Source organism: Acinetobacter bereziniae LMG 1003 = CIP 70.12 (assembly GCF_000368925.1).
GTDB lineage: Bacteria > Pseudomonadota > Gammaproteobacteria > Pseudomonadales > Moraxellaceae > Acinetobacter > Acinetobacter bereziniae.
Map to the genome: position 1 here is coordinate 864113 of NZ_KB849756.1, position 115343 is coordinate 979455.

At 37.5% G+C, this 115343-nt stretch carries 110 protein-coding genes, 1 tRNA gene, 1 pseudogene and 1 CRISPR repeat array (2 of these 113 running past the window's edge); of the genes and pseudogenes, 51 read left to right on the plus strand and 61 right to left on the minus strand.

Annotated features, from left to right (window positions below; genetic code table 11):
* Both lldP and F938_RS14010 read right to left on the minus strand, forming a co-directional pair.
* A protein-coding gene (lldP, locus tag F938_RS14005) for an L-lactate permease (RefSeq protein WP_171064853.1) crosses the window boundary here: on the minus strand, window positions 1-1297 show its 5' portion. The gene continues 374 nt to the left of window position 1, outside the view; only the first 1297 of its 1671 coding nucleotides appear in the window; the start codon lies at window positions 1295-1297; its stop codon lies off the left edge, out of view.
* A 519-nt stretch (window positions 1298-1816) separates the two neighbouring features.
* On the minus strand, window positions 1817-2734 hold the full coding sequence (locus tag F938_RS14010) for a DMT family transporter (RefSeq protein ID WP_005032698.1): 918 nt from the start codon (window positions 2732-2734) through the stop codon (window positions 1817-1819).
* Between the two features lie 150 nt (window positions 2735-2884).
* Here F938_RS14010 and F938_RS14015 point away from each other — a divergent pair, with 150 nt between their 5' ends.
* Together F938_RS14015 and argG are read left to right on the plus strand one after the other, a co-directional pair.
* Window positions 2885-3736, plus strand: a complete 852-nt coding sequence (locus F938_RS14015; protein WP_004829163.1) for a LysR family transcriptional regulator — start codon at window positions 2885-2887, stop codon at window positions 3734-3736.
* A gap of 387 nt (window positions 3737-4123) precedes the next feature.
* Window positions 4124-5467, plus strand: coding sequence for an argininosuccinate synthase (gene argG / locus F938_RS14020; RefSeq protein WP_005032700.1), 1344 nt, complete (start codon window positions 4124-4126; stop codon window positions 5465-5467).
* Between the two features lie 68 nt (window positions 5468-5535).
* Here the strand turns inward: argG and F938_RS14025 are convergent, their stop codons facing one another.
* The 4 genes from F938_RS14025 to icd all read right to left on the minus strand — a co-directional run bounded on the left by F938_RS14025 (window position 5536) and on the right by icd (window position 8728).
* A complete protein-coding gene (locus F938_RS14025) occupies window positions 5536-5775 on the minus strand; it encodes a hypothetical protein (protein WP_005032702.1) in 240 nt (79 codons plus the stop codon).
* Window positions 5776-5975: 200 nt separating this feature from the next.
* Window positions 5976-6332 carry a hypothetical protein gene (locus F938_RS14030; protein ID WP_005032704.1) on the minus strand — a complete coding sequence of 119 codons (357 nt, stop codon included), beginning with the start codon at window positions 6330-6332 and terminating at the stop codon, window positions 5976-5978.
* 171 nt (window positions 6333-6503) lie between these two features.
* Window positions 6504-6986 (minus strand): DUF2867 domain-containing protein, encoded by a 483-nt coding sequence (locus F938_RS14035; RefSeq protein ID WP_005032707.1) that lies wholly within the window; start codon window positions 6984-6986, stop codon window positions 6504-6506.
* A gap of 485 nt (window positions 6987-7471) precedes the next feature.
* Window positions 7472-8728, minus strand: coding sequence for an NADP-dependent isocitrate dehydrogenase (icd, locus tag F938_RS14040; protein ID WP_005032709.1), 1257 nt, complete (start codon window positions 8726-8728; stop codon window positions 7472-7474).
* 581 nt (window positions 8729-9309) lie between these two features.
* Between icd and F938_RS14045 the strand changes: the two genes are divergently transcribed.
* Entirely contained in the window at window positions 9310-10098 is a 789-nt protein-coding gene (locus tag F938_RS14045) for an rRNA large subunit pseudouridine synthase E (protein WP_004829176.1), read from the plus strand.
* 166 nt (window positions 10099-10264) lie between these two features.
* Here the strand turns inward: F938_RS14045 and F938_RS14050 are convergent, their stop codons facing one another.
* Window positions 10265-12496 (minus strand): NADP-dependent isocitrate dehydrogenase, encoded by a 2232-nt coding sequence (locus F938_RS14050; protein WP_004829177.1) that lies wholly within the window; start codon window positions 12494-12496, stop codon window positions 10265-10267.
* 598 nt (window positions 12497-13094) lie between these two features.
* Between F938_RS14050 and F938_RS14055 the strand changes: the two genes are divergently transcribed.
* Both F938_RS14055 and F938_RS14060 read left to right on the plus strand, forming a co-directional pair.
* A complete protein-coding gene (locus tag F938_RS14055) occupies window positions 13095-15551 on the plus strand; it encodes an acyl-CoA dehydrogenase (RefSeq protein WP_005032712.1) in 2457 nt (818 codons plus the stop codon).
* Window positions 15552-15702: 151 nt separating this feature from the next.
* Window positions 15703-16092 carry a carboxymuconolactone decarboxylase family protein gene (locus F938_RS14060; protein WP_010591089.1) on the plus strand — a complete coding sequence of 130 codons (390 nt, stop codon included), beginning with the start codon at window positions 15703-15705 and terminating at the stop codon, window positions 16090-16092.
* Window positions 16093-16155: 63 nt separating this feature from the next.
* On the opposite strand, the gene F938_RS14065 is transcribed toward F938_RS14060, so the two are convergent.
* On the minus strand, window positions 16156-16410 hold the full coding sequence (locus F938_RS14065; protein WP_004829182.1) for a hypothetical protein: 255 nt from the start codon (window positions 16408-16410) through the stop codon (window positions 16156-16158).
* Between the two features lie 294 nt (window positions 16411-16704).
* Between F938_RS14065 and F938_RS14070 the strand changes: the two genes are divergently transcribed.
* From F938_RS14070 to F938_RS14085, 4 genes are all read left to right on the plus strand, one after another.
* A complete protein-coding gene (locus tag F938_RS14070) occupies window positions 16705-17058 on the plus strand; it encodes a hypothetical protein (RefSeq protein ID WP_004829183.1) in 354 nt (117 codons plus the stop codon).
* Between the two features lies 1 nt (window position 17059).
* Complete coding sequence (locus F938_RS14075) at window positions 17060-18796, plus strand: PepSY-associated TM helix domain-containing protein (protein ID WP_005032715.1); 1737 nt, start codon at window positions 17060-17062, stop codon at window positions 18794-18796.
* On the plus strand, window positions 18793-19131 hold the full coding sequence (locus tag F938_RS14080; RefSeq protein ID WP_005032717.1) for a DUF3325 domain-containing protein: 339 nt from the start codon (window positions 18793-18795) through the stop codon (window positions 19129-19131). Before F938_RS14075 ends, F938_RS14080 begins: the two co-directional genes overlap by 4 nt.
* Window positions 19132-19219: 88 nt before the next feature.
* Window positions 19220-19744: a tetratricopeptide repeat protein gene (locus F938_RS14085; protein ID WP_005032719.1), complete on the plus strand. Its 525-nt coding sequence runs from the start codon at window positions 19220-19222 to the stop codon at window positions 19742-19744.
* A gap of 44 nt (window positions 19745-19788) precedes the next feature.
* On the opposite strand, the pseudogene F938_RS24770 reads toward F938_RS14085, so the two are convergent.
* From F938_RS24770 to F938_RS14105, 5 genes and pseudogenes are all read right to left on the minus strand, one after another.
* Window positions 19789-19932, minus strand: a pseudogene (locus tag F938_RS24770) (DUF4424 family protein); the annotation flags it as partial.
* Between the two features lie 78 nt (window positions 19933-20010).
* Window positions 20011-21429 (minus strand): amidase, encoded by a 1419-nt coding sequence (locus F938_RS14090; protein ID WP_005032726.1) that lies wholly within the window; start codon window positions 21427-21429, stop codon window positions 20011-20013.
* The gene (locus F938_RS14095; RefSeq protein ID WP_005032729.1) at window positions 21419-21601 is read right to left on the minus strand and encodes a hypothetical protein; all 183 of its coding nucleotides are present in this window, start codon (window positions 21599-21601) and stop codon (window positions 21419-21421) included. Before F938_RS14095 ends, F938_RS14090 begins: the two co-directional genes overlap by 11 nt.
* Before the next feature lie 655 nt (window positions 21602-22256).
* Window positions 22257-22817, minus strand: a complete 561-nt coding sequence (locus F938_RS14100) for a hypothetical protein (RefSeq protein ID WP_005032731.1) — start codon at window positions 22815-22817, stop codon at window positions 22257-22259.
* A gap of 4 nt (window positions 22818-22821) precedes the next feature.
* On the minus strand, window positions 22822-23664 hold the full coding sequence (locus F938_RS14105; protein ID WP_004829203.1) for a hypothetical protein: 843 nt from the start codon (window positions 23662-23664) through the stop codon (window positions 22822-22824).
* Between the two features lie 287 nt (window positions 23665-23951).
* Between F938_RS14105 and ahcY the strand changes: the two genes are divergently transcribed.
* The 6 genes from ahcY (at window position 23952) to F938_RS14135 (ending at window position 33804) form a co-directional block, all read left to right on the plus strand.
* Window positions 23952-25334, plus strand: coding sequence for an adenosylhomocysteinase (ahcY, locus tag F938_RS14110; protein ID WP_005032733.1), 1383 nt, complete (start codon window positions 23952-23954; stop codon window positions 25332-25334).
* Window positions 25335-25458: 124 nt separating this feature from the next.
* Window positions 25459-26295 carry a methylenetetrahydrofolate reductase [NAD(P)H] gene (gene metF / locus F938_RS14115; protein WP_005032735.1) on the plus strand — a complete coding sequence of 279 codons (837 nt, stop codon included), beginning with the start codon at window positions 25459-25461 and terminating at the stop codon, window positions 26293-26295.
* A gap of 38 nt (window positions 26296-26333) precedes the next feature.
* Window positions 26334-27053, plus strand: coding sequence for a 16S rRNA (uracil(1498)-N(3))-methyltransferase (locus tag F938_RS14120; RefSeq protein WP_005032738.1), 720 nt, complete (start codon window positions 26334-26336; stop codon window positions 27051-27053).
* A 557-nt stretch (window positions 27054-27610) separates the two neighbouring features.
* Window positions 27611-30049, plus strand: a complete 2439-nt coding sequence (locus F938_RS14125) for a sensor domain-containing protein (RefSeq protein WP_227563965.1) — start codon at window positions 27611-27613, stop codon at window positions 30047-30049.
* Between the two features lie 137 nt (window positions 30050-30186).
* A complete protein-coding gene (locus tag F938_RS14130) occupies window positions 30187-32457 on the plus strand; it encodes an NADP-dependent malic enzyme (protein WP_005032740.1) in 2271 nt (756 codons plus the stop codon).
* A 108-nt stretch (window positions 32458-32565) separates the two neighbouring features.
* On the plus strand, window positions 32566-33804 hold the full coding sequence (locus F938_RS14135) for a multifunctional CCA addition/repair protein (protein WP_005032742.1): 1239 nt from the start codon (window positions 32566-32568) through the stop codon (window positions 33802-33804).
* 47 nt (window positions 33805-33851) lie between these two features.
* Here the strand turns inward: F938_RS14135 and F938_RS14140 are convergent, their stop codons facing one another.
* The 4 genes from F938_RS14140 to F938_RS14155 all read right to left on the minus strand — a co-directional run bounded on the left by F938_RS14140 (window position 33852) and on the right by F938_RS14155 (window position 36819).
* Window positions 33852-34193 carry a hypothetical protein gene (locus F938_RS14140; protein WP_005032744.1) on the minus strand — a complete coding sequence of 114 codons (342 nt, stop codon included), beginning with the start codon at window positions 34191-34193 and terminating at the stop codon, window positions 33852-33854.
* 30 nt (window positions 34194-34223) lie between these two features.
* Window positions 34224-34697: a hypothetical protein gene (locus F938_RS14145; protein WP_005032747.1), complete on the minus strand. Its 474-nt coding sequence runs from the start codon at window positions 34695-34697 to the stop codon at window positions 34224-34226.
* Between the two features lie 83 nt (window positions 34698-34780).
* Window positions 34781-35755: an EF-P lysine aminoacylase EpmA gene (gene epmA / locus F938_RS14150; RefSeq protein ID WP_005032749.1), complete on the minus strand. Its 975-nt coding sequence runs from the start codon at window positions 35753-35755 to the stop codon at window positions 34781-34783.
* Complete coding sequence (locus F938_RS14155) at window positions 35752-36819, minus strand: 4-phosphoerythronate dehydrogenase (RefSeq protein WP_005032751.1); 1068 nt, start codon at window positions 36817-36819, stop codon at window positions 35752-35754. Before F938_RS14155 ends, epmA begins: the two co-directional genes overlap by 4 nt.
* A gap of 570 nt (window positions 36820-37389) precedes the next feature.
* Between F938_RS14155 and F938_RS14160 the strand changes: the two genes are divergently transcribed.
* Together F938_RS14160 and mgtA are read left to right on the plus strand one after the other, a co-directional pair.
* Window positions 37390-38085, plus strand: a complete 696-nt coding sequence (locus F938_RS14160) for a hypothetical protein (RefSeq protein WP_005032754.1) — start codon at window positions 37390-37392, stop codon at window positions 38083-38085.
* A gap of 106 nt (window positions 38086-38191) precedes the next feature.
* Window positions 38192-40948, plus strand: coding sequence for a magnesium-translocating P-type ATPase (gene mgtA / locus F938_RS14165; RefSeq protein WP_005032756.1), 2757 nt, complete (start codon window positions 38192-38194; stop codon window positions 40946-40948).
* Between the two features lie 106 nt (window positions 40949-41054).
* On the opposite strand, the gene sthA is transcribed toward mgtA, so the two are convergent.
* Complete coding sequence (sthA, locus tag F938_RS14170; RefSeq protein ID WP_004829228.1) at window positions 41055-42470, minus strand: Si-specific NAD(P)(+) transhydrogenase; 1416 nt, start codon at window positions 42468-42470, stop codon at window positions 41055-41057.
* A gap of 200 nt (window positions 42471-42670) precedes the next feature.
* Between sthA and lipA the strand changes: the two genes are divergently transcribed.
* Window positions 42671-43684 carry a lipoyl synthase gene (gene lipA, locus F938_RS14175; protein WP_004829230.1) on the plus strand — a complete coding sequence of 338 codons (1014 nt, stop codon included), beginning with the start codon at window positions 42671-42673 and terminating at the stop codon, window positions 43682-43684.
* Window positions 43685-43748: 64 nt separating this feature from the next.
* On the opposite strand, the gene F938_RS14180 is transcribed toward lipA, so the two are convergent.
* Both F938_RS14180 and F938_RS14185 read right to left on the minus strand, forming a co-directional pair.
* A complete protein-coding gene (locus F938_RS14180; protein ID WP_005032759.1) occupies window positions 43749-44168 on the minus strand; it encodes a hypothetical protein in 420 nt (139 codons plus the stop codon).
* A 230-nt stretch (window positions 44169-44398) separates the two neighbouring features.
* Window positions 44399-44902: a hypothetical protein gene (locus F938_RS14185; RefSeq protein WP_004829234.1), complete on the minus strand. Its 504-nt coding sequence runs from the start codon at window positions 44900-44902 to the stop codon at window positions 44399-44401.
* A 471-nt stretch (window positions 44903-45373) separates the two neighbouring features.
* On the opposite strand from F938_RS14185, the gene uraH reads away from it, so the two are divergent.
* On the plus strand, window positions 45374-45775 hold the full coding sequence (gene uraH / locus F938_RS14190; protein ID WP_100885649.1) for a hydroxyisourate hydrolase: 402 nt from the start codon (window positions 45374-45376) through the stop codon (window positions 45773-45775).
* Window positions 45776-45853: 78 nt separating this feature from the next.
* On the opposite strand, the gene F938_RS14195 is transcribed toward uraH, so the two are convergent.
* Window positions 45854-47557, minus strand: a complete 1704-nt coding sequence (locus F938_RS14195) for a M61 family metallopeptidase (RefSeq protein WP_004829239.1) — start codon at window positions 47555-47557, stop codon at window positions 45854-45856.
* Window positions 47558-47735: 178 nt separating this feature from the next.
* Between F938_RS14195 and F938_RS14200 the strand changes: the two genes are divergently transcribed.
* The 4 genes from F938_RS14200 (at window position 47736) to F938_RS14215 (ending at window position 52583) form a co-directional block, all read left to right on the plus strand.
* The gene (locus F938_RS14200) at window positions 47736-49004 is read left to right on the plus strand and encodes a D-alanyl-D-alanine carboxypeptidase PBP6B (RefSeq protein WP_005032762.1); all 1269 of its coding nucleotides are present in this window, start codon (window positions 47736-47738) and stop codon (window positions 49002-49004) included.
* Between the two features lie 125 nt (window positions 49005-49129).
* Entirely contained in the window at window positions 49130-50416 is a 1287-nt protein-coding gene (locus F938_RS14205; protein WP_005032765.1) for an NAD(P)/FAD-dependent oxidoreductase, read from the plus strand.
* A gap of 143 nt (window positions 50417-50559) precedes the next feature.
* Window positions 50560-51042, plus strand: coding sequence for an FKBP-type peptidyl-prolyl cis-trans isomerase (locus tag F938_RS14210; protein WP_004829245.1), 483 nt, complete (start codon window positions 50560-50562; stop codon window positions 51040-51042).
* 110 nt (window positions 51043-51152) lie between these two features.
* Window positions 51153-52583: a cryptochrome/photolyase family protein gene (locus tag F938_RS14215; protein WP_005032768.1), complete on the plus strand. Its 1431-nt coding sequence runs from the start codon at window positions 51153-51155 to the stop codon at window positions 52581-52583.
* A 33-nt stretch (window positions 52584-52616) separates the two neighbouring features.
* Here the strand turns inward: F938_RS14215 and F938_RS14220 are convergent, their stop codons facing one another.
* Window positions 52617-53099 (minus strand): hypothetical protein, encoded by a 483-nt coding sequence (locus tag F938_RS14220; RefSeq protein ID WP_005032770.1) that lies wholly within the window; start codon window positions 53097-53099, stop codon window positions 52617-52619.
* Window positions 53100-53345: 246 nt separating this feature from the next.
* On the opposite strand from F938_RS14220, the gene F938_RS14225 reads away from it, so the two are divergent.
* Window positions 53346-53421, plus strand: a tRNA-Asn gene (locus F938_RS14225).
* Window positions 53422-53525: 104 nt separating this feature from the next.
* Window positions 53526-53793: direct repeats of the CRISPR family, unit length 28 nt; unit sequence TTTCTAAGCTACCTATGCGGTAGTGAAC.
* 471 nt (window positions 53794-54264) lie between these two features.
* On the opposite strand, the gene F938_RS14230 is transcribed toward F938_RS14225, so the two are convergent.
* A complete protein-coding gene (locus tag F938_RS14230) occupies window positions 54265-55152 on the minus strand; it encodes a LysR family transcriptional regulator (protein ID WP_100250480.1) in 888 nt (295 codons plus the stop codon).
* A 191-nt stretch (window positions 55153-55343) separates the two neighbouring features.
* Here F938_RS14230 and F938_RS14235 point away from each other — a divergent pair, with 191 nt between their 5' ends.
* Genes F938_RS14235 through F938_RS14245 form a run of 3 tightly spaced genes read left to right on the plus strand, consistent with a single transcriptional unit; the run spans window position 55344 to window position 57425 of the window.
* The gene (locus F938_RS14235; RefSeq protein ID WP_005032777.1) at window positions 55344-55787 is read left to right on the plus strand and encodes a RidA family protein; all 444 of its coding nucleotides are present in this window, start codon (window positions 55344-55346) and stop codon (window positions 55785-55787) included.
* Between the two features lie 10 nt (window positions 55788-55797).
* Window positions 55798-56439, plus strand: coding sequence for a hypothetical protein (locus tag F938_RS14240; protein WP_005032778.1), 642 nt, complete (start codon window positions 55798-55800; stop codon window positions 56437-56439).
* The gene (locus F938_RS14245; protein ID WP_005032780.1) at window positions 56436-57425 is read left to right on the plus strand and encodes an aldo/keto reductase; all 990 of its coding nucleotides are present in this window, start codon (window positions 56436-56438) and stop codon (window positions 57423-57425) included. The genes F938_RS14240 and F938_RS14245 overlap by 4 nt, the downstream gene beginning before the upstream one ends.
* Before the next feature lie 79 nt (window positions 57426-57504).
* On the opposite strand, the gene miaE is transcribed toward F938_RS14245, so the two are convergent.
* The 10 genes from miaE to F938_RS14295 form a co-directional block, all read right to left on the minus strand.
* Window positions 57505-58161, minus strand: a complete 657-nt coding sequence (miaE, locus tag F938_RS14250) for a MiaE family protein (RefSeq protein ID WP_009584207.1) — start codon at window positions 58159-58161, stop codon at window positions 57505-57507.
* A 34-nt stretch (window positions 58162-58195) separates the two neighbouring features.
* Window positions 58196-58921, minus strand: coding sequence for a pyridoxine 5'-phosphate synthase (gene pdxJ / locus F938_RS14255; protein WP_005032782.1), 726 nt, complete (start codon window positions 58919-58921; stop codon window positions 58196-58198).
* Between the two features lie 31 nt (window positions 58922-58952).
* Window positions 58953-59672, minus strand: a complete 720-nt coding sequence (gene recO / locus F938_RS14260) for a DNA repair protein RecO (protein WP_005032784.1) — start codon at window positions 59670-59672, stop codon at window positions 58953-58955.
* Between the two features lie 11 nt (window positions 59673-59683).
* Window positions 59684-59875 carry an NF038104 family lipoprotein gene (locus F938_RS14265; protein ID WP_005032785.1) on the minus strand — a complete coding sequence of 64 codons (192 nt, stop codon included), beginning with the start codon at window positions 59873-59875 and terminating at the stop codon, window positions 59684-59686.
* A 21-nt stretch (window positions 59876-59896) separates the two neighbouring features.
* On the minus strand, window positions 59897-60925 hold the full coding sequence (era, locus tag F938_RS14270) for a GTPase Era (RefSeq protein WP_004829267.1): 1029 nt from the start codon (window positions 60923-60925) through the stop codon (window positions 59897-59899).
* 5 nt (window positions 60926-60930) lie between these two features.
* Complete coding sequence (gene rnc / locus F938_RS14275; protein WP_004829269.1) at window positions 60931-61623, minus strand: ribonuclease III; 693 nt, start codon at window positions 61621-61623, stop codon at window positions 60931-60933.
* Window positions 61595-61969 (minus strand): DUF4845 domain-containing protein, encoded by a 375-nt coding sequence (locus F938_RS14280; protein ID WP_004829270.1) that lies wholly within the window; start codon window positions 61967-61969, stop codon window positions 61595-61597. The genes rnc and F938_RS14280 overlap by 29 nt, the downstream gene beginning before the upstream one ends.
* Before the next feature lie 319 nt (window positions 61970-62288).
* Window positions 62289-63143: a signal peptidase I gene (lepB, locus tag F938_RS14285; protein ID WP_004829273.1), complete on the minus strand. Its 855-nt coding sequence runs from the start codon at window positions 63141-63143 to the stop codon at window positions 62289-62291.
* Window positions 63144-63164: 21 nt separating this feature from the next.
* Window positions 63165-64982, minus strand: coding sequence for a translation elongation factor 4 (lepA, locus tag F938_RS14290; protein WP_004829275.1), 1818 nt, complete (start codon window positions 64980-64982; stop codon window positions 63165-63167).
* Between the two features lie 171 nt (window positions 64983-65153).
* Entirely contained in the window at window positions 65154-66167 is a 1014-nt protein-coding gene (locus tag F938_RS14295; RefSeq protein WP_005032788.1) for a lysylphosphatidylglycerol synthase transmembrane domain-containing protein, read from the minus strand.
* 107 nt (window positions 66168-66274) lie between these two features.
* Between F938_RS14295 and F938_RS14300 the strand changes: the two genes are divergently transcribed.
* Genes F938_RS14300 through F938_RS14310 form a run of 3 tightly spaced genes read left to right on the plus strand, consistent with a single transcriptional unit; the run spans window position 66275 to window position 69782 of the window.
* A complete protein-coding gene (locus F938_RS14300; protein ID WP_005032791.1) occupies window positions 66275-67306 on the plus strand; it encodes a glycosyltransferase family 2 protein in 1032 nt (343 codons plus the stop codon).
* Complete coding sequence (locus tag F938_RS14305; RefSeq protein ID WP_005032793.1) at window positions 67303-68931, plus strand: ArnT family glycosyltransferase; 1629 nt, start codon at window positions 67303-67305, stop codon at window positions 68929-68931. Before F938_RS14300 ends, F938_RS14305 begins: the two co-directional genes overlap by 4 nt.
* Window positions 68928-69782, plus strand: coding sequence for a phosphatase PAP2 family protein (locus F938_RS14310; protein ID WP_005032795.1), 855 nt, complete (start codon window positions 68928-68930; stop codon window positions 69780-69782). The genes F938_RS14305 and F938_RS14310 overlap by 4 nt, the downstream gene beginning before the upstream one ends.
* Window positions 69783-69920: 138 nt before the next feature.
* Here F938_RS14310 and F938_RS14315 read toward each other — a convergent pair whose 3' ends face one another.
* The gene (locus tag F938_RS14315) at window positions 69921-70373 is read right to left on the minus strand and encodes an acyl-CoA thioesterase (RefSeq protein WP_005032797.1); all 453 of its coding nucleotides are present in this window, start codon (window positions 70371-70373) and stop codon (window positions 69921-69923) included.
* A 97-nt stretch (window positions 70374-70470) separates the two neighbouring features.
* The gene (locus F938_RS14320) at window positions 70471-71871 is read right to left on the minus strand and encodes a Do family serine endopeptidase (RefSeq protein ID WP_004829291.1); all 1401 of its coding nucleotides are present in this window, start codon (window positions 71869-71871) and stop codon (window positions 70471-70473) included.
* 225 nt (window positions 71872-72096) lie between these two features.
* Here F938_RS14320 and nadB point away from each other — a divergent pair, with 225 nt between their 5' ends.
* A complete protein-coding gene (gene nadB, locus F938_RS14325; RefSeq protein WP_005032799.1) occupies window positions 72097-73740 on the plus strand; it encodes an L-aspartate oxidase in 1644 nt (547 codons plus the stop codon).
* A gap of 82 nt (window positions 73741-73822) precedes the next feature.
* Here the strand turns inward: nadB and F938_RS14330 are convergent, their stop codons facing one another.
* From F938_RS14330 to pabC, 8 genes are all read right to left on the minus strand, one after another.
* Window positions 73823-74599 (minus strand): helix-turn-helix domain-containing protein, encoded by a 777-nt coding sequence (locus tag F938_RS14330; RefSeq protein ID WP_005032802.1) that lies wholly within the window; start codon window positions 74597-74599, stop codon window positions 73823-73825.
* Window positions 74599-74994: a hypothetical protein gene (locus F938_RS14335; RefSeq protein WP_005032804.1), complete on the minus strand. Its 396-nt coding sequence runs from the start codon at window positions 74992-74994 to the stop codon at window positions 74599-74601. Before F938_RS14335 ends, F938_RS14330 begins: the two co-directional genes overlap by 1 nt.
* Window positions 74995-75108: 114 nt before the next feature.
* Window positions 75109-75984 (minus strand): arginase family protein, encoded by an 876-nt coding sequence (locus F938_RS14340; protein ID WP_005032806.1) that lies wholly within the window; start codon window positions 75982-75984, stop codon window positions 75109-75111.
* A 4-nt stretch (window positions 75985-75988) separates the two neighbouring features.
* Window positions 75989-76978 carry a hypothetical protein gene (locus F938_RS14345; RefSeq protein WP_005032807.1) on the minus strand — a complete coding sequence of 330 codons (990 nt, stop codon included), beginning with the start codon at window positions 76976-76978 and terminating at the stop codon, window positions 75989-75991.
* Window positions 76979-77152: 174 nt separating this feature from the next.
* Window positions 77153-77569, minus strand: coding sequence for a PaaI family thioesterase (locus tag F938_RS14350; RefSeq protein ID WP_010591279.1), 417 nt, complete (start codon window positions 77567-77569; stop codon window positions 77153-77155).
* Between the two features lie 83 nt (window positions 77570-77652).
* Entirely contained in the window at window positions 77653-78252 is a 600-nt protein-coding gene (tmk, locus tag F938_RS14355; RefSeq protein WP_004829305.1) for a dTMP kinase, read from the minus strand.
* Between the two features lie 2 nt (window positions 78253-78254).
* Window positions 78255-79322 carry an endolytic transglycosylase MltG gene (gene mltG / locus F938_RS14360; RefSeq protein WP_005032809.1) on the minus strand — a complete coding sequence of 356 codons (1068 nt, stop codon included), beginning with the start codon at window positions 79320-79322 and terminating at the stop codon, window positions 78255-78257.
* Window positions 79315-80136, minus strand: coding sequence for an aminodeoxychorismate lyase (gene pabC, locus F938_RS14365; protein WP_005032810.1), 822 nt, complete (start codon window positions 80134-80136; stop codon window positions 79315-79317). Before pabC ends, mltG begins: the two co-directional genes overlap by 8 nt.
* A 163-nt stretch (window positions 80137-80299) precedes the next feature.
* Between pabC and F938_RS14370 the strand changes: the two genes are divergently transcribed.
* The 7 genes from F938_RS14370 (at window position 80300) to F938_RS14400 (ending at window position 87252) form a co-directional block, all read left to right on the plus strand.
* On the plus strand, window positions 80300-81310 hold the full coding sequence (locus tag F938_RS14370; RefSeq protein ID WP_010591277.1) for a sulfate ABC transporter substrate-binding protein: 1011 nt from the start codon (window positions 80300-80302) through the stop codon (window positions 81308-81310).
* A 41-nt stretch (window positions 81311-81351) separates the two neighbouring features.
* Entirely contained in the window at window positions 81352-81957 is a 606-nt protein-coding gene (locus F938_RS14375) for an RBBP9/YdeN family alpha/beta hydrolase (protein ID WP_005032813.1), read from the plus strand.
* Window positions 81958-82038: 81 nt separating this feature from the next.
* The gene (gene cysT / locus F938_RS14380) at window positions 82039-82872 is read left to right on the plus strand and encodes a sulfate ABC transporter permease subunit CysT (RefSeq protein WP_004829315.1); all 834 of its coding nucleotides are present in this window, start codon (window positions 82039-82041) and stop codon (window positions 82870-82872) included.
* Window positions 82869-83765, plus strand: coding sequence for a sulfate ABC transporter permease subunit CysW (gene cysW, locus F938_RS14385; RefSeq protein ID WP_004829318.1), 897 nt, complete (start codon window positions 82869-82871; stop codon window positions 83763-83765). The genes cysT and cysW overlap by 4 nt, the downstream gene beginning before the upstream one ends.
* Before the next feature lie 10 nt (window positions 83766-83775).
* The gene (locus tag F938_RS14390; RefSeq protein WP_005032814.1) at window positions 83776-84837 is read left to right on the plus strand and encodes a sulfate/molybdate ABC transporter ATP-binding protein; all 1062 of its coding nucleotides are present in this window, start codon (window positions 83776-83778) and stop codon (window positions 84835-84837) included.
* Window positions 84838-84894: 57 nt separating this feature from the next.
* Entirely contained in the window at window positions 84895-85824 is a 930-nt protein-coding gene (locus F938_RS14395) for a CysB family HTH-type transcriptional regulator (protein WP_004829323.1), read from the plus strand.
* 210 nt (window positions 85825-86034) lie between these two features.
* Complete coding sequence (locus tag F938_RS14400) at window positions 86035-87252, plus strand: outer membrane protein transport protein (RefSeq protein WP_005032815.1); 1218 nt, start codon at window positions 86035-86037, stop codon at window positions 87250-87252.
* Window positions 87253-87326: 74 nt separating this feature from the next.
* Here F938_RS14400 and carO read toward each other — a convergent pair whose 3' ends face one another.
* On the minus strand, window positions 87327-88070 hold the full coding sequence (carO, locus tag F938_RS14405; RefSeq protein ID WP_005032816.1) for an ornithine uptake porin CarO: 744 nt from the start codon (window positions 88068-88070) through the stop codon (window positions 87327-87329).
* A 304-nt stretch (window positions 88071-88374) separates the two neighbouring features.
* Here carO and dapD point away from each other — a divergent pair, with 304 nt between their 5' ends.
* From dapD to F938_RS14435, 6 genes are all read left to right on the plus strand, one after another.
* Window positions 88375-89196, plus strand: a complete 822-nt coding sequence (dapD, locus tag F938_RS14410; protein WP_004829328.1) for a 2,3,4,5-tetrahydropyridine-2,6-dicarboxylate N-succinyltransferase — start codon at window positions 88375-88377, stop codon at window positions 89194-89196.
* Window positions 89197-89328: 132 nt separating this feature from the next.
* A complete protein-coding gene (queE, locus tag F938_RS14415) occupies window positions 89329-90039 on the plus strand; it encodes a 7-carboxy-7-deazaguanine synthase QueE (protein WP_005032818.1) in 711 nt (236 codons plus the stop codon).
* Window positions 90040-90074: 35 nt separating this feature from the next.
* The gene (queC, locus tag F938_RS14420) at window positions 90075-90746 is read left to right on the plus strand and encodes a 7-cyano-7-deazaguanine synthase QueC (protein WP_005032820.1); all 672 of its coding nucleotides are present in this window, start codon (window positions 90075-90077) and stop codon (window positions 90744-90746) included.
* A 13-nt stretch (window positions 90747-90759) separates the two neighbouring features.
* Window positions 90760-91170, plus strand: a complete 411-nt coding sequence (locus tag F938_RS14425; protein ID WP_004829333.1) for a hypothetical protein — start codon at window positions 90760-90762, stop codon at window positions 91168-91170.
* Window positions 91171-91233: 63 nt separating this feature from the next.
* Window positions 91234-91935 carry a Dph6-related ATP pyrophosphatase gene (locus F938_RS14430; protein WP_005032822.1) on the plus strand — a complete coding sequence of 234 codons (702 nt, stop codon included), beginning with the start codon at window positions 91234-91236 and terminating at the stop codon, window positions 91933-91935.
* A 3-nt stretch (window positions 91936-91938) separates the two neighbouring features.
* Window positions 91939-92400, plus strand: coding sequence for a peroxiredoxin (locus tag F938_RS14435; RefSeq protein ID WP_005032824.1), 462 nt, complete (start codon window positions 91939-91941; stop codon window positions 92398-92400).
* A 149-nt stretch (window positions 92401-92549) separates the two neighbouring features.
* Here the strand turns inward: F938_RS14435 and F938_RS14440 are convergent, their stop codons facing one another.
* Window positions 92550-93149 carry a LysE/ArgO family amino acid transporter gene (locus F938_RS14440; protein WP_005032825.1) on the minus strand — a complete coding sequence of 200 codons (600 nt, stop codon included), beginning with the start codon at window positions 93147-93149 and terminating at the stop codon, window positions 92550-92552.
* A gap of 177 nt (window positions 93150-93326) precedes the next feature.
* On the opposite strand from F938_RS14440, the gene F938_RS14445 reads away from it, so the two are divergent.
* The gene (locus F938_RS14445) at window positions 93327-94217 is read left to right on the plus strand and encodes a LysR family transcriptional regulator ArgP (RefSeq protein WP_005032828.1); all 891 of its coding nucleotides are present in this window, start codon (window positions 93327-93329) and stop codon (window positions 94215-94217) included.
* Window positions 94218-94518: 301 nt separating this feature from the next.
* Here F938_RS14445 and F938_RS14450 read toward each other — a convergent pair whose 3' ends face one another.
* Both F938_RS14450 and gstA read right to left on the minus strand, forming a co-directional pair.
* Window positions 94519-95106, minus strand: coding sequence for a hypothetical protein (locus tag F938_RS14450; protein WP_005032830.1), 588 nt, complete (start codon window positions 95104-95106; stop codon window positions 94519-94521).
* A 388-nt stretch (window positions 95107-95494) separates the two neighbouring features.
* On the minus strand, window positions 95495-96100 hold the full coding sequence (gstA, locus tag F938_RS14455; RefSeq protein ID WP_005032833.1) for a glutathione transferase GstA: 606 nt from the start codon (window positions 96098-96100) through the stop codon (window positions 95495-95497).
* 97 nt (window positions 96101-96197) lie between these two features.
* On the opposite strand from gstA, the gene F938_RS14460 reads away from it, so the two are divergent.
* Window positions 96198-97115 (plus strand): LysR family transcriptional regulator, encoded by a 918-nt coding sequence (locus tag F938_RS14460; protein WP_005032835.1) that lies wholly within the window; start codon window positions 96198-96200, stop codon window positions 97113-97115.
* Window positions 97116-97165: 50 nt separating this feature from the next.
* On the opposite strand, the gene F938_RS14465 is transcribed toward F938_RS14460, so the two are convergent.
* Together F938_RS14465 and F938_RS14470 are read right to left on the minus strand one after the other, a co-directional pair.
* Window positions 97166-97732, minus strand: a complete 567-nt coding sequence (locus F938_RS14465) for a YceI family protein (protein ID WP_005032837.1) — start codon at window positions 97730-97732, stop codon at window positions 97166-97168.
* Between the two features lie 71 nt (window positions 97733-97803).
* Window positions 97804-98370 carry a nicotinate-nicotinamide nucleotide adenylyltransferase gene (locus F938_RS14470; RefSeq protein ID WP_005032839.1) on the minus strand — a complete coding sequence of 189 codons (567 nt, stop codon included), beginning with the start codon at window positions 98368-98370 and terminating at the stop codon, window positions 97804-97806.
* Window positions 98371-98471: 101 nt separating this feature from the next.
* Between F938_RS14470 and F938_RS14475 the strand changes: the two genes are divergently transcribed.
* The gene (locus F938_RS14475) at window positions 98472-99272 is read left to right on the plus strand and encodes an enoyl-CoA hydratase (RefSeq protein ID WP_004829355.1); all 801 of its coding nucleotides are present in this window, start codon (window positions 98472-98474) and stop codon (window positions 99270-99272) included.
* A 99-nt stretch (window positions 99273-99371) separates the two neighbouring features.
* Entirely contained in the window at window positions 99372-100133 is a 762-nt protein-coding gene (locus tag F938_RS14480) for a nitroreductase family protein (protein ID WP_005032842.1), read from the plus strand.
* 48 nt (window positions 100134-100181) lie between these two features.
* Here F938_RS14480 and F938_RS14485 read toward each other — a convergent pair whose 3' ends face one another.
* The 10 genes from F938_RS14485 to F938_RS14530 all read right to left on the minus strand — a co-directional run bounded on the left by F938_RS14485 (window position 100182) and on the right by F938_RS14530 (window position 111434).
* Window positions 100182-100499 carry a YqfO family protein gene (locus F938_RS14485; RefSeq protein ID WP_005032844.1) on the minus strand — a complete coding sequence of 106 codons (318 nt, stop codon included), beginning with the start codon at window positions 100497-100499 and terminating at the stop codon, window positions 100182-100184.
* A gap of 51 nt (window positions 100500-100550) precedes the next feature.
* Window positions 100551-101855 (minus strand): hypothetical protein, encoded by a 1305-nt coding sequence (locus tag F938_RS14490; RefSeq protein ID WP_227567544.1) that lies wholly within the window; start codon window positions 101853-101855, stop codon window positions 100551-100553.
* An 80-nt stretch (window positions 101856-101935) separates the two neighbouring features.
* Window positions 101936-102421, minus strand: coding sequence for a hypothetical protein (locus tag F938_RS14495; protein WP_005032850.1), 486 nt, complete (start codon window positions 102419-102421; stop codon window positions 101936-101938).
* Between the two features lie 82 nt (window positions 102422-102503).
* Window positions 102504-105506 carry a DNA gyrase subunit A gene (gene gyrA, locus F938_RS14500; protein ID WP_005032852.1) on the minus strand — a complete coding sequence of 1001 codons (3003 nt, stop codon included), beginning with the start codon at window positions 105504-105506 and terminating at the stop codon, window positions 102504-102506.
* Window positions 105507-105915: 409 nt separating this feature from the next.
* Window positions 105916-106272, minus strand: coding sequence for a hypothetical protein (locus tag F938_RS14505; RefSeq protein WP_005032854.1), 357 nt, complete (start codon window positions 106270-106272; stop codon window positions 105916-105918).
* 9 nt (window positions 106273-106281) lie between these two features.
* Entirely contained in the window at window positions 106282-107136 is an 855-nt protein-coding gene (locus F938_RS14510; protein WP_005032857.1) for a zinc ribbon domain-containing protein, read from the minus strand.
* A gap of 23 nt (window positions 107137-107159) precedes the next feature.
* Window positions 107160-107936, minus strand: a complete 777-nt coding sequence (locus tag F938_RS14515; protein ID WP_005032860.1) for a hypothetical protein — start codon at window positions 107934-107936, stop codon at window positions 107160-107162.
* A gap of 709 nt (window positions 107937-108645) precedes the next feature.
* On the minus strand, window positions 108646-109578 hold the full coding sequence (locus tag F938_RS14520) for an FAD-binding protein (RefSeq protein ID WP_005032862.1): 933 nt from the start codon (window positions 109576-109578) through the stop codon (window positions 108646-108648).
* Between the two features lie 17 nt (window positions 109579-109595).
* Window positions 109596-110345, minus strand: a complete 750-nt coding sequence (locus F938_RS14525; RefSeq protein WP_004829381.1) for an electron transfer flavoprotein subunit beta/FixA family protein — start codon at window positions 110343-110345, stop codon at window positions 109596-109598.
* 480 nt (window positions 110346-110825) lie between these two features.
* Window positions 110826-111434 (minus strand): LysE family translocator, encoded by a 609-nt coding sequence (locus F938_RS14530; protein ID WP_005032863.1) that lies wholly within the window; start codon window positions 111432-111434, stop codon window positions 110826-110828.
* Between the two features lie 114 nt (window positions 111435-111548).
* Between F938_RS14530 and F938_RS14535 the strand changes: the two genes are divergently transcribed.
* From F938_RS14535 to F938_RS14545, 3 genes are all read left to right on the plus strand, one after another.
* Entirely contained in the window at window positions 111549-112043 is a 495-nt protein-coding gene (locus F938_RS14535) for an Lrp/AsnC family transcriptional regulator (protein ID WP_004829384.1), read from the plus strand.
* Window positions 112044-112108: 65 nt separating this feature from the next.
* Complete coding sequence (locus F938_RS14540) at window positions 112109-112663, plus strand: GNAT family N-acetyltransferase (RefSeq protein ID WP_005032865.1); 555 nt, start codon at window positions 112109-112111, stop codon at window positions 112661-112663.
* Window positions 112664-112726: 63 nt separating this feature from the next.
* Window positions 112727-113272, plus strand: a complete 546-nt coding sequence (locus tag F938_RS14545) for a GNAT family N-acetyltransferase (RefSeq protein WP_004829386.1) — start codon at window positions 112727-112729, stop codon at window positions 113270-113272.
* Between the two features lie 6 nt (window positions 113273-113278).
* Here F938_RS14545 and F938_RS14550 read toward each other — a convergent pair whose 3' ends face one another.
* Window positions 113279-113650, minus strand: a complete 372-nt coding sequence (locus tag F938_RS14550; protein WP_004829387.1) for a hypothetical protein — start codon at window positions 113648-113650, stop codon at window positions 113279-113281.
* Window positions 113651-115149: 1499 nt separating this feature from the next.
* Window positions 115150-115343, minus strand: the 3' portion of a protein-coding gene (locus F938_RS14560) for a hypothetical protein (RefSeq protein ID WP_005032876.1). The gene runs 562 nt beyond the window's last position; the window shows 194 of its 756 coding nt (coding positions 563-756); its start codon lies off the right edge, out of view — the gene reads right to left on this strand; its stop codon occupies window positions 115150-115152.

Sequence of the window (115343 nt, forward strand, 5' to 3'; positions counted from 1 at the left end):
ACATCCCTGAATAATTAGCGATAAAAGCAAAAGCCAATACCATACCAATCGAATAAATTGGAATTTTTAATTCATTAATTGTTTCGCCAAAAGTGACTACAGCTTCTTTAGGCTTCATTTTTAAGAAAATGATGGTGATGATTGCAGCAAAAATAATGGCTGTCCCTGTTGCTGAAAACCAATCAAACTTATAAATCGCATCATAATCTTTGATTTCTGATACCACTGGCGGCATCTTTTGCACCATTTGGTGCAAGAAAGGCACTTTGATTGAAATCACCAAATCATGCAATGCACCATCTTTGGTAAACAAGTCTTTGAATGGTTTTACACTCCAGATCGTCACCATGACTGTCAGAATGGCAAATGGCGACCAAGCTTTCGCAATTTGTGCAAGCGTATATTTTTGCTGTTTTTGCTCAGCCAGATTTTCATTCATGCTGGCATCTTCATTGGCAAAACGGAAGATATGTTTAGGCTGCCAATACTTCAATAAAATCGTAAGTGAAATCAAAGATGCAATAGATGCTGTAATATCTGGCAATTCAGGACCAACAAAGTTTGACGTTAAATACTGAGCGATCGCAAATGCACCACCACCAACAATCACCGCAGGCCAAGTTTCTTTAACACCACGCCATCCGTCCATGATCGCCATAATCCAGAACAGTACAATGGGCACCATAAATGGCAACTGGCGTCCGACCATCTGACTGATTTCATGTGTTTCAACACCTGAGACTTGACCAGCAACAATAATTGGAATTCCCATAGCACCAAATGCAACAGGCGCCGTGTTTACAATCAAACACAGACCAGCAGCATAAAGTGGTTTAAACCCAAGCCCGACCAACAATGCTGCGGTAATTGCCACAGGTGCACCAAAACCAGCCGCCCCTTCTAAGAAAGTACCAAAAGCAAAACCGACAAACAGCATTTGTAAACGCTGATCTTCTGTAATCGATAGAATCGAAGAACGGATAATATCGAACTGCCCTGTTTTAACCGAAATTTTGTACAGGAATACTGCACCAATAATGATCCATGCAATTGGCCACAAGCCATAGAAAAAGCCATAGACCATAGATGCCAATGCCATCATGGTAGGCATTTGATAAGCAAATAAAGAAACCAATAATGCCAATATGACTGTAATTGTCCCCGCAACACTTCCTTTCATGCGGAATACAGCTAGGGCCAAAAAGAAAAATATAATTGGAATGAGTGCAATGGCACTGGATACCCAGATATTACCCATTGGATCATAAATCTGTTGCCAATGTTGAAGCATTGTCATCTCCTTGAAATGCTTGCCAGAACTTCGAGTTTGATAAAATCACCCATTTATTTCTCAATAATTGGTATGACCAATATAAAGTTAAAAACAAAAAAATAACGCGTATTTTTACTTTATAGTAATTTTTGCTGATTTAAAGATCAATAGTTACCCAATTATTCATAAAATGGTATGACCAATTTCAAGAGTGTTTTTATTATTTTAATTGCATATTTTCTCATTTCTTAGACACATAGATTTTTAAAAGTTTTGTTTTTAAAGGTTTTTTTTAAAGGTTTATTATTTTTATACGACTTTAGTCTAAAATGATATTTAAAAAGCAAATTTTAACCAATATCAAAACATATTTTTATTACGATATTAATCACACACTTTCATTATTGGTCTGATCATTTTAAAAATTCAAAATTTTGATGCATGCTATAGATCATATAAAAAACAAAATCAGTAAAGTTTTACTGATTTTGTGGATTGATACGATACAGAAATTATTATGAATATAAATTCCTTTGCTCTACTTTAGCGATGCTCACAATTCATAGGTGTAACGACCTTCTTTTTCATTTGAATCTTTAAAGAACTCATCATGATACCTGTACAAATAAATGCCGCACCAATCAAGATATTCAAAGTAATCGGTTCATGCCAAAGCATATAGCCAAAAAATAAGCTTAAAATAGGAATACACATAATCGAAATTGATGCCACAAAAGTATCCACCTGACTCACAATCCAATTCCAGAGTGCAAAAGCAAACCCTGTTCCGACTACCGCAATGTAAAACAACATCGAGTCATTGAGCGGGTTTATCCATACATGCACATCAATAGGCTCAAAAGTAACAGCACCGATTAGAATTACAAAACCACCGATTAATAACTGCCAAATGGTCAGTTTCATTTTGTCATAAGTGGCAAAATTCTGTTTGATATAGACGGTTGTCAGTGCCCAGAAGAAGCCCGATAAAATCAAGAAAGCCTGTCCAATCAAAGATAGGTTGAAATGTAAATCATGCAATTGTGGCCAAAGAATTGCGACTAGCCCCAAAGTACCTAAAATTAGTCCAAGCATTTTCTGGGTATTTAAACGTTCTTTGAGTACATAGTGTGCCAGCACACCAATAAAAATTGGCATAGTAAACACCAAAACCGCAGATAAGCCTGAATCTACAAATTGCATGGCAAAAGTTTGAGTCGCATAAAAACCAATACAAATCATCACGCTTGAAATCATCAGTTTTTTCCATTCTCCTCTTTGTGGAAAAATAGATTTACGCAATAAACGTTGAACCAACATCAAAGTCAAGGCAGCTAAAATCAACCGTGTAGAAATAAATAAAAATGGAGGAAAAACCTGCAAACTGTGTTTGACCAGCCCCCATAATGATCCCCAAACGAGACACAACAAAACGATTGCACCCATTACTCTAAGATTCATTTGCTGTACTCATACAGATGGAAAGTAGACTTAGTTTAAAAAATAAATGACATCATGAATAATGCTATGTTTTAATACATCCATCATTTTTTTTAATACACTTAAAAATTTAACATTGTTATTAAAAGCGAATAAGTTTGAGGAATTGTCATGAATATCGACATCGGAGATATTAAGTCATTTGTAACGGTTGCCGAAATGAAGAGTATTTCTGCTGCTGCCCACAAACTTAACTATTTGCAGTCAAATATGACCGCAAAAATTAAAAAAATTGAAAACCACTACAAACGTCAGTTATTTATCCGTAAACCCAAAGGCGTTGAACTGACTGAGTCTGGTATGAATCTTTACCAACAATACAAAAAGATGATCTTTACTTGGGAAGAGACTGAAAATAAGATTTATCAGCAAGAAAAATACCTTCGTTTTGGTACCAATACCAGCTTAGGAGGCATGCGCTTCTACCCGTCTTTTAGCCAACTTTATGAAACCTATCCAGAGCTTTCAATCACAATGAAAACTGGTGCAACAGGCTACATCGAAGATGAAATTTTATCAGGCAATTTAGATATCGGTTATGTACTTGGGCATCCCAAACAGAAAAACATACAGTACATCCAAAAGGCAGAAGATCAACTGGTCATCATTGGTAAAAGTGTTATTAATCATGAGAATCTTGAGGATTGCCTCAATCACCAAAATATTCTGTTGGCTTCAGAAGAATGTTGTTATGCCACAACCTTAGATCATATTTATACGGACTACAACTTAACAAAAGGTGAGCTCACCCATATTTATGATCATGAAGCGCTAGTGAATTTCACTCAATTGGGTATGGGAATTTCAATGATCGCAAAATCACTGATCAAAAAATTTAATATTGAGTATTATCGTGAAACACCTGAACAATATCGAGATATAGGATTTTATTTAATTGCTCGAAGTGAGCATGTCTTTACCCCAATTGAAAAGCAATTTATCGGCTTGAATGATCAGCTTTAAACAGCATAAGTCAGACTTATTTTAGCGTCACGAACAGATTCTGACTTTTGTTAGATTAAAAAATAGATATATTCTGTTGATTTTATTAATTAATTAAAATTAATTTTACTGTATGAGTTTCCCCAAAAATCAACCATATAAGCCAAAGCAAACAGTACATGTAAAAATCCAGTTGATCTGAATTTTGAATTATCTCAACAATTTCAAAAGCGGCACGAACTGGAATTTAAGTAGATTACTTTAACTGCATAAATTGCTATTTTTTTCAATGATAACATTTAAATCCCATAAAACATTGACCGAAAAAGTGCTACAATACCGCGTTTATAAAATTCTCAATGGTCACCCGTGTATGTGGTGCCTCTTTCGAAATAGTTAGGACGAGCAATGACTGACAATGCAACGATCTTGCAGAATGTACCAGTAGGCAAAAAAGTGGGTATCGCTTTTTCTGGTGGTCTAGATACTTCAGCAGCTTTATTGTGGATGAAGCAAAAAGGCGCAGAACCTTATGCTTATACAGCAAACTTAGGGCAACCTGATGAAGATGACTACGATGCAATTCCGCGTAAAGCTGAAAACTACGGCGCTGTTAAAGCACGCTTAGTGGACTGCCGCTTACAACTTGCATTAGAAGGTATTGCTGCGATTCAGTGTGGCGCATTTCATATCAGTACTGGTGGTGTTCCTTACTTCAACACTACACCTTTAGGTCGTGCAGTAACAGGGACAATGCTTGTTACCGCAATGAAAGAAGATGACGTAAATATTTGGGGTGATGGCTCAACTTACAAAGGAAACGATATTGAACGTTTCTACCGTTATGGTTTGTTGACTAATCCTGCACTTAAAATCTATAAGCCGTGGTTAGACCAACAGTTTATTGATGAGTTGGGTGGTCGTGCTGAAATGTCACAATTCTTAATCGACAATGGTTTTGATTACAAAATGTCGAAAGAGAAAGCCTACTCAACAGATTCAAACATGTTGGGTGCGACACATGAAGCTAAAGATCTTGAATATCTCAATGCGGGTATCAAAATCGTTGATCCAATTATGGGCGTTGCGTTCTGGAAAGATGACGTAAAAGTTGAAGCTGAAGAAGTTTCTGTTACTTTCGAAGAAGGCTTCCCTGTTGCATTAAATGGCAAACGTATCGAAGATCCTGTTGAATTTATTCTTGAAGCAAACCGTATTGGTGGACGTCATGGTCTAGGTATGTCTGATCAGATTGAAAACCGTATCATTGAGGCAAAATCTCGTGGTATTTACGAAGCTCCGGGTATGGCTCTTCTTCATATTGCATATGAACGCCTTGTTACTGGTATTCACAATGAAGATACTATCGAACAATATCGTATTAACGGCTTACGTTTAGGGCGTTTATTATACCAAGGTCGTTGGTTTGATTCTCAAGCATTAATGCTTCGTGAAACAGCACAACGTTGGGTAGCAAAAGCCATAACAGGTACAGTAACTTTAGAGTTACGTCGTGGTAATGACTACACCATCTTGAACACTGAATCTGAAAACCTCACTTATGAAGCTGAGCGTTTGACGATGGAAAAAGGTGATTCAATGTTTAGCCCTGCCGATCGTATTGGTCAATTAACCATGCGTAATCTTGATATTACCGATACACGTGCAAAACTCAGCATCTATACAAATACAGGCTTATTGGCTGTAGGTACGGGTTCTGCAGTTCCTCAGTTAAAAGACAAAAACAAATAATTCAGTTTAAAAAATAAAAACCGCCAAATGGCGGTTTTTATTGGTCAAGACTTTTTGCTGTGATCTGATTAAGATACAGTGGTAGAATTCTGGATTGTTTGAGTGGTGTCTTGTTGCGATTTTTGCTGTTGTTTTTGTAATTCAATCCGTTCTGCATGTTCTTGACGAATTCGATCATACTCTCGCTGAGTTTCTGCATCACTTTTTGCAGCTAAAAATGCCATCCCCACTAAAAAAACTGGAAATAATAATCCCAATGCAGCGAGCAAATAAATTTTAGGAAACTTCTTCGAACTTGTCTGTGACATACATTTAAATCTTTCAATAAATTTAAGTAGGCGTAATAATATAACAGAACAAACTTATTCAATATATGAAAAATCGAAATTTAAAAAACCAACACTTCATCATGACGGCTTATTCAAGATACAAGTTTAGCTTTCTTTTTAAACATTACCTTAAAGATCAAATGCTTATATAAAAAACATGAACCATAAATTCAAAGAAATCATCGATCTTTAGCAGACTGATAAGCAGCTTGCGCAATTGCTAAACTCTTCTTCTTTCCTTCAACTGTATCTGGGATTTCATTGCTCGTACCATTACTCGAATGACGCTGAAGATGCTGCTGTTGAGAATATTTGTGCATCTCAGGTTGAGACTTTACGTTTTGTTGGGAGTTTTGTGTAGCCGTTCGCTGCGTTAGCTTCTGTTGAAGCTGTTGTTGTGGATTTGGTACAGCCATTCCCGCACATGGTCGAGACTGATAAGTTACTGAGCCCTTCACCACACACTTATGTACTTCTTTAGCTAAAACGTGATGAGAAAACCCTATAGCTAAAACAACCAACACGACTTTTTTCACAACACACACTCCATTTAAGTTTTAACAAAGTATCAACATTTAAGCTAAATTGCTATTTACACAGGAGTTTTTTAATTATTGCTTTTCTTGTCACAATAAAGGGTGAAATATGACTTTTTTTGCCAAATCTTTACAGCATTTTGTCATGTTCACATTGTGGTAAATTTCATGCTATTTCAAATTTCTCAATAGGCGACGTACAATCACACCATGTACCATAGAAACGGGAAGCATATAAATTTTCCCAAAAAAATTATAAGTGACAACACTGGTAAAAATTCTAAGCAGATTTTTCTGCTCATCATAGTTTTCGATCTTTAATACCACCAATACAGTTAAATGCTTATCGCTTGATTGTAAAAAAAGTTCATGATCTGAAACTTGAATAACATCAAAAAAATCTGCTTTTCCACCCTGCTCAAGTGCCATAGATTGAGAGTTAAAACCTTGTATAGGCTGTACACCACCCAGATGCAGACTGAAAAAGTCTCGAATTTTAAAAGCTATCTTTAACCATTTTGGTGGTGTACTGGTCATTAGGTGATAAGCTTGTGATGCTGTGATATTTTTATCAATACATTGTTGGTCTTGATGAATAAAATTAAGTTGATGAACAGGTGCAACCAATACATACGGATCTATTTCTGTATTCATGGAACTAAACCTTTTTAAATATAATAATTTAACGTATGAATAGAATCTAAATTCAGTCTACAGCAATCCAAATGAAGTACAATCACAAGCCGCCTAAAGTTGAATAAAATCATGAATGATTGGGCAATTTTTTGAAATAAATAACTGTATTCTAAGATGAATATATATTATTTAATGATAGTGATATACATGGTATCTATAGCATGCGATTTGAAATAAATAGATATTGAAAAAAGTACAGCTTTTTAAAGAGATAGAAAGCGTACCTCCTGTTTGGAAATCTACCTCATTAAGCTATTGCTACTACCTAATATTTTGAAAAAATTTCGAATGATTCACACAGGCAATGTTCCTCTCAGACAATGCCAATATTTACATTGCAAACAAAGTCATGCTTTGATTTTGCTGTAGCTGGGCATCGTTAATAATGAACCATGATAAAAAAGGTCTGCACTTGGCAGACCTTAGATTAAGTTGTCTCTTGATTAATTATCCATATTTTCAATGATCGCTTGCCCGAACTCTGAACAACGAAGTAGAGTAGCTCCTGGCATTAAACGCTCAAAATCGTAAGTTACAGTTTTTGCAGAAATCGCGCCTGAAACGCCTTTGATAATTAAATCGGCAGCTTCAGTCCAACCCATATCTCGAAGCATCATCTCTGCTGAAAGAATAATAGACCCCGGATTTACCTTGTCTTGTCCTGCATATTTAGGTGCTGTTCCGTGTGTTGCCTCATATACAGAAATTGCGCCACCAATATTTGCACCCGGCGCAATACCAATACCACCTACTTCTGCTGCAAGTGCGTCAGAAATATAGTCACCGTTTAAATTTAAAGTAGCGATCACGGAATAGTCAGCAGGACGCATTAAGATTTGCTGTAAAAACGCATCGGCAATCACGTCTTTGATAACAATGTCTTTGCCTGTTCTTGGATTTTTAATTTTAACCCAAGGTCCACCATCAATCAGTTCACCACCAAAGCGATCTAATGCAAGTTCATACCCCCACTCTTTAAAAGCACCTTCAGTGTATTTCATGATATTGCCTTTATGCACTAAAGTTACACTCGGCTTATCATTATCAATCGCAAACTGAATCGCTTTGCGCACCAAGCGTTGGGTACCTTCTTTTGAAACAGGTTTAATCCCAATACCACAATTATCTTCAAAACGGATTTTAGTAACACCCATTTCTTCTTTAAGAAATTTAATCACTTTTTTTGCTTCTGGGGAGTCAGCTTTCCATTCAATACCTGCATAGATATCTTCTGAATTTTCTCGGAAAATTACCATATCTGTCTGTTCGGGATGTTGAACAGGTGATGGTACACCTTTAAACCAACGCACAGGTCGCACACAGACATATAGATCTAATTCTTGACGTAGAGCAACGTTAAGTGAGCGAATTCCACCGCCTACAGGCGTTGTGAGTGGACCTTTTATCGAAACTACAAATTCTCTGAGTGCTTCAAAAGTTTCTTCTGGCATATAAGTGCCATAAATTTTATTGGCTTTTTCACCACAGTAAACTTCCATCCATTCGATCGAACGTTTGCCACTATAAGCTTTTTGAATTGCGGCATCGACCACTGCCTTCATAGCAGGTGTAATATCCACACCAATACCATCTCCTTCAATAAAAGGAATAATCGGATGGTTTGGAACATTCAGTGACAAATCTGCATTTACAGTAATTTTGCTACCATCTGCAGGTACTACGATCTTCTGATAACCCATTGTTCAGGATCTCCATTTTCTTATAGTGAGTAAATCCAAAAAAATTGCGCTATGAGCAATATTTGCGACCACTTTTTTAGCAAGATCAGTGTAATCGAATTCGATCATTTTTTGAGATTTATACGAGGAATAACAACATTTCTCAACTTAATAAAACGCATTGTTTCATGATTTAATGCTTTTCTAGAATGTATTTTTTATAAAAATCATAGCTTTCTTTTATTTCTACAAAATCAATAAATTTTGATCCTTAAAATAAATCAATAAAGATCACAGAACGCTCCTCTCATTTGAATCTTAATGCATTAAAAAACCAATTAAATGACTGTAGACAGTATTTTTTAAGGAAAACCAGCGCCCCTGTAAATATTCAAAAATCTAAAATCAAAGTCAGGCGCTCTTTTACTCCTCCTGTTGAATGACAAATAAAGTTGAAGAATACAAAGCTGAATCTGTTATAGTAGTCCACAATCAACTGGGCTTTTTGCAACCTAAACCACCCCATTTTTATCAAAACGGGTATTCAATCGGGTAACAAATCAAACCCAAAAAATTTTATTTATATATATTAGTGGCTTAAAGTGAAAATTGTCATTCTGAACAAACCCTATGACGTCCTCTCCCAATTTCGTAAAGACGAAGCACATATGACCATATCTGACTTCGTTGACGATCCTAGCTTGCGTATAGCTGGTCGTCTTGATATGGACTCTGAAGGTTTAGTTTTTTTAACTGATCATGGTGGTCTAAATCAGTATATTACCAATCCAACCAATAAAAAGTTTAAGACCTATTTGGTTCAAGTCGATGGTGATATTACTGAAGAGGCACTTGAGCAGTTACGCAAAGGTGTTGAGTTAAAAGACGGTATAACCTTACCCGCTCAAGCCGCTAAAGTGGAACAACCAGAATGGTTGTGGGACCGTGATCCACCCGTACGTTTCCGTGCCAATATCCCCACCTCATGGGTAGAAATTTCGATTTGTGAAGGGCGTAATCGTCAAGTGCGTCGTATGACCTCTGCTGTTGGTTTCCCAACTTTACGTTTGATTCGCACCAAAATCGGTGCAATTGATTTAGTTCAGATGGGTTTACAACCGGGCGAAACAAAAGAAATCGAACCATTGCTTTATCCTGATTTTCAAAATGTACCTGCGGAAGAACCATATCGTTCGCGTTCTTATGTCAAAAAACCAGGCGGTACTGGCGGAAAACCGATGGTACGTAAGAACAAAGACGGTTCTACTAAAAAATCTGGAACCAAACGTATTTGGCAGATGGATGACAGCGAAAAACCGCGTCGTAAAACCAATGGAACTACACGCCCAAATACCAAAGCTCCGCGTGGTCGTGGACGTAATGGTCGTTGAAATTTAATGATGCTTAAAGCTCACCTTGGTGGGCTTTTTTTATGATTGTATGGGGGCGGTATTTAATTGAACAACATTGAATTTAAATTAAATAAAGATAAGAAGAAACTCAAATGAAAAAATCGGTGCCTAAGCACCGATTTTTATCTATGAATTGATTGGTTTACTAGATTTTTTCTAGCACTGCATTCAGTGTAGCACTTGGGCGCATTACAGCTTCAACTTTGGCTGTGTCTACAGCATAGTAGCCACCAATATCTGCTGGTTTACCTTGAACTGCTGCAAGTTCAGCAATGATTTTTTCCTCATTGTCCGCTAACGCTTGTGCAAGAGGTGCAAATTTTGCTTTTAATTCTGCATCTTCTTCTTGTTCAGTCAAAGCTTCAGCCCAGAACTTCGCAAGATAGAAATGGCTACCACGGTTATCCAACTCACCTGTACGACGTGACGGTGATTTGTCATTGTCGAGCAACTTGCCAGTCGCTTGGTCTAAAGTCTTCGCAAGTAGTTTCGCACGTGCGTTGTCTTCTTTAATACCCATTTCTTCTAAAGAAACAGCCAATGCCAAGAACTCACCAAGAGAATCCCAACGTAAATGGTTTTCTTCTACAAGTTGTTGTACGTGTTTAGGCGCTGAACCACCCGCACCTGTTTCGTACATACCACCACCCGCCATTAACGGAACGATAGACAACATTTTCGCAGAAGTACCCAATTCCATAATTGGGAACAAGTCTGTGAGGTAATCACGCAAGATGTTACCAGTTACAGAAATCGTATCTAAACCACGCGCAACACGCTCAAGTGTATAACGCATCGCACGAACTTGAGACATGATTTGAATATCAAGACCCGTTGTATCATGCTCTTTCAAGTATTTTTGTACTTTCTTGATCAATTCATTTTCATGTGGACGGTATGGGTCAAGCCAGAAAATTGCAGGCATACCAGAGTTACGCGCACGAGTTACAGCAAGTTTTACCCAGTCACGAATTGGTGCATCTTTCACCTGACACATACGCCAGATATCGCCTTCCTCAACATTTTGTGACATCAAAACTTCACCAGTTTCTAGGTCAGTGATGTTTGCAACACCAGCAGCTGAAACTTCAAAAGTTTTGTCATGAGAACCGTATTCTTCAGCTTTTTGCGCCATCAAACCTACGTTTGGCACAGTACCCATCGTACGTGGGTCAAAATTACCATTCCATTTGCAGAAATTAATCATTTCTTGGTAAATACGGGCAAAAGTAGATTCAGGCATTACTGCTTTACAGTCATAAGGTTTGCCATCAGCACCCCACATTTTACCACCACCACGGATCATGGCAGGCATTGACGCATCAACAATGACATCATTTGGTGAATGGAAGTTTGTGATGCCCTTTGCAGAATCCACCATTGCCAATGCAGGACGGTGTTCTTGGCAAGCATGAAGATCTTCAATGATTTCTTCACGTAGAGATGTTGGTAAAGTCGCGATTTTTTCGTATAGACCCGCCATACCGTTATTCACGTTGATGCCGAGCTCATCAAACAATTTACCGTGTTTTTCAAAAGCATCTTTGTAATAAATTTTCACACAGTGACCGAATACGATCGGATGTGAAACTTTCATCATGGTTGCTTTTACGTGTAAAGAGAACAAAATCCCTGCTTCACGGCAATCTTCAAGTTCTTTTTCATAGAAATCACACAGTGCTTTCTTGCTCATGAACATTGAATCAATCACTTCACCATCTTGAAGTGCAACTTTTGGCTTAAGTACAATGGTTTCGCCTGTTGTTGTAATTAATTCCATTTTCACATTGCGCGCACGGTCAAGTGTCATTGACTTTTCACCGTGGTAGAAATCACCTTCATCCATGTGAGAAACATGAGTTTGCGACCACTGTTTCCACTCACCCATAGAGTGCGGGTGTTTTTTCGCATAGTTTTTAACAGCAGCAGGCGCACGGCGGTCAGAGTTACCTTCACGCAATACTGGGTTTACTGCTGAACCAAGACATTTGCTATAACGGGTCTTGATTGCTTTTTCTTCTTCAGTAGTCGGATTTTCAGGATAATCAGGGATTGCATAACCCTTAGACTGAAGTTCCTTAATGCAAGCTGTTAACTGAGCAACAGAAGCACTGATGTTCGGGAGTTTGATAATATTAGTGTCTGGATCTTGAGTAAGACGACCTAACTGTGCAAGGTTGTCAGATACCTTCTGTTCATCGCTTAAATAGTCCGCGAATTCAGCGAGGACACGTGCAGCTACAGAGATATCAGTTTTGACAATCTCTACGCCAGCTGGCTTAGTAAAGGTCTCAATGATCGGCAGTAGCGAATAAGTCGCCAATAGTGGCGCCTCGTCAGTCAGTGTGTAAATGATTGTTGACTTTCCACCAGCCATATATAGCCCCTTGCTGTTGATTGTGTTTTTGAGAACCGAGCTTGTGACCCGACTCCTACGAACCGATTTGCTTAAAATTAACCCTGAGAGTATCAGCCTTCATGCTATGAGAGTCAACGCAAGATCTGTGATAACGACATTTCGAAAAAAAATGGTACATCACAAATATTGCATCAAAGCGAATATTTGCACAAAAAATAAGCATTTTTAATAAAAATCATCAATATTCTGGAAATTAACACAAATTTATAACATCAGCAGATTCATTTTTTAAAATAAATATAGGATCCACGCTGGATTGCGCTCAATCAGTTCAAAACGGAGACTGCTAAAAAATTGAAAAGTATTCATAGAATAAATACCCAATAAACTCTGCTTATCACACTTATATGGACTTTGAGTAAGATCGTGACCAAGATTGATTAACTTATACTCACAAAACAACAATACTTTTACCTTAATGTTTAGATAAAAAATCGTTATTAATAAATAATATGTTTATTTTTTCACCTTATTTTTTAATGAAAGAATAAATCTAATGTCATCAGGTCTTCGTATTTCCCAAAACTAATATTAAAACTTTAGAGGTAATATGTTTATGCTGTTACTCATTGCGATACTTATTCAAATTATCACACTTTGGGCTATTTTCTTTTTCGCGCTGTCTCGAAACATAGGGGCTGTGATCATCATAGTGATTTCCATCTTAGCTGCATTGATCAGCCCATGGTCTCTGATCATTGGTCTTCCACTGATTTTAATCAGTCTGGTGTTAGTCATTGAACCGTTGCGAATGCAAGTATTGACCAAGCCTGCCTACAATACGCTTGCCAATGCGATGCCAAGTATGAGCACCACTGAACGTGAAGCGCTTGATGCAGGTACCAGTTGGTGGGAAAAAGAATTGTTTATGGGTGCACCCGATTGGGAAAAATTCAATGATTACCCTTATCCGACACTTTCAAAAGAAGAGCAATCATTTTTAGATAACGAAGTTGAACAACTGTGTCAATTATTGAATGAGTGGGAAATCCATCAAAATAAAGACTTAAATGAACAAACTTGGCAATTCATTAAAGAAAAAGGCTTTTTTGGACTGATCATCCCCAAAGAATATGGTGGACGTGAATTCACTTCATTTGCTCAAAGCCGAATTATGAGCAAGATTGCATCTCGCTCATTGACTGCGGCAGTGACATGTATGGTGCCAAATTCATTGGGTCCTGGTGAGTTATTGCTCAACTACGGAACTGACGAACAAAAAAATCGTTATCTTCCTGGCTTAGCCAAAGGTGAAGAAATTCCATGCTTTGGTTTGACCAGTCCAGAAGCTGGTTCTGATGCTGGGGCAATTCCAGATACAGGCGTTGTATGTTATGGCGATTTTGAAGGACAACAAACCCTCGGTTTAAAGATGAATTTCTCCAAACGCTGGATTACCTTAGCACCAGTCGCCACTGTAGTCGGTTTAGCCTTTAAACTTTATGATCCCGAAGGGCTATTGGGGGATAAAAGCAAAACTGAATATGGCATCACTTGTGCGCTTATTCCTGCATCTCATGAAGGCGTTGTTGTAGGACCTCGCCACCATCCGGGCGGTTCACCCTTTATGAATGGTACGGTTGAAGGACGAGACGTTTTTATTCCAATCGACTGGATCATTGGTGGTGCTGAAAACGCAGGTAAAGGTTGGCGAATGTTGATGGAATGTCTTGCCGTCGGACGAGGAATTTCACTGCCTGCCCTATCTACCGCAGCCAGTGAAATGACCTATTTATCTGTCGGTGCATTTGCAAAAATTCGTCAACAATTCAAGCTTTCGGTAGGTCAGTTTGAAGGGGTACAAGAAGTTAGCAGTGAAATCGTCAGTAGTACTTATAAACTTGAAGCTTTCCGTTATTTAGTCACCTGTGGGCTTAATCAAGGAGGTAAGCCTGCTGTGATGACAGCAATGGCAAAATACTATGCAACTGAGACCATGCGTAAACTGGTCAATCATGGTATGGACATTACAGGCGGTCGTGGTATTCAACAAGGTCCACGCAACTTCCTTGCCAATATGTACCAAGCTATTCCAATTTCGATTACGGTCGAGGGTGCAAATATTTTAAGTCGTTCCCTCATGATCTTTGGACAAGGTTCTATGCGCTGTCACCCCTATTTGTTTGAAGAGCTACAACTTTTACAAGCTGAGGATAAAAATGTGGCTCTCGAAACCTTTAATACCATGCTCTACCAGCATTTAGGTTATACCTTGAACCGAGCTGCCCGAGCATTTACATATGGTTGGTTTGGTTCAAGCCAGCATCGACCAGATTCCGCAGACAAGTTTACTCAACCTTATTACAAAATCATCAATCGCTTGAGTGCTGACTTTGCACTGACTGCGGATATGTGCTTAGGGCTTTTAGCTGGAGATATTAAACGTAAAGAAATGCTTTCAGGGCGATTAGCCGATATTCATTCACATATGTTCATTGCAACGGCGATTCTCAAATTTTATGAACATGGTCAAAGAAGTGAAGCCGAACAATTACATGCCCAACTTGCTTTAGATGAAACGCTTTATCTGGCACAAGAAGCATTTTTCGGCTTGTTTGATAATTTCCCGATTCCAATCGCCTCAGGTCTGGTGAAGTTTGTTTGCTTCCCATTCGGTAGACCACTCAAAAAACCAAGTGATCGTCAAAAGAGTGAAGCTGCTGAATTGATCATGCAGAACAATCCATTCCGTGATTATCTAAAAACTCAAGTCTATTATTCGGTTAATCCTCAGGATGCCTTTGGTCGAATGGAAGCAACCTTTAATCTACTGACAACAGTAGAAAATGAGTGGAATCACTTTAAAAAGGCGGAATCTAAAGGTGAATATCAAGGTCTTACATTTGAGGAACGTTTGGCTGATGCAGTCAGTCGTGGGGCAATTCAGCAAGATCTTGCAAATAAGTTGGCGGAATATAATGCGTTACGCTATGACAGTATGCTCACCGATATTTTTGACGAAAAACTGGAACGCGTATTGGAACTAGATAACCCCCATCTTCATCAAACATAGAAATATTTGGGAATACACTATTCTCAATGCTATAAACTTTTATCAAAAGCAGTGAATCACCTTCACTGCTTTTTCTTAGACCTATTGCCAATGGGGGCATTAAACTATTTCAGTATAGTGTCAAAAATACAACAGCACAGGAAAAACGATGATGTCTAAACAAGATTATGAAAATGGCTTAAAAGTCCGTACAGAAGTGATGGGTGAAAGTTTTGTCAAACGTGCCCAAGACAATACTGTGCCTTTTACACAACCACTGCAAGACTGGATAAATGAGCATGCATGGGGCTCGACTTGGCAACGTGAAGATGTATTGCCTCGTAAATATCGCTCATTGATTACCATCGCATTTCTGGTTGCACAAAAAAGTCCAACTGAACTTAAAGGTCATATTCGTGGTGCTTTAAACAATGGTGCAAGCGTAGAAGAAATACAGGAAGTTCTTTTACACAGCCTTCCTTACTGTGGCGCACCGACAACTCAAGAAGCTTTTCGAGCTGCACTTGAAGTCATCAACGAATACCAAAGCCAGCTGTCTTAGTTTTATAGAGCTTTGCTTTTGATCAATCGTCGATATTTACAAGATATATCTACGATTGAATCATTAGTTCCAAAACACATTGAACGTATAAAAAAACTCATCGACTTCAAAACGAATGTGATAACCCAATTGTGTCAACTCGGAAGATAGTGCTCGTATATCTTCTAAGGCTAAATGCTTGGGTAAAACTGTAAATACTGCGGTATTGCCCTGCTTTGCATTTTCTTCAATCATTTGAGCAAGGCGAATCTTATATAATTCGATATTGAGATTTGAGTTTGCTGCCAGCTGTTTTGCATCATCGGCATGAATAAACATTTTTATTTCCATATTTTTATTGCGGTCATTACAAGATATAAATAAAAGTAAAAATACGCTGTGTGGTTTGTGTTAGCTAAGATATCTTTAAAATTCAAATCAAAGCTAAGCTCGCTAGATCGATCAATTTACACATTTTTTTCAACAGGTCTGAGCGGTTTACATACGATCAATTCATAAAATTTAAAATAAATCCACTGCTTTATTTGAATGAAATTTAACTTTTATGTTTAAAAAGTAAATGATAATTGTTATTATTTACTTAATTTTTAACCTTTATTGATTTGATTGCCTATGAATAGCCAGACTGAACTCGATGCGCTGAATGCATCAGTTTCAACTCCGACTGTCTCTGCACGAGCTAAATCCACACCCTCCCTGTTAAAATACCGCTTCATGATTTTTTATCGATTTGCCTTAGCAATTTTAGGTGGCTATTTACTTGCCTCTTTGTCCGCTATGGTGATCGCAAAAACTTTTGCAGATTATCGAGCCTCAGCTGCGATGGCATCTACCCTACTTGCTTTCTGTATTCATTGCGCCGCTTTCATTTGGGTATTTATGGTCAACAAAACCTTTAAAGCCAGTTTAGGGATCGTTGTTCCATGCATCATTTTATTGATCATTTTAAAAATGATGGGGAACTAACATGCGTGTAGATGCAAAAGTTGAAGGTCCACGTCAATCCATGTCTTGGCTACATACATGGGCAAGTCTAATTTTGGGTTGGTTACTCTATGCGATTTTTTTAACCGGAACATTGAGCTTTTTTCAGTCAGAAATTTCTGTTTGGATGAAACCTGAAACTCACCAATCTGTTCCAAGCTCATCGCAATTACAACAAACTCAAGTTGCTTTAAATTATTTACAGAAGAATTATCCCGATGCAGGCAGTTGGACCATCCAATTACCAAATTCGAGACAAACCACCACTGAGTTAAACATCCGCAAACAAGGTGAAGATTTACAAGCCCGCCGTGGTGGTGAACGCATCACCATTGACAGTGCAACAGGTCAAGTTATCGAAGCACGAGACACTCGGGGTGGTGGTTTTCTTTATCGCTTTCACTTTGAACTCTATGGCGTAGATCGGATTTGGGCACGTTGGTTAGTCGGTCTAGCAACCATGTTAATGTTTGTTGCGATCATCAGTGGCATCATTACACATAAAAAAATCTTTAAAGATTTCTTTACTTTCCGTTCTGGGAAAGGACAACGCTCTTGGTTAGATGCACACAATGCTACAGCGGTTTTTGCACTTCCTTTTCATATCATGATCACATTTAGTGGTCTGTTATTGCTCATGTTTATGTTTATGCCTTGGGGGATCAACCAAGTTTATGAAGATCGACAAGAGTTTTTTCAGGAAATGCGTGGTGGTGTTCAACAGAATAATACACGTAATCGAACAACAGAAAATCGTAACGGAACTGCAAACACAGCTCAAGGGCAAAGTGGTCAAGCTCAACAAACTGCGGGCAATGAACAACGTTCACGTGGTGAAAGACGTGCTAAACATCAACAAGAAGCTGGACAGCCCGCAGCACTCACTGATTTAGCACCAATTATTGCAAATGCACAAACCCAGTGGAAAGATAATCCAATTGCGTCAATCCAGATCATTGCACCAAACACTACCAATGCAAGCATTGAACTTAGAGCACTTTATGCAAAAAGTGTAATACAACGTGGTGTATATCCTGTTTTAAAGTTTGATGGTGTTACGGGGAAAGACATCTCTGATGATCTACAAGCCAGAAATACTTCTGTTCCAATGGGTATCTACAACGTTGTGACTGTCTTACATGAAGCACGTGGACTAGATTTGACTTTCCGCTGGTTATTGTTCTTTTCTGGTGTTCTGGGCACTTTAATGGTGGCTACGGGCTTGATCTTGTGGTGTGTAAAAAGAGCGCCTCAACAGCAAAAACAAGGTTATAAATCTTTTGGCTATCGCTTTGTAGAGGTCATGAATATTGCTGCAGTGATTGGATTACCGATTGCTTGTGCAGCTTATTTCTATGCCAATCGTTTTATTCCTTTTGAAGTAGAAGCACGTCTAAACTGGGAAATTCGTGCCTTCTTTATCGCATGGCTTGCAAGTTTAATTTATGCGGCAATCCGACCACATCGTCAGGCTTGGTTAGAACTTTTAATGCTGGCAACCATTGCCTATGCCCTGTTACCACTCATTAATTTTATGACAGGCGGTCAAGCACTTTGGAACAGTATTGCCAATGGTCAATGGATGATTGCATCTTTTGATTTAATGACATGGGCAATCGCAATTTTGTTTTTCTTGTCATTTTATAAAGTCAAAAAACATAAAGGGCTTCCAGTCAAAAAAGCTAAAAATGTACCAGCAACCAAGGAGATCGCTGTATGATTTTCTTCTTATTGATTTGGTCTATATCCAGTTTAGCGATGATTGCACTTGCCAGCGTTATGTCAAAACATCAAAAACAAATTTATGGTCATGAATTAGCAAAAAAACCAACCCTATTTGCGACACTATCAGGTTGGGGCTTATTGTTCATCTCTTTAATCATCTGCTTAATGTCAGGAAAACCGAGTAGTATGCTGAGTCTATGGGTGGGCATACTCACTTTTTCAGCATTATTCGTAGGATCATTGTTGAGCTATTACAGTACTAAAATAAAAACTGTAGCAATCATCTGCCTCATTGTAAGTTGTATTACAGGCATCATCCTACTGGTCTAAATTGTTTGGTCAAAATCAGTTATACTCTTAAGCCAATCTTAGATTGGCTTTTTTGTTAAAACTCTTTTGTCTTTACATTGGTATTTTTATGTCTAAACCACTTTCAATCCCTTCAGAATTGTTAAATCGTGCTGCGATGGGAAATCCTGCTACACAATTTGAACTTGCTGAAATTTACATGCAAAGTGAGGATGAAGATAACAACCAACTCGCCGAAGAATGGGCATTGAAAGCAGCACAATTAGGACATGTAGAAGCCATGTACTGGTTAGGTGAAGGCTATACTTATTATGCAAAAGAAATTTTGGAAGAAGACCCAGATGAATCCAAAACCTACTTCGAGCATGCATATCGCTGGTTAGAACAAGCCGCAAAACATCAACACCCTGCTGCATTATTAGAATTGTCTAATTTTTATCGTCGTGGTGATGTGGTTGAAAAAGATCTACTTAAATCTGTGGAATTGCTAGAACAATCCGCGAAATTAGGTGAAATTCAAGCCATGCGTGATTTGGTCTGTGTTTATGAGCATGGCTTAGGTGTTGATATTGATGATGAAAAAGCAGACTTCTGGGCAGATAAAGTCAAAACGATTGAAGATACTGAAAAATAAAGCAGTGCATCAAGTCTAATAATATGGGCTTGATGCTGAGTTTCTTTAATTAACTTCTTACTGATCCATAAATCTTCACTGTACACCGCAATATTCTTATTTTTAAGGTATTCAATTCCACCTGTCCTCACATAACCTGTTGAATCATTGGCAAATACGGCTATCATTGCAAAAATTGAACTCAGCATGATGATTTTAACCAATAGAAATACAAGCCTTGACTCATATTTCTATCATCCTGTCTTAGCACTAAAACGTTAAAAGGTTTAAATGCGGTCTAAAACTGGCTGTTGATAATTAAACTTAACCTGTTCTTCAATAGCTAAGGCGATATTAAATACCTTTGGTTCTTGGAAAGCAGGACCTATGATTTGCAATCCTACTGGTTGCCCATCAATCAAACCACATGGGATAGTTAATGCAGGTAAACCTGTTAAATTACTCGGACCCGTAAAACGAATAATATGATTTAATAGATCGACACGCTCACCATTAAGTTTTGCAACTGAACTGCCTATATCAGGTGGCAAAATAGGTAATGTTGGTGCAATCAAAACATCAATTTCTTCGAAGGCTTGGGCAAACTGTTGTTTTAGTTCCCTTCTTAATTGTTGAGCTTGTAAATATTCTACTGCCGTTGGCAACTCACCCAATTCAAATAATAGACGAATATCATCGCCAAAATCATTTGGACGCTGCTGTAAATCATCATGGTGAATCGTAGCGGCTTCTGACAGACTCGTCACTAATTCTACATATTCAGCATTTTTCAATGCTGGGATTGTGACCTTCTTAATGATAGCACCACGCTGCTCAAGCTGAGCAATTTGTTCACGAACTAATTTTTCAATCGGCGCATCGACTTGATGAAAGAAATAGTCTTCGTTAATACCAATGACTTTACCTTTGACATCACTATTGAGCAAGGCAATATAATCTGGAATTTCAACGTGTTTAGAGGTCGGATCTCGCTCATCAAATCCTGCTATTACTTTTAACATAGCAGCAGCATCTGCAACAGTTTTAGCCATTGGTCCAATATGATCTAAAGTCCATGCCAATGGAAAACAACCATACTTTGCAACTAAACCATGAGTTGGTTTTAACCCAACTAAACCACATGCTGAAGATGGGATACGAATTGAACCTGCTGTGTCAGTTCCTAATGTAATGGTCGACATTCCTGAAGCAACAGCTGCACCTGAACCACCGCTTGACCCTCCAGGAATCTTATCAAGATTCCATGGATTACGGCACGGACCGAAATGTGGACTGTTATTGGTAATGCCCCATGCATACTCATGCATATTTAACTTACCGATAATGATTGCGCCCGCAGCCTTGAGTTTGGAAATCACAGTTGCATCATCACTAGAAATGAAATTGGCATGAATCTTAGAAGCCATAGTGGTCACTTCACCACCAATATAAATATTGTCCTTAATCCCCATTGGAATACCGTGGAATATGCCCTTATAGTTTCCTTGCGCAATCTCTACATCTGCTTGAGCAGCCTCTGCTAAGGCTTTATCTGCGCGAAATGAAATATATGCATTGATTTCTGCATTGTAATCTTGAGCATGTTGCAATACGAGTTGAGTTAAATCTACTGAACTTACACTACGGTCTTGAATGCGTTTAGCCAACTCGACAACTGAAAGGTTTAAGAGGTCTTTATTTAACATGATCGCCTCCAGCTGTATTTGTGACACAAATATCATGGTCATTTTTAGTTTGAGTCTGAACCGTTTTTTTTAGCGCTTTTATTCCTTGCCATCTTTGTTCTAATTCTGCTTGAGTTTTCGGATTGACAGGTATATTCAGCTGTCCCAATATTTTTGTTGCACTAATATCCATTATTATCACCATCCTTTTGGAAAATTATATTTTCAGATTGACCATTCGATTCCCATAAATCTGGCGCCTCAATAAAATTATAATTATTGAATTTCACCTATAAAGATCATTTAATAGACAATCAGCTCCAATTTAATTGGATATAAAAAATATAATATTAGACCTAGGTTGTATTGACAAATAAAACCTCCAATATAATAAATCACTCAATATAGTTAAAATAAAAAAATTATTATAAATAAAACCACCCCACACTCAATAAAATAAATTTATACATTTATTACCAGCATATTTGTCATTAATTACAAAAACTTAAACATCAAAAGTTAAAAAATATATTCATAAAATAGGAGAAAATATATATAAATTTTAAACCCATATTTACATTAAAAATACTAATCTTTATTCATATCGATATTAGGTTTCTTGCATCAGGCATTTTAAAAATTATAATTCAACACAAAATCTTCCCCATCCTTGTTTTATCCCTTTGGGAGAACGAACTTTCAATATTAATATGATTCGTTCAACATGATCATTTTTTTATTTATGAAAAAAATGTATTTAGGATCGTTTATAAACAAATAATCTGCCCTATCTAAGCACTCAGTTCTACCCACTTTGACGAATAATTCTATTTCTGTTTATCACAATATTAAATTCCATCCAAATCAGGAAATTCAATATTTTGATAACGATGAGCGTAAATAGCGACATCAAAAGTAATGTGAGTCGAAATATCATTCATGATCTGTTCTTGAAAAAGGACTTCTTTTTCTAATATGGCATTCCAATACTCAGGTTGATCTGAAAAGTTTTGATAGTAGTCTAGTAGCTCGATGACCCCACTTAATAAAGCCACCAATGCTTGAGATTTATCTTGTTTTGATACCATCATTGCAAAAGCATCTAAACAAATCACTTCAATTTCATCCAGTTCCTCATAATCATCTGCATATTCATCAATTGCCGCATTAGAGCGCTGAATCTTTTGTTGATAGTGAATCAAAAGCTCATGATCAATATCATTAAATAGTTGGGATTTATTGATGGTAATTTGATAATTTTTTTCAATAAAAACATAAAAATGAGGTAATTTCTCATAAAAACTAAAAAGGGCTTTGACCAAACTTTTACGTTGTTCAATTGAGGCTTGTTCAATCGCTTGTTTGAGTGCAAAAGTATGTAAATCAATAATTTTAACGATATCTATCATTTTTTCAGCCCCAATACTGACTTTTTAAAACCATAAAACCAATCCAAAGAAAAAGTAACGTCATCACACTTACAATAAATATCACACTGATCAGCACATATCTCAACCAAGCGGGTTGACGATTCAGTGCTTGGCTAAAACCTGACAAATGCTTTCTTAATCGTCCCACTACATACATCGAACCGGCAATAGCCACGGCAAAAACCAAAAAATACTGGGCAATAAAAAAGATTTTAGCGAGCCACGACCCTCTTAAATCAAACCACCTCTGAGAATAAAATAAAAAAGCGTCTTGGGGTTGTGCTGGGTTAACCCAAACCTCAAATTCATGCTTGTTTATTGAATGTTCAAACTTTTGCTGTGAAGATTGCTTTAAAGTATCAGATTGATCTGTAACCCACAGATAATACTGCCGAGTAATATCAGGTTGTTCGACTGTATACATCTTTTGTTGATAACGATACTCATAGATCACATTCATATAAGCAAAACTGGTACTGCGCCCGATTCGATACTGTTCAGCAGAGTAATCAATGATACGAACGTGTTGTACTTTTTCCCAAGTCGGATGCCAGAGTTTAAATTCTTCAAATTGTATACGTGGTGAAGCGGTATAAACACACTGCAAAATAAAATAGCTACAGATCAACACCAAAGCATGCACATGGCTGTGCTTGGAAAGAGAAAATTTGCGCCCTAGAAATACAGAGAAAATGATATAGAACAAGAACACATAGAGAAAAATGTGAATATTTTCATCTGCAATAAAATAGAAAAATATGCCAAAAATCACAAATACAGCTACAAATATAACGCCTAAATATTGTTTAATTTGATATGAATGCATTATTTGCCTTTATTATGATGTTGATCGCTTTATTGATACTGAACTATTTTTCATACAGATTTTGCCCAAAAACTAATTCTATCTTTTAGTTGAATATTAACCAACTACATTTGAACTCTAATAAAATCTAGGTACAATAGTCGCCAGTCGAGGGATGCTGCGACTTTTTCACAGGCACATAAATGTGAAATCGCTAGGCTCGACGATTCGGTCAGACATTCGTGCTGGTCAACAACGGCATCCGCGAACTGAATGATCAATATTTGTTATTTATAAAGGAGATCGTGATGAACGCGGTTAATGCTTCATTTACAGATTATAAAGTTGCTGATATTTCCCTAGCCGATTACGGTCGTAAAGAAATCAAACTTGCTGAAGCAGAAATGCCAGCATTGATGGGTTTACGTAAGCGTTACTCAGCAGCAAAACCACTTGCTGGTGCAAAAATTCTTGGTTGTATCCATATGACCATTCAAACCGCTGTTTTGATTGAAACACTGGTTGAACTTGGTGCAGAAGTACGTTGGACTTCATGCAACATCTTCTCGACTCAAGACCATGCTGCTGCGGCTATTGCTGCTTCTGGTATTCCAGTATTTGCTTGGAAAGGTGAGACTGAAGAAGAATACATGTGGTGTCTTGAACAGCAAATCAATGTAAATGGCAAACCTTGGGATGCCAACATGATTTTAGATGATGGCGGTGATTTAACTGCTGTTGTTCATGAAAAATATCCTGAACTCATCGCTAAAATTCATGGTATCACTGAAGAAACAACTACAGGCGTACAACGTCTACATGAAATGTTCCGTGATGGAACATTGAAAGTTCCAGCAATCAATGTCAATGACTCGATTACCAAGTCTAAAAATGACAATAAATACGGTTGCCGCCATTCTCTGAATGATGCCATCAAACGTGGTACAGATATGCTTTTATCTGGACGTCGTGCACTCGTAATTGGTTATGGTGATGTGGGTAAAGGTTCTGCTCAATCACTTCGTCAAGAAGGCATGATTGTTCGCGTAACTGAAATTGACCCAATCTGTGCAATGCAAGCATGTATGGACGGTTATGAAGTCGTTTCTCCATACAAAAATGGTGTTCAAACAGGTAAGAAAGAAGATATTAACTTAGACCTTCTTCAAAATACTGACCTCATTGTGACCACAACAGGTAACTACCACGTGTGTGACTCAGCAATGTTGGATACGTTAAAAGCAGGATCAGTGGTGTGTAACATTGGTCACTTCGATACTGAAATTGATACCAACTATTTACGTGACTACAAATGGGTTGAAGTTAAACCACAAGTACACCAAGTTTATCGTACAGAAAATGAAAACGATTATTTGATCCTTTTATCTGAAGGTCGTTTGGTTAACTTAGGCAATGCAACAGGTCACCCTTCTCGTGTAATGGATGGTTCTTTTGCCAACCAAGTATTAGGTCAAATGCATCTATTTGCTGAAAAATTTGCAGATCTTCCAGAAGATCAAAAAGCAGCAAAAATCCGTGTTGAATTAATTCCTAAAAAACTGGATGAAGAAGTTGCTGCTGCAATGGTTGCTGGTTTTGGTGGTGTATTGACACAATTGACTCAAGAACAAGCAGACTACTTAGGTGTGCAAGTTGAGGGTCCGTTTAAATCTGAAGCTTATAAATACTAAGTTTTCATTCTATCTACCCTACACTTTCAAAGTTTATATATTGAAAGTGGATATCCTCTCTTTAGGGAGAGGATTGGGTAAAAGTGAAAGATATTAAAAAGCATTTATAAAAAAGGATTTAATCATGAGCAAACGTATTCCCATTTCGTTTGAGTTTTTCCCAACCAAAACCGATGCAGGTGCGGAAAAACTTAAAATCGTTCATCAAGAATTGCAACAATTCAATCCAGAGTTTTTTTCCATTACTTATGGTGCTGGTGGTTCTACCCGTGAACGTACTTTAGCCGCAATTAATGATTTTAATGGTAAAGGTACACCTGTTGCCCCACATCTTTCATGTATTGGAGATGATAAGGCACGCATTGCTGAATTATTAGATATTTATAAGGCACAGGGTATTGATCGTATCGTTGCATTACGTGGTGATTTACCATCAGGTCAAGTTGGGCTAGGTGAACTCCCTTATGCGACCGATTTGGTTCGTTTTATTCGTGAACATACTGGTGACCACTTTAAAATTGAAGTCGCAGCATACCCAGAAATGCATCCTCAAGCGGAAAGCTATGATGCAGATATTCAACACTTTATTGAAAAAGTAAATGCTGGAGCAAATGCAGCCATTACTCAATTTTTCTTTAATCCAGATGCCTATTTCTATTTTGTAGATCGTATCCAAAAAGCAGGAATTGATATTCCTGTTGCACCAGGCATTATGCCAATTACCAATGCCAGTAATTTAATTCGCTTTGCTGATGGTACGGGTGCTGAAATTCCACGCTGGATCCGTAAGCAACTTGCCACTTATGGTGATGACTCTGCCAGTATTAAAGCCTTTGGTCATGAGGTGGTCGTTAAACTGTGTGAACGCCTTATCGAAGGTGGTGCGCCAAGTTTGCACTTTTATACGATGAACCATACTGAACCGAATCGTCAGCTTGTCCTTGATCTTGGCTTAGCTTAAATCAAAAAATTGAATTCCTTACTTGTGAGTTAAACTGAATGCCTCGCTTTTATATTGAAACGGATCTGGCTGTCGATACGACAGTTGAACTGACTGAAACCGTATTTCATCATTGGGTTAAGGTATTACGTGCACAAGTCGGTGAACAAGCCACTTTGTTCAATGGACAAGGTGGAGAATATGAAGTGCGCTTAACAGAGGTTGCTAAAAAGTCAGCTTCTGTTGCGGTGCAATCATTTCACCCCGATAATCGGACGCCTGCTTTCAATGCTTTGCTAGGACAAGTCATGAGTAAAGGTGATCGTATGGATTATGCCATACAGAAAGCGGTTGAACTTGGTGTATCCAAAATTCAATTACTGACTTCTGAACGTTGTGAAATGCGTTTAAAATATGACCGCGACCAAAAAAAGCTTGATCATTGGCAAGGTATTGCGATTGCTGCTTGTGAACAGTGTGGGATGAATATTGTGCCTGAAATTCTTGCTCCTTTGAGCTTACAAAGCTGGCTGGAAAATAAATTACCAGAGACTCGTTTTGTTCTTGCTCCTGAAAAAGAGCAAACCGATGTTCTAGCAAATGCATCCTCAAATCTTGCACTTTTGATTGGTCCAGAAGGTGGACTCAGTGAAGCAGAAATCTTGACAGCGAACCAATATGGCTTTAAAAATTGGTGTATTGGTCAACGTGTATTAAGAACCGAGACTGCACCTATCGTTGCCCTGTCTATTTTGAATTATTATTTCCCATTAAAGTGACTTCTATCACACAAAGCAATTGCAAATTTGGTGATTTCACAGTATTTTAGTAGCAAAGAGACTATTAATTAACAAATTTTCAATAGTTGCTCCCCTTAAACCTACGCATTCTAAAAATAGCAGAGGTGCAACAGCTAATGAATGATGTTCAGGAAGAGCTTCTTTCATATGATGTGAATTCATCGAACATCAGAAAGACTGTTAAAAATATCCGAATTTTTTTTATTTGGGTATTATTTACGTGCATTTGTGATGCCTTTATTTATCTTTATTTGTTTAAGACACATACCGATTTACTGACATCTTGGTTTGCTACCACTGTTTTATTTATCCTGTCGATCTGTATTTTTCTAACTTGTATGCTGTATCAAAAGAAAAAAAAATCTTTTAAGCATATGCATGTATTTTTTCAATTTTTTAGTCTAATTCTAGGCAGTCTCTTTGGTATTGGCATCTATATTATCAATTTAGAATTGACCAGATTACCCGATACACTTAACCCTTTTTATTCTTTTCTTTTATCCAGTTTTTTGTTGAGTTTTTCTTATGTCATGGCGATGAACTTTCTGAATCAACGATTCAGTTATTTCACCGCTTTGTTTGTCCCGTCTTCGATTCCTGTTTTCAGCATTCCATTACTATTTCCACAAAATACCAATGAAGTGTATAGCACAGTATTTATTGTTTGGTTCGCATTGTTATTTTTCAGTGCGTATATCTCACATAAAATTTACTTGAATTCGGAAATTTTAAATCTGAAAAATCGCGTATTGATTAGACAATCTCAGCAACAACTTGAACAATCAAAAGGTTTACAGCTTCAACTCAAAAATGAAATCTCCAAAACTGAAACCATGAAAAATGAGTTGCAACTGCATAATCATTTATTAGAACAAAAAGTTAAAGAACGAACATATGATTTTAAGCAAATGAATGATCGTCTTGAGAATCATCAAGCCAATCTTACCTTTGCACATGAAACCGCTGGAATCCATTCATGGGTCTGGAACATAGAGAAGCGTACCTTTGAAATAGCCGACTCAAAGAGTGATGCTGAATTTAGACAATTAAATCTTAAACAGAACAGTGTAGATGATTTCATTCATCCTGAAGATATTGAAAATTATAAAACTCTACTTAAACAACATCTCAAAGGCAAGACTGAACGTTTTGAAGCAATTTATCGTGTAAAGCGCGATGATCAATGGTGCTGGATTCAGGATATTGGTAAAGTAGTTTCAAAGAACTTTAATAATAAACCATTAAGAATGGTGGGTATTCAACGCAATATTCAAAAAGAAAAAACAGATCAAGAAAAATTAAAACTGGCTGCGAATGTTTTAGAACAAGTGGCTGAAGGTGTATTTATTTTAGACAATAATTTGTGTTATTTAGAAGTAAATCCCTATTTTGAACAACTTCTGGCATATACCGAAAATGATTTGATTGGTCGCCATCTCTTTGATATTACACTCAACAACAATGCACGTACGCAAAAGATGTATACGGTGATTACCCAAAGTTTAGTCCAACATGGTGAATTTGAATCAGAATTACAAATTGATTTCACATCAGGGAAAAAGTTGGTGCTTTGGGTACATATTAATGCGATTTATGATGAAAAAAATAAAATTTCAAACTATGTAGGCATTATTACGGACTTAACTGATCGCAAAAAGCAGGAACAACGACTCTCTTATTTAGAACACTACGATATCCTCACCGATCTGCCTAATCGCTTTTATTTCAAGCAACGACTTCATCATTATTTAACCCATTATTCGAGTACATTTAAAAACTTTGCGGTTTTACGCATTAACATTGATCGTTTTAAACTGTTTAATGAGTTCATGAGCCATAAAGAAGGTGATGAATTACTCAAACGAGTGGCACATCGCTTAAGATTATGTTGTAGCAATGCCTCGCTTATTGCCTATTTGAACAATGATGATTTTGCTGTGATATATAATTTAAACAGTAATATCAATATTCATCAGCATGCACAAAACATCTTAGATGCATTTAAACAGCCGTTTGAAATCAATGCACAAGAACAAACCATTACGCTTTCAATTGGGATTGCCCTGTACCCAGAGCATGGGCTGCAACTGGATAGTTTAAATGGTCACGCAGAATCTGCTTTGAGAGAAGCCAAACGCTTAGGTGGCAATACAGTTTATTTTTATTCTGATAAGAAAACACCTTTACTGAATCAAGGTATAAACTTAGAAAGCGAACTTCGAAAAGCGATTAAACATAAAGAGTTGACTGTCCACTATCAACCTAAAATCTGTGTTAAAACACAGCGTATTTATGGTTTTGAAGCTTTAGTGCGTTGGCATCATCCTACACTGGGCTATATTTTGCCTGATATTTTTATTCCACTCGCAGAAGAAACCAGTTTAATTTCTGATATTGGATTGATCGTATTGCATGAAACCTGTAAACAGATTCAGTATTGGCAATCTCTTGGCTTTGATCACTTTAGAGTATCCATCAATATTGTTGCCCAACAAATCTATCGTGGTCAGTTGATTGAAGATATTGATTATGCGCTTAAAAAATATAATATTTCTGGTGATATGCTTGAACTTGAATTAACCGAATCTTCTTTATTTGAAAAATCAGACCAAGTCAATTTACTTTTAAAACAACTGAAAGATCGTCATATTTCAATTTCTTTAGATGATTTCGGTACAGGTTATTCTTCCCTCGCCTATCTCACCAGTTATCCATTTGATATTTTAAAAATAGATAAAGCCTTTATTTCAAAAATTGGTCAAGAGAAAGACGAAGCGATTGTGAATGCAATTATTGCCATGGGAAATGCCATAGGGATTACGCTTGTTGCTGAAGGTGTAGAAACCAAAGAACAGGCATTATTTTTAGAAAAACATGGATGCTATATTTTACAAGGATTCTATTTTTCTAAAGCACTTTCTTCAGCAGACAGTACAAAATATTTAGAACAGCATAAGCTAATTACGATTTGCTAATTTTTTTAGACTTTAAATCTATAACTTTGTTGGAAATAACTGCTTTTTGACTGTCGGTATTGTTCAACAAATGTTATATTCGATCAAATTTAGTCAAACCACCAGCCTCGCTGGAACATGTAATAATCGAGATTCAGATGGATGATCAATCTTTAAAACAGCAAGCCCTTTACTATCACGAATTTCCAACACCAGGAAAAATCAGCGTCACACCAAGCAAGCAATTGGTCAATCAACATGATCTAGCACTTGCCTACTCTCCTGGCGTCGCAGCACCTTGTTTAGAAATTGAAAAAGACCCTTCTAAAGCTGCGCTTTATACTGCGCGTGGTAACTTGGTCGCAGTGGTCAGTAATGGTACAGCCGTTTTAGGACTGGGTAACATTGGTCCATTGGCATCTAAGCCAGTAATGGAAGGTAAAGGCGTATTATTTAAAAAATTCGCGGGTGTCGATGTTTTCGATATCGAAATTGCTGAAAATGATCCTGATAAAATTGTTGATATCGTAGCAGCATTAGAACCTACTTTTGGTGGAATCAACCTCGAAGACATTAAAGCACCAGAATGTTTCTATATTGAACAAAAACTTCGTGAACGCATGAAAATTCCTGTGTTCCATGATGATCAACACGGTACCTCTATCATTGTTGGTTCAGCACTTCTCAATGCCTTGCAATTAAACGGCAAGAAAATTGATGAAATCAAAATTGTCGCTTCTGGCGCTGGCGCTGCGGCACTTTCATGTTTAGATTTACTTTGTGCGATTGGTGCGAAAAAAGAAAACATCATTGTGGCAGACTCACGTGGTCTATTAACCACAAAACGTGAAGGCTTAGATGAGTCGAAAAAGCGTTATGTACAAGATATTGAAGGCTCTCAAATCGCTGATGTGATTGCAGATGCTGATATGTTTTTAGGTCTTTCAGCAGCAGGAATCTTGACCAAAGAAATGGTTAAAGTGATGGCAGCAGATCCGATCATCTTTGCCTTAGCCAACCCAGATCCTGAAATTTTGCCTGAACATGCACATGAAGTACGTCCAGATGTGATTATGGCAACAGGTCGTTCAGACTATCCAAACCAAGTCAACAATGCGCTGTGCTTCCCTTATATCTTCCGTGGTGCGCTTGACGTAGGTGCAACAACAATTAATGAAGAGATGAAAATTGCTTGTGTGCATGCAATTGCACGTATGGCACATGTTGAAGCAGATGCTGCATCTTATGGTGAAAAATCTGCATCGTTTGGTCGTGATTATTTAATTCCACGTCCACTTGATCAACGTCTGATTTTGGAAATTGCACCTGCTGTAGCACAAGCTGCGATGGACTCAGGTGTAGCGAGTCGCCCAATTGCTGACTTCTCTGCTTATCGTCAACGTTTATCTGAGTTTGTCTATAACTCAGCATTGATGATGAAACCTATTTTTGCGCAAGCAAAAACTGCACCTAAACGTATTGCTTATGCTGAAGGTGAAGATCTTCGTGTATTACGTGCAGTACAAATTGCAGTTGATGAAGGTTTAGCACAACCTATTCTTGTGGGACGTACTTCTGTCATCGAAACCAACATTAAGAAATTGGGCTTACGTCTAGAACATGGTCTAAACATCACGATCGTTGATCAAGAGAAAAACCCTGATTACGATAAGTTTGCAGATGACTATTACAACTTGATGCAACGCAAAGGCGTAACGCCTGAGTATGCTCAACGTGAGTCACGTCGTCGTTCTACGCTGATCGCTGCAATGTTGGTTCGTCATGGTTTAGCAGACGGTATGTTATGTGGTACTTATGCAAGTTATGACATTCATTTAGACTTTGTTAAAAATGTGATTGGTCTGAAAGATGGTCGTAGCACATTCTTTACTCTAAACGCATTGATGCTTGAAGATCGCAATATTTTCATTGCCGATACTTATGTAAACACCAACCCAACGGCTGAACAGCTTGCTGAAATGACAATTTTAGCTGCTGAAGAAGTTCGTCGTTTCGGTATGACGCCACGTGTTGCTTTATTGTCGCATTCAAGCTTTGGTTCAGACCAAAACGATCCAAGCGCACAGAAAATGCGTAAAGTGTTTGAAATCTTGACTGAGATTGCACCAGAGTTGGAAGTGGAAGGCGAAATGCACGCAGATGCGGCATTAGACGAAAACATTCGTCATTTTGCATTCCCAAATTCTCGCTTCAAAGGTTCTGCAAACTTGTTGATCATGCCAAATCTTGATGCGGCAAACATTTCATTCAACTTGTTAAAATCTACATCAGGCAATAATGTAACGATTGGTCCTATTTTGCTTGGTGCTGCGAAGCCAGTTCATATCTTAACACCAACTGCAACAACACGTCGTTTGGTGAATATGACTGCTTTAACCGTTGCTGAAATTCAACAAGCTCAAGGCTAACCCAGCTTAGGTATAAATACTGCAGAACTTTAGTCAAGCAACTCAAGTGCTGTACTTGAGAAAACCTCTATTCTGTTGCATGATGGCATCAAGAATAGAGGTTTTTTCATGCAAGTTTATTTAGTAGGCGGTGCCGTTAGAGATCATTTACTCGGTCATCCCTATCACGAAAAAGATTATGTTGTGGTTGGTGCTACGCCAGAACAACTTCTTGCCCAAGGTTATCAACCTGTGGGAAAAGATTTCCCTGTGTTTTTACATCCAGAAACAAAAGAAGAATATGCGCTCGCACGTACTGAACGTAAGTCAGGACATGGGTATCATGGCTTTGAGTTTTTTACTGATCCAGATGTCACTTTAGAAGAAGATTTGATTCGCCGTGATCTCACCATCAATGCCATGGCAATGGATGATGCTGGTCAAGTTTATGACCCTTATCACGGACAAGATGACCTTAAACATAAAGTTTTACGTCATGTTTCTAGTGCTTTTGCAGAAGACCCTTTACGTGTGTTGCGTGTAGCACGTTTTGCTGCTCGATATGCTCAATATGGTTTTCGTATTGCCGATGAAACCATCAGCTTAATGCGCCTATTGGCTGAGTCTGGTGAGTTACAAGCTTTAACACCAGAACGAGTTTGGAAAGAAACTTCTCGTGCTTTATTGGAAGATCATGCTGATGTTTATTTTGAAGTATTACGTGAATGTGGTGCTTTAAAAGTTTTATTCCCTGAAATTGATGCACTGTTTGGTGTACCACAACGACCTGAATATCATCCTGAAATTGACTGTGGTATTCATACCCTGATGTCTCTACAACAAGCATGTAAAGCCAATTATGCTTTGGATGTGCGCTTTGCTGTACTGGTACATGATCTGGGTAAAGCGCTTACGCCAAAAGATGAGCTACCACGGCATATCATGCATGAAGAACGTGGTATTCAACCTGTTACGGCGGTATGTGATCGTTTGCGTGTACCAACTCAAACCAAACAACTTGCCCTTGCTGTATGTAAAGAGCATTTAAAATGCCACCAAGCCTTTACTTTAAAAGCAGGCACATTATGGCGCTTACTACAACGTTTAGACGTATTGCGCCGTCCAGAGCGTGTTGAAGCGTTTGTTCAAGCTTGTGAATGTGATGCAAAAGGTCGTTTGGGTTTAGAAGATCGTGAATACCCTCAAGCCCATTTCCTTTTAGAGGTGATGAAAACTGTACGTAGCATCAAAGCCTCAGACTTACCATCAGAAGTTCAAGGTGCAGATATTGGTGAGATGCTGATTCAAAAACGCATCGAGGCGATTACGCACTTAAAAGATCAATTAGGTCATCATCATACAGTTTAAGCAAAAAACCTCTCAGAAATTTGAGAGGTTTTTGTAAATTCAAAATGTTAGCTAAATGGGTTTGGTGTATTCCACGGCTCATTTCTATAAATAATTTTTCCGTCCTCTACACAGAGTATCCATGTGTAAAAAAACTCTTCACCTAAACCTCGACTTTCAAAACTTGCTTGAGGTAATAATGGTACAATTTTCACTAATAATTCAAATAGATAAAGTGAATGAACTGCAAAATCTGCTTTCCCCTCGCTAAAAGCATTCAGTAAATCAAGATACACATCCTCATGAATAGCATCTTCTTTTAAAATTTCAAGAATTTTTTGCTTATGCTCAGAGATATCAATTTCTTCAAAGTTATTATTGGTTATATGTAATTCTGTATAAAAACTCATGACCGTCTCCTTTAATCATTTTACTGATATTTAAATAATCGTAAAATTCTCATTTATCCAAGCTTGTGCTAGTTCTTCTGATTCAAATTCTTTGATAGTAGCTTGATCAGAATCTATATAGATGATCTCAAAATACTTTAAAATATTGTTTCCATAAATAGAGTTTATATGTGAAATTTTATCACTATCCAATGCTGTATGTTTTTCTACATTGATTAGATCAGATATTTCAAAAGATTTTAAGTTTAAATTTTCACAACTATAACTATTCAATTCTTCTTCAAAATCAGGGAATATTTTATGAAAACTTTCCATCCAACTATGAACATTATACGTTTCAATATTTTTAAAACTTGGTAAATCAGGACTACTCGTTCTTACTTTTTTTACAGTCTCAAATGCAAATAATGAGCCTAAATTACAAAATCTAATAACTTGAATATTAAATATATAATCTGGATTTAAGTAATTTCCATCATCATCTTGTATAAAGTATGGTTTCATTTAGTCACTCTTTAATTATTTATTTTATTTAAAATAATATGATTGCATACCCAACTAAAAACTAACTAGGTATGCAAAATTAACTACGACACATCCGCAGGAAATGTAATCACCTTTTCCAGCTTCATTTGGTTCATCACCACCATCAATAGACGATCGATTCCTAAAGCGATCCCTGCACATTCCGACATATTCGGCAAAGCCGTCAATAAATACTCATCGACAGGCATTACATGTAAACCAAGTTTTTCACGCTCAGCATTATCCGCTTGAAAACGACTACGTAAAACTGCTGCATCTATCAATTCATCATAGGCATTGGCAAGCTCAAGTCCCTCGATATAAAGCTCAAAACGTGCAGCAACTAACTCACCATCTTCATCAATTTTAGTTTTCGCCAATGATGCCAATTCTGGTGGAAAATCAGTTAAAAATACAGGTGTATCAAAGCCTAAACTCGGTTCAACCATATGTGAAAATAACAAATCAATATATGCCAAACGGTCATCACCCAAATCCAGATTTAACCCGACTCGGTGGGCTGCATCTTTAAGTTCTGACAAAGTTGCCTTAAGCGGATTTAAATCTAAACGATCAATAAATGCGTGTTTATAACTCAAGACTGTCGGACGAACATCACCAAAACGTTCAGCCAAAACAACATTTAATAGATCTGTCACTTCAAACATCAAGTCTTTTAAACTAAAGTGCGGACGATACCATTCCAACATGGTAAATTCACTGTTGTGCTTGCGACCATGCTCATCATCACGAAATACTTTGCAAATTTGATAAATTGCCCCGCTGCCACTTGCCAATAAACGCTTCATCGCAAATTCAGGAGAAGTCTGCAAATAATGCGTCAGCTTTTTACCTTGTAGATGGCGTTGAGCTTGTATAGAAGCCAAATGAACATCTGTGACACCTGCTTGCGACAAGATAGGTGTTTCAACTTCCAAAACATCCCGTTGCTCAAAAAACTGACGAATTTGCTGATACAATTTTGCACGTGCTTTCAGTGCCTGAAGATCACAAGTCGGTTTAAAGTTAGTCATCATGCTTTTGGACCTCCATGAGCAGACCATTCACGGCGTAAAGGATAGCTTTTACGGAGATAATCAAACGCTTTTTGATCCACCTTTCCATCTTTTAGACAATCGCGCAAATTATCATCATCACGCTGAATATTATAGATTTCAGTCAAATAGTTTTTCAGTGTCTGTTTAATACTATTGCCATAGAAATATTGTTCACAAGCAGGCAATTGTGATTCAAATTTCTTGTGTGCTGAGTAATCAAATCGTTTGCAAAATGCCTCGTAGATCATCTGTGTCCCTCTCGCCTTGCCCTCTAAACTATAGCCTGCGATATGGGGTGTTACGAGAGTAATTAAATCAAGTAAGCGTTGTGAAATTTCAGGCTCATGTTCAAATACATCGAGCACCACTTGACGTCGTGTTGTTAAAATATCTGCAATCAATGCCGCTTCTTCAATTACTGCACCACGTGCAGAATTAATGAGGATTGTTTCTGGATGCATCATCGCTAATGTTTCAGCGTTGATTAAATGATGTGTTGGATGTTGCCCTGTGTGTGTTAAAGGTACATGTAGGGTCACTGCGTTGGAATTTTTAAGTAATTCTTCAAGTTCAACTTGTCTAATGCTGTCATGTTGCACAAAAGGATCATGACCGATCACATTCCAGCCCAATAATTGCGCCATGTAAGCTAAACGTGTTCCCACATTACCTAAACCTACAATGCCTAAAGTAAACTGTTTTCCTGCGTCCAAGAATTCTGGATGAAGATGTAATAAAGCAGTGATGACGTATTCTGCAACAGCTTGTGCATTACATCCTGCTGCATTCGACCATGTAATTTGATGATTTTCTAAAGCTTCAATATCTAAGTGATCTGTACCAATTGTCGCACTTCCTACAAATTTTAATGCAGTATTTGCGATTAACTGTTGATTAACCTTTGTGACCGATCGAATCAATAAAGCATCAGCATCTTTCACATTGTCGTAGCTAAGATTGCGCCCTGCTGCTTGATGAATTTCTCCGAATTCTGAAAAGAAATATTCAGTAAATGCTAGATTTTCATCTGCAACAATTTTCATAACACTATCCACACATTAAGCTGTCGCTATGATAAACCTTTGAACCTATTAAAACTATGTTGTTCATAGATCTAATTTCTAAAAAGTATGCCGCTTAAGTCAAACAGCCATATTCAATATCATTATTTAGACTTTTAAGTCTTGATAGAAGCAAATATTATCTAAATAATTAAAATCGAATTATTCTGACGACTCATAATTATTAAGAAGCTTATAAAATAAAAAAACTCAGCCAAGTCCTTTATTTACAAAGCATTGATTGTTAATTTTAAATTTATAATAAAAAATTCATCAAATAGGACTTGTTAATCCAAGCACTTGCACTATAATGCCGTTGAGTTTATTCAATGGAGATCCTAAATGGGAAGTTGTTCGAGGTTCGGGTTTAATTATCTTTTAAATCAAAGCGAATACTGAGCAATATAGCCTATTAGGTCGGCTATCTTGCAATGAGATAGCCTTGAAAAAATTATACTTTAATCCCCCCTATAAAATTTTTACATATCAGCAAAAATTTAATGTGTTGACTACAACCCGTTTAGTTTCTCACCTAAAAATGGGGAGAAGCCGATGTTTTTACATGCTTCCATTCAATGGTATTGTGCAATCAGTGTATTTTTACTCTGTTGGATTATTGTGCTTGCTCAAAAGAGTAAAGCTGATCCTCTTTTAAATACTGACGATGCATCCATTACTGCAGCACACCGCTGCCAATTAGAAAGTGCTTATTCACATAGTACATCAGGTACATGGTCATACCAAGTCACTCCTGCATGTAACTTTTCTGAAAATCTAGAAATTTCAGTAGGATATCATGCATCGAAAGATGTTGATAATGTCCATGGTTTTTCAGCTCAAGCAAAAACTGTATTAAAACCTATGAATCAGTTCTGGGGAATTGCAAGTAGTCTGATGCTGTCACAAGACGAACAGTCTCAGCATTCTTCTGATCTCGATTGGTTTCTCAATCTACCAATGAGTTTTAATTTAACTCCGCGTTTAGAACTTGATACCAACTTGGGTTACCAATATGCGCCTGATCATTCACGTTTAATTCGTTGGGGAATTGCAACGCATTATTCGCTTAACGATCGTTGGGCGTTAAGTGCAGAAACTTATAATCAAGATCGTGATGCGCCCTTCTTTCAGACCGCTGTGCACTATCGCCTGATCCCAAATATCATAACACTTGAAGCTACTTTCGGTGATCGTTTCAATGCTTTCCGACAGCGATGGTTTGGACTTGGATTAAGTTACACACCTTAATTACAATCTTAATTAACCCCTTAATTTTATAAAATATTTTTTAAATCGGCTTTATTTTAACAATAAGGTCAGAGACTTTGCACGCCTAAAAAAAGAGGACTTCGATATGAAACTCTGGCACAAGCTATTTACAACCTTTCTCAAAAGATTTCACCTCATGCGTTTCTTTGGGCGCAGTCAATCTTTTAAAGAATTGCATCAATCCAGTTATGCACAAGAAATCAGCAAAACATTATCTACCCGATTAGTGAAGGCTGCGAAACTTGACTCTGCGCAACTGCTCCACAAATTTAACAGTTCAGAAGCAGGCTTAACCGAACAACAAGCAAATGCCCAACAAAAGGTTATCGGCTTAAATGAAGTCTCACATGAAAAGCCATTGATGTGGTGGCAACACCTTTGGTATTGCTATCGCAATCCTTTCAATATTTTATTAAGTCTTTTAGCGCTGGTGGCATTTCTTACGGATGATTTGACAGGCACATGTATTATCAGTGTCATGGTGATTCTTTCCACCCTACTTCGCTACTGGCAGGAATCTAAATCCAACCAAGCCGCCGATGCCTTGAAAGCGATGGTGACTAATACCGCAACAGTTTTAAGAGATCAGCTGAGTTATGATGATCTTGTCCTGATGCAACAACGCTATGGAATTGATGTTAAACATCAAAAAAATTCCCAATTTGAAATGCCAATTCAATATCTGGTTCCTGGTGATATTATTCTACTTTCCGCTGGAGACATGATTCCTGCTGATTGCCGCATTCTCTCTGCTAAAGATCTATTTGTCTCGCAAGCAGCCATGACAGGCGAATCGATGCCTGTAGAAAAATTCTCTGTGCAGTCAAATCTAGAGCAAAGCAATGCTTTGGAGCTAGAAAATATTGTATTTATGGGAACCAATGTGGTTTCAGGTTCAGCACATGCCATAGTGGTGAGCACAGGAATACAGACTTATTTTGGTGCTTTGGCTCATCGTGTAACGGCAACAGATCGTGGTACAACCTCTTTTCAAATGGGGGTCAACAAAGTCAGTTGGTTACTGATTCGCTTTATGCTGGTCATGGTACCTGTTGTGCTATTTATCAATGGATTTACTAAAGGCGATTGGACAGAAGCTTTTTTATTCGCACTTTCAGTAGCAGTCGGCTTAACACCTGAAATGTTGCCGATGATTGTCACTTCAACTTTAGCAAAAGGTGCAGTATTTTTATCTAAGAAGAAAGTCATTGTTAAACGTCTGGACGCCATTCAGAACTTTGGCGCAATGGATGTGTTATGTACGGATAAGACAGGAACATTAACTCAGGACAAAATCTTTCTATCACAACATGTCGATATACACGGTCAAACTTCACATTATGTTTTAATGCAGGCATTTTTAAACAGTTATTATCAAACTGGTTTGAAAAATCTACTTGATGTTGCTGTATTAGACGCCGTTGACCCAGAGATCAAAACACAAAAGTTACGTTATAAAAAAATAGATGAAGTACCTTTTGATTTTGATCGTCGACGCATGTCAGTGGTAGTCAAAACCCCTCAAGACAAAGTCCGCATGATCACCAAAGGCGCAGTTGAGGAAATGCTCAAAGTTTGCCGTTATGTTGAAATTGATGGCAAAGTAGAAGCCTTAACCGTACAAAAGCAAACGGCTATCGAAACACTGACTCAACGTTATAACCAAGATGGTTTGCGTGTCGTAGCTGTGGCTTATCGTGAATTTTCAATTGACCAAGAAAATTTTTCTGTTGCCGATGAAAGGGATTTGATTTTAATTGGTTATGTTGCCTTTTTAGATCCGCCGAAAGAATCAGCCACGGCTGCTGTAAAAAGCCTGCATGCGCATGGCGTTACTGTCAAAGTACTGACTGGAGATAATGAATTTGTCACACAGAAAGTATGTCGTGAAATTGGTATTCAGTGTGAACGTATCTTACTTGGTGGAATTATTGAAACACTGTCAGATAAACAATTGAAAGAAGCCGTTGAGCACTATGATATCTTCGCAAAACTTAGTCCTGTTCATAAAGAACGTATTGTTGAACAACTCAAAGCCAATGGGCATGTGGTTGGCTTCTTGGGTGATGGAATCAACGATGCGGCAGCAATTCGCGCTGCCGATATTGGGATTTCGGTTGATACAGCCGTGGATATTGCCAAAGAATCCGCAGATTTAATTTTGCTCGAAAAAAGCTTGATGGTCTTGGAAAACGGCGTGATTGAAGGTCGTAGAACTTTTGCCAATATGCTGAAGTATATCAAAATGACCGCAAGCTCCAATTTTGGTAATGTATTTTCAGTATTGGTTGCCAGTGCCTTTATTCCTTTCTTACCAATGTTGCCCATTCACCTATTGATTCAAAATCTACTTTACGATATTTCTCAGATCGCTATTCCATTTGACCATGTGGATGAAGAATTAATTGCTCAACCACAACGTTGGCAGCCGGGTGAAGTTGGTCGTTTTATGATTGTGTTTGGACCAATCAGCTCAATTTTTGATATTTTAACCTTTGCCTTAATGTGGTTTGTTTTTTCAGCAAATACGCCAGCACAACAAACCTTATTCCAATCAGGCTGGTTCGTGGTGGGACTACTCACTCAAACACTGATCGTACATATGATTCGCACAGCCAAAGTACCATTCTTTCAAAGCCGTGCCGCAACGCCTTTATTGGTCATGACCGCAATCATTATGTGTATTGGTATATTCTTACCTATGGGACCATTGGCGAGTTATTTAAAACTGGAAGCATTACCGCTGAGTTATTTCTTCTACTTACCATTTATTTTAATTGCCTATATGTGTCTGACACAGTGGGTTAAAACAATGTACATCCGCCGTTATGGTTGGCAATAAAAACCAGCGTCATTGAAACTAACAAGCCTTTCCCTTATTCAAGAGAAAGGCTTTCGTTTTTTTATTCAATGGTCGTGCTAGTACTTACTTACATGAACCGCTTTGACTAAAATAATCGGTTCATACCATTCAAGGTCGCAACACGATAAGCTTCCGCCATGGTCGGATAGTTGAAGGTGGTTTCAACAAAATACTTAATGGTATTGTTACCGCTTTGCATCACAGCTTGCCCAATATGAATAATTTCAGCGGCATTGTTACCGAAACAATGGACACCTAACAATTCCAAGGTATCACGATGGAATAAAATTTTAAGTTCACCCACTGTGTCACCCGTAATTTGCGCACGAGCCAAATGACGGAAAGATGCTTGACCCACTTCATATGGAATTTTTTCCTCAGTTAACTGACTTTCAGTTTTACCAAAGAAAGAAATTTCTGGAATCGTGTAAATACCTGTTGGGATATCTTTTACAGGCTTGACATCTTTTTCACCAGCCATGTTCGATCCTGCGCAACGACCTTGGTCATATGCAGCTGAAGCAAGCGATGGCCAACCCACCACATCACCCGCAGCATACACATTTTCAACTTCTGTTTGATATTGATCGTTGACAGCAAGTTGACCGCGACTGTTTGGCGTAAGACCGACATTTTCAAGTCCCATGCCATCCGTATTTCCTGAACGACCATTGCACCAAAGAATGGCATCTGCTTTAATCTTCTTACCACTTTGTAAATAAAGCACAACATGATCATCAAAAGTCTCTAAATGATCAATTTGTTCATTATGGCGAATCAACACCCCTTGTTCACGCAAGTGATATGACAATGCATCTGCAATTTCGTCATCTAAATAGCTTAAGAGTTGATGTTGAGTATTAATCAAATCAACTTTATGGTCCAAGCCAATGAAAATAGACGCATATTCACAGCCGATAACACCTGCACCATAGATAATAATCTTATGAATAGTGAAATCGAGATCTAAAATTTTATCCGAATCAAATACACGTGGGTGATTAAAGTCTAAACCTTGTGGATGATACGGTCGGCTACCAGTCGCAACAACGAGTTGCTTGAAGCCCAAAGTTTCTTTTATACCATCTTCACTAAAAATAATGACGGTATTTTTATCTTGGATATATGCACGACCATGAAAAACATCAATATTATTACGGTCATAAAAACGTGAATGTGTATCAACTTGCTGTTGAATCACTTTATGTGCATTACGCAATACTTGTTTCATGGTGAATTGTTTCCAATCCCCCACTTTTTTAAACATTGGATCACGTTGGTAACGGATAATACTTGAAACTGTTTGACGCAAAGCTTTACTTGGAATAGTACCGACATGCGTACAGTTACCACCCAATTGCTCACGAATATCTACAATTGCAACACGCTTACCCGATTTAGCAAGCTTCATTGCCGCGCCTTCACCAGCAGGACCAGAGCCAAGTACGACTGCATCGTATTTCACAAAATTCCCACTAACGACTTCTTTCTTACGTGGCATTCAAAGCTCCTTATAGTAAATTCAGTCAATATCTTTTCTCATGCGATATTATGAACTAAACCGAAACAATTTTCTGTATTTCACATGCATATATTCTGTGATAACGACATTTAGTATATGAATAGTGTTTTTGCCCTATCGTTTTGCATTTCCGCTATAATGGTTTATCTCCCCCGTAGAAAACAGTGGAAAAGTTGAATATGTCAGAGAACCGTAAACCAGAACAGGGTGTCAAATTACGTGGCGCGGAAAAAGTTGCTCGTATACCTGTAAAAGTTATTCCCACGGTTGAAGCACCACGAAAGCCAGATTGGATTCGTGTGAAAATGGCTGCACCTGATGAAGTTCAACGTATCAAAACCACATTACGTGCGCAAAAATTACATACGGTCTGTGAAGAAGCTGCTTGTCCAAACCTTCCTGAGTGTTTTGGTGGTGGTACTGCAACCTTTATGATTATGGGTGATATCTGTACCCGTCGTTGCCCTTTCTGTGATGTTGCACATGGTCGACCAAATGCGCTTGACCCAGATGAACCACGTCACATGGCTGAAACGATTGCAAACTTAGGTTTGAAATATGCTGTGATCACTTCAGTAGACCGTGATGATCTATTGGATGGTGGAGCTCAGCATTTTGTAGACTGTATTAAAGAAGCTCGTGCACTTAGTCCAAAAACTTTACTGGAAATTTTAGTGCCTGACTTCCGTGGTCGTATGGACATTGCATTGCGTATCATGACTGAATGTCCGCCTGACGTGTTTAACCACAACATTGAAACAGTACCTCGTTTATATAAGGCGATGCGTCCAGGTTCAGATTATCAGCACTCTTTAAATCTATTGAAAATGTTTAAAGAATACTGTCCTGATGTCCCTACCAAATGTGGTCTAATGGTTGGTATTGGTGAAACTGAAGACGAAGTGATTGCATTGTTAGATGACTTGCATGCTCATGGTGTTGACTATGTCACTATTGGACAATATTTACAGCCATCAAAAGAACATGCCCCTATTGATCGTTTTGTAACGCCAGAAGAGTTTGAACGTTATACTGCGCATGGGCAAAAACTAGGTTTTAGAAATATTTGGGCAGCACCGATGGTTCGTTCAAGTTATTTTGCTGATCGTCAATATTATGGAGAGCCTGTTCCACAAGTTCGTCGTAAAGTAGATCCTGCTAAGAAAATTGCAGTCCAAGCGATCGAAGCTTAAAACTGATTCAAGCATATACTAAAAAAGCACGCTATAAAGCGTGCTTTTTTAGTATCAGCAGTTGTTAACGGCATTTTCCAATTGTTTTACCTTCGATACTGCTCATATTGCTTTGTAATTTTGTTAATGTTGAACAATGTAAATTTCCCGAAACCATCGACTTATTTAAGCTCAATGTCGTTGAAACTTGAGATGCAGCCACATCCCCCTCTACTGAAGAGTTGACTAACTTCAACACTTTGGCTGAATTGGCTTGGACACTACCACTCACCGAAGAATTGTTGAGAATCAAACTGGCTCCATTTTGTACATTAACATTACCATCGACAGAACTACTATTTAAGATACAAGTTGCACCTGCGGGTACTGTTAAATTCGACACCGCATTATTGTTGATTGCACCTGTGCAATTTGCTGCAAATCCAAGTTGCGCAGCCGTTAAACCACATGAAATGATGATGGTATTTAGGAAAAGTTTTTTCATTGATACAACCCTTTGAATTATTCATTTTAAATTTAAAAAATTAAATTTATTATTTATCGATCTTAAAATATGTCGTTTAGGGGTTGAATGACAAATATGTTGTCATTTATTAATCATAAGTAAGCAAAAATACTTATTTGTTTTTATTTGAATTGTGCTTACATGTTTATGAATAAGACTGAATTGCCACCAAGACAAAATCAGTTAAAATTTGAAATCAATAAAATAACTTATTCCACTTCCTGTTTAAGTTGATCCAAATTTTGCTTAAGCTCTTTTACGTAGTCTGCATAATCCAGCATTAAACCTTTACCTCTTAAGTCATCAGGTAATCCTTGAGTACAGTACCAATTGTCTTTCCATGTATGATTCTGAGGAAAATGCAAACTTCCTAGCTCTTTTTGAACTTCTACTTTGAGATAAGTCACCAACTCCTGTGCTTTCTCCGTTCCCATCTGCTGACTGAGAAATTTAAATAAAAGTTGTTGTAACTCATTTTGATAGCGCCCATGTTTTTGATTCCATTCATCATACATATTCTGCAACTCTTTTCTGGTCGAGGGATCGAATTGCTCGCAAGACTTGAGCACATTTGAAATGAGTGCTGGTACATCCAAATATGCTGTATATAAAAACTGTAGTTTTCCGGTATTATCTGCTCGTGTAACTGATACCGTGAATAAAAGGCTGCAACACAGCACGATACGTAAAATATACATCTGAAATTGTCCCATTTTGTATTTCCTTGTTTTCTGATTTAATCAAATATTGCAAACAACTTTTTATTTTTCCAACTCGTTGTCACAATATAAATTTGATAATTCACTGTAAAATTTAATTAATATATTATTTCTATAAAACTAAACAATAAAATTTGAATATATCATCGAAAATTCAAAAAAGCGAATTGCTCATTCTTTTTACTATACAAAATCAAATCTAAATGATGCCAAGTAATGATTAGACACAGGAGAAAATTTGCTTTGTATTGAGAAAATATCGTACTTTGCCTTGAATCAGCAGATCAAATGAATAAAAGAACAGTTTTAAATAAATGAACAAACTTCAACTAAATCATTGTTTAATAAATGATATAAAAGAAAGTAAGCAAAATAAATTTGAACAGTTAATATAATCTTACATTTTTTTAGCGGCACAATTGTACATTGACTTTAACATAGAGATTTTAATCTAAGCTAAACATGATGATGAAAAAACTAACCTTATCAATGTTCGCCACTTTTTTTTCTGGGCTTTGTTTTGCTCAAAATCCATTGAGTGTGCATGTTCTAAATCTTGAAAGTGGTCTACCATCAAGCAATGTTAAAGTCATTCTTGAAGCTCAGCAAAAAGATAAATGGATAAAAATTAATGAAGGCACTACTGACAGCAATGGAAGAATTTTAGCCTTATACCCTGAAAATAAAGTGCTCGACAAAGGTGTCTATAAAGTTACTTTTGAAACAGGTGAATGGTTTAAACAAAAGAACCAACGAAGCTTTTTTCCTGAAGTCCCTGTGGTTTTTGTAATTGATGGTACGCTTGAGCATTATCATATTCCGTTACTCATCAGCCCATATGGTTATTCGACTTATCGTGGTAATTAAACTTAAATAATCAACCCTAGTTTAAATTCCGCCCTAAAAAACCGATGTATCAAACATCGGTTTTCAGTTCAAGCCAATTTAAACGTTGAGCCATTTTTCTGCTTTGTCTTGATCTAAAACAGTCAATTCAACTGTAGTTAAATCAATTTCCCCACCTTGAAGCTCGAACTGCATAAATTCATCTCGGCGGAAGGCATACACGGTAAATCTATCTTGTTGTTTGGAATATTGGGATAAAAGTTTTTCTGAGGCTTTTAACCCATCAATCGCAACTATCACATCATTGGCTGAAAGTCCTGCAATCGCACCGGTACCTTCACGTCTCGCCTGTTGAATAAGCACCCCTTCAGGTTTATCCACCAATTTCAGTCCAAATGGCAATGCCTTTTCATTTTTTAAACGATAACTCAAACCAAATTCAGGGAACAATTGATCCAGTGGCAATTCATCAGTGGTATTGATCAAATGATTAATTTGTTCAATCCAATTGCTGCCTGTCAATTCATTACATAATTCAACAATTGTGCGCTCATTGACTTGAATACCTTTTTGAGTATTTTCATACAAACGGCGCATCAAAGCATCTAGACTAGAGCCACGTAAACGTAATCCCAAATCCAAACTTAGTGCTACTAAACAGCCTTTGTTATAGTAACTGGTTCCAGCATTGTTTGAGTTTTCATCTTGACGATAAAATTTAATCCAAGCATCAAAACTTGATTCAGAAACAGACTGAATAAAACGTCCCGGATTTTGCAAATAACGATCAATTTGTCCTTTCAGCAAACTCAAATATGACGCTTGAGAAATCACGCCGCTGCGGTACAAAATCAAATCATCATAATATGAAGTGAAACCTTCGAAAATCCACAATAAAGAGGTGTAACCTTCCTGATCTAAATCATAATTGGCAAAGTTTTCTGGTCGAATAAATTTAACCAACCATGAGTGAAAATACTCATGACTGCAAAGCCCCAAGAATCGTTGATAATCTGCCGATGGTTCCTCAGGCTCGTTCAACTTTGGCAAGTCACTACGTGGAGTAATCAGACTCGTGCTATTTGGGTGTTCTAACCCGCCATAGCTATTGCCCGTTGCCATTGTCATGAACGTATAGTCTTCGAAAGGTGCTGAACCAAACATGCTAATTTCTGTACTACAGATTTTTTCAAGATCTTGCTTCATACGCTCAGCATTCATTGCATGTTGACCAGAAACCACAAACTCATGTGGAATTCCATTCGCCTCGAAGCTAAATCTTGTTTGTTCTGCCAACTCAAATGGTGCATCGATCAGTTGGGCATAATGATCGGCTTTTAAGGTAAAACGACCTTTCACCAAACTCTTCGATACTAAACCCGTTGCAAGTTGAAAATGCTTTAACTCCTCGGGTAAAAACACTTCAACTTCAATCGCAGAATCTTGTTGATCTTGAAGCCCTAAACATACACAAGCTGGATTCACATACAAACGGCTTTGATCAACATATGCACCTCGCACTGAAAGATCATAGGCATAAACATCGTACTCAACCGTAATCAGTTCATGATCTGTGTTATATAAACGCCATTTATTTTTTTCAAATTTATTTATTTTAAGTTGACGACCAGCTTCATCATAAGCTTTAACCGATTCGATATGCTTTGAAAATTCGCGAATTAAATAACTTCCTGGAATCCATGTCGGCAGTGACAACACTTGAGTTGGATTCGCAAGAAAGCGCAATGTGACATGGATGAGGTGTTGACGATAATCGTCAAATTCAATCTGATAATGCAACATAAATATATATTCGAAAATAGACAGTGAGAAATTACCAATTAGATTAGCATTTTTTTACAAAGTCGGGCGATTTTAGTCGAAATTGTCTGCAATTCTTACTAGCGTAGAATGCAAAAAAGGCATAGCATTCGCACAGTTTGTCTACTCTTGCCATTGGATTGGCTTAAAGGTAAATCTGTTGAAAATTCTTGCTTCTTTTATTGCAATAACGGGCTTGGTTTGTTCCACGTTTGTTAATGCCGCACTCTTAAATATTAACCCGCAATCTGTTGAAGCTGAAGCTTGGACAATATTAGATACGCAATCAGGTCAAACCATTGCGGAATATAATAGTCATGTTCAGCGTGCACCTGCATCCATGACCAAGATGATGGTGGCATATATTGCCTTAAAAGAAATAAAAGCAGGTCATCTTAAAAAAGAAGAGATTATTACCGCGACACCTGTGGTTCAAGTCGTACAGTGGGATGAATCTCAGATGTACCTGAAACAAGGTGAGCAGATCTCGATTGATCAACTTCTTGCTGGATTGATTGTCATGTCTGCCAATGATGCAGCAGTGACTCTGGCAGAGCGCATCTCTGGTAGCGTACCCGCATTTGTTGCGCGTATGAACCAAGAAGCACAAGCTTTGGGAATGAAAGATACTCATTTTGCCAATCCACCAGGGATCACCATGCCAGATCATTTTTCTTCTGCGCATGACATGGCGATCTTGGGTCAAGCTGTAACCTCACAAACCCCTGAATATATGCATTATTCAGTCATGCCAAGTTTCAGTTATAACCAACATTTTCATCACGCAACCAATCTTGTTTTAAAAACAGACCCAAGTGTTGATGGTTTAAAAACAGGTTTTACCAAAGCTGCTGGTTATAATTTAGCTTTAACAGCACACCGCCCTTCTGCCATTGCTGAGTCTCCTGACCGTCGTTTAATTGTTGTGGTCATGGGTGCTAAAAGTGCCGTTAAACGTGCTGAAATTGCCCATAAGCTGTTAAATTTGGGCTATGCCTATACACGAGACGAAGTAGCAATCAAAGACAAACAATTAATTGCTGAACTCCCTGTCGTCAAATCCACATTAAAAATGTTTAAAGTTGAGGCAAGAAAGCCTCAGTTGGTTACCACCTCACTTTATAACGATGTAAATCCAATTGATCTAAACACCTTTGATGTAGTCAATAGCCGTGTCATGAAAACTGATAGCAATGGATTATTAACAGCTGTAGAACCTTTGACAACAACACAAACGCGTTTAAATGTTCAACTCAATGAAACATCATTGACCGCACCTTTAGAAAAAATCATGCATTTGGCTAAAGTGAATGTTTATCAAGACAATCAACTTATCCAAAGCTTCGACATTGAAGATGAGGTTCATATTGAACAAGCCTCTTGGTTCGAACGTTTATTGGAATGGATCAAGTCAATTTTTGGGATTTAATAAAACCAACCAATTTACTTAGATTTATTGTAATTATGTAACCTGTAATACAAAAAAAACCTAAATAATTAAATAGGATGGCATATTTAAGCCATCCTTTTTTATAACAACTATTTAGGTTTTTTATGTCTAATCTACATCATATTGTGGTTGTTGGTGGTGGTGCTGGTGGTTTAGAGTTGGTGACACAACTGGGTGATACGCTTGGTAAAAGTAAGAAAGCCAAAATCACCCTTGTTGACCAAAAACTCACCCATATTTGGAAGCCGCTACTCCATGAAATCGCTGCAGGAACCATGAACCCAAGCGATGAAGAAACCAACTACTATGCACATGCCGCTAAACATCATTATGAGTTTGTTTTAGGGCGGTTTGAACAGCTCGATCGTGAGCATAAAACCATTGAGCTAAGTAAAACGCAAATCAGCAAGTATGAATCCAACCAAGAAAAAATAGTGCTCAGTTATGACACTTTGATTCTTGCTGTTGGTTCTGTTTCCAATGATTTTAATACACCGGGCGTTAAAGAATTTTGTCACTATTTGGATAGCCGACAACAAGCGGAAATTTTCCAACAAGACTTGCTCCACTTGTACTTAGACGCACAAAATAAAAATATTGATCGTGAACTGCATATTGCTGTCATTGGTGCGGGTGCAACAGGTGTTGAACTTTCCGCAGAGCTGGTTCAAGCCAAACAAAACTTTTATAAATACGGCTTGAATAAAATCAATCCTAACAATGTCAAAATCACCTTGGTTGAAGGTGCTGACCGTATCTTGCCTGCACTGTCTGAAAAAATAGCTGAACATGCAACTCAGCAATTAAAACGCATGAAAATTGATGTCTTAACTGGAAAGCGTGTTGAAAAAGTCGATGCTGAAACGGTTTATTTCAATGATGGTACATCTGTAGAAGCACAATTAAAAGTCTGGGCGGCGGGTATCAAAACACCTAAAGTAATTGCAAACCTAGAAGGTTTTGAAAAAGACCGCATGGGTCGTTTGAAAGTATATGCAACCTTACAAACCCAAGCAGATCCAAATATATTTGCTTTTGGAGATTGCGCACACTGTATCTTAGATGCACGTGAAGCCCCGCTTGGTCCACGTGCACAAGTAGCAAGTCAACAAGCCGCTTTTCTGGTAGATGCCATGCATGCACGTATCAAAGGACGCCAACAGCCGATGTTCCAATTTGCAGACAAAGGTTCACTGGTCTCTCTAAGTGAAAATAAAGCTGTGGGTGAATTGTTGGGTCAAGTCAATGTGCAAGGTTTTGTTGCAAAATCAATGTATGTCTCTTTATACCGTATCCATCAAGCCACAATTTATGGTTATGCACATGCAGGTCTATTAACAGCCAAAGATTTTGTTACACGAAAAATTGCACCTAAAATTAAATTGCATTGAAATCTAATTTTTAGTCCCAATCTATGAAAAAATGGTCAAAATACAGCTGAAAATGCAATTTTTTATTAAATTTAGTCTACAAAAATTGCTTTTCACTTTATGATGTAGCCTTAAAATTATCGATTACCGAATGGATCAATAACATGACTGCTATTGCAAATAACAACGTGGTTTCTTTCCACTATACGTTAACTAACGCTGAGGGTGAAACTCTTGATAAATCTCAAGGTGAACCACTTGCATATTTACATGGCGCAGGTAACATCATTCCTGGTTTAGAAAAAGCTTTAGAAGGTAAAACTGTAGGTGACAAATTTACAGTGACTATCCCTGCTGCTGAAGGTTATGGTGAATACAATCCTGACCTCGTTCAAGAAGTTCCTGCTCAAATGTTCCAAGGCGTTGAAAACATTGAAGCGGGTATGCAGTTCCAAGCTCAAACTGATGATGGCGTTCAAATCGTTACAGTTAAAGCAGTTGAAGGCGAAAACGTAATCGTTGATGCTAACTTCCCATTGGCTGGTCAAGATCTTACTTTTGAAGTAGAAATCGTAGAAGTACGTGACGCTTCTCCAGAAGAATTAGAACACGGTCATGTACATGGCGCAGGTGGTCATCACCACTAAGATCTGTTTCATCTGATCTGAAAAGGCAAAGTTTTTACTTTGCCTTTTTTATATGTATCGCGTTAAAGTGATTTGCATCATGTATCAATAAAACGATTTGTGAAAATTTTATGCAAAAACAACTCATTTGGTTTAGACAAGATTTACGTATCCATGACCACGCCGCCCTTTGGCATGCTCGCCAGTCAGGCATGGTGATCGCACTGGTTGTACTTTCACCTCAACAATGGCAAAAACATGATGATGCACCGATTAAAATCGACTTCTATCTACGTCAAATCGAGGTGCTGCAACACGCCCTAACGAAGCTAAATATTCCGCTGATCATTCAAACCATTCCATTGTGGGAAAATATAGCAACAGAAGTCACTCAACTCTGTCAAAAATTAAATATTGAAAATATTCATGCCAATATTGAGTGTGGCGTCAATGAGTTAAATAGAGACTTTGACGTTCAAAAGCGTTTGAATAAAAATGGACATGATCTAATTTTATATCATGATCGTACATTGTTTCCTGTAGGCTCGATCCGTAATAAATCAAATCAACCCTATCAAGTCTTTGGTGCATTTAAAAAATATTGTTATGAACAACTGAGTATTTCAGTACCTCAGTGTTATCCTGCCCCTGAAATTCAATCTTTGGATATGAGTATTTACAAAGATGATTTAAATCCGCTTCCAACAATAAAAACTCTCGGATTTGAATGTGTAGAGAAAAATGCCAAAACGCAATGGCAAGTAGGCGAAGCACATGCATGGCATCTTTTAGATGAATTTTTAGACAATCATATTGAAAATTATCAAGTACATCGAGATTTTCCAAATCTTGAAGCCACCAGTCAACTCTCCGCATATTTAAATATTGGCATCATTTCGATTCGACAGTGTTTAAATGCTTTATTTAGATCGCAACACGGTCAATTTACGATTGAAAATATAGGTCAACAAACATGGATGGACGAGTTGCTTTGGCGAGAGTTTTATCAACATATACTGTTTGATTTTCCTCGTGTATCAAAGCACTTACCATTTAAACAAACAACACAAAAATTAGCATGGCGTGATGCGCCTGAGGATCTAATCGCTTGGCAAATGGGGCAGACAGGCATCCCGATTGTTGATGCTGGGATGCGCCAATTACTACAGACAGGTTGGATGCATAACCGTGTACGAATGATTGTTGCCATGTTTCTGAGCAAAAATCTTTTGATTGATTGGCGATTAGGGGAACAATGGTTTATGCAACATTTAATTGATGGCGACTTGGCCGCAAATAATGGTGGTTGGCAATGGTGCGCTTCAACAGGCACAGATTCAGTTCCCTATTTCCGTATTTTCAATCCAGTCAGTCAATCACAAAAGTTTGATGCTGAAGGTGAATATATCCGAAAATGGGTACCCGAACTTGCTGATTTGGATGCAAAAACCATTCATGAACCTTATGCCAAAAATTCAGAAATACAACTGAATTATCCTCAACCTATAGTTGATTTAAAACAAAGTCGCATCCGCGCAATTGAAGCTTTTAAGCAGATTTAAAATACTCAACTTAAAAGCTTCTCAAATTGTGGATTAGATGGCTTGACCAAAAGTTTTAAATTGATGGTTTTGGTAATTTTTTGGACGTTCAATCGATTCAAAATAGCAGTAATATTTAAAAATACTGTTTAAAGAGACATACAGTACTTTCTGTTCAGAAACAGACCAGACTTGTGCATGGTTTGAACCTGATAAAGTACTGCCACTTAATTGAAATAAATATAAATCCTGTGTTCTTTGGATCTGTTTTTGAGTGGGTTGAGCAGTTAAATCAGATGAATCTAATGTCGATGAATTCAGTAATAATCTGCATGTTGAATTAATCAGCCACTTTTCACTAAACCACAGTTGTAACAAATCGCCCAAGTACAGTTTTTTCTCAGAAAAAGGCCAAACATCTAAATATGCTTGCTCAACTTCAATATGATATTGTTCAGGATTTTGCAGGATAGAAAGGTACTTTTCTTGATAAAAACAAAATTTTTCAAAAATTTGAGAAATATTTAGCGTCGTCATTGCGCTGTCTCCTATTTAGCCATTTTAGTGCTGGCAAGTTGGTTAAATCCACACGGTTTAAGTCAAACTTAAACGCTCTTTATGTTTTTAATCTAACAAGTCAGCTCTCGCTTTGCAACCACTCAAATTCATTTTTTTAATTTTGATCTTTTTTGTTTAAATAAAAAGCATACAAGTCAAAAATGAAGAAAAGATGACATCAAAGGCTTGACCACTCGTGATATATCCTTATAATCGCATGCAGATTCTCCAATAGCTCAGTCGGTAGAGCGACGGACTGTTAATCCGCAGGTCCCTGGTTCGAGCCCAGGTTGGAGAGCCAAATTCTAAAAGCCCACTTCATTCAAGTGGGCTTTTTTTATTGCTATAAAATAAACAATTTATACAACTATAAATTTTTAAAATCATAAGAGAGGTTTAACAATTTTTCTAGGCTACCTATGCGGTAGTGGACTGTTGGACTGTAACCCTCTTTAACATCAATGATTTCTAAGCTACCTATGCGGTAGTGAACCCAGTGAAGTTGCGAATGCACTAGCTTTGAAATTTCTAAGCTACCTATGCGGTAGTGAACAGTGTGCTGGTATTGGGAATGCTTCCTCAAACTTTCTAAGCTACCTATGCGGTAGTGAACCACCCATTGCATCGAATGCCTGCTTTGCTTCATTTCTAAGCTACCTATGCGGTAGTGAACTATAATTTTAGATCAAAAAATAAAGTGATAACAGTAAGTTAAACCTAAAAATCATCAAATGACCCAAGTTTTTACTTACCAATATAACTTATTGATTTTATTCAGTTGTTAAAGAGTAAAAAAATATTGGGTTAAAATATTTGAACAATCGTAATTCTATTAAAAGCATATTTCCCTAAATTGTTCACTTTTGCCTCATCAGCAACAAGTTATAGCAGTATATAATACAAACTCTAATAGATTCACTCCTCAGAATCATACGACATACCTCATATAAAATAATTTATTTATCAATTAAATATTTAAAATTTAATTTATCTTGCAAACGATAATACATACTTCCTTTGCAGCTCAATAAACTGCTAAAAAAGATCATTTTTATATGATGTTAAAGTTCAATAAAAACTAGTGCTATAACGTAAATTTCATCAAAAATAGTGCTTATTGTTTTTATAAGAATAAAATTTTGAATTATGTATGATTCCAAGTCTGTTTCTGGAAAAAAATATCTAACTCTTCAATGATAACTTTGACTCTTGCAGGCATGACTTTTTGAGCATGCCAAACAGCATAGACATCTCTGATTGGCAATTGCCATTCAGATAAAACCTGCTTGAGTCTTCCAGCCTTCAAAGCATCTTCACATTGGGTAAATGGAACATAGCATAAGCCCAAGCCACGTTCTGCAAGACTGACACATAGACTGATTTCATTCACTTTTAAACGACTAGTTTGAATTTTAAATTGATAATTTTGTTGTTGGTATCGTAGTTCAATTTGTTCTAAAGGATAAGCCAATAACCAATCTTGTTGCGCTAAATCTTCTGGCGTCTGAATATCATGCTGATTTAAATAGTCTTGAGAAGCCACGATACAGGTTTTGATACTGGCTAATCGTTTTTGAATATATACACTATTGGGCATTTTACCGACACGCAAAGCTAAATCTGCACCTTGAGTCATTAAATCATCAAGTTGATTGTCTAACTGCAATTCAAGTTCAATCTCTGGATAGCGTTTTAGAAAAGTATTCCAAAATTCTTGCAAAGGAAAAATCGCAAGATTCATCGGAGCCAAAATTTTAATACGACCTTTAGCTTTGGTTGTTTCTTCTTTTATTTCATACGTATTTTGCAATAACGCGCTCAGTAAAGGCTGACAACGTTCATAATAACGCTGCCCTTCCTGAGTTAGCTGTATTCCTCGGCTGTTTCGATGTAATAACTTACAGCCCAAGCTTTCTTCTAATTTTTTTAAACGACGGGTCAATGTAGCAGCAGGAATATTTTGTTGTTCCGATGCCATATTCAAGCTTCCAGCTCTGACTATCGATATAAATAAACTCAAATCATCTAACATTTCATTTTTGGAATTTATAACCATTAATAATAACCATTCTATAAAAAATGAAATCGAAGCACAATCAAATGAGCTTTCTAAATAGGTTCTCCAATATGCGTTACTGCTTCTTTGCTTTTCCATTTTTCTTCGTTTTGCTCTTTATCAGCAATTTAAGCTACGCACACAATAACAATTCACATGAGGTCGATATGTATCAACAAACAACACCATCAACCAATCCAATCCTCTATGCAATCAATCCGATCCATTTGAATATTCCTAATGTTTCACAAGCAATCGTCGTGCAACAAGGACAACTCATGTACTTGTCAGGGCATGTGCCCATGACTGAGCAAGGAGAAATTTTACAGGCAGATATGGAGAAACAACTTCATTTAGCCTTTCAAAATATTGAAAAAACACTACATCAGGCAGGTGTTGACACTCAACATTTGGTAAAACTGACCATCTATATCCGTGATCTAAAGCCTGATCAGTTAGCCATAATTCGAAAAGTTAGAGATCAATTTATTGATCCACAATTGCCGCCTGCGAGCAGTCTGATCGGAGTTGCACAATTATTTCACCCTGATGTTTTAGTTGAAGTAGAAGCTATTGCTGTTATTCCCGCAAATCTCAACTTAACAACTTAGGAGTCACCCTATGAAATACGCCTTAATTTTTGGCAGTGCCTTATTTACTGCTTCATGCTCTGCAAATGTTACAGCACCGATAAATACCCCCAATCAGGAAAGTAAAATATTTCAATTTTTGGCTGAATTTATGCCCACACATTATCAAAAAGTACATGAACAACCTGTCCCGATTGATGCTCAACAAGTGCAATGGATACGCTTTCAAAAATCACCATCATTTACATTAGATGAAGAAAACTTTAGCTATTTATCAGATGCTGCACATAATTTGAAAGGATTTTCTTATTTAGATGCAAGTCTGGTTCATGGAAATTTACCCAGCAAAGTACAGGCACAAAAAATTGCTGATGATTTTTTACAACGTTATGCACCTGATTTACTGCAACATAGAAAAATTCAATGGGTTGATCAGCATGATGAAACTATACAGCTCAATGGAAATAATCAAAAAATTTCAGGCATGAAAGTCAAAATGCGCAATTTAAATGATGGTCGTTGGTTTTGGGTCATAGTTGGAAAAAATCAACATCCAATTATTTTTGAAAGAGATATTGTTTGGATTAACTTTCCTGGACATCGCAAAACAGAAAAATGGCTACACGACTCATGGTTGAAAGATGAACCCTCTTATATAGGTCAAGCAAAATGAAGAATTTAAATCAGACATCACTTGAAATTTCAGCAATGGGCTTAGGATGTATGGGAATGAGTGAATTTTATGGTCAAACAGATGATCAAAATTCACTTAGAATTTTAGAGCAAGCATTTGATTCTGGGATTAATTTTTTTGATACCGCAGATACCTACGGACATGGACACAACGAAAAATTATTAGCACAGTTTATCGCACATTATCGAAATCAACGAGATGCGATAGTGATTGCAACTAAATTTGGAATTGTACGTGATCAAAATCACTATGAACGACGTATCGACAACACGCCAAACTATATTCGCCAAGCTTGTGAAGCATCTTTAACACGTTTAGGCATTGAGCAGATTGATCTATATTATTGTCATCGTCGACAAACTGAAGTCCCGATTGAGGATGTAACAGGGACACTATCAGACTTAATTCGACAAGGCAAAATCAAAAGTTTTGGTTTTTCCGAAATTTCTGCTCAATCGCTCAAAAGAGCAAATGCGGTTGCACCTGTTACGGCAGTACAAAGTGAGTATTCACTTTGGTCAAGAGAGCCAGAGCAAGAGTTACTCCAGACCTGCTCAGAACTCAATGTTGAGTTTGTTGCCTATAGTCCATTAGGACGTGCATTTTTAACGGCTGATTTAAATCCAGCAACAATGGATGCACAAGATTTCAGAAAACACCTCCCTCGATTACAAAGGGATTCATTCCAGAAAAATCAGCTTTTGCTAGAAAAGTTCAGTCAAATATGTGCTTCATGGAAACATAGCAATGCCCAAGTCGCTTTAGCATGGTTAATGGGTAAATTTACTCATGTCACACCTATTTTTGGAACTCGGCAATCACGTTATCTACACGATAACTTAAAAGCCAATGAAGTCATGCTGAGTGATATACAGATTCAGCAACTAGATCAACTCTTTAGCCCTGAGCACATACAAGGAGATCGCTATCCTCAAGCAGGTTGGGCTGGAATAGAAAAATTTTAAATCAGTGTTTTTATCGTTTTTTTGATTATAAAATCGAAAAGACCAAAATAGTACTTTGGTCTTTTCTACAGATCTCGACTTAAGCACGTCCCTTGAGGGGTACTCCACTATGGAAGCGGAAAGTTTTGTCTGGAGTTAAAATCAACTCTTTTTCCACTTCACGAATCAATTCAATACGTTGTTGAATATCTTCTTCAGGATCTTTTAATTTTGCAGTTTGAGCAACATCTAAAGCCAATGCCAAATAGTCTTCATAGTGGCGTGACTCTGATTTTAGCAAATAACGGTAATAACGCCCAAGCTCATCATCCACCAACGGTGCCAATGCGTAAAAACGCTCACACGACCGAGCTTCAACAAAAGCACCGATGACTAAAATATCAATCAAAGCTTCAGGCTCGTAAGTTCGGATTTCCTTACGTAAACCACCTGCATAACGCCCTGCACTTAATCCCTGCCACGCTTGACCACGTTTTTGCATAAATTCTAAGACTTGCTCATAGTGCAACATTTCTTCACGAACAAGCTGTGCCAGTTTCACTTGTAAATCGGTAAAAAAACTGTAGCGAAACATCAAGTTCATTGCTGTTCCTGCTGCTTTTTTTTCACAATTCGCATGATCTTGCATCAGCAATGGGAGATTGTTTAATGCTTCATCCAACCAAGCTTTTGGCGTTTCACAGCCCAAAAAAGCAATCACAGGTTGCATGAGTTCATCATAATTCATATTCGACATGATCAAAATTCAATAAGGTAAATCAAAAGGTAACTTAAGCTGCAGCTTGAATAGCGGCTTTCATGTCTTTTACAGCTTGCGCCAAACCAACAAATACACTTTCGGCAACAATAGAATGCCCAATATTCAATTCATGAATCTGTGGAATAGCAGCAATTGCAGCAACATTGTCCAAATTCAAACCATGACCCGCATTCACCACCAAACCTTGAGCTGCTGCGTATTCCGCACCTTTCACAATACGCTCAAGCTCCGCTTGTTGTTCTGCACCAGATTCAGCATCTGCATATGCACCTGTGTGCAACTCAATCGTAGGCGCACCACAGGCAATGGCTGCATCAATTTGCGCAAAGTCAGGATCGATAAATAATGAAACATCACAGCCAATCGCGGTGAGTGTTTGTGTTGCCGCTTTTACATCAGCAAAATGCCCAACAACATCCAAACCACCTTCAGTGGTCACTTCTTGGCGCTTTTCAGGCACAAAACAAACATGATGCGGTTTGATCTCTGTTGCAAATGCAACCATTTCATCTGTTACAGCAATCTCTAAATTCATTCTGGTTTTCAATACTGGTCGCATACGGCGTACATCATCATCTTGAATATGACGACGATCTTCACGCAAGTGTAAAGTAATGCCTTCCGCCCCTGCTTGTTCACAGATCAATGCTGCTTTCACAGGATCAGGATAAGTAGTTCCACGTGCTTGTCTTAGTGTTGCAACATGATCAATGTTTACACCTAGCAATGCAGCCATAACATTTTCCTAATTAACCAATAAAGTGAAATTAACGGCTCAAAGATTTAGATTGAGCGTTTTGAACCCAAAGCTGACGACTTTTTAATGGTCGATCACCCAAAAGTGATGTAATCATTTGTCGGTAAAGCTTGGCCAATAATTGTAACTGTTCTGGACTAAAATCCCTACCTTTTTCATAGCTTGCCATACTCAAAATTTGTTGTCCGAGCAAAGTGGCTGAAGAAGTATGTGATACAGGAGTAAAGCCTTCTGATAATTGGAACTGATAACGTTGTGTGGGAATAATCATCTGCTGATTTGAATCATGTTCATAATCCATTGGAAAGCCTAACTCTTCCAAAAGCGCATGTTCAAACTGACGTAAAATTTGTCGAAGAAATAAATCTGCTTGTGTATGTTCAGCTAATTTCTGCAAATGTTGCAATGTCATATGATATTGCTGAAAAGTTTCAGGCATCATTTCTTCAAGTGGACAAAGCCTAAGAATGACCTCATTGAGGTAGAAACCTGAAAAAAAGGCATCTCCATAAAAGAAAATCGGCTGATTTAAAATTTCCAGTTTAGAAAAGTTTTTAAGCTCAGATTTTCCTGAAGCTTGCAAGGTAATCGGTTGATATTGAGGAGGTGGAGTTTGTCGAAGAATACCATCGACGCGACCATGCTCTTGCGTAAACAAGTGTACAATATGACTGCGTTCGCGGTATTTTCGATGATGGATTAAATAACCATGCAAGATTTCATTGCGCATCTTGCTTTATCTTAATCATCCTTTTCTTTTTTCTTGTCATCATCATCATCCCCATCAGGAATAACAGCTCCCACAACAGCCGCAGTCCCTTTGACTACGCCTTTTGTGGTTTTATAAGCAACTTTGACTGGAACCGTCACAATTTTAGTAATACAGCCTTGTAGCATTATGACGCATGCAAGAATGGAAATAACTCGGATCATGACAGTTCCCAACAAAATGACTTAAATATCGCTATAGCCTAGGCTTTTTAAAGCACGTTCGTCATCAGACCAACCACCTTTAACTTTGACCCAAAGCGTTAACATGATTTTTTGCTCAAACATTTTTTCCATGTCGATACGAGCATCCATACCAATTTTTTTCAGCTTAGCACCTTTTTCACCAATCACGATGGCTTTCTGACCAGGGCGATCAACAAAAATTGTAGCATCAATGTATGTACATGCAGCTTTAGGACGACCAGTCTTTTCATTGATCGTTGCTTCTTCTGTTTTAAAGGATTCAATTTGAACTGTTAAATCATAAGGAAGTTCTTCACCTAACTGACGCATAATTTTCTCACGAATAATTTCGCTCGCAAGAAAGCGTTCAGAACGGTCAGTCAACTGATCCAATGAGTACAATGGCGGTTGGAAAGGTAGATATTTTTCAATCGCATCACGCAAATGATCCAAGTTTGCACCGCGCAATGCAGACACTGGAACAATTTCAGCAAAATTCATTAACTTTGCTCGTTCTTGAATCAACGGCAACACCATGCGCTTATTTTCTAAGGTATCAATCTTGTTGATGATGAGAACCACTGGCATTTCTGCGTTTTTAAGTTTCTCTAAAACCAACTCATCGTTTTGGGTCCATTTTTGGGCATCAAGCACAAATAAAACCAGATTGACATCACGTAAAGCAGAGTGTGCAGCTTTGTTCATCATTTTATTGATGGCACGCACTTCTTTTTTATGCATACCCGGAGTATCCACAAAAACTGCCTGCGACTTTTCACGGCTATCAATACCAATGATTTTATGGCGTGTGGTTTGCGGTTTACGTGAAGTAATCGATAACTTTTGACCCAATAAATGATTCATCAAAGTGGATTTACCCACATTTGGACGTCCCACGATTGCGACAAAACCACTGCGATAATCCGAAGGAATTTCAGTGCCTTGTGAACTAAAAAATTGATTAATTAAATCATTGCCGTTTTCAGACGACTCGTGATCAGCATCATTGTGATCGGAATGTGTATTCATGCAGTTTACTGCTCCAATAGCTTTAAAAAATCCGCCGCGACTGCCTGTTCTGCAAAACGGCGACTCGATCCCTCACCCATCATTTTAGGTAAGCCATCTATAGTACATTCTACTTTAAAATGTTGATTGGGTGCATCACCTTGAATATCCACCACCTCATAAACAGGGAGATGTTTTTTACGGGCTTGTAAATACTCTTGTAAGCGTGATTTCGGGTCTTTTAACTGATCTGTAGGTTCGATATGATCCAAATAAGGTTCATACCATTTCAGAACAATGGATTCCAACAAAGGTAAATCTTGACTTTCTGTATAAATCGCCCCAATGATCGCTTCAACAGTATCTGCCAATATTGACTCACGATGATGACCGCCAGATTTCAATTCACCTGTACTTAAAATTAAACTTTGACTTAATTTTAAGTCATTGGCAATTTTACCCAACGCTTCTTGACGCACTAAAGTTGCACGCATACGGGTTAAACGCCCTTCATTTTCATGCGGATAGGCATTATATAAGTAATTTGCGATGATCATCCCCAACAATGAGTCACCCAGAAACTCTAGACGCTCATAGTTGTGTTTGTGACTCACCGAACGATGAGTCAGCGCGAGTTGTAATAACTCGGGTTGTTTAAACTGGTAACCGATTCTACTTTGTAAGCGAAGATCACTTACTTTCAACTGACCTTTGATCAAAACTCTTCTCGAAAGTGAGGACTAAATCAATATTCAGCATGAAATTTTTCCGTACTTCATATTTTTTAGTCACTTGTAAACCATCTTTAGTTGAAACAGTCGCAATATCTTCGAATTTAGTGTCTCGGATATTGTTCATTTCTAACCTTTTGTCAACTTCTGTTGCAAATTTCAATGGTGTGATTTCAGCAGAGCTATTTTTGATTTGCTCTACAATTTGACCGTTAATCACACGATCATCCCAGTATAATGGCCATACAGCTACTATGATTTTCAACATAAAAGCTAAAGCAATTATCCCCAATAAAATTCCAATATATGAAGCGCCTTGTTGATTTTTACGCATTTTTTTATCCAACAGGTAAGAATAAATAATCCCTAATGACAATTAAAAAATCAGCAAACGCCAAGATCAAACCATTTGATTTAGGCAGATTCATCATTTTCAATTGGCTATAAACTTCTTATACACTGGAAAACAATACTGTGATAAAAAATTTATCGCCACTATTATCCTTTAAACGACGTCAAGTTGCTAGTTCAAATCATTTGTTCTGTTTTATTTTTCTTATAAATCAATATAACTTCATAGTTTTAACAGATAAAAAAGAAAGGTCAATAAACATTGACCTTTCTTTATTTCTAACACTTGCTGCAACTAGGTTTTATTGAATTGCTCCATTACGGCTAAATGATGGAATTTTTAGACCTGGCTCTTTATGCATCCAAACATAAATTGCATGCCCTGTTAAATTCTCTTCAGGTACAAATCCCCAAAAACGACTGTCGGCACTTTGGTCACGGTTATCACCCATCGCAAAATATTGACCTTTAGGCACAGTCACTTCCCAACTTTGACCATTTGACTTCACAAAACGATCATTTGCAGTCGCTACATAAGGTAAGTCTTGTTTGTTCTGTGCATAATTGAATGCAGCAACAAGCGGGTTTTGACCTTCCAATAAACGAACTAAATGCTTATGGTTACCCATTGTTTCATAGTAGTAAATCGATTTTGGTGTATCTAAAATATCTTTTTCACGACTAAATTCAGCTGGAACTTGCTCTACATTTTTGCCATTAATCGTCAACTGACCTTGATTAAATTCAATATGGTCACCCGGTAATCCAATAATACGCTTGATATAGCTAATTTTTGGATTTTCAGGATAACGGAATACAGCAACATCACCACGTTGTGGTTCACCAATATCCAGAATCTTGGTATTGGTAATTGGTAAACGTACGCCATACTGAAACTTATTGACCAAAATATAATCTCCTGTCTCTAGGGTCGGAACCATAGAGTCAGAAGGAATATTGAATGGCTCAAAGAAGAAAGAGCGTAAAACAAGAACAACCGCTAGAACAGGCCAGAAATCATATGCCCATGAAATAACGACATTTTCATTCCCCTTTCCTTTTGTTGCACGTTGTTTCAGTACAAACTTATCAAGTAACCACAGCGCAAAAAATACCAGCGTTACAGGAACGAGAATTAAATTAAAATCAAAATCCATGACCAATCAGACCTCTAGTTTTTATCTTTCTACTTTTAACACAGCAAGGAACGCTTCTTGTGGGATTTCAACACTACCCACCTGCTTCATACGTTTCTTACCTTCTTTTTGTTTAGATAACAATTTCTTCTTACGAGAAACGTCACCACCATAACATTTAGCCAATACGTTTTTACGCATCGCTTTTACCGTTGAACGCGCAATGATTTGCGCACCAATTGCGGCTTGAATCGCAACATCAAACATTTGACGTGGAATCAAATCCTTCATTTTTTCAACTAAAGCAATACCGCGGTGACGTGCATCATTACGATGACAAATCATTGCTAAAGCATCAACCTTATCACCATTAATTAATACATCAACCTTAACCAGAGATGAACTTTCAAAACGGACAAAGTTATAATCTAAAGAGGCAAACCCACGTGAGCATGATTTCAATTTATCAAAGAAATCCATGACCACTTCAGCCATCGGAATTTCAAAGCTAATCGATACTTGATTACCCAAGAACTTCATATCTTTTTGTACACCACGACGCTCAATGCACAGCGTCATTACATTGCCCAAATATTCTTGAGGAACAAGGATATGACATTCTGCAATGGGTTCACGTAAATCTTCTACAGTTGAACCGTCTGGCATTTTAGATGGGCTGTCGATATAAATCGTTTGACCATTTTTCATCAATGCTTCATAGATCACTGTTGGTGCAGAACTGATCAGATCTAAATCATACTCACGTTCTAAACGTTCCTGTACGATTTCCATGTGCAACATGCCTAAGAAGCCACAGCGGAAACCAAAACCAAGCGCATCTGAACTTTCAGGTTCAAAGAATAATGCAGAGTCATTGATTTGCAGTTTGTGTAAGGCTTCACGGAATGGTTCAAAATCGCTGGCATCAATTGGGAACAAGCCCGCATAGACCTGTGGTTTGACCTTTTTAAAGCCGGGTAAAGTTTCAACTTCTGGTGTTGTTGCTAGTGTAATCGTATCACCCACTGGCGCACCAAAAATATCTTTGATCCCCGCAATCACAAAACCAACTTCACCAGCCTCTAAAATGCCTGTTTCTGTATGTTTTGGATTGAAAATACCCACTGAGGTAATGATATGAGACTGACCTGTTGATTTCATCAACATCTTATCGCCTTTACGCACACGACCTTGTTTGATCCGAACCAAAGAAACCACGCCCAAATAGTTATCAAACCATGAGTCAATAATCAGTGCTTGGAGCGGTGCATCACGATCACCTTGAGGTGCAGGAATAATATCAACCAAAGTTTCTAAAACTGACTCAACACCTAAACCTGTTTTTGCTGAACAAGTCGGTGCATGTGTTGCTTCAATTCCAATAATTTCTTCAATTTCATGGATTACACGTTCAGGTTCAGCTTGAGGCAAGTCAATTTTATTCAAAATTGGCAGTACTTCTAAACCTTGTTCAATGGCGGTATAACAGTTGGCAACTGATTGCGCTTCTACACCTTGTGCAGCATCGACCACCAATAAAGCACCCTCACAGGCAGCCAATGAGCGAGAAACTTCATAAGAGAAGTCAACGTGTCCCGGAGTATCAATAAAGTTTAACTGGTATTCTTGACCATTTGGGTGTGTGTAATACAATGTTACCGAAGCCGCTTTAATGGTAATTCCACGCTCACGCTCAAGCTCCATAGAGTCTAAAACCTGAGCCTGCATTTCACGATCTTGTAATCCACCACACATTTGGATAAATCGGTCAGCAAGAGTCGACTTTCCGTGGTCGATGTGAGCGATAATAGAAAAATTGCGTATGTTATTGATATTAACAGACTTCTTAGCTACTGCCATAAACTACTCTAAAAATATGTACACCATCATGTACTCAATATCAAAAGTACCTATGGCGTGCAAAAAATGAAATTTCCCAATTGCTGCACAGTATAAGCAGATCAATGTTAAAAATATAGTAAGGCTTTGAGAAAAACTATCTCTCCGATAGGCTGTATGTAAGTTTCCCTTTCAATCTATTTCATCTTTTTCCTGCTTTTTATTTGCCTTAGTTTTAGTTGGAAACTGAACATGAGCAGGGATAAATAACGCGATTAAACCGCCGAATAGTGTGCTGATGAGTATTAGCAAATGCAATTGTACAGCGGCAAATAATAATGCTTTAGCTTCTGAGAGATTAAACAGTTTTCCAGTTGCCAAAATTGCGGCTTCATAGGTCCCAAGTCCTGCTGGGGCATGAATAGGCAATACAGAACTCAACTCACCTCCAATATTCACACCTACTGCTTCCCACCATTGCAATGGAATGAACCAGCCTAAAACAGCTGCAAAAACCATAATCTTGCTTCCCCAGCAGATGAGTGTGAATAACCAACTCCGCAACAAACTGTTCAAATGCAATGGCATTGCCAATAAAACTTGTTCAAGTAAATTTTTCAATCGCCCCTGAGTATTGAGCTTTTCTGAATAACGTTTTAGCCACGGCGTAAAAAGTAATATTATTAATGGAGACGTGAACCATAAAACCATTCCCCCCCACAACCATACATTATTAGAGTGTTTTAACAATAAAAAGGCGAAAAAACCCAATCCAAGCAGCACTTGTAAATCAAGTATTCTCAGCAGTAATAATCCCGCGGTCGCATAGCTAAGGCTTACAGTAAAATAACGTCGCATCAGTAAAGGAAAACTGATTTCTCCAGAACGAAAAGGCAATAAGTTATTAAGTAGATTATGAATCAGCATGATTCGGCAACATGTCATCCTCTGCCCACGGGTGATGGGTAAAAAGAAATCATAAATTCGCCAACCTCGTATCAGATAAGTCATCTGCATCAGGATCAAAGCCATAATCAAATATTGGATAGGCACATGTGCCCAAGCCTGAAAAACTTGTAACCAACCAAACCACCATTCAATCACCACACCATACAAAACGATGGCAATCATCAGTAACAGTTGTGGCAAATATTTGGGTCGCCTGCCAACTTGATTATTTATATTTGGATCTCTCTGTTCAGACACAGGCGTTACCTTTTGTTATTGTCATTAAAAAATCATGGAATCGTAATCTTTCAGTTAAATTCAACAATATATAATTCAAACACGAACCAATAACAATTACATCAGCTATGCATAACGCATTTTTATTACAACCTGAGGAAGAGCTATATCTACTTAAGCCCTCTTACTCATCTATTTTTTTCTCACTGATTATTCCTCTTTACAATGAAGAGGAAACCGTTGTCGCTTTAATCGACACCATACAACGGGCATTGGGCACTCAACAGCAACCTTGGGAATTAATCGTGGTTGATGATGGTAGTTGTGATGCGACCGTAAACACTATTCAGCAAAAATTACTTCAAAGCCCTTTGAATGCACAACTGATTCAATTAAGCCGCAACTATGGGCAAACAGCAGCCATGCAGGCTGGAATTGACGAGTCTCAAGGGCAGTATATTGTGACGATGGATGGTGACTTACAGAACGATCCACATGATATTCCAGCCATGTTGCAACAACTGATCGATCAGGATCTTGATCTCTTGGTGGGGTGGCGTAAAAACCGACAAGACGCCTTATTGTTAAGAAAAATTCCTTCCTTACTCGCCAATCGATTGATTGGTCGAATATCAGGTCTACGCTTACATGATTATGGATGCAGCCTAAAAATATACCGTGCCGAAATTATCAAACAAATCCGTTTAGTCGGCGAAATGCATCGTTTTATTCCTCTGTGGGTTGCCAGTGTCGTTCCCGTATCACGTATTGGAGAGGTACCAGTACGTCACCATGCCAGACAATTCGGGCAATCCAAATATGGTATTTCTCGAACGATTCGCGTGATATTAGATTTAATGTCGGTGATGTTCTTTCAACGTTATCTCATGCGTCCCGGTCATTTATTTGGTTCAATCGGACTGCTCTTGGGCTGTATCGGTAGTGTGATGCTGACCTATCTGGCAATTGATAAATATATTCTGGGTCACTCCATCGGTACACGTCCCATGTTGCTCATTGGCGTGATGTGCGTGTTGATGTCACTACAATTTTTGATGACTGGTATTATCGCTGAACTGATTACTCGAACTTATCTAGACAGTAAAAATCATAAAAGCTATCTGATCCGTCGTGTTTATCAGCATCGGAGAGGGCAATGACAGTGCATTTATCTTCTTCATTGTTTGCCCCTAAATTTCAGCCTATTGAAAAAATCTTACAGTCTCGAGGGTTAATTTTATTGCTCGCGGTCAATTTTTTAGTAGGACTCGGAAGTACACCCTTATTTGATCTTGATGAAGGTGCTTTTAGTTCTGCGACCATGGAAATGTTAATTCGAGGCGATTATATCACCACCTATATGGGCGGTGAATTGCGCTTTGATAAGCCCATTTTGATCTACTGGCTGCAAGCCATTTCTGTCTTTCTATTTGGATTAAATGAATTCTCATTACGCCTTCCATCTGCATTATGTGCCACACTATGGTGTTGGGCAATTTATGAGTTTTGTCGGCAGCTTTTAGATACCTCAAAAGCAGCAACAGCCTGTATCCTGCTTGCGAGTTCACTGATTATCTCAATTATCGCACGCGCAGCCACAGCTGATGCTTTGCTTAATTTATGGATCTGTCTTGCTTTATTTGATGCTTATCGTCATTTCAACCAACAGCATACACACTCTCAGGCTTCATCCAAATATGCTTTACGTGCATATATTTGGGTGGGCTTAGGTGTGCTGACCAAAGGTCCGATTGCTATTTTAATCCCTATTGCCAGCATCACAATTTACGCCTTATTAAGTAAAAAATTTAAAGCTTGGCAAGGTTTGCTGATCAATCCACTTGGATGGTTAATTTGCCTTACAGTTTTTTTACCTTGGTACATTGCTGAATATATCGCACAAGGGCAAGCATTTATTGACGGCTTTTTCTTAAAGCACAATCTTTCTCGATTTTCCAATACGATGGAAAATCATGGTGGGAATTTACTTTACTACCTGCCTGTAAGTTTATTGGTTTTTATGCCTGTCACAGGTTTCTTTCTTCAGTTATTAAGTCATCTGCGGCTGTTTTTTTCTTCTTCTGCTTTAAAGCGTCTTGATTCACTCGATATTTTTTGCTGGAGCTGGTTTTTATTTGTGCTGATATTCTTCAGCTTTTCTAAAACCCAGCTTCCACATTATCTTTTATATGGTGTAACACCAATTTTTATCCTGATGGCAAAATATCGCGATCAATTGCGATCACGCTACTTGGTCGCATTACCCATCGTTTTATTGATGCTGCCGCTGATTTTTCTTCCAGAAATTGGACAGTACATTATTGCGCATGAAAAGAAAATTGAAGTGGTGGCAATGGTCCGGGATGGATTACCATTTCTGGATTTGCAATATCGGCTTTCTATTTTTTTCGCACTCCTCCTCATACTCATCATTTTATTCCGTAGTCAATACGTGCTTTGGCTACGTCAGGTTTTAGCCAGCATCATTTTCAGTTTAACCATCATTCATGTGGTGATACCTGCCTATGGATCTATTCAGCAGCAGCCTGTCAAACAAGCTGGAATATTTGCGCAGAAGATTACGCAACCCATTGTGATGTGGCGCCATGACATGCCCAGTTTCAGTATCTACTTACAAAAAGTTGTTCCTATACGAGAACCTAGACCTGGCGAGGTGGTTTTTACAGGTTTAGAAAATCTTCAAGCCTTTCCTAATGCAGAAGTTCTATTCAACAAAGGAGGTGTTATTTTAGTCAAACTTCCGAAAATGAAAGGAAGTTCATGATGATTCTATTCTTTATTGTTCCAATATTTTGCGTTTTAGCTTGGGAACTTATTCATCACTATTATGCAATCAATACGCCGCTTTTCTTAATGATCAATGGAATGCCACCACACTCAGATTGGTTTTGGCAAAATATAACCTTTATGGGAGATGGTTTAACGGCTTATGTCCTGTTGATATTTTTCTGTCGTCACAACGCTCATCTACTTTGGTTAGGTCTTCTTGCCGTACTCATTACTGGCTTAGGTGTACATGTCGTTAAACAATTCCTTGAAATTGTTCGTCCGATTACTTATCTAGGCATAGACAATGTTGAGATCATCGGAAAGACACTAAAATATCATAGCTTCCCTTCCGGTCATGCCGCAACAGCATTTGTACTGGCGGGTGTATTGAGTAAATATATTAAGCTCAATAGTTTTAGATATCACAGAGCATTTACTTTCTGTGTAATTTCATTGGCAACGTTGATCGCATTAAGCCGTGTGGTGGTTGGTGTTCACTGGCCATTAGATATTGTGATTGGTGCGCTGTGGGGATGGTATAGCGCAACAATCATCCTAAAACTGTCCTCAAAAACCAAACAAATTGGTCGAACTCGTTTTAGTGCCAATATTTTATATGCTTTAGCCGCAATCAGTGCAGGTTTTCTATGGCGTTTTGATGGTGGTTATCCACTTGCTTTAGGTTCGGCAAAATTATTATCTGTCTGTGCTTTGACCTACATTACCCTTATTCTAATCGAGCTGAATTTTCGGGTTAAATTGGTCTTTGATCACAGCTACCGCCCACGATTACGTTCAACGTCAATTCAACTACAGACTGTTGCTTTTGAGAAAAATAAATCTTAAATTTAAAGTTTTCACTCGCACTTGAATTTTACCTTTTTCTTTAACTTATAAAGCAATATTCAATCTGTAATATTTTATTGGATGAATTAATCCAAACTATTTTAATGATCAAACTCAAAACAAATCATGAGTCTTGATTCAAACTGTTACGATTGAGTCTAAATCATAAGGATCTATGTCTGTATTTATCGGTTGATAAGCCTGTATAAAGGTTGGTGACATACGCTTTGGGCGACCTGTGGCAATTTCAATGCACGCCCATTTGGTATTGCCTGTAAATAGTAAAGTCTGATCTTTGGCATTAAAAAACGCATACTGACGGAAAGAATACAAGGCGTTAATATCATAGAGCCATGTCCGTAAAATGATCTTATCATCTAACATCGCTGCTTTACGGTACTGCACATGATGCTCCACGGCTACCATAGCATGCTTCATTTCTAAATATTGATCTAAGCCCACACCTAAGGTTTCAATATGTGCTGAAGCCACATCCTGCATCCATTGCACATAGACAACATTATTCACATGACCTAAAACATCGATATGTTCTGGTTTAACTTGAAGAACCAAATCAAATACTGAGCTCATGTAAACGTTCCTTCTCTCTTGATCACTATTTAAAAAATCTGCTGCATTTTGACATAAAAAAGCCACTCTTAGAGTGGCTGATTCACATCAATTCGATTTATTGAATACGTAATCCAATCATCGCATGTTGCCCTTCACGCACAATTGCCACACGTGCAACGGTATTTTTCTGCAACTCTGCTACAGCATCCACGAAATCATTCGGTGTGTTGATTTTCTTATTATTCACTTGCGTAATCACATCACCTGGCAAGATTCGAGATTGAGCAGCCAAACCGCCTCGTGTTACATCTTGAATTAACACACCACCTTTCACATTTAAACGATTCTTTTCTTGCTCAGTCAAAGCACGAATCGCAACACCAATGACAGGACCTTTGTGAGGCTTAGCTGACGTTGTCGTATTATCAACTTTTGCTGGAGTATCATCAGGAGCAACTGTTAATGTTGCCGTAATCACTCTCGGCTTATCGTCACGCAATACTTCAAGTTTCACGGATTGATTTGGTTGAGTACGATTCAAATAATTCAATAATTCTGAAGTACGTGAAATTGGTGAACCATTATATTTTAGGATCACATCACCTGATTTAAAGCCCGCTTTTTCTGCTGGAGAATTTGGAGCCACTTGAGTAATCAATGAGCCTTCTGGCTTATCCAACTTATACGCTTCCGCAAGATTTCGATCGATATCTTGTAACATTACACCAAGATATGAACGTGTCACCTTACCATTCTTCTTCAGTTGGTCCACGACATCCATCGCGACATCTATCGGAATAGAGAATGACAAGCCCATATATCCACCCGTACCACTAAAGATACGTGAATTTACTCCAACCACTTGACCTTGTTGGTTAAACAATGGACCACCTGAGTTACCAGGGTTTAAGGCAACATCAGTTTGAATAAATGGAACAGAAGTTTCGCCCATCATATTTCGCGATTTCGCACTGACAATACCTGCTGATGCAGAATAGTCAAAACCAAATGGTGAACCAATCGCAAGTACAGGCTGCCCCACTTTAAGTTGATCGACATTGCCTACCGACAATGATGGGAAATTATTTCCTTCAACTTTAAGCAAAGCCACATCTGTACGTTCATCACTCCCCACCACTTTAGCATCGATTTCGCGACGGTCATTGAGCATGATGGTCACTTTAGAAGCATCTTCAACCACGTGATGGTTGGTGAGTAGATAACCATCTTTACTGATAAAGAATGCACTGCCATAAGCTGTTTTTTCTTGTGGCGCTCGCTGTTGCGGAATAATGATCTGATTACCAAAGAAACGTTTCAGAATTTCAGGCACTTGCTGCTGTAGCAATTCTTCCTGAGACAGTTTTTTCACAACGTTTACACTAACAACTGCCGGACTCACCTGTTCAACCAAATTAGAGAAATCGACAGGTGTTGAAGCTTGTACTTGTGATGTAGCCGCAGCGACAGTGAATACTGCTGCATACATTCCTTTTTGCATTAGACCATTACTCATTTATCACGAACCTACATCTGATGATTGTGCTTAAAAAATATTTGTAACATATTATTTGATGTCTTTGCGTAATAATATGTTTACATTTTTTTATAAAACAATACTTTACTTAAAATCATATTAAGAGACTGAGAATAGCCTATTTATACTAAAATCTGACGCATCTAACTATTGTAATTTGTTAAAAAAAAGAGTGTTATTAGCAAACATTTTTCAAATTAGCTGATGGACATGCCTAATTTAAACACAACTCATCAATTCGATGTGATTATTGTGGGTAGTGGCGGTGCAGGCTTAAGTTTAGCCTTATCCTTACCTGAACATTTCAATATTGCTGTTTTAGCAAAATCTACATTGACAGATGCAAGCACTTATTATGCTCAAGGTGGTGTTGCTGCTGTGCTTGATGAAACTGATTCTATTCAACAGCATATTGATGACACTATGATTGCAGGCGCGCATTTATGTGAGCTTGATGCAGTGAAGCATACTGTTGAAGGTGGACGACCTTCAGTCGATTTCCTGTTAAACCACGGTGTTCAGTTTACCTTAGATGAAGATGAGCAACTACACTTGACCCGTGAAGGTGGACATTCTCAAAGGCGTATCATTCATTCAGCTGATGCCACTGGGAAAGCGATTTCAACCACCTTAGTTGAAAGAGCCTGTGAAAAGAAAAATATCGAAATTTTTGAAAACTACATTGCGATTGATTTAATCACTACACATAAGCTGGGGCACAAACAACAACAGAACCGAGCAGTGGGTCTTTATGCTTTAGATGAAAGTAATGAAAAAGTACATACGTTTTTAGCCCCATTTACCGCACTTGCTTGTGGGGGCGCCATGAAAGCTTATTTGTACACCTCGAACCCTGATATTGCGACTGGTGATGGAATTGCCATGGCATATCGAGCAGGTTGTCGTGTTGCAAATATGGAATTTAATCAATTTCACCCAACCTGTTTATATCACCCTCAAGCACGCTCTTTCTTAATCACTGAAGCGATGCGAGGCGAAGGTGCGTATTTACGTCTCCCTGATGGCGAACGTTTCATGTTACGCTTTGACGAACGTGCTGAACTTGCTCCACGAGATATTGTCGCCCGTGCAATTGACTATGAAATCAAACGTCTAGGTATTCGGCATGTCTGGTTGGACATTAGCCATAAACCTAAAGAATTTGTCAAAGAGCACTTCCCTACCCTGTATGCTCGTCTCTTAGAGTTGGGAATTGATATTACCCAGGATATGATTCCAGTCGTACCAGCTGCACACTATACCTGTGGTGGTGTCGTTGTGGATGAAAACAGCCAAACAGACATTGCAGGTTTATATGCGATTGGCGAGACATCCTATACAGGTTTACATGGTGCAAACCGTATGGCAAGTAATTCTCTGCTGGAGTGCTTCGTATATGGCATGAGTGCGGCAAAAGATATTGAAGCCAAATTTGACCACCAATTTGAAAGCCCGAATGTTCCTGAATGGGATGCATCTCAGTCAACAAATCCAGATGAGGATGTGGTCATCTTACAAAACTGGGATGAACTGCGCCAAACCATGTGGAACTATGTTGGTATTGTTCGTACCACGAAACGTTTGCAACGTGCCTTACACCGTATTGAAATGCTTAAAAAAGAGATTACTGAGTATTATCAAGACTACCATGTCAGTAAGAACTTGATTGAATTACGGAATCTGGTCATGGTTTCAGAAATGATCGTGCGCTGTGCGATGCAACGTAAAGAGTCACGAGGTCTACATTACACACTGGACTATCCAGAGCTTTCTAGCGAGTTAAGAAAAACCGTTTTGACCCCCCCTAACTTTACGGTCGAAACCCCTTTAGTGAATGCTGAAGTTTAAAGAGAACAATTAAATAGCCAGATGATTCTGGCTATTATTCATTTTTTGCATAATAACGCACTTGGGTTTTATTGATTATTTCTCATGATTGTCGCATATAACTTTTTGGCGATAGATGCATAATTTTCTTAAACATGACGATAAAAGAACTATCACTGTCATAGCCCAATTTCATTGCAACTTGATGGACTGAATCCCCATCAGTCAACCATTGCAGTGCCAAGACCACATGTAATTTTCGCCGCCATTGATTAATACTCATTCCAGTATTGTGATGAAAAATCCGTGTCAAACTGCGTTCGCTCATACAGCAACGACTCGCCCATTCAGCCAAATTTAGATTTTGATCTGGTTGTTTTAATAAATCATGCGCGATCTGTAACATACGCGAATCTTTTGGCATCGGTAAATAAAATATTGGGTGAGCAGTAGACTGTATTTCATCTAGCAAACAGTCCATTAAACGTCGATTGTTTTCTACAAATGATGTTTCAGAAAATGTTTCAACCCGTTCTAACATTGCATTCATTAAATGGGTCATTTGTAACATGGTACATGTGTGTGCTGAAAAATGCTGCAACACAGTATTAACAAATGCTACATAACCTGTTGAAATACCGTAACTACTGACTTTGTGTAAGGTATTTGATGGAATCCATAAGGCATGCTGTGCTGGAACTACCCAAATTCCTGATGGTGTTTCAACCGTAATCAATCCGCTTGTAGTTGCCAATAACTGACTTCGCTCATGTTGGTGAGAAGCAAGTTCCCAGTCTGGAACTTGCCGATCGATTTTTAATACAAATAAGGGCAAATTATGCTGATCCAATCGTGAATGGAAGGTTTCATTTTGCATCATTATTCGCCCATTTTTCTCCTGAGCACAGCATCAATTATTTTATTCGCTTGTTGATGATTATCGACAATAAACATCGGATAACCTGAGAACTTAATAAAATTATTGGCAAACTTTTGAGTTTCCAAGCGAATATCTGCATCTGGCTCAATATGGATAAATGCTTTAACGTATTGTGCCAAAATCTCACGTTTTGACTTTACCCAAGCAGCAACCTGTTTACGTGCCTCGTGATCCGCCTTTTGTGCAGGAAATGCGCCTTCACTGAGAAAGATAAATGTTTCTTTTCGGCTAAGTAATGATTCATATATGGCAATGGTTTCACTAACTGAAACGGCATCAGTGGGTCGGAAGCTCACAGGGATGATTGGAAAATTTTCTAAATTTTGGATAAACATGGCATGGCTCCTCAAATAAGAATAATTATCATTTTATTGTGCCCACATGAATACACATTACCCAATTGAGCCAAAAAATAGGGTAATCCAGCCAAATTTTTATGAATTTTATCTTTATGGTTTTTTATAATAAATCTGATGTGCTGTATGAAAAGTTTGAGCATGTAAATTGACCAAATCCTCAAGCTTCTGATATCCACCTGCTAGCACAAACATCAGTGGAATCCCCTCCCGCTTTGCAAGATTAAATACGATTTCATCGCGTTTTTGAATTAATTCTGTACTCAACCACGCTGAACCGTAAGGATCTGCTTGATGGCAATCCATGCCTGCTTGATAAATAATTATATCAGCCTTCCACTCATTGGCTCTTTGAAAAGCCTCATGTATCGCCATGGTATACTGCGCAAAACTTCCATGCTTCGTATGTACATGGCGACTTTCGGCACGTTCATAAGTTGGATAGCCAAATGCCAAACCATAAATGCTAAAATTATATAAATTTTCTAATCTTCGGGTAAATTCGGCAGTTCCATCGCCACCATGCTGATCACAATCCAAAATAAAGATTCGTTTATTCGCAAAATGCTGCGCAATCAGTGCCAAGCCATTGAAGGTACAATATGAACCGCCATAGTCATAATTGGCGTGATGAAAACCTTGTGCAATATTGGCTGCAATACCATGTTGAAAAGCCAGCTCTGTCGCCAGTATTTGCCCACCATTGATGGACAAAACAGCATCACGTAATTGTTCATTCCATGGTTTAAAACCAGCAAAAGTTGCAAGTTTAGTCGGTTGTCCTGTTAAAAATGCCTCAACATATCTTGGGGAATGCAAGGCTTTTAAAATTTCTGGATCGATAGGTTGGGGTTCGTGAAATTTATAATGATTGAATTGTTGTAATTGCTCAGCAACTGCAACAAGTTTTTCCATGCTATTGGTATGTGTTTGAGCAAAATAGCGCGATGAAAAACAAACATTTAACATAAAGTTATCCGAGACTAGCGACTCTCAATTGTGACAATGCAACGTCATTCAGCTGTTTAATTAAGGTTGTATCAGGACTAAATAATCCATTATTCACTTGTTGTTCAAAATGGGTGGTGAATGCTCTTTTTCGATTCTCAGGTGAGATCGCTAAAGTGGTCAATCGTAAAAACCAAAAACCCTGAATTTCTTTATATGGAATGATATAACCTTTGAATTCTTGATTAGGCACTTTATTGTCAATTTGTTCAATATCATATTCTACCGAAAATAAAGAACCAACTGGAATGCGAATACCATTCATGATTAAAGGTTGTAAGTTGATACAGGAATGATCATCCCCCATATTCATTTTTTCAATCAATAATGGGCGGTTTTGTTCATCGATAAAAATATTGATTGAACCTTGTCTCAGCATTGAACGGTGCGCGATTTTCAGGAAAAAATTTTCAGCCATTGGACAAGAACCTACTTTAGGTTTTCCCGCTAATGTTTGGATTTCAACATAACCTGTTTTCTCGGCTGTTTTCGGTAAAATCACATCTTCCAGCATACAACAAATGATTTGGCTTTCTTCAAGTTCAGCCTGCTGAGATAATTTTCTTAAACTTGCTTGGGTTGTAACCTCTTGCTCAACAAGGACTCTAAAATCATCATTTTTTTGTTGCTGCGGGTCAGCGAGAAAGTTTTCAATTGAGCGGTTTTGATCTAGATTATGCCAATCCTCAATATCAAAACCATAGATATTTTTTTGATCAATAATTTTCTTTAATCTTTTAAAGTCATAGTCTTGAAATATTTTTAAATCTGTCGCTTCAACGTTGTCACGAGGAAAATTAATATACTCAGCCAAGACTCGTGTTGCTTGTGTGTATCCACAACCTCGGCGTTCCGTCTGATGCGAATAGTGTTCATTTAACATCTCTGTCAATTTATTTGATAAGGGAAAAACATGTTCCTTAAACAAACGAACGACTTCATGATCTGATGACATATTCTCTATTCCGTTTATAAAATGATTTAATTTTTAAAAATAAACTATTTATTATGAATAAATTAGCATTATCCCCGAGATAACTCAATATAGCATCTCAAAGCGAATTCCAGCTAGATTAAATGATATATTTCACCTAATAAATGAAGTATTTGTGCTTTTTATACACGTTGCTTATTTTTGTGGAGGAATTGAATATGTTCCAGTGACATGAGCAACAGGATCATCTGAATCTAAAGAGTAAATCCATACCTCACCGACAACTAGAGCTTTACCGACCTTCATTAATTTACAAACACCACGAATATCTACACCGCCAGTAGGCTTACGCAGAAAATTGATATTCATATTGGTCGTTACAGCCAAGCCAATTAATCCGATTTCTCCTAAAATCGCCACATATAAGGCAAAATCAGCCAATGCCATCATGGTTGGACCTGATACTGTTCCACCTGGGCGAATGTCTTGATCACTGACATGCCAAACCAAAGAAGCACCTTTTTCAGTCACTTCTTCGATTTCACAACGCGCTAAGCTTGGTGAAAAAAATTGCTGTAAAAATTCAACGATTTCAGTTTTTGTACTTTTCATCATTCACGTCTTTATATCCTTGACCTAAAACAATATAAAGACTTTTAAGATTGAAAACATCAGAATAAATGAATCAATTACAGTTATTTTAGGTAGCGCAAAGCTTCTGCAAAGACTTGCTCTGGTGTTTGAGTAGCATCTAAACGTTTCATTCTTTGCGCATCACGTAAATGAATTTCAGAAAAGCCACTACGTACAGACTCAAAGAACACCACTTTTTCTTGTTCAAAACGATCTAAAGCGCCACGGGCTCGTGCACGATTCATCCCAAGTTCAATCGGTGCATCCAACCAAAAAGTAATATCTGGCATTTTAGAAACAAAATTTTGATTTAACAGTTGTAACTTTTCCCGACTTAAACCACGACCAGCGCATTGATAGGCAAAACTTGAATCGACAAAACGGTCGCATAATACAATTTTGCCTTGTGCCAATGCAGGTAATATCACAGCTGCCAAATGTTGCGCGCGTGCTGCATACATCAACAATAACTCAGTATCATGGCTCATTTGCTCTTCATGATTTACAGACAGCAACAATGAACGGATTTGCTCAGCTAAAGGTGTGCCACCAGGTTCACGCGTTAAAACAACTTGTTTACCTTGCTGTTGAAAATGTTCATACAATTTTTGGATGAGTGTGGTTTTTCCTACCCCTTCAGTTCCTTCAAAACTTATAAACATACTCATTCCTTAACTTTAGATCGCATAACTTCAATATATTGTTGTACCGCACGATTATGGTCATTTAAATTTGAGCTAAATTTATGACCACCATTTCCTGTTGCAACAAAATAAATATTTTCAGAATCATCTGGATGCATTGTCGCTTCAATCGCTTTTTTACTTGGTAGCGCAATCGGCGTAGGCGGTAAACCATTTATCGTGTAGGTATTATAGGCGGTTGGCGTTCGCAAATCTTGTTTTGAAATCTTACCTGTATATTTATCCCCCATACCATAAATTACGGTTGGATCCGTTTGTAAACGCATTCCCAATTTCAAACGGCGACAAAATACACCAGAAACTTGCCTAAGCTCACTGTCAACACTGGTTTCTTTCTCTATGATCGATGCCATAATCAAGGCTTCATATTTTGTTTTATAAGGTAAGTTTGGTGCGCGTTTTTCCCAAGCATCATCTAAGATTTTCATTTGACGCTGATACAAATCTGTCAAAATCTGCTTATCGGTAGCCCCTTTATCAAAAAAATACGTGTCTGGTGCAAACAATCCTTCTGGATGCTGATAAGGAATACCCAATACTTTTAGCATCTCGGCACGAGGAAGCTGAATGACTGATTTTTCAATCAATGGATCTTTATTTAAAGATTGAATCAGTTGCTTTACCGTTGTACCTTCAATGACCAAAAGTCGACTCATTTGAGCATTTTCAATATTTGACACCATTTCTAAAACTTGGCGTACACTCATGCCTTTGCTGACTTCATAGACTCCAGCTTTCATGGTATCGTGAATGAAAATCTTACGATACAACTTTAAAATAATTGGAAAGTTGACTTTATCTTCTTTGGCTAAATCATCAATAAAACCTGTATAGGTTTCTCCATTTGTAATGGAAAGCTTTTGTTTCGCTCCAGAAACTGGGTAGCTTTTAAAAAGACTCATTTTTAAAATAATGCCAATGATGACTAAAAAAACCACCACAAAAATTGCAATGCCTTTATAGATGTTAGTGCCTGCTTTGGCTTGAGTATTCTTTTTAGATTTGGGCTTAGATTTCGCTTTAGGCATGAGAATTAAACTGACTTAAATTTAAAGTGTTAAATAACTCAACACAAGGTTGAGTGTCTAAATTCAGATGATTCAATGTTGTCACCGCTTTCATTGGACTTAATGCATTACAGAAAAATAAACTCTGAATATACTTAATTTCATCCATATCAATAAAACGTTGTTCACAGGAAACACCATCATGTTGCATTCGTGACAATATTTCAGCACGCATCACCCCATGCACACCATTATAGCGAAGTTCAGGGGTAATCCATGTATTGTTTATTTGAAAAAAGCAATTACTGCTGATCCCTTCGACAATTGAACCTTGTACATCGGTCACCAGTGCTTCTATCCAGCCATTTTGTTGTGCTTCTTTTTTTAGCATGACCTGTTCTAAACGATTCAATGTTTTCAAACCCACTAAATTGGGCATTAATAAACCAATCGCCTGATTTAAAACACCACTTTGAATAAATTCAGGTTGAAAATGACTGGTCGCTTTTGGGTAAAACATCAAATAAAAATCAGCATCATGATCAGGCATCGCATAACCACGATCCCCCTCACCTCGACTCAAAACAAGTTTGAGCGTCCCGTTTAAAATACTAAATTGTTGCTTGAGTAACGCCAAGCTTTGATCCAAAAGCTCAAAATCAAATTTTAAGTAAAGCCGTTCAGCCGCCAATTTTATTCGTGCACGATGCAAAGACTCCAGTTCAAAATTTCCTTGATGAAATCTGGCTGTAGTAAAGCAACCATCACCATAATGAAATGCTCGATCCAAAAGTGGAATAGAATCAATTTGTTGAGCATTTTTAAAACAGATCATTACACAATTTCCTATGGCTTTACCCAATTACATTTTGAAACATACACAACATCTATTTCTCTTTTATTCATATAAAATTCGTTTTTTATTATTTTTTTATGAATAAAGACTCGCATTATGCTTACACCATCTTACCGAACTTCAGAAATAAATGGGGCAAAAAATGCAGTTCTCTAAACTTAAATTTGCTGTAGCAGCAGCACTGATTTCAACCACATCTTTCAGCGTGGCAGCAAAAGATTTTTTAAACGTATCTTATGATCCAACACGAGAATTGTACGATAACTTCAACAAACAATTCGCGACATTCTGGAAGTCTAAAACAGGGCAAGACATTCAGTTTAAACAATCTCATGGTGGTTCAGGTAAACAAGCACGATCAGTGATTGATGGTTTACAGGCTGATGTGGTTACCCTTGCTTTAGCAGCAGATATTGATGCGATTGCACAAAGTACCAATTTATTGCCAAAAGACTGGCAAAAGAAATTTCCTCAGAACTCAACACCATATACATCTACTATCGTATTCTTGGTGCGTAAAGGTAATCCAAAAGGAATCAAAGACTGGGGTGATTTGGTTAAGCCGGGCGTAGAAATCGTTACGCCAAACCCGAAAACGTCGGGTGGTGCACGTTGGAACTATTTAGCAGCGTGGGCTTGGGCAAAGCATAAATATGGTTCAGATGCAAAAGCGCAAGATTTTGTTCGTCAAATTTATAAACAAACCAAAGTGCTTGACTCAGGTGCGCGCGGTGCAACAACCACATTTGCCGAACGTGGCATCGGTGATGTGTTATTGGCTTGGGAAAACGAAGCTTATCTGTCTACCCGTGAGCAGCCAGGTAAATTTGAGATCATCACCCCATCATTATCGATCTTGGCAGAACCACCAGTGGCGATCGTAGAAAAGAATGCTCAAAAAGACGGTAATTTAAATCTAGCGAAAGCTTATTTGAACTATCTGTATTCACCTGCGGGTCAGGAAATTGCAGCTAAAAACTTCTATCGTCCTCGTAATGCTGCGACATTGCAAAAATATGCAACCACATTCAAGCCATTGAAATTGGTGACAATTGATAAAGAGTTTGGCGGTTGGACAAAAGTTCAAAAACAACACTTTGACAACAATGGTGTATTTGATCAAATTGTTAAAGCCAATGCGAGCAGTAAATAACTGATCTCAATCAACTTAAACTAAAAAACAGGAGCACCGACATGATTCATACCATTATTGTTCCGGGCGTTGGTGGAAGCGATTACGATCACTGGCAGTCTAAATTACAACGTGAACTCATGTCATGCTCTCGTGTAAAGCAACAGGATTGGAACTTACCTATATTAAAAGACTGGGTTGCTGAATTTGTCAGAACTGTATTGAATGCGCCTCAGCCTGTTCAAATTGTTGCACATAGTTTTGGTTGCTTGACGACTGTTGCAGCTTTGGCACAACATCCTGAAATTACCACTAAAGTGAGAAAAGTTATTTTAGTTGCACCAGCCAATCCTGCACGTTTTGGTGAAGCTGGTTTTGCTCGAAACAGTATTGGCAATTATGAAAATTATTTTCAAACCTTAAATATTGCTGTTCCAGCTGAAATGATTATTTCTGAAAATGACCCTTGGTTAGACTTTGAAGATGCTCAAAAATTGGCGCGTGCTTGGAAAATCAAGCCAAGAAATTTAGGTCAAGTCGGTCATATCAATGTTGCTTCAGGTTTTGGACATTTTCCAGAAATTTATGATCACTTAATCATAGAGCAACAAAAAATCTTTATGAGTAATACTGATGATACCAAGTTGTTTTTTAAATTTGCAATTTAATCATTGCCTTTTAAGCTTGCAAAAATCGTTTTAAATTTGCTTATTGATTTCAATAAGCTTTCTCTCTTTTGAGGAGTCATCATGTCGCAGCGATCCCGAGTGCTGCCAGGTTTTGGTCTTTCACTAGGCTTCACCCTAGCGTATCTATCTTTAATCGTACTGATACCACTTTCTGCCGTATTCATAAAATCATTAGGCGTAGGTTGGGATGGTTTATGGGAAATCTTGAGCTCTGAACGTATTTTAAAATCATTACAGCTCAGTTTTACCACCGCTCTCATTGCAGCCTTGATCAATGTGATTTTTGGTTTTTTATTGGCGTGGTGCTTAGTGCGTTATTCATTTCCAGGCAAACGTATAGTCGATGCTCTGGTCGACTTACCTTTTGCTTTACCTACCGCTGTTGCAGGTATTGCTCTGACCTCTCTATATGCGTCAACAGGTTGGATTGGACAATTGCTTGAACCATTAGGGATTAAAATCGCCTATACATCTCTGGGTATTACCTTAGCCCTGATTTTTATCGGAATCCCTTTCGTTGTACGCACAGTGCAACCTGTATTGAGCGACCTTGAAACAGAACTGGAAGAAGCCGCTTCTGCACTCGGTGCTAATCGTTTTCAAATCGTGACTAAAATCATTTTACCTATTCTCTTCCCAGCATTGTTAACCGGTTTTGCTTTAGCATTTGCACGGGGCGTTGGTGAATATGGTTCAGTTATTTTTATTGCAGGGAACATTCCTTACGAAACTGAAATTGCACCGTTAATGATTATTACTCGTTTAGAAGAATATGATTATGCTGGAGCAACCACCATTGCAGTTGTAATGCTGATTATTTCTTTCTTTATCTTGTTCCTGATTAACTTGGTTCAGGCATGGGCAAGTCGCCGCACAGGGAGAACTGCACGATGAGCTTAAATACCAACAGCAATGCTTTGGCTGAAAAACTACAGTCTCGTGATGCAACCCGTGAACCAACATGGGTCCGATATACCTTACTCATCATCGGGTTACTCTTCTTTTTGGGCTGTTTAGTGCTCCCATTGGTGCTGATTTTTGTTGAGGCATTTAAGCAAGGAATTCAGGTTTATTTCGCATCATTGATCGATCCATACACCTTGTCAGCCGTAAAACTCACCTTACTCACAGCAGCAATTGCAGTTCCACTTAATGTCATTTTTGGTGTTACTGCCGCATGGTGTGTCGCTAAATTTAATTTCCGTGGCAAGTCTATACTCACCACGATCATTGATACACCGTTTTCTGTATCACCAGTGATTGCAGGTTTGATGCTGGTTCTGATCTTTGGTTCGCAAGGTTGGATTGGGTCATGGTTAATTGAACATGACATTAAAATTCTATATGCCACACCTGCAATCATCATTGCCACCGTATTTATTACCGTTCCATTTGTTGCCCGTGAATTAATTCCACTCATGGAAGCTCAAGGTACAGAGGAAGAAGAAGCGGCTATTGTACTCGGCGCATCAGGTTGGCAAACCTTTTGGAAAATCACCATTCCCAACATTAAATGGGGTCTGATCTACGGCGTAATTTTGTGTAATGCGCGTGCAATGGGTGAGTTTGGTGCAGTGTCGGTCGTATCTGGGCATATCCGTGGTGAAACCAATACTTTACCCTTACATATTGAAATTTTATATAACGAACCAAATTCGATTAGTGCTGCTTTTGCGGTTTCGACCTTGTTAGCATTTTTGGCAATTATTACCCTTATTTTAAAAACATGGGTTGAATATCGCCAAGAAAAACAAGACCGTGAAAGTAAAGAATCTACTGTTTCTTAAGGAATTGCACATGAGTATTCAAGTTAAAAATATTGAAAAAAACTTTGGTGCATTCCATGCACTTAAAAACATCTCTCTGGATTTTCCAGAAGGTCAACTGGTTGCCTTACTTGGACCTTCAGGTTGTGGTAAAACCACACTACTTCGTATTATCGCCGGTCTTGAATCAGCAGATCGAGGTCAAGTGATTCTTGAGGGTACAGACGCAACCAATAGTCACGTACGTGAACGTCAAGTAGGCTTTGTATTTCAGCACTATGCTTTATTTCGCCATATGACCGTATATGACAATATCGCATTTGGTTTACGTGTTCGTCCTAAATCTACGCGTCCAAATGAAACTGAAATAAAAAAACGTGTCACACGTTTGCTGGATCTAGTTCAGTTGGGTTTCTTGGCAGATCGCTATCCTGCGCAACTGTCTGGTGGTCAACGCCAACGTATTGCTTTGGCACGCGCTTTAGCCGTTGAACCTCGTGTGTTGTTACTGGATGAACCATTTGGTGCACTAGATGCCAAGGTCCGTAAAGAATTGCGTCGTTGGCTCAGAACCCTGCATGATGAATTGCATATCACCTCTATTTTTGTTACCCATGACCAAGAAGAAGCATTGGAAGTCGCCGATCAAATCGTGGTGATGAATAAAGGTGATATCGAACAGATTGGCTCGCCACGAGAAGTTTATGAGAAACCGGCAACACCATTTGTCTTTGACTTTTTAGGTCAAGCGAATCGATTTGAAGGTGAGAACCATCAAGGTATTATTCAAATTGGTGATGATCGAATCCAACTGCCTTCAACACAAAATACAGCTGATGGTAAAGTGATTGCTTTTGCTCGACCAAATGAATTGAAAATTCACGCACAACCGACTGAAAATGCAATTCAAGCAACCTTTTTACGTGAATTATGGATTGCCGGTAAAGTCATGGCGGAGTTACAAGATCGCCAAGGACAACTGATTGAAATTGCTTTAAACCCAGAAGAAGCAAAATTACATCAATACAGACCAAATCAAACAGTTTGGGTAAGTGCATCTACACTTCACCTATTTGAAAATCAAGTCGCGTAATCGTCGACAGGATGAGTACTCCCCACCTACTCATCCACATTTGAGGTATGGAACATCATGAACTTTCAACAATTACGAATTATCCGAGAAACGGTTCGTCAAAACTACAATTTAACTGAAGCTTCAGCTGCACTTTACACATCTCAATCAGGTGTCAGTAAACACATCAAAGATTTAGAAGATGAATTAGGTGTGCAATTGTTTGTTCGTAAAGGCAAACGCCTATTAGGCTTAACAGAACCAGGACAAGCCTTGCTCAGTATTGTTGAACGTATGTTGATTGATGCTGACAACATTAAACGTCTTGCAGATGACTTTAATAAAGTCGATGAAGGGACATTGACGATTGCAACAACACATACCCAAGCACGTTATGTGTTACCCCCAATCGTGAATTTATTTAAAAAAGCATTTCCGAAAGTGCATTTGATTTTACAACAAGCCAGTCCTGTTGAAATTTCAGAAATGTTACTTTTAGGTTTGGCAGATATTGGTATTGCGACTGAATCACTGACAACCGAAGAAAACTTGGGAAGCGTGTCATTCTATAATTGGAAACACAGCATTATTACCCCTCAAGACCATCCACTGACCAAACTTAATCCTAAAGACATTACTTTAGAAAAATTGGCTGAATATCCAATCATTACTTATCACGGTGGTTTCACAGGTCGTTCAAAAATTGATAAAGCCTTTGAAGATGCCAATCTTGATGTTGATATCGTGATGTCTGCACTGGATGCCGATGTGATAAAAACCTATGTTGAGCTTGGCATGGGTGTTGGTATTGTCAATGATGTGGCTTACGATACAGAACGTGATCATCGTTTAAAACAAATTGATACTGATATTTTTGGTTTAAATACCACTTGGATTGCAGTACGTAAAGGTCATTTACTGCGTGGTTATGGTTATGAGTTTATTTCACTCTGCTCACCAGAGGCTGATATTAAAGCCTTAAAGAAAATCGCCTATCCTGAAGATTAAGTTTATACATGAAACTTAATCAGCCAAGCAGATAAGAAAGAGCGCATTTTTGCGCTCTCTCTTCATTAAATTAAAATATCCAAAAGCACAACACATATTCTTAAGAAAAACTAAAACTATTGATTTTATTTATTATTTATCAAAAGATAATCTTTTTAGTATAAAATTTAGCCTGAATCATATTTTAATATTGTCATTTTGGGGACAAGGATGAATTATCAGATCTGGAGTTTAGCCATCGGGGGCGTTATTCCTCTATTTAGTCATGCCGCAGGTATGGAAAAATCTGATCAATCCGTCCGCACATTTCTTGAACCTAATCATTACCTAGAACTATCTTATGCTGAACTTTATGCAGATGTATCTGGGCAATTACCTCAACACGAACAATTAAAACAACAAGGTATTGATGATTTTTCTACAGGCAACTTAGTCAATACTTATCATTTCGTCAATGCAGCAGCAAAATTACAAATCACACCACAGTGGTCATTTGGTTTAATCTACGACCAACCTTATGGTGTTGACATTGCTTATCAATACCGCCCTCAGACTAATTATGGAAAACAACTTTTAGAGTCTGGTCAATTTAATTTTGATAGTCAAAATCTCACCATGTTGGTGGGTTATCAACCTACTAGTCGTTGGAATATCTATACTGGAGCGATTTATCAACAATTTGAAGGCGAATTAAATATTTTTGGTGCAAACTATTCAGCACTGAGTGGCTATCAGGCAAAATTTAAGCAAAGTGCCGGTCATGGATGGTTAGCAGGTTTTAGTTATCAAATTCCAGAATATGCCTTAAAAAGCTCACTGACTTATCGATCTAAAATCAATCATCAATCAGCAGTGACAGAGTATATTTCTGGGCAAAATTTAACAGTAATTCCGTTTGAAAAAACGCGAATTTCTACACCACAATCTGTCAATTTAGAAATTCAGTCTGGTTTAACAGCAAACAATATTGTTTATAGTCAGCTTCGTTGGGTCAATTGGAAAGACTTTGAAATTCAGCCTAGACAATTTGGTGCTGTGGTTGATTATGCTGCCCAACAATATCCTGAATTAATCAAACCATTCAATCTGATTGACTATAAAAACAATCAATGGTCTGCAAAACTCGGTATTGCCCATATGCTTTCAGATCAATGGCTTATCACAGCTGATATATCATGGGATTCGGGCAATGATAATCCTGCTGGAACGCTCAATCCTTCTGACGGCTTTTATGCATTAGGCTTAGGCAGCTTATATAACATCAATAAAAACAGTTTTATTTCCTATGGCATCAAATATTTTCGATTTAATAAAGCAAAAATTGCAGATTTAGATGCCAATAGCCCAATCACTCAAAATTCAACATTATCCGAAGTAGGTCGAAATACTGCATTTGCACATGGAATTCGTATTGGGTACCGTTTTTAGCTTAATTTGATCATTTATTCTGTACATAAAAAAACGAGCCGAAGCTCGTTTTTTCTATACAAATTCGGAATGAATTACCAGTGGTAGCTTACACCTACTTTACCAACAGGCATCCACTTGTATTTGTCATCATTGACAAGTTTATTAGTTTCGTTTGCAAGCTCTTGGTCAAGATCTTTATTAATATTTGATGTTGCAGATCCTGAAACACGTTGTAGGTTTGCACTAGGATTACCAGTATAGTATGCACCTAATTCACCAAATACACCGAAGTTTTTGTTGATTTTTGGAGCAAAACCAAAACCTACATAGGGTGCAAATTGGTTGTCATAATTCATTTGACCTTCGATACTAACGCCATTTGCTCCAGCTTGGAAATCAGTATTATTTACTGTGAAGTTACGACCTGCGCTCACATTACGTTTGAGACCATATTCATTATCTACATAGCCTACACCAGCAGCAACATAAAGACCTTGAGCCCATACATTTTGGCTTGCACCCCATGGACGAATTTCAGCATTTAAATATGCTAATTTGTTGTCCATGTCTAAGTCATACTTAGAACCATTGATTTTTAAATCATCAGACCAAGAAATATCACCACCATTATAACCCAATGCTAAACCAACATAAGGGTTAGCAGTCCAAAGTAAAGCACCGCCGTAACCAGTTGTACCTACTTCAAGACGAGCACCTGTCGGGATTAATTGATTAGCTTCAAAAGCATAACCTTGATCAACAACAGACCCATCAGCCATTGCTAGACCAGAAGCAGATAATGCAGCTGTTACCGCTAATAGTTTTAACACTTTCATTTATGTCTCCTCAAAAAATAGAGTTTGTTCTTTAATCATTAATGTGTTTGGTTCGAAATGATAATATGTGATTCGATCTACACAATTAATAGAGAAATTGATTACTTTTTGTTATTTTTTGATACAATTAGATATTAATTGTTGTTTTTAAAAGAAATAAATTAAATTAAAACTTAATAATTCACTTATTTGATTGTTTTATTTTAAATTATGGGATGAGTTTTTTCGATTGAAACTAGATTTTATCTCTAATTTGAGTCCAATTTGGTGTAGAATCTTTAAAATTTTTTTGGGAAGGATGATTATGTCTCAGCTTTCAACGATCATTGAACAAGCGTTTGAAAACCGTGCCAACTTTACAGCAGTAGATTGCCCTGCTGAAGTACGTCAAGCTGTTGAAGAAGCTATTGCTGGTTTAGATAACGGCACACTTCGCGTAGCTGAAAAAATTGACGGTGAATGGGTGGTTCACCAATGGTTGAAAAAAGCTGTTTTATTATCTTTTAAATTAAATGATAACAAACCAATCGAATCTTGTGACCTTCGTTTCTATGACAAAGTAGATACTAAGTTTAAAGGTTGGACAGAAGAGCAATTTAAAGCTTCTGGTGTACGTGTTGTACCTCCTGCTGTAGCGCGTAAAGGTTCATTCCAAGCTAAAAATGTTGTATTGATGCCATCATATGTCAACATTGGTGCTTATGTAGATGAAGGTACGATGGTTGACACTTGGGCGACTGTAGGTTCATGTGCTCAAATTGGTAAAAATGTTCACCTTTCAGGTGGTGTAGGTATTGGTGGTGTACTTGAGCCACTTCAAGCGAACCCAACAATCATTGAAGACAATTGCTTTATCGGTGCACGTTCTGAAATCGTTGAAGGTGTGATTGTTGAAGAAGGTTCTGTGATTTCAATGGGCGTTTTCATCGGTCAATCAACCAAGATTTATGATCGTGAAACTGGTGAAATCCATTATGGACGTGTACCAGCAGGTTCTGTTGTTGTTTCAGGCAGCTTACCATCTAAATGTGGTACATATAGCTTATATGCAGCAATTATTGTCAAGAAAGTAGATGCGAAAACTCGTGCAAAAACTAGCTTGAACGAATTACTTCGCGAAGACTAAGCTTTTTTTATTCTTGGTTGCATTTTAGATTTATTATCGATCTAAAGCACCAAGCGGAGTCATTAATACTCCCATCTCTACGGTCAACAATGATCGTAGAGATTTTTCATTTTGTAATCTGTGGTAAATCTCATGAGTTCTCTTCGTTCTTCAACTATTCCTGTTTCTGATCCATCTGCGGGGTTGCGTATCACGGAGATTTTCTATTCATTACAAGGTGAAGCCAATACTTTAGGTTTACCTACTGTTTTTATTCGATTAACAGGTTGCCCACTACGTTGCACCTATTGTGATACCACTTATTCTTTTGAAGGTGGCGAACGTCAATCACTTGATCAAATTATTCAAACTGCTTTAGATTATAAAACTCCCTATATTTGTGTTACAGGTGGAGAGCCACTTGCTCAACCTAATGCACTGCCATTAATGCAACGTCTTGCTGATTTGGGCTGTGAGGTTTCTTTAGAAACTAGTGGTGCACTGGATGTTTCCAAAGTTGACTCTCGTGTTTCCAAAGTTTTAGATTTAAAAACACCTACTTCAGGTGAAGTAACTCGAAATTTAATCACTAACTTTGAACATTTGACTCCACACGACCAAATCAAATTTGTGATTTGTAATCGTGAAGACTATGAATGGTCAAAACAGCAAGTAGAACTCTATGCTTTAAATCAAAAAGTCAGCACTGTATGGTTCTCACCTGCTTTTGCTGTTGAAAAAGGTGCAACACGTTTACCACAACTGGCACGTGATTTAGCCCAATGGATTTTAGAAGACCATCTCCCTGTTCGTTTCCAATTGCAGTTACATAAATTGCTTTGGAATGATGAAACTGGTCGTTAATCTACCGTTATTTATTAATATTTGGAGAATTGGATATGCGCCCTCGTGCCATAGTTTTGCTATCTGGTGGCTTAGACTCAACAACTTGCTTAGCATGGGCTCAAGCCAATTATGACTGTATCGCATTAAGTTTTATGTATGGTCAACGCTCAACCACGGAACTTGATGCGGCGCGTGCTTTAACCAAAAATGCTGGTGTAGAACATCGTGTCATCAATATTGACTTGGGTAATTTAGGTGGTTCTGCACTTACAGACCATAACATTGATGTGCCTGATCATGAAACTGATGGTATTCCTGTAACTTATGTTCCAGCACGTAACACTATTTTCTTGTCTTATGCACTCGCAGCAGCGGAAGTTTTTGATGCCCAAGCCATTGTTATCGGCATCAATGCTGTTGATTATTCAGGATATCCTGACTGTCGTCCTGAATTTATCGAAGCTTTCGCCAATATGGCTCGACTTGCCACTAAAGTTGGAGTAGAAGGAAAACCTCTTAAATTTGAAACACCTCTGTTACATTTATCCAAAGCGAATATAATACGCTTAGGGATCGAACATGGCGTAGACTATAGTCAAACGGTTTCATGCTACCAAGCAGATGACCAAGGACGTGCTTGTGGCAAATGTGATAGCTGCCGACTTCGTAAAGAAGGCTTTAAAGATGCAGGTATTGCAGACCCAACACGTTATATACCGCAATAACAAGGTACTGTTTATGAAAAATTTAAAATCAAGTCTTATTCTTTCTGCTTTATTTTCAGCTTCGGCTTTAATGGGATCTACGGCTTTCGCTGCTGAGTCAAATGCAATTCAACAAGCCTATAAAAGTGCCAATGTTAAATCTGCACTGATTGGTGTTTGTAAAACAGAAACTGCGAAAGGTGGAAAACTCACTGCCGCTGAAGTTAGCAAATACTGTACATGTGCTGTTGAATCTGACGGTAAATTGACCAATGATCAAAAATGGCAAATTCAAAGTGCCATTAACCAAAAGAAAAGCCCAGCAACTTTAGCTTTCGTTCAAAAAAATAACCAAGACCTTCAAACTTGTTTTGGTCCTCAGTTAACAGGTAAATTAAAAACCTTAACTGAAGAAGCAATGAAAGCTGCACAAGCGAAGAAATAATTCTTGTTGTGTTCAAGAGCCTGCCTATGCAGGCTCTTTTTATATGTAAATGGTATAAATACGATGCATACTTCATGGAACAGAACTGTAATACAACAGCAAAAGTTTGTTGCATCCTATAGTGGTGGTAAAGATAGTAGTCTCGCCTTATATCACGCATTGCAAACGGGAGAAGCTATTGTTCTGATTGTCATGCTTGAAGAACAAGGACTTAAATCTCGTTCTCACGCAATGCCACTTGATATTATAGATGCACAGGCTGAGTTGATTGGTTTACCGATATTAAAAGCATCAGCAACTTGGAATGACTACGAACAACAGTTTTTAAGCCTGCTAAAGCAAGCCAAACGATTAGGTGCTGAAACGCTTGTAACTGGAGATATTGATCTGATTCAACATGCACAATGGAATCAATCCATGTGTGATCAAAGCCAATTAAATTTGGTCATGCCTTTATGGCAGAAACCGCGGCTTGACATTGTTAGCGAATTTATTGAATTAGGTTTTGTCAGCATAATTGTCACGATCAACTTAAATCTAGGTATGCGAGTTGAAGATCTTGGTAAAACACTAACCGTTGAGTTTGTAAAAGAATTGATTGAGCGTGGAATTGATCCTTGTGGTGAGGCGGGTGAATTTCATACGACCCTTATTGATGGTCCTATTTTTAAAGCACCACTTTTGCTTGATAAAGGTGATATTCTCTATCATGAAAATTATGCCTTTTTAACACTACAACTTAAACAAAATCATCTTGAAGGATAACCTATGACTGAACAAATCAAACTTCCAAATCAAAAGTTTCCAACAACAACTGGTGAAATTAACCTTTCTGAACTCAGTACAGATTGGTTGGTTCTATATTTTTATCCGAAGGACTCTACACCGGGTTGTACAACTCAAGCGGTTGGTTTTTCATGCATCAAAGATCAATTTGACGCATTGAACACAACGATTATTGGTGTTTCTCGTGATTCAGTCAAAGCACATCAGAACTTCACTGAAAAGCAATCATTGACCATTAATCTCATCAGTGACAAAGATGAAACGTTATGTAAACACTTTGACGTGATCAAAGAAAAAAATATGTATGGTAAAATAGTGATGGGAATAGAACGCTCAACATTTATTTATCATCAAGGCAAGTTGGTCAAGGAATATCGCAAAGTAAAAGCTGCGGGACACGCTGAACAAGTTTTAGAAGATTTAAAAACCTTGCAAAAAGCTTAATGATGGTTATCCCCCTACTCGCGCTAAAGTTGAAATATTTTTAGGCTTGCAGGGGGATTTAAAATATTCTCAAACATGGATATTTAAAATCCCTAGAATCATAACGATTTTCAATCCAAATTCATTCTTAATCTGTTAGCGCATATGGATCAAAGTACCAAAGATAAAGCAATTGCCCACATCACTAACCCAATAATGAAATCTAAAATTTGCCATGATCGTTGATTTTGAAAAATTGGCAATAAAAAACGTGCGCCAAAACCCAAGCTAAAAAAGAATAACCATGACGCAGTGACCGCACCCATTGCAAAATACACAGCAGTTGATTCAAACTTGGTCGATATAGAGCCAATCAATACAACAGTATCCAGATATACATGTGGATTTAGCCAAGTTAACGCAAGACAAATCATGATCATTTTAAAAAGCTGAGACTCATTGTTTTCACTTGGAGCCAGACCGCTGGACGCTCTAAAAGCTTGAATAAAATGTTGTGCCCCATAGACCAATAAAAAAATCGCACCAAAATATTTTGCCCAATCGACAAATTCAGGATGAGTTTGGATAATTTTTGCAAAGCCTAACACGCCCAATAAAATCAAAACCGAATCTGATGCAGCGCAAACCACGCAAATCCAAAATACATTTTGTTTTTTTAAACCTTGTTTAAGTACAAATGCATTTTGTGCGCCAATTGCAATAATCAAACTAAATCCAACTGCCAAACCCTGCATATAGCTTTGCAACATCTCGAACTACACTTTTAACATATTAATGAATGGTGCTATTATCCAAATTTAGTTGATAAAATGAGTATTTCTAAATAAATTTCAACTTAACTAAATTTTTCTTATTTTATGTTTATCGTTATAATTGAACGACGATATAACACAGCAAAATAACAGCTACGAATTAATAGGATAATAATGCTACAAAGCAAACACAGTGAAGCTTTTCTGGCTGTTGCGGAGACTGGAAGTTTTGAACAAGCTGCAATACGACTAAATATCACCGCTTCAGCAGTCACACTTCGTGTACAAACTTTAGAGAAGCAACTTGGACAAGTGCTGATTATTCGAGAAAGACCTTGCAAAGTTACACAAGCAGGACAAGACGTTTTACTTTTTCTACAGCATCATCGCTTAATGGAGCAAAATTTAATTCAGAGTCTACAAGGACAATCTGCACAATCCCAATTTTTTAAATTAAATATTGCCTCAAATGCCGACTCACTTACCACTTGGCTGCTTCCCCTTTTTCAACAAACCTTAATCAAAGAAAAAATTGTGATTGATTTTAAGATTGATGATCAAACCCAAACCCATCATTTGCTTGAGGCGGGACTGGTCAATGCCTGTATCTCTACCGAAGCGCAAGCGATGAAAGGTTGTGAAGCCATTCATTTAGGCAAAATGAATTATCAAATGGTGGCAACCCCATCATTTGTGCAAAAGTATTTAGACCAAGGTCTACATCGGGAAGTGCTTAGACATACGCCAGCTGTGATTTTTAATGATAAAGATCATGTTCATGGCGAGGTTTTACAACAGCTTTTTGGCTTAATGCCAAACAGTTATCCTTGCCACTTTATTCCCTCCACCAATTCATTTGTCGATGCTATTTTACTTGATCTCGGCTATGGCATGGTGCCTGAAATGCAAATTCAGAAAGAATTATCTACAGGGCAATTGGTAGAAATTTTACCTAAAGCTAGAACAGATTTACATCTCTATTGGCATCATTGGAAACAGCAGTCTAAGCAATTGGATCAGTTAACTTCCACATTGATCTCACATACGCAAGCGATTTTAATTTAGTATCAAAAGTCAAAAATCAGTTAAACTAATCAATATCATTATTGCGAACTTATATCGTATAGATAAGGCATTTTCACAACCTCATATCTTGAGAAAAGTTCTGAATAATTTGCTTTGGCGAAGCTTTACTTTTCAAAGATGAAAGTGACAAGTCATTAAAAAGCCCAGATACTATGTATTGGGCTTTTCATAGAACAATAAGGCTATGATTTATGTCAGATAGAAAATTATTTCAAATAAGGTGTACTATGTTAATTTTAAGAAAAACTTACATAACATCAGGCTATATCTATTTCTAAAATCAGCTATTTTCTTTTATTGTTGCTGCACCAGATACACCACCTGTTGCAACAATGGCATTTACTACTGCCTGTCCTGCAGCCATTCCACCACCACCAGCAGCTATTGACCCGCCACCAAGCGTGGCTAATCCACTAGTTGTTGCTGCTGCTCCAGCAGTACCTGAAGCAGCGCCAATAGCAATTGCTGCATCGGCTACTCCGCCACCAGCTACAACACCGATACCAACAGCTCCTACGACTGTTCCTACTTTTTTTGCCAGTATTACATTTTCTTCAGATGCTCCCATTAACTTTGCAGCACTACCACTTGCATAGCCTATTCCAACACTAACCTTCTGGACTCCATAATCGATCCCTTGACCAGCTACAGCAGTACCTTTTGTAATACCAGAATCAAGTGTTTTTCCTATATTTGAGCAAGTATCTTTTATATTCTTTTTAGTTTTTGGGTCATCTGTACATAAACTAGCCACCACTCCTACACTTTGTGCAGTAATATTCGTCACAGTACCAAGTCCATTACCAGCATGACGTACAAGACCACCGAGGCTTAGATTTTTTCCAATCCATTCCATTGCCTTTGACATATTCTCCCCCTAAGATACTAATTTTTTAAATTATATGATTAAAACTCTATTTGGAAAATTGATATTTATAACTAAAAATAAATTAATTTTTGATTACATAGATTTCCCTATTTAACATAATCACTGTTACCCAAAATAATATTTTAGAAGCCTTTTTTAAGTCAATGTTTTAAGATCTTACCGCTACCTTAAAAATACCCAAAAGCCGATTTAGAAACAAGTCGGCTTTTTTTATGAGCAGATATGATCGTTCTTGCTAAGTAAAGTATCGCCTAAGCAAATCTATTGCAACTTTAGAATTAAAGCATGGCATTGAAAGCTTTATGATTTACACAATTTCTATAGCTATACAAATCATTAAAAGTATAGCTTTTGAAGATTATTGGAGTTAAATGATTCCTTCATCCTTCATTGCTTTTTGTACCGAGGGATGTTGTTGCATACGATGCATAAATCCTTGTAATGCCTTGAGATGACTAAGATCCAAATTAATAAACGATGCCCAACGAGTGACCACAAATAGATAAATATCTGCAATTGTAAAACCCTGCCCCAATACATTTTCTGAATCAGCAAATTGCTGATCTACCCATGCATATTGCTTTAATAATTTTTCTCTGAAAATATCTTTACTCGCCTCATCAAAACCTTTTTGGAAAAAAGGTGCATAGGATTTATGCAATTCTGAACTTATATAATTCATCCATTCTAATACCTTATAGCGCTTCAAATCGCCAAATGCTGGTAATAAATGAGTATTTTGCATTATTTCAGCCAAATACTGACTGATAATTGCCCCCTCACTGAGATGCAATCCCTCATCTGTAATCAGAAATGGGACCTGTCCTTTCGGATTGATTTTCAAAAAATCTTGTCCATCTTCCGTTTGGTGGTTTTTAAATGAAACATTGACTAACTTAAAATCATGTCCAATTTCTTGTAGCACAATATGCGGAGCCAGTGAACATGCACCTGCGGTATAAAAAAGTCTCATCGATTAATTCCCTGAATTGATTTAAGCTCATGCTATCCTTAACATCATGAACAATAAATACGCATAATATCAATTCACTTATTACATGGTGTATATAATGGATACAGCATTAAATCGAACAATGTTCAGCAATATTGAGATATTCTGTTTAGTTGCTGAACAACAAAGTTTTTCTAATGCTGCTCATCAAGCAGGTTTGACACCGGCAGCTGTGAGTAGATCCATTGCTCGGCTGGAACAACGGCTAGGTCTGCAACTATTTAGCAGAACCACTCGTAAAGTACGCTTAACTCAGGCAGGTGAAGAATATTTTTTTGAATGTAAACAAGTACTGAAACAGATTATTGCAGTCGAACAGCGATTAAAGAATGATTCAGCACAACTATCAGGAATGATTCGGATAAGTTTACCTACACCGTTTGGGCATTTTAGAGTACTTCCACTTTTACCTAAATTCCAAAGGCTTTATCCTGAAATTAAATTTGAAATACAACTCACCAATAAAAATGTTGACTTTATTACAGAAGGATTTGATCTTGCCATTCGCGGTCGAAATATTCCTGACTCAAATCTCATTGCTCGTCGTTTAGAAAATGCTGATCTACTTATAGTCGCATCACCAGAATACTTAAAGAAAAATGGCATTCCCTCGAATATTACTGACTTACAGCATCATCAATGTATTCAATACTTATTACCGAGTACGGGAAAAGCACTGCCTTGGTCTATTTTACTCAATCAAGAAATCATGGATATTCAAACACAAGGATATTTAAGTTGTAATGAGGATATTTTAGCGACCATTACGCTTGCTCGCTATGGGGCTGGTCTATTGCAAACATGTCGATTTGCGATTGAAGATGATTTAAAGCAGGGACGGCTGATTGAAGTCCTACAACAATATGCTGGGGCGCAACGACCTTTTTCGCTGTTATATCCTAAAATTAAATATGAACAACGACATATCCGTTTGTTCATTGATTTTCTAATCGAGCATTTAAGCACTTTAATTTAGATTAAATCGAATACGGATAGCCAATTACTTTAGTACCCAACTTGGTATTTTTATTTTGCTTTCCATTGTCCAGAAACCTGAATATTGACTTTCTCCCCGACGCCACCTATTGCCTTTTTCATGCCAAAATCACTACGTTTAATGGTTGTTGACGAGGTAAAATCCAATAATTTTGGATCATTGGAATGAGGTTTAATCGTCGCCTTAAATGTTACCGGTTTAACTACATTTCGTAACGTTAACTGACCTAAAATTAAATATTGATGATTGGCTAATGGTTTAAAAGAAGTGCTTTTAAAACTTGCAGTTGGATATTTTTCTGCATAGAACAAATCTTGCCCCATAATCATATTTTTTAATGATGATTTACTGATACTTAGGCTATTTACATCCATCACAAATTGAGTCGATGCAGATTGAGGAGTATTTATATCAAAATCTAGTTGCGACTGAACCTTTTGAAACTGCCCTTTAACAATATTGACTCCCAATGAGTCAATGTGAAAACCTACCTGGCTATTTGCTGTCAAAGACCAAGTTGCTGCATAAGCGGAAAGTGCGAAAATCGAACAACTACATAGAGCAATACTCTTTGTTGCAACTGATTTAAAATTCATAGACCGCTCCAAATCTTGTTTTGCTATTTTTTGTCCTGCTCTACAGTGTATTGCATCAGCATCAAAATAGATTAAAGATTTGATTTGTCTTCGGTTTGGTATTTGTATTTTAATTGTTGATAAATTTCAGTTTTTTGAAATTCCGCTAAAAACTCTGCTGTGCCTAGTGGAAATTCAGCTTGATAAATTTCACCACGATAATACGCCTCACGTAGCGGCGTAGCAGAAATAGAACCTACCAAGCTGTCCAGCTCAACCATTTCCCATTCTGGAAAAAGCTTTAAATAATAAGAAGAATCATCTTTAAAATGTCCAATTAAACCCATTTTATCATGGTCTAATACAACTCCTTTGACCAATGATTTAACCAATTCAACCCATTTGGCATCATTATAAACATCAATCACATGAACAAATTTAATTCGCTTTTGATCTGCTGCTGAGAAATTTGATAAAATCATCTGTTCCCTTTCTGAAGCCAGAAAAGGATTTTTGGTATTCCGCTCATTCTGTGCCGACCCTAACGCCAAAATCACGAAGTGACTCTGTTGTAATGCAATTTTGATGGTTTGCATGTGCGCTAAATGAAAAGGCTGGAAACGTCCAATATAAACCAGATAATCAAATTTATAAGTCATAAAGCAAATTTTTTATGAACTCATCAGTTGCAACATAAATTCAAATATGCGACATAATGAGGGCATAAAATCCAATTAAATTTTAAAGCAAGGATAGTACGATGACACTCAGTTGTATTCAACAACCTCATCAACATTTAAACGCAAATTTAGAAAATGGTGTACTGACTTTAGCAATTAATCGACCAGAAGCTAAAAATGCACTGTACGGAGAACTCTATCTTTGGATTGCAAAAGCGTTAGACGAAGCGGATCAAGACAATGATGTACGTGTGGTCATTTTACGTGGTGCCGAAGCTGATTTTAGTGCGGGAAATGATATGAAAGACTTTATGGCTTTCATTCAACAACCGCTTGAAGGCAAGGAAGGAGACGGTCCTCCTTTTGTCTTACTCAAAGCTGCTGCACGTTTATCTAAACCTTTAATATGCGCAGTACGTGGCGTTGCAATCGGGATCGGTGTAACGATTCTTTTACATGCGGATTTGGTTTATGCAGACAATACTGCACTGTTCCAGATTCCATTTGTAAGCTTAGGATTATCACCTGAAGGCGCTTCAAGCAAACTTTTAATTCAACAGGCAGGCTATCACAAAGCAGCTGAACTGTTGTTAACAGCACAAAAATTTAACAGTGAAAAAGCTTTAAATGCGGGGCTAATCAATAGTATTGAAGACGATGTTTATGGTCATGCACTTCATCAAGCTCAAACGCTTGCCGCGCTTCCATTGGCATCAATCAAACAAACCAAAGCATTAATGAAGCACAATCTCGAAGAAATTATTCAATGTGTAGATGATGAAGCAGTCATCTTTATGCAACGAGTAAAATCACCAGAAATGGCAGAAGCCGTCGCCGCATTTATGCAAAAGCGCAAGCCAAACTTTTCACAGTTTAATTAATTCATTTCATCCGAAAAACCACTGTATTACAAATATTCAGTGGTTTTTTTTATTTCTGATTCTCTAAAATTGAACGATTCAACATTCAGTACAAATATTATGTCTCAAGATTCATCAAGCACTAAAAAACGTTATTACGAACCGGCTCCGCAAGATATCGATATTGAAAATTTTCGAAAAGTAATTGAAAGCCGTCGTTCGGTTCGTAAATTCACTGAAAAACAAATTCCTGCGGAAGTGTTAGATGCATGTTTAGATTTGGCATTGCTTGCGCCTAACTCATCTAATTTACAACCGTGGACGTTCTATGTGGTTCAATCTGAATCTAAAAAGAAACAACTGATTAAAGCGTGTCTCAGTCAATTATCAGCCAAAACTGCGGCAGAATTAATCGTCTGTGTAGCTCGAATAGACCGTATTGATGAAATGGCAAAAATGAATCTAAGTGATTTTCCATTTCCAGAAGCACCAAGAGCGGTCAAGCAATATTATAAGTTTATCGCCTATAACTATAAAACAGGTTATCTCAATGCTCTCGGTAACTTTAAAAAAGTGGCTTTTAAAGTTGCACGAACTTTAGATAAACAGCTTCCTGTTACTGCATTTAATCCTGCGGATGCTCAACTTTGGGCAAGTAAAACCACAGCTTTGGCTTGTGAAAATCTGGTCCTTTCTTTACGTGCTTATGGTTTTGATAGTTGTATGATGGAAGGTTTTGATGAGCCTTTAGTCCGTAAAATCCTCAACTTAGGTCCTAAAGAATTTCCAATCATGGTCATCAGTGCTGGTGAGCGTGCTGAGGACGGTGTGTTTTTCCCACAATATCGCTTTGATCGTAAATTATTCATTCAAAAAGTTTAATTTTAAAGCACAAACTAACCCGCTCTCTAGAGAGCGGGTTAGTTTGTGCTATATGTTGATATCAATCATTTGGATAAATTCAAAAGCTGGTTCTTCATAAGGATGACTCGTTTTCAAAGCTATTGCAACAGCTTTAGCTGTATGCTCTGGAACAATGGTTTCTACACGCCATTCAGGCAGTTGTTCTAAATGACCTAACTCCCCAATAAAAGGCTTCGCTCCCTTTATTGGTTTAAATTGTCCCATACCTAATACTTGCCATGCACAATGCTCGTAGTCCCCAATTCCTCCTGCACCCGCATCAAAAATGGCTTGCTTGGTGATTTCCAAATGGGATTCAGGAACATAATAAATAAGTTTAAGCATAGACACACTCCAGATCAAAACCAATTGGCTTATCTTTAAACGACCATAAGACTACGGTTTAAGTCTAAGGTCATATCCAGTTCTACTTTTGGTTTCAAATGCCTCATCTCGATCGATCTTATATAAAATTAAGTCTGATAAATAAATACTTCTTGGAAGTTTGATCAGTGCTGTGATCTGATTATAAATATAAAACCCCATTTTAGCTTCAGTATCAAATTTGCGTTTATAAAAAACTAAAGCCACTTGATACAAGATGACCAATAACATGATTGCAAAATATAGATAGGTGAAAAATACAAAGTCAGCAACCAAAGCAAAAAACAACCAAATAAAAAATAAGATTGCAGCCATCACAATGATCATGATTACACATTCAGCCCATCCATGATGTTGACTCAGGGTGGTAGGTTGATCTTCATCTAAGTATAAATACCGCTCTCGGTCGTATAAATACCAAATATAGTAGCCCTTCTCATCTGGAAATTCTGTTAAAACAACATCAACATTTCGTCCATTCTTGACATAAAACTCATCAAAATAACCATAAATCGGTAAGCCATTTAATGTTGCTGTAACCTCAAAAAATGGGTCTGTGTCTTTTGCTGACAAAGGAATCTTTTGCGATCGAATATTGTTAATTTCGCCTTTTTGTGCTTGCAGCTTAAATTTAAGCTCTTGAAACTCAGTTAAATTTTCTCTATTCCGCTGATTGCACATTCTTTCAACCAATGCTTGAGATTGAATCAAATTATGCTTTTTAGAAATATTCAGTACATGCTCCATAAAATAAAGATCTGGAATGACTTCAAAATACGAGTTTGTCATCCTGAAATATTGGAGTTGCTGTTGTTCTAAATTAGGTAGTTGCAGTAATTTAAATACTTGATCTGCATATTGATATTGAGGGTTGATCAGACGATGAACTAAAAAAAAGCAAGTCAATAGTACAGATAAACATAAAATACCGAAAACGTATTGGACAATATCAAAATAATAAACCGTGCTGTCCATGACCAATTGATAAATCACCAATTCTAAAACTAAAATTAAAATGATCCAAAATGTAGAAAACCATGTTTTATATAATTGATTAGATAGTTTTTTAGCGTTCACCTGATAGATTGCATCATTCAAATATAGCAATCCATCATCTAGTTTAAACACCGCGTCTATTTCATCATGTTTTCCATGGAAAATAATTTTGACGCGATCACCCACCTTAAAATAGAAATCACTTTTTAATGGGAATGTATAATTCATTTGATCAATCACTAAGCGAAATTGTTCAGTATTTTTATCATATGACGTTGTTGCGATCGTACCTTCGACACATCGCATCGTTAAATTTTCCAAATATGTTACCTTTATTGTTAAATTTCTAGAAGTTTGATGAAAAAATATAATTAAAATAGTCAGTTGAATTTCAATTGCGATCAGTAAATAGTCCTATGTATATTGATACCTGCAATATTTTTTTGAGTCTGATCTGCTCGAAATGTAACCGTATAGCGATTTTGTGATTTACCATAATCATAAAGATAAGTGGCTATAACAAAATGCCCTTCTCCGACATAATACTGATTGCCAAATGAAATTCGCTCTTTTTTCAATAAAGGATCATAGTAAGGAATATAACTGGATAACTCTAAAAGCGCTGTTTCATCATCCTGCATCTCTTGATAAGCTTTAGGTTCGAGTAATTTTTCTATGGTTGCAACATCTTTGTCTCGAATCGCAATATAGAGTGCCTCTGCATTTTGCTCCTCTTGCTCAGTCAATTCTCGCATTTTTTCATTCATTTTCTGCTCAAGCTTTGCGACGAGTTCTTGCTTTTTTTGATCACTAAAATTTTTCACTTGATCACAAGCACCCACTATAAAAGCACTACTTATCAAAGAAAGTTTGTATAATTTTTTCATTGTTTAATTGACTCAACGATCTTTTTTATTGATTTTTAAATGATAAAAAGGACGCCTAAGCGTCCTTCTATGCCGTATAGAATTATTCTTCTGAGGCACCTTCATCAGACTCAGTTTCACCCTCGTCCATGATAGTTTCCTCATCTACTAATTTTTCAGCATCAATCAACTGCTCTGAACTATCAGTATGATCTTCATCAACAAGTGCAGCTAATTCTTCTTCAACTGCTTCTACCGCAACCACACCGACCAAGACTTCTTCATTACCTAAGCGAATCAAACGAACACCTTGAGCATTACGACCCGTTCTTGCAACTTCCGAAGCTCGGGTACGAACTAAAGTACCACCGTCAGAAATCAGCATTAACTCTTTGGATGCATCAATTGCAACCGCGCCGACCAATTCACCATTACGTTCAGATGTTTTGATTGCAATCACACCCTTACCGCCACGTTTCTTGGTTGGGAAATCATCTACAGGTGTACGTTTACCATAACCATTTGCAGATGCACAAAGCACCTCTCCAGTTTCAGGCACAACAACCAATGAGACAATACGACTCACGATATTCAAATCTGATGAATCTTCATCATCTGAATCTACATCGGTTTCTGAGTCTTCTTCAGCTTGAGCAGCAGCCAAGCTAACACGCATACCACGAACACCTTTCGCTGTACGCCCCATCACACGCGCGTCAGTTTCAGAGAAGCGGATTGCCTTACCTTCATTTGAGAACAACATGATTTGCTGTTCACCATCGGTAATTGCCACACCAATCAGCGTATCTTCTTCTTTTAACTCAATCGCACGTAAACCATTTGAACGTACATTACTGAATTGTTCTAATTCAACACGTTTAACAGTACCTGATGCTGTTGCCATAAATACATAGAAGTTTTTGCGAACACTTTCTACACGTTCTGCAAATTCTGCAATCAATTCATCATCAAGATCTGAAGCAGATAATTCCAATCCAATTTCTTTCAACTGCTTACGTAAAGCATCTGATAAATCATCTGGGTTTTCGCCTAATTCAGCAAATGCAGCTTTTAATGCTTCATAGTGCGAATCGATAATTGCATTTTCACGAAGTTTTGCGACATTTGTACGCACAAAACTTCTAAACTCAGTTAAACGTTCTGTAAATTTCTTCGGTGCATCAATCACAGGAAGAATCGCTGTAATTGTTTCATCCGCATCTAATGGCAACAAGTTCACCATTGGGCGTCCTTTTGCGCCACGAGATGCTTGTGGTACTTCAAATACTTTTAAGCGATATACTTTACCCACATTGGTAAAGCACAACACTGTTGCATGGTTTGAAGTCACAATTAAGTGCTGAATATAATCGTCTTCTTTCATCGTCGTAGCCGACTTACCACGTCCACCACGGCGTTGAGCAGCGTAGTCTGACAATGGCTGAGTTTTGGCATAACCTGACTTAGAAACGGTCAATACCACTTGCTCTTCAGGGATTAAATCTTCACGTGAGAAGTCAATACGAGACTCAACAATCTCGGTACGACGACCATCACCATATTGCTGAAGAATCAACGCTAACTCTTCTTTGATCACGCCCATCAACAAATTAAAGTCATTTAAAATTGCAGTGAGTTCAGCAATTTGAGCCAAAATTTCAGAATATTCTGCTTGTAACTTGTCTTGTTCAAGACCTGTTAAACGATGCAAACGTAATTCTAAAATTGCGCCGACTTGCGCTGGAGACAAACGGTAAACCAAACCATCTAAACCAAATGGACGATTTGGATCTTCACCTTCGATCTCATCTGGGCGAACTGAAATTGCACCTGCTTTTTCGAGCAATGCAACAACATTGCCACCTGCCCATTCACCCGCAAGTAGACGTTCACGCGCTTCTGTTGGATTTGCCGAAGTTTTGATGGTCTCAATAATTTCATCAATATTGGCTAAAGCAACAGTCAAACCTTCCAAGATATGTCCACGTTCACGCGCTTTACGTAATTCGAACATGGTGCGGCGAGTCACAACTTCTTGACGATGACGAATAAATGCCGCAACAATATCTTTTAAATTCATTAATTTAGGCTGACCATTATCAAGACAGACCATATTAATGCTGAAAGAGTTTTCTAATTGGGTATTGAGGAATAAATTATTGACGATAACTTCAGCATTTTCTCCACGCTTTAAGTCAATCGCAATGCGCATCCCGTCTTTATCAGATTCATCACGTAGCTCTGAAATACCTTCAAGTTTCTTTTCTTTAACCAATTCAGCAATTCGCTCAATGGTTTTTGCTTTATTGACTTGATATGGAATTTCTGTAAATACGATTGTTGTGCGACCTGTTTTCTGGTCTTCTTCAAAATGATATTTACCACGAATGTGCAAACGACCTTTACCTGTACGGTAAGCATCTACAATTCCTGATTTACCATAAATAATACCACCTGTAGGGAAGTCTGGACCAGTCACATGTTCCATCAATCCTTCAACAGAGATATTCGGATTATTTGCATATGCTAAACAAGCATTGATCACTTCTGTCAGGTTATGCGGCGCCATATTGGTCGCCATACCCACAGCAATACCCGTTACACCATTGATCAATAAGTTGGGAATACGTGTTGGCATAACTTGAGGGATACGCTCAGATCCATCATAGTTATCTTCCCATTCGACTGTATCTTTCTCTAGGTCAGCCAGTATTTCGTGGGTCAATTTGCGCATACGAACTTCGGTATAACGCATCGCTGCGGCACTGTCACCATCGACAGAACCAAAGTTTCCCTGACCATCAACCAATTGATAACGTAAGCTAAAGTCTTGCGCCATACGAACAATGGTTTCATAAACAGCTGAGTCACCATGTGGGTGATATTTACCGATTACGTCACCAACAACACGTGCCGATTTTTTATAAGCTTTGTTATAATCATTGCCTAACTCGTGCATAGCGAATAGCACACGACGATGAACGGGCTTTAAGCCATCTCTCACGTCTGGTAATGCACGAGATACAATAACACTCATGGCATAATCGAGATATGAGCTTTTTAGTTCATCCTCAATGGCAATCGGTCTAGTTTCCGATACGCTCATGCATACTCCTTATTACAAACAGCACTCATTGCGGCTGTTCATTTATATCATCTAGCTAGTCAAAATTTAGCTCAAAAAAAGTTGAGCCAAAATGTAAAATTCAGTCATACAGTATAGCATAAATTCTATTGCTTTTGTGCCAATCCATCCCCACTATAATCATGATTTTTTGTAGTATTTTTAAGCAAATTTAAGATTTTTTTGAGATTAAAAATGCCTGTAAAATTAGCAGTAGAACAACAAAACTCAAACTGATCAACACGTCGATATTTAAATCACTTATCCAACTTAGATTTACTGTATTAAGATCAAATCAATAACAGCGAAAATCACCGAGTATGCATGTCTATATCAAAGCATTTTCAAATAAATTGAGGTAAAATTTAACCTGATTTATAACATTTTTTTGTTAATCTATAGTTCTAAATAATTTATAAAATACAAAAACAAAATGTGTAATGACCAATAAACTCATAAAAAATACAAAATGAAAAATCACATGATGTAAATAAGTCGGCTCATTTAAAACATATTGATCCATCCACATTTGCACATCAGCATCATCGGCACGATAAATAAATGCTAAATGATAGAGAACAAATCCAATTAAGATCAACAGAAACCCATATGCCAGTAAACCTTGCATCCACATCGAATGTTGCATCTTAAAAAATAGCGGCAGACCGATTACTAAAGCAAAAAGGCAGACGATGAAAATGTAAATTCTACCAAACATTGGATGTTCAGTATTTTTGATTGAACTCATATTAAACGATTACTTAAAAGGATCATGGTCTAAGTATTGGCAGTCTTTGAGCAAATCATCATCTATACCAATACTATAACACGTCCACCCTACAATTTTTTTATGTCGAATTTCAGGTACAGCATAGATCTTTTTTTCTGGTTCCAGTCGAAATAACCCAACGATTGAGCCATTTGGACCCACCGCAAAATATTGATAAGTATAATCACTAAAACCAGTTTCAGTATAGGGTTCTAATTGCTTCAACTGCGTAGGTAGTTTCCCTGTTTTCTGATAATACTTTTCGATATCTTTCTGAAATTCTTCTACTGCGCTATAGCGAGAAAATAACTGATTTTTAATACTATCTATTTCATCATCCGCATTTATATCTTCAGCGGCGGCTGTTGCAACATCTGTCGCCTCAGCATCTTCATCTGTAGCAGAATGATCGACATTTGTAATACCAATCACTGACATTACAGCTGGAATCACGACACTCGCAACGATGCCCAACACGGCTGGACCAAACATAAAAACCGCTAAAAGTATCCATACAATTTTTAAATTTTTCTTTTTCTTCGGATTTTGTGTATCTCCCCAAGTGTCTTTGGCTTTATCCTGCCAAGAATCTAAAAAAATCCGTGCCTTATCCTCAATAGAAACATTTTTATCCATTAAGCTTTCTGTTAATGATTTTGACTCAGGTGGAGTGCCCTGTTTTGGTGGTGTTGGTGCTTTTTTATTTTCTCGGCGTACGGACGATTCAACATTGCTGCTCCCTGTAAATATATTATTCTGTTTAATATGTTTTAGGCGAGCACCACAAATGCCGCATTTGACAGCTTCATTAATATTTTCAGCATTACATTTAGGACACTTCATATTTTTTCTATTTTAAAGTTAAATTATTGAGTCTGCGGTAAAGTTTTCTGTGCAGGTTGAGATTCAGATTTTTTTCGTTGTTCCGCGGTCTGATGAATACCTTCACGAATCACAGATACTGTTAAAATTTGAAAAGGTAAAGTCACTACATCCAACGCACCTGCCAATACCATATTAAAAGTATTGTCTAGCGCTTGTACAGCATCAAATGATTTCTTTTGCTTAAAGAAGCTAATTTGTACAGGAATTTTCTGTAATGTCCCAGTATAAGGCTGAAAATTTAGCTGTGTTTGCGCTCCAATTTTATAAAATTTAAAATCAGATTTGAAAGTTTTACTCCAATTAGGCTGTATTGTGGTTTTGCTAAAACCGTTCTGCTGTAGCGTTTGACGTTCTTTTTCAGATAACGTCTGATCAGCTTTTTCATAACGTAATATAATATTTAACCCTTGCTGTTGTTGAGTTGCAATATTCACGTTCACTTGCAAAGGCTGATTTTCATTAATGATTATTTTTTGTATGTTTAAACCAGATTGTAAGCTCTCAAGATTCAATTGTTTCTTCGGTATTTCAAGAATATAGTGCTGTCCAATAAAATAGTATTGCTGTTGTCGCTGTGCCAAACCAACCAATACATCATCCGACTGAGAAACAACAATATTCTCAGTATTTACAGCAGATTTTTTTAACATTTGGTGTGTGATTGAAAAGCAACCTGTGAGCATCATAGGCAAGATCAATACTATGACTTTTTGTGCCGTGATTTTTTGTGTAATGTTTTTTTGATTAGAGATTTTCAAAGTATTTCCTATTCAATTTATAATATGTTGACTCCACCTTTAGAGTTTTATTTTTAAAATTAAGTTTAATTAATTTCAAATGTTAACAAAATCACAAAAGTGAACACTAAATCTAATAATATCACAATATTTTATTTAATTTTATCAGGTTATAAAGCAAAACTAAACAAATGACGTACTTGTTTTAAATTAAAAAAACAATAAACCAGTTAAGGTTTGAGTTTACTTGTTTAAATGTATTTTTGCGCTGTAAACAAAGCAGTGCCTGGTTTTTTATCGTATCAGCCCACTCTCTATGGCAACTTCTATGTCGCATCACGATTCATAGACAATTTATAATTCAAAAATGCAAAGCAAATTAAATCATCCAAAGCTTCTAAAAATTCGTATAAAAGATCTACAGTTCATTTGAAGTAAATAATTAATATTAAATCACTTATATGAATAATAAGACGGTTTAAGCATAGCAATTGAGAATGCCTTTTGTGGACAGATCACTAAGGCAATGATCTATTGATCTTAAATTATAGTTCTTTAAAATATGAATAAATAACGCTATTGAAGCCTAAAATTCAAAATAAACGTTCAATACAAACGCTTAAAATACCCATGTTAATGATCTGATTTATATTGTGTTAACTTCAATCATTCAAAAACTAAAAAAGCGCTCAGGTAATCCTAAGCGCTTTTTTGACACTGAATTCTAGAATTAAAGTTTAGAAACTAACTCTGGAACGACAGTATTCAAATCACCCACTAACCAGTAATCAGCTACTGCATTGATTGGTGCTTCTTCATCTTTGTTGATCGCTACGATCACTTTAGAATCTTTCATACCTGCCAAGTGCTGAATCGCACCTGAAATACCAACAGCAACATAAAGGTCTGGTGCAACAATCTTACCTGTTTGACCAACTTGCATGTCGTTTGGAACGAAACCAGCATCAACGGCAGCACGTGAAGCACCTTGAGCAGCACCAAGCTTATCAGCAAGTGGATCAAGTACTTTATGGTAGTTCTCACCAGAACCAACACCACGACCACCAGAAACAACAATACGAGCTGCTGTTAATTCTGGGCGTTCTGATTTCACGATTTCTTCAGAAATAAACTTAGAAATGCCAGCATCACCTGTAGAAGCAACTGATTCAACCGCAGCAGAACCGCCTTCAGCAGCAACTGGGTCAAATGCAGTACCACGTACAGTTGCAACAACAATTGCTTCATCAGATTGAACTGTTGCAATCGCGTTACCTGCATAGATTGGGCGTTTGAAAGTTTTTGGACCTTCAACAGCAATGATATCAGTAATCATGCTGACGTCTAAAAGTGCAGCAGCACGTGGAAGAATGTTTTTACCAGTCGTTGTAGAAGCAGCAAGGATATGGGAATAGCCTTTACCTAATTCAGCAACAAGTTTCGCAACATTCTCAGCCAACTGATTTGCATAAGCAGCATCATCAGCAAGTAAAACTTTGCTTACGCCAGCAACTTTTGCAGCAGCATCTGCAACTGCTTGAGCACCAGAACCTGCAACCAATACAGTGACATCACCACCGATTTTTTGAGCTGCAGCAACAACGTTTAAAGTTGCACCGTTAAGTGTCTTATTGTCGTGCTCAGCGATAACTAAAATACTCATGATTTTATCCTTCTGTATTAGATCACTTTCGCTTCATTTTTAAGTTTTTCAACAAGCTCGTCTACAGACTTCACTTGCACACCAGCTTTACGCTCTGCAGGCGGTTCAACTTTAACTGTTTTAAGTTTAGAAGCTGCCGTAACGCCATAATCTGCAGGAGATTTCGTATCAAGCGGTTTTTTACGTGCTTTCATGATGTTTGGAAGTGCCGCATAACGTGGCTCGTTCAAACGTAAGTCAGTAGTAATGATCGCAGGCGTGTTAAGCTCTACAGTTTGTAAACCACCGTCTACTTCACGAGTAACTTGAACTTTGTCGCCATTTACAGTTACAACAGAAGCAAATGTACCTTGACCTGCATTTAATAATGCACCAAGCATTTGACCTACTTGATTCGAGTCATCATCAATCGCTTGTTTACCTAAAAGGATCAGTTGTGGTTGTTCTTGTTCAACTACACCTTTAAGAATTTTAGCAACTTCTAAAGCACCAATTTCATCTGTAGTTTCAACCAAGATACCGCGGTCTGCACCCAAAGCCATTGCAGAACGAATTTGTTCTTGCGCTTCTTTAGGACCAACAGAAACAACAACGATTTCTGAAACTGTTCCTTTTTCTTTTAAGCGAACCGCTTCTTCCACTGCGATTTCACAAAATGGGTTAATTGACATTTTAACGTTAGTAAGGTCTACCCCACTATTGTCCGGTTTAACGCGAACTTTAACGTTGGCATCAACCACACGTTTTACAGCAACAAGAGCCTTCATGTAATCCTCGGCTGTTTTAGCAAAAGTAAATGTTAAGAAGAGTTATAATAACGCTTCATTTAAAATTATTTAGGTGTCCTATCTTGCAATGTGATTGGCATTTCGGTCAAGTCACAATTCACAAAACAGCGCTAAAAAGTCTTAAAAAAGCCTGAACGTACAGTTCACATTTTTTCTAAAAGGTTTAACTAAGACGTACAAGAATACTATTTCGACAATATTTATATATTGATAAATAACATTATTTGTATAAATTCTGTATAAATAATCAAAATGATTAAGATAAATTATCAATCAATCAACGGGATGCCAACATAAAAAAATTTACAAATGTAGGCTTTGTCATTTCAGACAGATTCAGCAATTTTTCTCACTATGTTTATTCATTAAATTTGTGATTATTTAGGCATTAAACTTGTAACAAAATACAAAAAAAGATAAAACGGGCATGATTTTGAATCCCGTCTTATCTTTATGGTTTTATGAATTTACGATTAGCCAAGCTGCCGCAAGGGTCAATAAAGTTCCAGAACCGCCATCAATCCATTTTTGATTACGTTCATTGATCTGTTGTTTTTGCGTCACTTTGGCAACAACCAAACTCAAACTGCAATACACCACAAAGATCAAAGCAATAAAAATAAAGGACAATGCAAAACCTTGAGTAACCGTATTTCCTGACTTATCAATAAACTGCGGCAAAATTGCAAAATATATCAGTATTCCTTTAGGGTTCAATAACGCTGTAAAAAAACCTTTATGAATAGGATTCGATACCGCTTTTTGCTCAATCTGTATTTGTTTAGTATTAAATACAGACTTAATTAGATGAAAAGCTAGATATAACAAGTAAGCAATTCCCAAATAGCGAATGGTTTCGAACAAAACTGGAAATGACACAATGATTGCCGCAATTCCGAGTGCAACCAATATCGAGTGAACCAAATATCCCGAACAAACCCCAAGGGTCGCCATCATGCCTGATTTCGCATCTTTACCTATCACTTGTGACAGGATAAATAACATATCAGGTCCTGGTGTGAAAATTAACGGCAGCACCGTTAAGGCAAAAAGTACAAATACAGACATCTCAATTTTCCTTTCTGTCTGAATGAGAGAAGAAAATAGTATCTGTGAAAACGCTTAAAATAGGATTTCAAATATTCTATAATTCCAATTATTTTTCGAATTAAATTCTATTTTATGAAAATTTCATCTAAGACTATTCTAATAAAGTTAGATCGTATTGATAAAAATATCATTCGAACCTTACAAGCCAATGGTCGAATCCAGAATAACGATTTAGCCCGTGAAATTGGCTTATCACCTTCCTCTTGTCTTAGACGCGTTCGTCTCTTGGAAGATGCTAAAGTCATTCAGAATTACACTACTGTGGTAGATCCACAAAAAATTGGGTTTCAATTGATTTTATTTTCACGAATTTGGCTATTGGGACAAGATGCTGAAACCATTGATACATTCATTGAAGCCATGAAAGAGCTTCCTCAAGTCATGGAGTGCTATATCATTTTGGGAGAGTGTGATGCGATGTTAAAAGTAGTCGTTCCCGATCTGGAAAGTTACCGTAAATTTCAATCGACCCATTTGACCAAGAAAAATGGTATCACCAGTGTCAAAACGGATGTACCCAGTCAGATCATCAAACAAAGTTTTCAGCTTCCCTTAGAAGACCTGTAATCACTAAAGTTGGTATGAATGATCTAAGCACCGATTAGGCAATTATAATCATTGAAGGCAATACAATGAAAAAATTTAGTTCTCCGATACAGTTAGAAACACCGAGATTAATTTTAAGACAATGGCAAGCGAGCGATTTAGATGCTTTTGCACATTTAAATGCAGATCCAGAAGTGATGTTGTATTTTCCATCTACACTGAGTAAACAACAAAGTAATCTTTTAGCAGAAAGATTTCAACATCTTATCGTAAGTTATGGCTGGGGTATGTGGGCTGTCGAGTTAAAAGAAAATCAAAAATTTATTGGTTTTGTTGGATTAGCTGACCAACCAGAAAAGTTCAGTTTTTCACCCTGTGTTGAAATTGGCTGGCGTCTTGATCGACCTTATTGGAATAAAGGTTATGCAACAGAAGCTGCTAAAGCTTGCTTAACATTTGCATTTGAGCGATTGGCTTTAAAACAGATCGTCGCATTTACAGCTGTATCCAATCGACCTTCTGAAAAAGTGATGCAGCGATTGGGAATGCAGTATGTTTGCTCTTTTCAACATCCAGCTTTAGATGCGCAACATGCGCTAGCAGAACATGTACTTTATCGTATAGCCACCCCAAACCTTTAAAAAGTAAACATGCTAAGATTCAAGCATCAGCTAATAATAAACAAGTAAGGATGCCCATCAACGATGATTTATGAATTATGTACGGATCGACTCTTGCTTCGACAATGGCAACCTTCTGATTTAGAAGCTTTTGCAAAAATAACCTCCAATCCTGAAGTGATGCAGTTTTTCCCCAAAATATTAAATCGCCAGCAAAGTGATGAATTAGCCAATCAAATCAAATACCTTATTGAAATCAAAGGTTGGGGGCTTTGGGCTGTTGAACTATTAGAAACTCAAGAATTCATCGGCTGCATCGGGCTACATCCACAACCTTCAAAGTTTGATTTTTCACCGTGTATCGAAATTGGATGGCGACTTGATCCTAAATTTTGGAATCAAGGTTATGCAACTGAAGGTGCTCATGCCTGTTTACGATTTGCTTTTGAAGAATTGGGTTTTGAAGAAATTGTTGCTTTTACTGCAAAACATAATTTTTCTTCACAAAAAGTCATGGAAAAAATCGGAATGCGTTTTTCACATGACTTCTTGCATCCTGATTTTGATGATCATCATCCACTACGAGAGGAAAAGTTATATCGAATTAAAAAACAGGATTTTCAAGACTAAGAGATCTTACTTGGCAATGCTCTCTAAAAAATCACGATGGATATGACTTAAATCAATCAAATCTTGCTTTTCAAGCTCCAACACCTGCCAAATTTCAATAAAATCTTCTTTTAAATCAATATGGCTTGAAACAGTATGAGCCGCTTGCCATTGCTGATCTGATATCCATAGATAGGTTTGATTGGTTTGGGTATTGATTGCTTGGACTTTTCCTTCAGCATTAATTCCCAAGACCTTCCCCGCTTCAGGCAATGTCGCCTCAATTTTGGGTAAGCTAAATTCTACAAAATGTTTAATTTGACGTAAGCCATAGCCCTTAAAAATCTCTTTTTGAGCTTCAGTCAGTTGCTTATATTTTTGTTCAAGTTCGGGGATCATTGAAAGACCTAAATTTTTTGCAAAATTGAATCAATAAAAATGTATTTGATAAATACGAAACTTAGATATACATGAGAGCATTTTTAAAAACAATTATCTATTCGACTTTTTTCTGTGCTAAATGTGTCTAATCTGTGTGCATGTTCTCAATGATGAGAAGTTTTCAACAACTTAGATGGACTTCCGTCATCAATCGAATGTACTCACGAACATGCAGCTGTTCTTCTTTTCCTCAACAATCTATTTATTAGAATAAAGAATAATACACAAGTTAGGATTAGATATATATTCCCTTGAAAAATATGAGAGTTATACCCTTTATAAATAAATGTAGGTAAAAATTCTTGCTGTGTATACCCTATGGATGATCTTTCGAAAAAATAACTTAAAATTAAAGAATATAGCCCCGTAAAAACAAAAAATGCTAAGATTTTATTGAATTTATCTTTAATCCAAGTAATAGAATTAAGGCTTAAGGATGCAATCAGTACACTAAAAATTATCGAATAAAGGGTGACCCAATAATTATATTGTTCCATTTCATACACTCTTTATTTTTATTCTAATCAATATTCTGACCAACAAAGTGATCGTAGATAAGACAGAAATTAATGGTAAAAAAACCCCAAAGAAAAGGTTAGATGAGTACCCTTTATATATAAATTTAGATAAAAAATCGTTTTCCATATAACCTATTGATGCATAACTAAAAAAAAAGCTTAAAACACTAGAATAAATTCCAGTAAAAACAAAGAACGCTAAGATTTTATTGAATTTATCTTTAATCAAAGTAATAGAGTTAAGGCTCAAGGATGCAATCAGTACACTAAAAATTATCGAATAAAGGGTGACCCAATAGTTATATTGTTCCATTTCATACACTCTTCATTTTTATTCTAATCAATATTCTGACCAACAAAGTGATCGTTGATAAGACAGAAATTAATGGTAAAAAAACTCCAAAGAAAAGGTTAGATGAGTACCCTTTATATATAAATTTAGATAAAAAACATTTTCAATGTAACCTATTAATATATAAATAAAAAATAATTTAAAACACTCAAATAAATTCAAGTAAAAACAAAAAAATGCTACCCAACAAGATGAATATAAGTATCAATTTTAAATATTCCCTGATCTGATTTTCCTTACAAGCGATTTAAATATAAAATTAAAAATTACTTTTTCATTATCAACAATCGTATTATTAAGATAATCAGTATCGCACAAGTTAATATTAAATATATATTTCCATGAAATAGTTGATGTCTATAGCCATCGAAAATAAACTTATATAATAGTTCTTGTTGAGCATAACCAATAAATGCTTTACCAAAAAAATAACTTAAAATTAAAGAATATATCCCTGTAAAAACAAAAAATGCTAAAATTTTATTAATTTTACCTTTAAAAAAAATAATAGAATTAAGGCTTAATGATATAATTAGCAATGTAAAAATTATCGAGTATAAGCTTACCCAATAGTTATATTCATCCATTTAACCACCTAATGCCCTTTTGATAAAAGACGACGAAATTCGACCTTCTGCACGGGTTCTAGCAATAACATTACCATTGTTATAAATTACTCGCTCTTCATGACGATAGTCCTGTTGACTAATTATCTTTGTCCCACCTCTATTCGGTGTTGCAAAATCAGCATGCCCGATGACGACACTTCTTTTTTTCCCTA

Excerpts from the sequence above, each read along its gene's own strand:
- F938_RS14010 (WP_005032698.1), bottom strand. The coding sequence starts at position 2,734 with ATGAATCTTAGAGTAATGGGTGCAATCGTTTTGTTGTGTCTCGTTTGG.
- F938_RS14015 (WP_004829163.1), top strand. The coding sequence starts at position 2,885 with ATGAATATCGACATCGGAGATATTAAGTCATTTGTAACGGTTGCCGAA.
- argG (WP_005032700.1), top strand. The coding sequence starts at position 4,124 with ATGACTGACAATGCAACGATCTTGCAGAATGTACCAGTAGGCAAAAAA.
- F938_RS14025 (WP_005032702.1), bottom strand. The coding sequence starts at position 5,775 with ATGTCACAGACAAGTTCGAAGAAGTTTCCTAAAATTTATTTGCTCGCT.
- F938_RS14035 (WP_005032707.1), bottom strand. The coding sequence starts at position 6,986 with ATGAATACAGAAATAGATCCGTATGTATTGGTTGCACCTGTTCATCAA.
- icd (WP_005032709.1), bottom strand. The coding sequence starts at position 8,728 with ATGGGTTATCAGAAGATCGTAGTACCTGCAGATGGTAGCAAAATTACT.
- F938_RS14050 (WP_004829177.1), bottom strand. The coding sequence starts at position 12,496 with ATGGCTGGTGGAAAGTCAACAATCATTTACACACTGACTGACGAGGCG.
- F938_RS14055 (WP_005032712.1), top strand. The coding sequence starts at position 13,095 with ATGCTGTTACTCATTGCGATACTTATTCAAATTATCACACTTTGGGCT.
- F938_RS14060 (WP_010591089.1), top strand. The coding sequence starts at position 15,703 with ATGTCTAAACAAGATTATGAAAATGGCTTAAAAGTCCGTACAGAAGTG.
- F938_RS14065 (WP_004829182.1), bottom strand. The coding sequence starts at position 16,410 with ATGTTTATTCATGCCGATGATGCAAAACAGCTGGCAGCAAACTCAAAT.
- F938_RS14070 (WP_004829183.1), top strand. The coding sequence starts at position 16,705 with ATGAATAGCCAGACTGAACTCGATGCGCTGAATGCATCAGTTTCAACT.
- F938_RS14075 (WP_005032715.1), top strand. The coding sequence starts at position 17,060 with ATGCGTGTAGATGCAAAAGTTGAAGGTCCACGTCAATCCATGTCTTGG.
- F938_RS14080 (WP_005032717.1), top strand. The coding sequence starts at position 18,793 with ATGATTTTCTTCTTATTGATTTGGTCTATATCCAGTTTAGCGATGATT.
- F938_RS14085 (WP_005032719.1), top strand. The coding sequence starts at position 19,220 with ATGTCTAAACCACTTTCAATCCCTTCAGAATTGTTAAATCGTGCTGCG.
- F938_RS14090 (WP_005032726.1), bottom strand. The coding sequence starts at position 21,429 with ATGTTAAATAAAGACCTCTTAAACCTTTCAGTTGTCGAGTTGGCTAAA.
- F938_RS14095 (WP_005032729.1), bottom strand. The coding sequence starts at position 21,601 with ATGGATATTAGTGCAACAAAAATATTGGGACAGCTGAATATACCTGTC.
- F938_RS14100 (WP_005032731.1), bottom strand. The coding sequence starts at position 22,817 with ATGATAGATATCGTTAAAATTATTGATTTACATACTTTTGCACTCAAA.
- F938_RS14105 (WP_004829203.1), bottom strand. The coding sequence starts at position 23,664 with ATGCATTCATATCAAATTAAACAATATTTAGGCGTTATATTTGTAGCT.
- ahcY (WP_005032733.1), top strand. The coding sequence starts at position 23,952 with ATGAACGCGGTTAATGCTTCATTTACAGATTATAAAGTTGCTGATATT.
- metF (WP_005032735.1), top strand. The coding sequence starts at position 25,459 with ATGAGCAAACGTATTCCCATTTCGTTTGAGTTTTTCCCAACCAAAACC.
- F938_RS14120 (WP_005032738.1), top strand. The coding sequence starts at position 26,334 with ATGCCTCGCTTTTATATTGAAACGGATCTGGCTGTCGATACGACAGTT.
- F938_RS14125 (WP_227563965.1), top strand. The coding sequence starts at position 27,611 with ATGAACTTTCTGAATCAACGATTCAGTTATTTCACCGCTTTGTTTGTC.
- F938_RS14130 (WP_005032740.1), top strand. The coding sequence starts at position 30,187 with ATGGATGATCAATCTTTAAAACAGCAAGCCCTTTACTATCACGAATTT.
- F938_RS14135 (WP_005032742.1), top strand. The coding sequence starts at position 32,566 with ATGCAAGTTTATTTAGTAGGCGGTGCCGTTAGAGATCATTTACTCGGT.
- F938_RS14140 (WP_005032744.1), bottom strand. The coding sequence starts at position 34,193 with ATGAGTTTTTATACAGAATTACATATAACCAATAATAACTTTGAAGAA.
- F938_RS14145 (WP_005032747.1), bottom strand. The coding sequence starts at position 34,697 with ATGAAACCATACTTTATACAAGATGATGATGGAAATTACTTAAATCCA.
- epmA (WP_005032749.1), bottom strand. The coding sequence starts at position 35,755 with ATGATGACTAACTTTAAACCGACTTGTGATCTTCAGGCACTGAAAGCA.
- F938_RS14155 (WP_005032751.1), bottom strand. The coding sequence starts at position 36,819 with ATGAAAATTGTTGCAGATGAAAATCTAGCATTTACTGAATATTTCTTT.
- F938_RS14160 (WP_005032754.1), top strand. The coding sequence starts at position 37,390 with ATGTTTTTACATGCTTCCATTCAATGGTATTGTGCAATCAGTGTATTT.
- mgtA (WP_005032756.1), top strand. The coding sequence starts at position 38,192 with ATGAAACTCTGGCACAAGCTATTTACAACCTTTCTCAAAAGATTTCAC.
- sthA (WP_004829228.1), bottom strand. The coding sequence starts at position 42,470 with ATGCCACGTAAGAAAGAAGTCGTTAGTGGGAATTTTGTGAAATACGAT.
- lipA (WP_004829230.1), top strand. The coding sequence starts at position 42,671 with ATGTCAGAGAACCGTAAACCAGAACAGGGTGTCAAATTACGTGGCGCG.
- F938_RS14180 (WP_005032759.1), bottom strand. The coding sequence starts at position 44,168 with ATGAAAAAACTTTTCCTAAATACCATCATCATTTCATGTGGTTTAACG.
- F938_RS14185 (WP_004829234.1), bottom strand. The coding sequence starts at position 44,902 with ATGGGACAATTTCAGATGTATATTTTACGTATCGTGCTGTGTTGCAGC.
- uraH (WP_100885649.1), top strand. The coding sequence starts at position 45,374 with ATGATGAAAAAACTAACCTTATCAATGTTCGCCACTTTTTTTTCTGGG.
- F938_RS14195 (WP_004829239.1), bottom strand. The coding sequence starts at position 47,557 with ATGTTGCATTATCAGATTGAATTTGACGATTATCGTCAACACCTCATC.
- F938_RS14205 (WP_005032765.1), top strand. The coding sequence starts at position 49,130 with ATGTCTAATCTACATCATATTGTGGTTGTTGGTGGTGGTGCTGGTGGT.
- F938_RS14210 (WP_004829245.1), top strand. The coding sequence starts at position 50,560 with ATGACTGCTATTGCAAATAACAACGTGGTTTCTTTCCACTATACGTTA.
- F938_RS14215 (WP_005032768.1), top strand. The coding sequence starts at position 51,153 with ATGCAAAAACAACTCATTTGGTTTAGACAAGATTTACGTATCCATGAC.
- F938_RS14220 (WP_005032770.1), bottom strand. The coding sequence starts at position 53,099 with ATGACGACGCTAAATATTTCTCAAATTTTTGAAAAATTTTGTTTTTAT.
- F938_RS14230 (WP_100250480.1), bottom strand. The coding sequence starts at position 55,152 with ATGTTAGATGATTTGAGTTTATTTATATCGATAGTCAGAGCTGGAAGC.
- F938_RS14235 (WP_005032777.1), top strand. The coding sequence starts at position 55,344 with ATGTATCAACAAACAACACCATCAACCAATCCAATCCTCTATGCAATC.
- F938_RS14240 (WP_005032778.1), top strand. The coding sequence starts at position 55,798 with ATGAAATACGCCTTAATTTTTGGCAGTGCCTTATTTACTGCTTCATGC.
- F938_RS14245 (WP_005032780.1), top strand. The coding sequence starts at position 56,436 with ATGAAGAATTTAAATCAGACATCACTTGAAATTTCAGCAATGGGCTTA.
- miaE (WP_009584207.1), bottom strand. The coding sequence starts at position 58,161 with ATGTCGAATATGAATTATGATGAACTCATGCAACCTGTGATTGCTTTT.
- pdxJ (WP_005032782.1), bottom strand. The coding sequence starts at position 58,921 with ATGGCTGCATTGCTAGGTGTAAACATTGATCATGTTGCAACACTAAGA.
- recO (WP_005032784.1), bottom strand. The coding sequence starts at position 59,672 with ATGCGCAATGAAATCTTGCATGGTTATTTAATCCATCATCGAAAATAC.
- F938_RS14265 (WP_005032785.1), bottom strand. The coding sequence starts at position 59,875 with ATGATCCGAGTTATTTCCATTCTTGCATGCGTCATAATGCTACAAGGC.
- era (WP_004829267.1), bottom strand. The coding sequence starts at position 60,925 with ATGAATACACATTCCGATCACAATGATGCTGATCACGAGTCGTCTGAA.
- F938_RS14280 (WP_004829270.1), bottom strand. The coding sequence starts at position 61,969 with ATGCGTAAAAATCAACAAGGCGCTTCATATATTGGAATTTTATTGGGG.
- lepB (WP_004829273.1), bottom strand. The coding sequence starts at position 63,143 with ATGGATTTTGATTTTAATTTAATTCTCGTTCCTGTAACGCTGGTATTT.
- lepA (WP_004829275.1), bottom strand. The coding sequence starts at position 64,982 with ATGGCAGTAGCTAAGAAGTCTGTTAATATCAATAACATACGCAATTTT.
- F938_RS14300 (WP_005032791.1), top strand. The coding sequence starts at position 66,275 with ATGCATAACGCATTTTTATTACAACCTGAGGAAGAGCTATATCTACTT.
- F938_RS14305 (WP_005032793.1), top strand. The coding sequence starts at position 67,303 with ATGACAGTGCATTTATCTTCTTCATTGTTTGCCCCTAAATTTCAGCCT.
- F938_RS14310 (WP_005032795.1), top strand. The coding sequence starts at position 68,928 with ATGATGATTCTATTCTTTATTGTTCCAATATTTTGCGTTTTAGCTTGG.
- F938_RS14315 (WP_005032797.1), bottom strand. The coding sequence starts at position 70,373 with ATGAGCTCAGTATTTGATTTGGTTCTTCAAGTTAAACCAGAACATATC.
- F938_RS14320 (WP_004829291.1), bottom strand. The coding sequence starts at position 71,871 with ATGAGTAATGGTCTAATGCAAAAAGGAATGTATGCAGCAGTATTCACT.
- nadB (WP_005032799.1), top strand. The coding sequence starts at position 72,097 with ATGGACATGCCTAATTTAAACACAACTCATCAATTCGATGTGATTATT.
- F938_RS14330 (WP_005032802.1), bottom strand. The coding sequence starts at position 74,599 with ATGATGCAAAATGAAACCTTCCATTCACGATTGGATCAGCATAATTTG.
- F938_RS14335 (WP_005032804.1), bottom strand. The coding sequence starts at position 74,994 with ATGTTTATCCAAAATTTAGAAAATTTTCCAATCATCCCTGTGAGCTTC.
- F938_RS14340 (WP_005032806.1), bottom strand. The coding sequence starts at position 75,984 with ATGTTAAATGTTTGTTTTTCATCGCGCTATTTTGCTCAAACACATACC.
- F938_RS14345 (WP_005032807.1), bottom strand. The coding sequence starts at position 76,978 with ATGTCATCAGATCATGAAGTCGTTCGTTTGTTTAAGGAACATGTTTTT.
- F938_RS14350 (WP_010591279.1), bottom strand. The coding sequence starts at position 77,569 with ATGAAAAGTACAAAAACTGAAATCGTTGAATTTTTACAGCAATTTTTT.
- tmk (WP_004829305.1), bottom strand. The coding sequence starts at position 78,252 with ATGTTTATAAGTTTTGAAGGAACTGAAGGGGTAGGAAAAACCACACTC.
- mltG (WP_005032809.1), bottom strand. The coding sequence starts at position 79,322 with ATGCCTAAAGCGAAATCTAAGCCCAAATCTAAAAAGAATACTCAAGCC.
- pabC (WP_005032810.1), bottom strand. The coding sequence starts at position 80,136 with ATGATCTGTTTTAAAAATGCTCAACAAATTGATTCTATTCCACTTTTG.
- F938_RS14370 (WP_010591277.1), top strand. The coding sequence starts at position 80,300 with ATGCAGTTCTCTAAACTTAAATTTGCTGTAGCAGCAGCACTGATTTCA.
- F938_RS14375 (WP_005032813.1), top strand. The coding sequence starts at position 81,352 with ATGATTCATACCATTATTGTTCCGGGCGTTGGTGGAAGCGATTACGAT.
- cysT (WP_004829315.1), top strand. The coding sequence starts at position 82,039 with ATGTCGCAGCGATCCCGAGTGCTGCCAGGTTTTGGTCTTTCACTAGGC.
- cysW (WP_004829318.1), top strand. The coding sequence starts at position 82,869 with ATGAGCTTAAATACCAACAGCAATGCTTTGGCTGAAAAACTACAGTCT.
- F938_RS14390 (WP_005032814.1), top strand. The coding sequence starts at position 83,776 with ATGAGTATTCAAGTTAAAAATATTGAAAAAAACTTTGGTGCATTCCAT.
- F938_RS14395 (WP_004829323.1), top strand. The coding sequence starts at position 84,895 with ATGAACTTTCAACAATTACGAATTATCCGAGAAACGGTTCGTCAAAAC.
- F938_RS14400 (WP_005032815.1), top strand. The coding sequence starts at position 86,035 with ATGAATTATCAGATCTGGAGTTTAGCCATCGGGGGCGTTATTCCTCTA.
- carO (WP_005032816.1), bottom strand. The coding sequence starts at position 88,070 with ATGAAAGTGTTAAAACTATTAGCGGTAACAGCTGCATTATCTGCTTCT.
- dapD (WP_004829328.1), top strand. The coding sequence starts at position 88,375 with ATGTCTCAGCTTTCAACGATCATTGAACAAGCGTTTGAAAACCGTGCC.
- queE (WP_005032818.1), top strand. The coding sequence starts at position 89,329 with ATGAGTTCTCTTCGTTCTTCAACTATTCCTGTTTCTGATCCATCTGCG.
- queC (WP_005032820.1), top strand. The coding sequence starts at position 90,075 with ATGCGCCCTCGTGCCATAGTTTTGCTATCTGGTGGCTTAGACTCAACA.
- F938_RS14425 (WP_004829333.1), top strand. The coding sequence starts at position 90,760 with ATGAAAAATTTAAAATCAAGTCTTATTCTTTCTGCTTTATTTTCAGCT.
- F938_RS14430 (WP_005032822.1), top strand. The coding sequence starts at position 91,234 with ATGCATACTTCATGGAACAGAACTGTAATACAACAGCAAAAGTTTGTT.
- F938_RS14435 (WP_005032824.1), top strand. The coding sequence starts at position 91,939 with ATGACTGAACAAATCAAACTTCCAAATCAAAAGTTTCCAACAACAACT.
- F938_RS14440 (WP_005032825.1), bottom strand. The coding sequence starts at position 93,149 with ATGTTGCAAAGCTATATGCAGGGTTTGGCAGTTGGATTTAGTTTGATT.
- F938_RS14445 (WP_005032828.1), top strand. The coding sequence starts at position 93,327 with ATGCTACAAAGCAAACACAGTGAAGCTTTTCTGGCTGTTGCGGAGACT.
- F938_RS14450 (WP_005032830.1), bottom strand. The coding sequence starts at position 95,106 with ATGTCAAAGGCAATGGAATGGATTGGAAAAAATCTAAGCCTCGGTGGT.
- gstA (WP_005032833.1), bottom strand. The coding sequence starts at position 96,100 with ATGAGACTTTTTTATACCGCAGGTGCATGTTCACTGGCTCCGCATATT.
- F938_RS14460 (WP_005032835.1), top strand. The coding sequence starts at position 96,198 with ATGGATACAGCATTAAATCGAACAATGTTCAGCAATATTGAGATATTC.
- F938_RS14465 (WP_005032837.1), bottom strand. The coding sequence starts at position 97,732 with ATGAATTTTAAATCAGTTGCAACAAAGAGTATTGCTCTATGTAGTTGT.
- F938_RS14470 (WP_005032839.1), bottom strand. The coding sequence starts at position 98,370 with ATGACTTATAAATTTGATTATCTGGTTTATATTGGACGTTTCCAGCCT.
- F938_RS14475 (WP_004829355.1), top strand. The coding sequence starts at position 98,472 with ATGACACTCAGTTGTATTCAACAACCTCATCAACATTTAAACGCAAAT.
- F938_RS14480 (WP_005032842.1), top strand. The coding sequence starts at position 99,372 with ATGTCTCAAGATTCATCAAGCACTAAAAAACGTTATTACGAACCGGCT.
- F938_RS14485 (WP_005032844.1), bottom strand. The coding sequence starts at position 100,499 with ATGCTTAAACTTATTTATTATGTTCCTGAATCCCATTTGGAAATCACC.
- F938_RS14495 (WP_005032850.1), bottom strand. The coding sequence starts at position 102,421 with ATGAAAAAATTATACAAACTTTCTTTGATAAGTAGTGCTTTTATAGTG.
- gyrA (WP_005032852.1), bottom strand. The coding sequence starts at position 105,506 with ATGAGCGTATCGGAAACTAGACCGATTGCCATTGAGGATGAACTAAAA.
- F938_RS14505 (WP_005032854.1), bottom strand. The coding sequence starts at position 106,272 with ATGAGTTCAATCAAAAATACTGAACATCCAATGTTTGGTAGAATTTAC.
- F938_RS14510 (WP_005032857.1), bottom strand. The coding sequence starts at position 107,136 with ATGAAGTGTCCTAAATGTAATGCTGAAAATATTAATGAAGCTGTCAAA.
- F938_RS14520 (WP_005032862.1), bottom strand. The coding sequence starts at position 109,578 with ATGAGTATTTTAGTTATCGCTGAGCACGACAATAAGACACTTAACGGT.
- F938_RS14525 (WP_004829381.1), bottom strand. The coding sequence starts at position 110,345 with ATGAAGGCTCTTGTTGCTGTAAAACGTGTGGTTGATGCCAACGTTAAA.
- F938_RS14530 (WP_005032863.1), bottom strand. The coding sequence starts at position 111,434 with ATGTCTGTATTTGTACTTTTTGCCTTAACGGTGCTGCCGTTAATTTTC.
- F938_RS14535 (WP_004829384.1), top strand. The coding sequence starts at position 111,549 with ATGAAAATTTCATCTAAGACTATTCTAATAAAGTTAGATCGTATTGAT.
- F938_RS14540 (WP_005032865.1), top strand. The coding sequence starts at position 112,109 with ATGAAAAAATTTAGTTCTCCGATACAGTTAGAAACACCGAGATTAATT.
- F938_RS14545 (WP_004829386.1), top strand. The coding sequence starts at position 112,727 with ATGATTTATGAATTATGTACGGATCGACTCTTGCTTCGACAATGGCAA.
- F938_RS14550 (WP_004829387.1), bottom strand. The coding sequence starts at position 113,650 with ATGATCCCCGAACTTGAACAAAAATATAAGCAACTGACTGAAGCTCAA.